Here is a 115343-nt window from a genome sequence, read left to right as displayed (position 1 = left end):
GCCAAAGAAAAAGGCATTGATTATAGATGACTTTATAGCCGGCGGAGGGACAGTAAGGGCCATCAGTGATATGGTGAATGAATTCGATGTAAGCGTTGAGGGCATAGGCTGTGTAATATCGACTATGTACCCTGAAAAGAAGAAAGTAAAAGGATTTGAGTCTCTTTTTACATTGTATGAGGTTGATGAGGAGAACCAAATTATTCGACTTTTGCCAAATATACATGAAAATAGCACTTTAGGAAAGTAATAGATGTAAATTTTTAATAATATTAAGTTTTTTAATATAAAAAAAAGGATAATTCTATTAAATGTAGAATTTTATTAAATAATATGGACTTTCTAACAGTTATCCAATCTTGGAGGTAAATCGAATGAAAATCACAGATATTCGCATTAGGAAAGTTGGCATAGCCGGAAAGATGAAAGCAATAGTTTCGGTTACCTTCGACGACATGTTTGTAGTACACGACATCAAAGTAATCGAAGGACAAAACGGCAATTTTATTGCAATGCCTAGCAGAAAGACGCCTACTGGTGAATATAAGGATATAGCGCATCCTATTAATTCAGAAGTACGTGAACAACTGCACACCGCTATACTTGAAAAGTATGAGAGCATGTCTGACGACAATGTAGAGACAAACGAGTAAAAACTAAATTAGTAGAAAATTATTTTTGAGGAAGCGGAAACGGGCTATCTATATCTATGCCCGTTTTTTGTATGTAAAAGGTTTTCTAAATATAGTTTTATGATATAATTACTATTAGACTATAAAAAGGGAGCGATTAAAAAGGTGAGCGATAGCGATATTATAACAGTCATACTAGCGGCTGGAGAAGGTACACGAATGAAATCATCAAAGCCAAAGGTCATGTTTAGTGCACTTAATAAGCCGCTTTTAGGATGGGTAAAGGATGCGGTTTTCGAAGCGGTAAACGGTGAAATCATAGCCGTTGTCGGAAAAGGGGTAGATGAAGTCAAGGCTTATTTCAAAGATGACATTAAGTATGCACATCAAAGCGAACGTCTAGGATCCGGCCATGCAGTTATGTGCGCTTCATCGCTTTTTGAAGGCAAAGGCGGTTACATACTTATTTTAGCAGGAGATTCTCCTCTTATTACACCCAAAACAATTAAAGAGCTAATAGACAAGACGAGAAACGAAAATTACGATGCGTGTCTTTTGTCTGCAGCATTTGAAGATGCAACGGGATATGGGAGAATAGTTAAGGACAAAAACGGATTAGTTGAAAAAATAGTTGAACATAAAGATGCAACAGAAGAGCAGCTTAACATAAAAGAGATAAACGCTTCTGTTTACTGTGTAAAAGAAGAACTTTTATCGCAATGTTTAAAACAGATAAGGCCGGTAAATGCTCAGGGCGAATATTATCTGACAGACATAGTAGAGTTGCTTTATAAGCAGGGCAAAAAAGTTGCGAGTATGCAAGTAAAAGATACTGCAGAATGCATGGGTGTTAATACGCGTGTACAGCTTGCCCAAGTAAGTGAAGTTTTAAGGATGCGTGTTTTAGAAAAACTCATGCTTAACGGGGTAACTATAATTGACCCTAAAAATACGTATATAGATGCAGATGTTAAAATAGGTACTGACAGTATAATATATCCAAATGTGACTTTGGAAGGCAACACAGTCATAGGTGAGGGAACGATACTTTACCCGGGTAGCCGGATAGCAGATTCTAAAATAGGTTCTAATACTAAGATACAAAATTCAGTTATACTTGAAAGCTTGGTTGGGGATAACACGATAGTCGGTCCTTTCGCATATTTAAGGCCGGAATCTAATATCGGGAATAACTGCCGCGTGGGCGATTTTGTAGAGGTTAAGAATGCATATATTGCAGACGGAGCCAAGGTTTCTCATTTAACTTATGTAGGAGACGGAGAAATCGGAGAAAAAACCAATGTGGGATGTGGCGTTGTATTTGTCAATTATGACGGGTCTAAAAAATGCAGGACACATGTAGGCAAAAACTGCTTTATAGGATGTAATGTCAATTTAATAGCGCCGGTTTCAATCGGGGACGGTTCTTATATAGCTGCTGGCAGCACCGTGACCAGTGATGTGCCGGAAAACAGCCTTTGCATAGCACGCTCCCGCCAAACGATAAAACAGGATTGGGACGGTATAGTTAAGAAGGAAAAATAAAAGGGGATATTGATGAAGAAGGCAATACTTTTTGATCTGGATGGTACACTTTTGCCTCTTGACATGGATATTTTTATTAAAAAATATTATGAGCTAATTAAAAAGAGTATGGTTTTGGAAGAGGCGGGGATAGACATAAAGACCTTTAACGATGCCGTTTGGCATATGTTTAAAGAGAGGCACCCAGATAAAACCAATGAACAGGCTTTCAATGATAAGCTAGAAGAGCTGGCCCAAGTAAAAAGAGATATCTTTGAGCCGGTTTTTGATTCCTTTTACGAACGTTATTACGACGAAGTCAAACAAGTAACGCGAAAAGAGGATATATGCAGGGAAGCTGTAGACATAGCTAAATCTAAAAACTACAAGCTTATTTTAGCGACTAACCCAGTTTTCCCAAAAAACGTAACGATAAAACGCATTAACTGGGCTGGTTTTTCACCGGAAGAATTCGATTATATTTCGTATATAGATAATACACATTTTTCAAAGCCGGATTTAGATTATTATTCTGAGATTTTGGATAAAAATAACCTTTTGCCGAAAGAATGTATCATGATAGGCAACAGTACAAAAGAGGATATGTGTGCGGCTAAACTTGGAATGGATGTGTTTATAATAACAGAGCACTTAGTAGGCAATAAAGAGGAGGTAGCAGAATGTCCTTCAGGAGGGTATTTGGATTTTCTAAATTACATAAAAGACCTGCCTCAGATTTAAAGAGCAATCTAAAAAATGCGCAATATTATATTTTCGGTCTTGGCAATATAGGATCAAAATATAGGCATACAAGACATAATGCAGGATTTGACATAATAGATATTATATTGAAAAAATATCCATCCGCCTCGCTTTTTAAGTTAAAAGGCGAACTTTTTTCGTGCGAAATAAACGGCAAGAATATAGCTTTAATAAAGCCGCAGACATTTATGAATTCAAGCGGAGAATGTGTTTTGGAAGTTGTTAAGGCATATAAAGTACCTTTAAATAAGATAATAGTAATAAGTGACGATGTAGATTTGTCGGTTGGGAAAATCAGGATAAGGCAGCGCGGAAGCGCAGGTACGCATAACGGGCTTAGGTCTATTGTAGATTATTTGGACAGTGAAGATTTTGCGCGAGTGCGCGTTGGCATTGGAAAACCTAACGGAGATATGATAGAACACGTCCTTGGAAGATTTGATGAAAAAGAAAGAAATGATGTTTTAAGCGGATACGAAAATGCGTCAGATGCAGTCATTTCTATAATAACTGAGGGGGTAGACAGAGCACAGCAGCTTTTTAATTAGATGGTGAATGGCAGGTTATAAGTTGCATAATCAAATATATGAGCAGCTTTTTAAAGACAAAAATATAAGCTGTCTAAACGATATGATACGGGGAGGGCAAACGCCTTGCTCGGTTTTTAGCGTTAGCGATGGTCTACGCCCGTTTTTATTAAAAGGGCTTTCTGAAAGCACAGGGAGGCAGATTTTATATATAACTCAAAACGATTATCTTGCGCTTACCATGAAAAACAGGATAGAAAACTCCATATTTTTTCCGGAGCGCGATTTACAGCTTCGCCCGGGGGTAATAAAAAGCCAGGAAAGTACGCAAAAGAGGATACAAGCTCTTTTAAGCGTAGATTCCGCACAAATTGTTACTGCGGGGTTATCTGCTTTTACCGAAAAACTTATACCCAAAAGCACGCTTTATGGCGCTACGATAAAGATAAGCTCAGGCGCTACCTTTAATATAGACGATATCATAAACTCGGCTATATCTTTAGGATATGAGAGGATATCGAATGTAGAGACTGCCGGGCAGATAGCACGCCGAGGCGATATACTGGATTTTAGCCCTAAACAGGACAAAGCATATAGAATAAGCTTTTTTATGGATAATGTAGAAAAGATAAACAGCTTCGATATGTCTACACAGCGCTCTAACAAAGAGGAGTTAGATTCTGTTTATCTGACAGCAATGACAGAAGCTATTTTAGATGAAATGGCGATAAATAATGCTAAAAAGTATTTTTTAGACGAGTTAAAAAGGGTAGGCAAAAACAGTGAATATTCCCTAATGTCGGCTAAAATCAAGGAGTATTTAGATTTAATCGAGAATTCTCGCAGCATAGATGACATGAGGAATTATATCTATGCAATATACCCACCGACCAGCCTTATAGATTATCTTAATAACCCGATAGTTATATTCGATTCGTTTTCATCATTGGTTAAAGTCAAAGAAATAAAAGACGAAGAGTTTGTAGATTCGCTTTTCATGCTAAAAAAAGTAAACATGGATTTTAGCGGACAGCAGGAACTATTCTTTTCACTCAATGAACTTTTGATAAAAGATGTAGATTTTATAGATTTTTGCAGTATAAAAAAGAGCAGTTTGATACAAAGTGTGGCAGAAATAAATTTAAACTCGAGAAATGTGATTAGATACGATGGCAGGCTGGACTTATTAAAAGAGGATCTAATCAACAGGGCAAACGCCGGATTTACCACATATCTTTTTTGTTCAAAAGAAAATAGAATAAAAACCTTAAAAAATGCCCTTAAAGAGCCTCTCGCAAACGGAAAGGCAATTTTGGCAGACGGTGAAATCAAGATGGGGTTCGAATTAGCTGCGCAAAAAATAAACGTGCTAAGTGAAGAAGATATTTTTGGCAGCAAAAAATCTGTAGTTAAAACTCAAAAACAGGGAAACGGCCTGGATATATTCGATTTGTCTGTCGGGGATATAGTTGTACACACTGTATATGGGAGAGCAAAGTATTTAGGTATAAAGACGCAGACAGTTGATAAAAAGACGTGTGATTACATCATACTTTCATTTTTAGGCGACGATAAGCTGTATATACCAACGGCACAAATAGACAAGATACAAAAGTACGTCGGCACTTCCGATAATCCACCAAGGCTATCAAGGCTTGGATCCCGTGAATGGGCAAACCAGAAGACGAAGGCGAAAGAATCTTTAAAAAAGCTTGCGGGCAGTTTGCTTTTGGTTTATGCCGAGAGACAGAGCAAGCAAGGGTTTAGTTATGGCGAAGATACTGTATGGCAAAGGGAATTTGAACAAGCATTTGAATATGAGGAGACCCCGGGGCAACTGCGCGCAATAGAAGAGATAAAGGCAGATATGGAAGGCCAGGGCATTATGGACAGGCTTTTATTGGGCGATGTAGGATACGGCAAGACGGAAGTAGCGGCGCGGGCGTGTTTTAAAGCGGTATCTAATAAAAAACAATGCGCAATATTAACACCGACGACTCTTTTATGCCGGCAGCACTACGAAACGTTTAAAAAGCGTTTTAAAAATTTTGGGTTCAATATAGCGATGTTATCTAGATTTGTATCTCCGGCTGAGGCCAAAAAGAACATAGCATCAGCAGCAAATGGGAACACCGATATAGTCATCGGCACACACAGGCTATTATCAAAAGACGTAAGATTTCACGACTTAGGACTTTTGATAATAGATGAGGAGCAGCGTTTTGGGGTTAACCACAAAGAAAAGATAAAGCAATTGAAAAGAACAGTAGATGTATTGACCATGACTGCAACACCGATACCCAGGACTCTTGAAATGTCCATGATCGGTATACGCGATTTATCTACAATAGATACGCCAATAGAAGAAAGGCTTCCCGTTCAAACTTATGTATCCGAATTCAGCGTAGAACTTTTAACAGAAGCTATTTTAAAGGAAAAACAGCGTGGAGGGCAGGTGTTTTTAGTTGTTCGCCATATATCTTTAATGGATGACGTAGCTAGTATGATTAAAGACAATATTCCCGACGCAACGTTTTTAATGGCACATGGAAGAATGGACAAGGATGAACTTGAGGACGTAATGGAGAAATTTATTTCCGGTGAATATGACGTGCTTATATGCACGACTATAATAGAATCCGGCATAGACATGCCTAAAGTAAATACTATCGTTGTTTACGAGGCGGATAAATTTGGCCTAGCACAGCTATATCAGTTAAGAGGCAGAGTAGGCAGGAGCTACTTAAGGGCATATGCTTATTTTACATACATAAAAGACGATTATATGACGATGGATGCAGAAAAACGCCTTATGACTATAAAAGAATTTACAGAGTTAGGTGCCGGCTTTAAGATAGCGCTTCGTGATTTAAAGATACGCGGAGCTGGGAACCTTTTAGGAGCAGAACAAAGCGGACATATGAATACGATAGGATACGAGATGTACCTAAAATATATGAAAGAAGCGGTAAGCGAGTTAAAGGGCAACCCAATAGAAATAGAGAAGGAAACTACAATAGAAGTTAATTTGGATGCGCATATAAGCGCCAGTTATATCGAAGATGAGAAGCAAAGGCTTGAGATTTATAAAAGAATAGCAAGTATTTCAGATATGAACAGCGCTAAGGAACTAAAGGAAGAATTGGCAGATAGGTTTGGGAAAGTTATAAAGCCAGTTGAAAACCTTATTATAATTTCATTGTTGCGCTTGATTGCATCTAAAAAGGGTATAGAGAGCATAATACAAAAAAGGGACGGGTTTTATATAAAATTCTTTTACGACACGCAGCTTGATACCAGTATATTTATGGGCGCATTAGAAAGATATGGGAGCAAAGTATCTATAAGGCAGCGGGAAAAGCCGTATTTTTTAAACCAGAGAAAAAATCGATGAAATTGTTAATAGATTTTTTAAATAATATTAATTGCATAATATGATAATTTAAAGTAAAATGAATAAGATATTTCACAAGTTCCGGAGGTGCAAATGAAAAGTTTTAAAAGGATGATTTCTATATTGCTTGCAATTACTATGATACTTGCAGTTGCAGGTTGTGGAAGTGAGACAACCGAGACAGATCCAACTAAAATCGTTATTGCAAAAATAAATGATGATACTTACATATATAGAAGTGATGTAGATAAACGGTCTGAATATATTGCAACACAGTATGCGTATTATTTTGGCTCAGATGTCGATACCATAATGGCCGACGAAGATATGGAAACGACGATTAAAAATACCGCATTAGAACAACTCGTTGAAGAAGCAGTGATATTTGAAAAAGCCAAGGAGCTAGGGCTTTATGAATTAACTGATGAAGAAAAAACTGCGATAAAGACCGAAGTCGATGAATCCATGGATTTAGTCCGTGAAGAAATAAGAGCTGATCTTCAGGAAAGCATAGATAACGGTGAGGTGATAGACGATATTGATGCCGAGGTTGAAGCACAGTTTAATGAAAGAATGGAAGCCAGCGGGCTTACTTATGACGAGTATCTAGAAGAATATTATAAATCAAAGATTACTGAAAAGGTATCAGCAGAAGCGCTAAAAGACGTTGACATAACTGATGAAGAACTAAAAGAAGATTATGACGAAATGCTTGCAGAGCAAAAAGAAGCTATAGATGCGGATCCATCCAGTTTCATGACATATTATGATGACGGTATATATCTTTATGTTCCGGAAGGTGTAACAAGAGTCTATCAGATACTTATGTCTGTTTCAGATACTGTGACAAGCGCGGTAGAAGAAGTTTATAGCACGGACAAGGAAACGGCTTTTGGCATGATGGCAACAGAACTTGCAGCGATAAAGCCAAAGGCTCAGGAGGCTTTGAATAAAGCAAAAGCCGGTGAAGATTTTAAAGAGCTTATGAAGGAATACGGCAACGACACATTCTTTGATACAGAAGAGGGATTAAGCCAGGGATATATTATTATAAAGGATAACGAGAATACCGACTATTATGAGGAGTTCCAAGATGCTGCTGAAGCTTTAGACGTTGGGCAAGTATCTGATCTCGTAGTAACTCCTTACGGGTACCATATACTATACTGCTTTGAAAAGATTGAAGCCGGTGAAAGATCTTTTGATAGTGTTAAAGAATCTCTTTATAATACGGAATTAGATGCAAAAATATCGACTGAATGGTCTGACCTTAAAGACCAATGGATAGACGAAGCTAACATCGAGTATCATAAAGAAGATATGTTTACTGATCTTACTTCGGACAGTGATGAGACGGAAGTTTCAACATCGCCTTCAAGCAGCGATACGACAACTGAAGAATAAAAAATATTTATTAAAATAAAAGCCTTTAATAAGGCTTTTATTTTAGTATAGTTTTAAATAACTAACATAAGATAAAAAGGCAGCCGTTGCCATTTTCTAGTAGGTTTGGTAGTATTATAAATATGGTGAAAAATAAATTTATATTATATGTTAAAAACAACAAAAAATCTGTTATTAAAATAGTTTCTATTATTATATTTCTTGCCATAATGGTATGGATTACTATTCAGCTTATGCCTATAGTATCTAAGTTAATGCAGGGAGCGGAAAGGGAAGAGTATATAGCTGCTATAAAAAGCAGAGGTTTTATAGGTTGGCTTACTGTATTTGGTATACAGATACTTCAGGTAATTGTAGCGCTGGTCCCTGGTGAACCAGTAGAGGTTTTTGCCGGCTTAGTTTATGGTGCGTGGGGCGGACTTTTAACCTGCCTTGCAGGAGTTCTTATAGGTTCCATAATAATATTTTATTTGGTCAAGCTTTTAGGGTATTCTTTCGTAGCATCGATATTTGAAGGCAAAGAACTTAAAAAACTTGCATTTTTAAAGAATGAAAAAAAGCTTGAATGGATAATATTTATATTATTTTTTATACCAGGCTCGCCAAAGGATATACTCACATATGCAGTAGGGTTTACTCCTATCAAACCGATGAGGTTTTTTGTTATTTCCACAATTGCACGGATACCTTCTATAATTACGTCTACCTACGCCGGTTCTATAATAAACGATGGAAGATGGCTTAAATTTGCAATTATATACGGGATAACGGCGGTAGTCACACTGGCTGGAGTATGCATCTATAAAAAGATAATGAAAAAATTTGGCAGTAAATCTAAAGATGAGGAAGATTTAGATGATACAGACATAAGCGATGTAGAACCGGATATAAGCAGCAGATAAACTTTTTACTGCCCACCATTTTGTTTTCTACCGTTTATGGGATGTATAATCTTTAATATTAAGCGAAATATAAAGCTTAAAAGCTTTGTATATAGATTTAAATTTTAAAGGAGAAAAACAATGGGGAAGGTAGATTTTACTAGAAAAGTATCTATAATTGGGGCTGGCAACGTTGGCGCTACGGCGGCTTATGCTTTATTATTAAGCAGGATTTGCAGTGAAATAGCTATAGTTGATATCAATAAAGACAAAGCCTATGGAGAAGCACTTGATTTAAAACACGCGACATCTTTTTCAGGACATGTAAAAGTATATAGCGGGGAATATTCAGCCTGTGCAGACTCAGATGTAATAGTTCTGTGCGCAGGAGTGGGCAGAAAGCCGGGGCAGACCAGAATTGACCTTGCAAAGACAAATATATCTATTGCAAGAGACGTTATGGGGAGTATTTTAAAGTATAATAAAGATCCGCTGCTTCTGGTTGTTTCAAACCCGGTAGATATAATTACTTATGTACTTAAAAAGGAGTATAATTTATCTGCTAACCGTGTTTTTGGAACTGGTACAAGCCTAGATACTGCCCGCTTTAAGTCTTATCTTGGAGAGAGCCTTAATATAAGCCCTGAGGATGCAGATGCATTTATAATAGGTGAGCACGGCGACAGCCAGGTGCCTATTTGGAGCTCTGCAACAGCTGCTGGGGCACCGATAGTAGATATGCTTAATAATGCTGGAATTAGCCGCGAAGATATATTTAATCAGGTACGTACAAGCGGGGCAAAGATAATAAGTGGAAAATCCGCAACGTTTTATGGCATTTCTTCTGTAATTGTAAAGATATTATCTGGTATATTGGGTGATCAAAATATAATTATGCCGTTATCAAAAGTAATGGACAGCGAGATGGGCATAAGTGACGTTGCATTATCAATGCCATATGTTGTTAATAAAAATGGCATTGACAGAATGGTAAGCATTTCTATGGACGAAAAAGAGCTTGCAGCTTTTGCCAGCTCAGCAGAAAAATTAAAAGAAGCAATCAAAGATCAAGTATAAATTTTTAATGAAGGAAATTGAAAGAGGTCTGACAAAATGGACATAAAAAAAGAAGCACTTAGACTACATGAAGAATGGAAAGGCAAAATTGAAGTTATAAGCCGGCCGGATATAAGCAACAAGAGAGAACTTGCTATCGCATATACACCGGGTGTTGCAGAACCGTGCCTTGAAATATCAAAAAATACTGATTTATCGTATAAATATACAAGACGAGGTAATTTGGTAGCAGTTATAACAGATGGGACTGCTGTACTAGGGCTAGGGGATATAGGCCCCGAAGCGGGTATGCCGGTGATGGAGGGCAAATGCTGCCTTTTTAAGACTTTTGCAAATGTAGATGCATTTCCGCTCTGTATCAAAAGCAAGGAAGTTGACGATATAGTTAAAACTGTTAAATTGCTTGAAGGAAGTTTTGGCGGGATAAATCTAGAGGATATATCTGCACCGAGATGTTTTGAAATAGAGAGAAAGCTAAAAGAAATTTGCGACATACCGGTATTTCACGACGACCAGCATGGGACTGCAATAGTATGTGCGGCTGCTATGATAAATGCACTTAAGATAGTAAAAAAAGACATAGGAAATATCAGCGTTGTCGTAAGCGGCGCCGGGGCTGCTGCAATATCTGTGACACGGCTGCTTATGACTATGGGGTTAAAAGACGTCGTTCTTTGTGACAGGAAGGGAGCCATTTACGAGGGGAGAGATTCTCTAAATCCTGAAAAAGAGGAAATGGCTAAAATATCTAATAAAAGTATGAAAAAAGGTTCTTTGGCAGATATACTTAAAGGCGCGGATGTATTTTTTGGGCTCAGTACTGCTAATATATTGTCAAAAGATATGGTTAGGACAATGGCAAAAGACCCTGTTATTTTTGCAATGGCGAATCCAGTTCCAGAGATTATGCCGGACGATGCCAAAGAGGCGGGGGCAAAGGTCATCGGTACCGGAAGGAGCGATTTTGCCAATCAGATAAACAACGTTCTCGCATTCCCAGGTATATTTAAAGGCGCACTCAATGTCCGGGCAAGAGATATAAACGATGAAATGAAGATAGCTGCCGCGTATGCCATAGCTTCTATAGTTAAAGAAGATGAATTGAATCCGGATTACATAATACCAGATCCGTTTAATAAAAAGGTTGTTAAGGTCGTTGCGGAGGCGGTTGCCAAAGCTGCCAGAGATTCGGGAGTTGCTAGAATTTAGTTTTTGATTAAAAGCGGCTCTAAGAGCCGCTTTCCTTTAAATATAGCTTATTATTTAATTTTATGTTATATTTACAAGTATTAGCTATATATATAAAATTAAAAAGGGATATGAATTTAGTTTGAACCAAACGGTTAATCCTAACAAAACAAATAGCAATAAAAACACTACGAGCAAAGTCCTCACTTTATCCTTTTGCATTTTTTTGCTTTCGGTAGTTCTTGTTTTGATTGCTATTTTTACGTTATCTGATATAAATGCAAGAAGAGCTGCAAGTATTGAAGTGGATAATTTTGCAGAAAGTGCTTCCTCTCTTCCTGCATGGGAAAATAAAACATCTTATGAGATGCTTAACGAAGACATCACTATAAACACCGAGGAAGACGATAAAGTAGTAGACTCGATTGTTTTGGATAGTGGTCTTACAATAAAAAGTTACTCTAAGGAATGGGGAAAAAGCAAGCTATATAAGCTTTATGATGAACTTTTAAAGAACGAACGCGGAGAGGAGTTCGCGTATCTAAGTGAGATAATAGTTCATTCAGGGGAAGAGCAGGAAAACGTAGTAGGGCAGCAGGAAGAGTATAACGGTAGTGTAAATATGTACTTGAGGCAAAGTGCTTTTCCGGATAATTTTAGTATAGGCTTTGCAGCCAAAATAAGCACAATACATTTATACAATGGAGATGAAAGAACAACAATAGAGAGCATGGCTAAGACTTTAAGCCACGAATACGGGCATTTATATACAAACTACTACATTTTTAAAAATCTGACTGCAAGTGAAATTATGGACAGCGAGTATGTAAAATTACGTGGATTAAATAATTCAGACAAGGTAAGGTACGAAATAACAGACAGCCAAGATTATATGGATAATCACAAGTGGTATATCTATGAGATAGCGGCAGAAGATTATGTAGCTTTGCTAGGTTCACCTACGGCGAGGAGGCAGCTTGATTTTAAAGACGTGTCTGAACGCTTGAGTAGCGAGATCGCAACAGGAGAGAAGGATAAAACCCTTTTAGAAGCAGACAATGCGTTTAATTCTTCCCCGCAGGAAAACATGTCTATCACATTAGCCGAAAAAGTACCTAATTTAGCGGAATATTATTACAGTTTTCTGGATAAAACTGTGTCTAGCAATCAAGCTATAGATGAACAGTTGATAAGCATAACAATAGATGAACAGTCAAAAGAATACTATTTAGAGTCCGGATGGACGACATATATATCTTATAAAATCAATTTTGACCGTCCTTATACACAGGATGGAGTAACATACACACTGGTTGCATACGATGAAAATGATAACTTTATCATGCCGGTAAAAACAGTTACAAAAGATGAAGATGGTGCTGTTATAGGCAATGTGGCAATTTTAAAGAATGGTTACGTTTATAGCCTTGACGATTCACTTGCATCTGGCACAAAGATATTTAGGATCATAGTTATGTTCTCCGATGGGCAGGTATACGCAACTCAGCCATACAAATACACGTTTTAAAGAGGGAAAATAGTTGAAGAGGTTGGTTTTAATACTTATACTTTTATCTTTTGCTATAATTATTGCCGGATGTGCAGATATAAATGTTACATGTGGTGTAGATGATAGCAATAATGCTTTTATTAAGTATGAAATAGAAGTTTCAACAGATCAAGTTGAGGCTAACAATGCAACTTATATAATTAAAACACTCAATACACTCGAAGCCCATTTTAACGACCTTGGTTTTACGACTACAAGGGAAGATTTTTATTTAACTGCAGAGCTAAAGGAGCCATCAGACAATTACGATGCGGCTGTAGATAACTTAAAAAATATGCTCACAGACGAGGACATATCAATATTTTACGACGTATCCGTTCAAAAGATTACTACAGAGTATGAACAGGGATATTATGTTTCCTTAAGCGCTGATTACTCTACCTGGGTTTTGGAAAAAGGCACTGCCTATCTTCCTTCTGAAATCAAGAGCCAAATTGAGGAGTATGCAAGCAGTGAAGCCGGCACCCTGACTTTGATGCTGCCGGCCAACGAGGCTAGCTCCACAAGCGGGCAAGTAAACATCAGCAGATATACGGCAAAGACGAGTGTGCCCATAGTATTAAATAAAGAAATAAGCATAGATTTATCGACAAAAGTATCGGGAGACGGAACTGTTAAAGATAAGCTTTCCGCATCAAATATCATAACTTCTAAAATTATATTTTCTATAATTTTATGCCTGGTTTCTGCCGTATTGCTGGCTATTATGATAATAACGTTAAAAAGGTATTTTAAAGCAAAGAAGAACCACTATTGAGGTATAATATAAATAATGTGCAAAAACAATAAAGCTTATACCATAAAATTGGCAGGACATATGGCGCGAAAAACACCAGTTTTAAACGAGCATGTAAAACTATCAGAGGGTTTTACGTATGAGACTATTCCTTTAAATATAAGTGTGAAAATGGCAGGGAAATCGCATAAAGAAGGCTGCGCTTTATTATACGAAGATTTAAGATATGTAAAAGTTAAGCATCTGGGCTTTGACAATAAGGTACATAATGGTGAATTAGTTGTAAATAAGAGTATTGCTAAAGATACAGTTGAGATTTTTAAAGAGTTATACGACTTAAAATATCCTATAGAAAAGATAATCTTGATAGATGAATACAATGCAGACGACGAGGCCTCTATGGAGGATAACAACTCTTCTGCGTTTAACTTTAGAGTGATAGCTGGGACAGATATGATATCCAAACACGCATACGGGTTAGCCATAGATATAAACCCGCTATATAACCCTTATTTTTCTAAAAAAGGGGTTTTGCCTTTAGGCAGCAGGCACTTTATCGACAGAACACTTGATTTGCCGCATATGATAAACCACGATGATATCTGCTATAAAATATTTTTAAAGCATGGGTTTTATTGGGGCGGAGATTTTGAAGATTTTAAAGACTATCAGCACTTTGAGAAGTAAAAATTTATTTGGTGTATTTTTTTGTAATATCTGAATACCTTAATAGAACTTGATCTATTATCTCATCCCATCCTATGGGAAGCGTTTCATATGCCTTGACGCTTAGATGTTCCTGCAAATTTTTATCCTTTAAAAACATTTCCAATGATTCAAACAAGGACAAAGTAGTATCTACGCAAGTAAGCCCGTTTTCCAGGTTGTTTATATTTTCAGATGCCCCGGTATTTGCTATTGCGATGGCCGGAGTATACATCGCGGCTGCTTCTTGGACAACAAGGCCGGCTGTATCGTAAAGTGAAGGGAATACAAGTATTTTGGCTAAATAATAAAGTGCATCGAGCAACCGTACATCGTCTATATGGCCTGTAAATACACAATGATCATCAATCCCAAGTCTCAAAGCCTTATCTTTAATTTCACTGGTGTCTCTGCCTTGTCCGGCAAATACCAATTGAAAATCAAAGCCGTTTTGTTTAAGCATATTAGCGGCTTCAAGAGTTCTTAGGATGTTTTTCTTCCAGCTCATCTGGCCGACATATAAAAGCATGGGGGCGCCATTTAAATTGTAAAGTTTAGTTACGTCTGAAATGGCTTCTTTATCAAGAGAGCGGATGTTTGTTCCGTTAGGCACAATCTCTATGTTCCCTATATAACCATAGTCTCTTAAAGTCTGTGCCGCATCTTTACTTACAGTCCAGACTTCATCGCATTTTTCATAGAAACTTATTATATATTTAATCCCAACTTTTGAAAGGGGTTTGCTTTTTGTTATTTTATAAAAGTCGTCGTAATACTTGGAGTGGAAAGTGCCTACAAGAGGGATAGATTTTTTCTTGGAAATATAAAGCGCCTCATGGCCGGAGATAAAAGGGCTATGTGCATGAACGATATTTAACTTTATTTCATTAATACGTTTTGAATAATTATAGTCAAGGCGAGGCAAACCAACTTTATATCCCGGCATAGAGCGGAGTGGTTTACCTTTAAAATCTAACATATTAAATTTTGCTGTTTCCGCGTCATCATCATCATCTGCCATTGGGGAGATAACATAACAATTATGTCCCTTTTGGCCAATTATCTGAGCGTAATTATAGACTACACGGGAGACCCCGTCGACTATAGGCAAGAAAGAATCGCTAAATTGACCGATATTCATTAAATCACCCTTCTTATATTATAAATATTTTTTTAAAACATGCAATAAATTTAAAATTTACCTAAAGTAAGATTTTAATGCAAGAAAATCTTTTTTGAAATGCAGCGTGTAAGTTTTAAAAAGTATAAATATAAAAAGATAAATGCAATGAAAAGTATTATAGCCCAAATTGTAGTTGGTTCGGTCATCCTTAAAATGAGTTTTATTATATAACAAGTTAAAAGAGAATTTAAAACAGGTACTAAAAGCCATGAACCAAACCTAAATTTAAAATCAGTGACTTTTATTAGCCTAATTATGCTTAATGTCATATTTACGGATTTCCCGATAAATAATAAGAACAGATATCCTGTTATGCCGTAAATCGGTATTAAGACAAATATAAGTATAGTATTTATTATCGACTCAATTAAGTTATAGCACATGGAATTCACCTGTTGGTTAAGGCCGGTTAAGACGCAGTCTACAACGCAGTCTAAATACATCAATATGGTAAGCGGCGCAAGGATGTTCACAAAATTGGTCACCTGAGGTTCACCGTATATCATAGTACCTATTACATCTGAAAAACAAATGAGTGAACCGACAACTCCGGCTGCAAATAATAGGGTTGTCTTAAAGACCCGATTTAATATTCTATTGATGTTTTTAACGTTATTTGTTTCATGATATTCTGTTAGTTCAGGTATCAAAAGGCCGGCAAAGGCATATAAAAGAGTTTGCGGCAGGTATATTACAGGAAAAACCATTGCATGGACCATGCCATATTGTGAAAGGGCTTCATCGGAACTAAGGCCGTATCGCCTTAAACCAGAGGGAATGAGAAATTGGTTGGCAGAGGTAAGGCCGTTCCTTAAATATGCGCTGCCGGCAATAGGAAGCGATATTTTAAGCATGCGTTTTGTAAGGTCTGTCTTATTGTTATTAGAATATAAGTAGCGTTTGCGGTCTTTTAAGTAAATAATCAGGTATATAAAAAAAGAACAAAGTTCAGCCAGCACTTCGCCTAAAACTATTGCTACACAGGCATTTTCAATACCGGAGGGCATTAAAAATTCAAGTAGATATACAATAACTATTATTTCAATCAGCTTTTCAGATATATGTGCAATAGAATTTTTGGTTACCCGGCGTACAGCTGTAAAATATCCGTAAAATACATTAGACATCGCTATCACCGGCAAGCCGATGGCAAGGACTTTTAAAGATTTTATAGTCCTTATATCACATAGCCAGTATTCACCTATATAAGGCGCACCTAAAAACAATAAAGCTGCTGCCAAAAGCCCGAATATAATACTATAGGAAAAGCACCTTTTAAGGGCTTTTTTTACACCTGATATACGGTTTAATGCAAATTCCTCTACTACAAGCCTTGTAGTTGCAGTGCTTATACCGGAAGATGCAATAGTGATTGCAAGTATGTATACAGAGGAGATGAGCTGAAATAGTCCAAGGCCGCTTGTCCCGACCTTGTTGGTCAGATATACGTTAAAATAGATACTTATTATTCTTATAAAAAGAGCGGTGAGAGTTAATATAATTGCATTCGTTAAAAATAACTTGCTTCTTTTCATGAGGGCTCCTTTTATGTGACACTACTAAAAAAGATATGAGCAAAATAAATATAATATCTCTAAAATACCTAATTCTGTAAATTCACAAGGTTTTGCCAATAAAAATCTAATAAAAGACGAATAAATTTATATGAAAAATAAAATCGTTTTTCCAAAACAATCCATATAAACAGACGAATAATAACCACATTCTAACAAATACTACTTTTAAAAGAAGCTACTAAAATAAGGCACAGGAGGAAAAAAATCTATAATGAAAGCAACGGGAATAGTAAGAAGGATAGACGAACTTGGAAGGGTTGTTATACCAAAGGAGATAAGGCGCACCCTTAGAATACGAGAAGGAGATCCTCTTGAAATATTTACGGACAGAGAGGGCGGAATTATATTAAAAAAGTATTCTCCAGTCGGTGAGCTGATGGAGTTAGCGCGTGAGTTTGCAAATTCAATTTATAAGACAAGCGGATACACTTCAATAGTATGTGATAAGGACATGATTTTAGCAGCGGCAGGGCGTGCTAAAAAAGAGTATATTGAAAATCCTATAAGTGCTGGTTTAGAATCTGTTATTGAAAATAGAAGGTTGGTTTTATTAAGGGCATCTGAGGGACATAGTATGATAGCTATTAAAAATGGAGAGGATTTATCTAATATAGAAACCGAGGTTATTGCACCGATAATAAGTGAAGGGCAGGCAATTGGTGCGGTGCTTATGGTATCTAAAAAAGAAGAAAAAAGTATAGATGAAACCGAAGCAAAATTAGCAGAAGCTGCGGCGCATGTGCTTGGCGCACAGATGGAACAGTAAGGGCAGATAAATTTTCAGTATAAAAAAAGAGCGAAAACTAGTTAAAATTTGTTTTTCGCTCTTTTTTATAAACTTATAATATATAATTTCACATATTTAAAAAGTATGTATTTATAACGAAAAAGCATAGTTTAAAATGGTGTATTGGGGCAAAAGCCAATTGACTTTTATAGCTGCTTATTCTATAATTAAGGAAATTAAAAATTTATTCAGGAGGGCAAACATATGTTAGCTTGGGAATTTCTTATGCCCGTTAAAATCATATATGGCGCTGGAAGTGTTGAAAAATTGGAGAGCGTCATTGATAGTTTAGGGCTAAAAAAAGGTATTTTAGTAAGCGATAAGTTCTTAGTAGACAGTGGTATGGCACAGAAAATCGTTGAGTATTCAAATGGTAAATTAGTTGAAGTATTCAGTGATATAGTACCTAACCCAACAGTAGACAGCGTTGATGAATGTGCAAAAATAATCCGTGAAAAGAACCTTGAATTCGCTGTTGCATTAGGTGGCGGAAGCTCACTTGACTGTGCTAAAGCAGCTTGTGCTATTGCAAAAAGTAATGATTCTATTCGTGATTATCACACTGGCGGAAAAGTTTTAAGTAAATCAACTGCTATTCCTTTAATCGCTGTTCCTACAACTGCTGGTACAGGCAGTGAAGTAACAAAAGTAGCTGTTTTATCAGATCCTTCAAAGAACATGAAGGCTCCTATGGGTAGCCCAGTACTTTACGCTAAAATCGCATTAGTAGATTCAAAACTCACATTATCAGTTCCAAAGAGCGTTACAGCTTCAACTGGCTTAGATGTTCTTTCACACGCACTAGGTGCTTTCTGGAACAAACATCATCAGCCGATCTGTGATGCATTCGCACTCGCATCAACAAGGTTGGTTTTCCAAAACGTAGAGAAAGTTTACAACGAACCAAATAATCTAGAGGCAAGAGATAATATGATGTTAGCATCATTGTTAGCAGGTCTTGCATTTGGTACACCGGGAACAACAGCTCCTCATGCTTGCTCTTTCCCATTAACAAACGATTATCATCTACCTCATGGTGAAGCTTGTGCTTTCACACTCGATTATTTCTTAAGGCTTAATGCTGACGTCGAAGGCGGAAGATTACATAAACTTGCTCAGGACTGCGGATTTAAAGATGCGTTTGCCATGGCAGACGAACTTTTACGCTTAAAGAAAGCTATGGGAATGAAGACTACTTTAAGAGAAGCTGGCGTAAAAGAAGAAGATATCGAAAACTTAGCAAATCACAGCACACATCCTAACATTAAGAACAATCCTGTTGATATGGATCATGCAGCTTTACTTAAGATGTATAAGGCTCTTTATTAATAAGAAGTGATATCAACTAAAAACAAAAAGGCACAGGAAACTGTGCCTTTTTTAGTTTGTGTTAATCATCCTTGGCTATGGTTTCGGGCAATACAGCTTTATTTGAGCTATTTAAAAGTAAAAGCCAGGAATAGAGTGAAAAAGGCATAGCGGCAAATATATATTTTCATTTAGAAAGATAGAGAAATATTTAATATGACAAACCCATAAAGCTTTTGTTTAACCTTTATACTTTGCTCTTTTATATGGCTTAACTTCATCAGTCAACCCTAAAATGTAGTCTATGCTAGTATCGTAAAATTTGGCAAGCTTAACAAGTGAAAAGCTTGGAATGTCAAGGACGCCACTTTCATAACGTGAATATGTCGTTTGACTAACATTTAAAAGCATTGCAACTTTATTTTGGTTTAAGTCGTTATCTTCTCTTAAATTCCGTATTCTTTGATACATATAGTCCCCTCAAGAAATTATTTTATGTTATGCGGTTATTGCATATTGACTTTTATGCGAAAATCGCATAAAATGAAATACAAGAAATTAATAGACAGTATTAAGAGCGAATATAGAGGATGTTATTGTGCCCTTAAAATCAGGCATATAAACATAGAATAATAAATTTTCGGAGGTGCTTATGAAAAAAATTATTAGCCTTATAGTTGCTATGTTAATGATAGTAGCTATATTTGCAGCTTGTGGGTCGGAGGAAGAACAATCATCTAGCTCACCGGCTGGATCTGATGTAGCGGCAGGTCCTTTTGATGATGTAGAACCATTGGACGAAGAAGTTACAATCAGAATTGGGTCATTGAGTGCTATGGAATATGGTGTTATTCCTTACTTAATCGATGAACTTGGTGGATTTGAAAAAGCTAATCTTAATTTTGATGGCGTTGGACAAGTTTATGGCAATGGATCAACATTGATAGAAGCCGCGACTTCTTGGGATGTTGGTACAAGTGGACTTGGCGGTATGATGACTGGTACAATCAGCAAAGGCTGTATCCAGACTGCTCTTACTTCAAAAGATACAGGTAGCACATTCTTCTGGGCACAGCAAGATAATGCTATTACCAAAGCTGGTATTTCCAACATTGGTGGAACAAAAGAGATGTACGGAACGGCTGCAGAGTGGGAAGGCCAGGAAATTTATTATCCGAAAGGCACAACTCTTCATTACGTTTTAGCAACAGCTTTAGGAAAAATGGGATTAACCCTTGAAGATGTTAAATCAACTCAGATGGACGTTACAAGTGTTAACACAGCTTTAAGAGCTGGCACTTGCGAAGTCGGCGGAACATGGGGCAGCTTAAGCCTTGCTTCTGACATGACTGAGTTATTCGTTCCTGTAATCAGCTCAATGGACGTTGGTTGTGCATTACCGAGCGCAATGTACTGGAATCCTACGTTTTATGCAGAGCATTACGATGCAGTTGTTAAGTACACAGAATTGTACTTCAAAGCAATTGAATGGATCTATGCAAGCGAAGAGAATGCTCAAGAGCTTCTCACCGTTTGGGATGATTGGAACAGTGAAAACAGCGTTAACGTAACAGCAGCTGTTAATGCTAAATACTTAATCGATCCTAATAACAGATACTGTTCCTTAAAAGAAAACTATGACTTATTCAATGAAACAGTCACAGCTTCTGACGGGACGGAAATGAGCGGTTTTGAAAACTTGACGTATGAGCCGTTGAAGTTCTTAGTATCAGTTGGAAGCTTTAAAGAAGATTCCCTTGCAACATTCTTAGATGGAAAGTGCAATGGCGATGCAGTTACAGAAGTATACGAGAATATTTTCCAGGATTCAGACGCATACTACAGTGGTATTGACTGGCTCGACAATTGGGTATACGAAGAATAATCTAAATTAAAAATAAAAAAACCTGGGTTTAACCCGGGTTTTTTTATTTTTAATTTAAAACGGCTAAAATGGCTTTTGTTTTTTAAAATTTAAAACGGAGGGCTTTTTTATTAATACTTTAGATAGATTACCTGAAAACAAAGATTTTAAATGAATTTAAGTATAATATAAATTAAGGCGAGGGTTTTATAATTGCGTTTACATAATCTGCAAAATAAATATCGAATTTTTCCGGGAAATAACAAAAGGAGTGTGAAATTGTTTTTAAATTTTATTAAGCATCTCTTTATTTTTAAAAATTAGACATAAATAAAGTTAAGTATTTAATAAACAGTATAAAAAGTTAAAAACAAAAGAGGCAAGATATTCTTGCCTCTTTTGTTTAATTTGAAACTTATTTAAGCACCGAAATCTATATTAATACATCCCTGGCATTCCACCTGGAGCTGTAGGCATTGCCGGCTCTGGAGCCGGGATGTCGGTTACCAGGCTTTCGGTCGTCAACAGTATAGATGATATACTGCAGGCGTTTTGGAGCGCTGTACGTGTAACCTTTGTTGGGTCTATTATACCTTTTTCAACCATATTTACATATTCACCTGTTGAAACGTCAAATCCAAATGCGGCATCTTTTGAATTCGTTATTTTTTCTATGATGACGCTTCCTTCAAGGCCGGCATTGGCCGTTATCTGGCGGACAGGCTCTTCAATTGCACGAAGTACTATCTGTAAACCTGTCTTTTCGTCTCCAACAGCTTTCTTTATAGCAGCCTTAAGAGAAGACATAGCTGAAAGAAGTGCTACACCACCGCCAGGTACTATACCTTCTTCAACAGCAGCACGTGTTGCGGCAAGTGCGTCTTCTATTCTCATCTTTATTTCTTTCATTTCCGTTTCAGTTGCGGCACCTACCTGGATTACGGCAACACCACCAGATAACTTAGCAAGCCTTTCCTGAAGTTTCTCTTTGTCGTATTCGGAGGTTGTATCCTCGATCTGGGAACGTATGGAAGCGATCCTTGCTTTGATAGCTTCTTTGTCGCCCATGCCTTCGACTATAGTGGTGTTTTCTTTGTCTATCTTTACCTGTCTGGCTGTACCTAACATTTCGATCTTAGTATCTTTTATATCCATTCCAAGTTCTTCGGATATAACCTGGCCACCTGTCAAAATAGCTATGTCCTGAAGCATTGCTTTCCTTCTGTCGCCGAATCCTGGAGCTTTAACAGCTACACATGTGAAAGTTCCGCGCAGTTTGTTGACTATAAGTGTTGCCAAAGCTTCGCCTTCTACGTCTTCTGCAATTAAGAGAAGTTTTTTGCCCTGCTGTACTATCTGTTCTAAGACAGGGAGGATTTCTTGTATATTGCTTATCTTCTTGTCTGTTATCATAATGAGCGGATTATCTAAAACCGCTTCCATCTTTTCAGTGTCTGTAACCATGTATGCAGAAGCATATCCACGGTCGAACTGCATACCTTCTACAACGGCTAAGTCTGTTTTCATGGTCTTGGATTCTTCAACGGTTATAACTCCGTCGTTGCCGACTTTCTCCATAGCGCTAGCTATTAAAGAACCGATCTGCTCATCTGCTGCAGATATTGAAGCCACCTGAGCGATTGCCTTTGAACCTTCTATTGGTTTGCTTATGTCTTTGAGTGAATCAACAGCTATGTCTGCTGCCTTTAAAATACCTCTTTTAAGCCCCATTGGGTTTGCACCTGCGACAACGTTTTTTAAACCTTCGCGTATAATTGCCTGGGCTAAAAGTGTAGCTGTTGTGGTTCCGTCGCCGGCTACGTCATTTGTTTTAGTTGCAACTTCTTTTATAAGCTGAGCACCCATGTTTTCAAATGGGTCTTCAAGTTCGATTTCCTTAGCTATAGTAACACCATCATTTGTGATCATCGGAGAACCAAATTTCTTGTCTAAAACGACGTTTCTGCCTTTTGGCCCAAGTGTTATTTTAACTGTATCTGCTAATTTATTTACGCCTACTTCAAGTGAACGGCGTGCATCTTCCCCAAATTTAAGCTGTTTTGCCATAAGTATCTCCTCCTATTTGATTACTCGATTACTGCCAGAATGTCGCTTTGGCGGACTATTATATACTCTTTTCCGTCCATTTTTATGTCTGTTCCGGCATATTTTGAAAATATTACTTTGTCACCTGACTTAACATTCATTTTTATTTCTTTTCCATCTACGTTCCCGCCAGGGCCAACTGCAACTACTTCAGCCATCTGCGGTTTTTCTTTTGCTGTTCCGGGAAGGACTATTCCGCTTTTAGTTGTCTCTTCCGTTTCTAAACTTTTAATAACGACTCTGTCGCCTAATGGTTTTATTGACATATGTAAACCTCCTTATATAAGTTATAAAAGATTTATTAGCACTCATAGATGATGAGTGCTAACGCTTACATATATAATAAATGTAGCCTAAAGTTAAGGCAAATGATGTAAATTTTAGTATTTGTATATATTTGGTTATTTTTTTAAAATAAATGAAAATTAATAACGCTAACTATGTATATCTTCCAAATACTTCAAAAATCGTAATTATCTAATGAAATAATAAAAGTTGTTATTTTGCTTAAGTTATTTTATAATCTACTTAATAAAACTAAGTAGAGGGAGAAGATATGGATAAGTGGGATAAACGGTTTATGGAACTTACCGAAAGCATTTCTAAGTGGTCTAGTTGTATACGGGACGGCAGGAACGTTGGGGCTATCATCGTTAAGGACAAGCGTATAATGACAACGGGATATAACGGCGCACCGGCAGGGTTTTTAAGCTGTAAAGACAAAGGCGAATGTTTAAGAGACAAGCTTAAGATAAAGTCTGGTACCATGCAGGAATTATGCTATGCCATACATGCCGAGCAAAACGCGATAATACAAGCAGCTAAACTTGGCATCTCTATAGACGGAGGAACACTTTATTGCACACATCAGCCCTGTGTTATATGCACTAAGATGATAATAAATGCAGGCATCCGCCGTATAGTCTACAAAAATCCTTATCCTGACATATTTTCAAGGGAGCTTTTAGAGGCAGCAGAAGTTGCAGTGGAAAAGTATGACGATCTTTGCGATTAAACGCGTAGTTGACTTGCGGCACTGATTTATTATATATTAAAAGGCAGTTGAATTTTGGGGTTAAATTAAGATGGATAAAAAAACAATAAAAAAACAGACTACTAAATTTTTAGTGGATAACATAGTTATATCAATAATGATTATAGCGGTGATCTTCTGCTTTTTTTATATGCGTATATATGCGCACGGCCTTTTGGTCGCAATTTTGGGCAGCTTAATAGTCATTGGGCTATTAATATACCTGTATTTTAGTATACGGACCATAGCCAGGATAATGGCGGACGTCCACCGTGGCAATTTAGAGGAACACGAGGGAGATATAGCACACTATGTGCCTGACCTCCGCTACGATATATCGTTTTTTATGCCCGGAAAAACCTATGTTGGGTTAAAATTTAGAGAAAGAAAAGAAGACAGATTTAAAATGGCTCATCCGCCTGAAGATTTTAAACTTAAAAAGTTTATGCGAGTTAGGGCAATTTATCTGCCTAAATCCAAGATAATCGTTTCACTTGAGCTTATCGAAGATTGGTCTGAAGAAATGAAAAGAGCACTTAATGAAAAAGAGTGTGAGTGATAAATTAAAAAAGCGCCTAGAATAGGCACTTTTTTTTGTGCTAAAAAATTTTTTAAGACAAGTTATACTATTTTTAAATCCCTTGACATAACTATTAAATACATAAGATAAAAAGGTTTTAGGAGGGATTTGAGTTTTGAGGCACGGACGAAACGAACCCGGAAAAAGGAAGTTTGGAAGTTGGATTTTGATTTTGGTTTTAATCGCCGGAGTTATATATGTTATTTTTGCAACATCTGCGGGTGAGTGGCTGGCAGAAAACGTAGCAAACCCTGTATTTTCAGTATTTTCAAGCAGCGCAAGCCCCTCTCCTTCCAGTAGCGTATCGAGTACATCGTCGCAGGCTGTTACAGATAAAGTCACCATAGAGGAGAATACTTATTACGCGCTTCAGTATGGCATTTTCGCGGACAAGGATAATGCTGCTACAGCTGCAAGTTACATAAAAGCACGCGGCGGGGCAGGCTACCTGCGTACCGAGGACGATAAATACAGGTGCATTATAGCTACATTTAAAACCAAAAGCGACGCGGATGCTGTTAAGGAAAACTTAGAAAGCGAAGACATTTCTACTATCGTACGTGAAGTTAAGAGCGAGGAGCTGAGTTTTAATATAACCGCATCTGAAACGCAGACGCAAAGCATTAAAAACTCTATAGAGGGAGTACTAAGCGCTGCCGATAAGCTAATAGAGCTAAGTATAAAAAACGATAAAGGCGAGGATATCAAAGACGACCTTGATACCCTGGCAGAGGATTTAGATACAATATACCAGGACATAAACTCTTTGACGGAAAATGAAGGCGGGGAGATAGCAAAGATAAAATCTATAGTTTCAACAGTTAAAAATACCGTCGATGATTTAAATGAAAATTATACGAAGCCAACGACGGGATATTTGGCATATGCTGCAACGGATACAGTTTACGCAGTATGCGATTTTATAAATTCATTTTCTTAAAGACCAAATAAATTATGAAAGGGCCGATAAGGATAAAGGCGCCGTTAGTAAAAAATACTCTTAACTTCGGTGCCTATTTATGGTTTAATGATATCATGGTAGATGTAAGAAAACTCACAAAAAAATCTTATTTTACAGTTTTGACGGGCGAAGCAGGTTTGGATAATGAAATAACCTCAGCATGTGCGGGCGACCTTTTAAGCCACATAATGTTTAAAGGTAAAAAAGGCAGCGTATGGGTAACCGTAAAAACACATTTAAATGTGGTTGCCGTGGCAGTGATGCGCGAATTTGCATGTATTATAATACCGGATGGCATAGAGGTGCCGGACGAGACCATTGAAGCTGCTGAAAGCAAGGGTATGCCGATAATTGGAAGCGAAAAAACCGAATTTGAAATATGCAGTATTTTGTATAAACTTGGCATCAGACCATAAAAAATTACATTTTTAAGCTGGATTTATATAAATCAGCCAAAAAAAAATATATTTTTATAAAAATAAAGTAAAAAATCCGACAATATTTGTAAAAAGATAGTGCAAAGTATTTTTTTTTGTGATAAAGTAAAAGAAGTGAGCTAATTTTTAAAATAGATTTTAAATTATAATTTTAAGGAGGAAAGTCTCAATGGTTAATGCAGCTTTAGACAAAGAAAAATTTGATGAGCTACAAAAGTACATTGACGAATTGCAGGGGCAAAAGGGCATGCTGATGCCAGTCATGCAAAAAGCACAAGAAATTTTCGGCTATTTACCAATAGAGGTGCAAAATTTTATAGCTGAAAATCTTGGAATATCTTTAAGTGAGGTTTTTGGCGTAGCTACGTTTTATGCGCAGTTTGCAATAGAGCCTAAGGGTAAACATTTAGTTGGTGTATGCCTTGGAACTGCTTGCTACGTTAAGAATTCTGAGGGGATTTTAAGCAGATTGTGTGACGAATTAAACGTAAAGCCGGGTACAACTACCAAAGACGGGAAGTTTACTCTTGAGCCTACACGTTGTCTCGGTTGCTGCAGTTTAGCACCTGTCATGATGATCGACGATCAGGTATTCGGCAGGCTGACAGTTGATAAAGTTCCGGAAATTTTAAAGAAATTTAATTAATAAAAACATGCGCGATGTATCCTCGCATATTTTAGACATATGTCAAAATGCCATCACGGCTAATGCTTCACTTATTAAAATAACGATTAATGTAGATGAGAAAAAAGATACTTTGGTTTTAAACATTATAGATAATGGATCGGGAATGGACGAAGATTTAGCTAAAAAGGCAGATAGTCCTTTTTTTACGACTAAAGCCAATGCGAAAATAGGACTTGGGTTATCACTTTTAAAAGAGGCGTGCCTAGAAACTGGCGGAAGCTTTAAGTTTGAGTCAAAACAGCATGTAGGAAGTTTAATTATGGCAGTGTTTAAGTTAAGTAGTATAGATATTCCTCCATTAGGGGAATTAAGCGAGACGATATTTTCACTGATAGCAGTAAATCAACATATAGATTTTGAAATTGAACTTAAGAATGGTGAAAAGGGTTTTTCGATTGATACTAAAGAGTTAAAAAAGAGGTTTGCAGGTAAGTTTTTTAGCGAGGTTAAAGTGTCGGCGTGGATTTTAGATTATTTAAGGAAAGGAATAAACGAATTGTTTGGAGGTAAGTTAAGCTATGAAAACGTTGAAAGAGCTTGAAGCGATAAAGGAAAAAGTAGCCTACGACATAGACTCAAGAATAGAAGATAAGTCTACTAAAATAGTAGTTGGTATGGGTACATGTGGTATAGCTGCTGGCGCTAGAGCAGTAGTTGCTAAATTTTTAGAAGAAATTTCTGCTCGCGGTTTAACTGAAGTTTCGCTAATGCAGTCCGGTTATGCTGAAAAATCTGGTTTGGAGCCTACGGTTGACGTAATTGTTGGAAAAGACAAAGTGACATATGTTAAGGTCACTCCGGAAAAGGCTTCAAAGATTATTGACCAGCATATAGTAAACGGAAAAGTTATTAAAGAATATACGGCGTAAAGCTAACGTATAAAACAAATTATTAGGCGGATAATAAGGAGGGTTATAATACATGAAAATCTATCGTTCGCACGTATTAATATGCGGCGATACTGGATGCACATCGTCCGGATCACGCGGTGTTATCGAGGCGTTTCAAAATGAAGTAAAAAAACAAGGATTAGAAAATGAGGTTAAAGTAGTTGTGACGGGCTGTTTTGGTTTATGCCAGGCTGGTCCTATAGTCATAATTAAACCTGAAGGTTCTTTCTACAGCCAAGTAAAACCTGAGGATGTTAAAACTCTAGTTGAGGAACACCTTATAAAGGGCAGAGTTGTTGATAAACTTCTGTATAAGGAACCAGACAATACTATTAAACATAACACAGATGAAATTAAGTTTTATGAAAAGCAAAGCAGATCAGTACTTAAGAATTGTGGTGTTATAGACCCAGAAAGTATTGATGAATATATAGCACGCGACGGCTATAAGGCTCTTGGGAAAGTATTGACAGAGATGACTCCTGATAGTGTCATCAAAGAAATGCTGGATTCCGGTCTTCGCGGCCGTGGTGGTGCAGGATTCCCGACAGGCAGAAAATGGATGTTTGCAAAGGGATACGAAGCAGACCAGAAGTATGTAGTATGTAATGCTGACGAAGGCGACCCTGGCGCATTTATGGACAGGTCAGTTTTAGAAGGCGACCCACATGTAGTACTCGAAGCTATGGCTATTGCCGGTTTTGCTATCGGGGCTTCTCAGGGTTATATATACTGCCGTGCTGAATATCCAAAAGCAATTAAGAGGCTTACTATTGCTATCGGGCAGGCAAGAGAATATGGCATGCTCGGAAAAAACATTTTCGGCACAGGATTTAATTTTGATATAGAGATAAGGTTAGGTGCCGGCGCTTTTGTATGCGGCGAAGAAACAGCACTTTTATCTTCTATCGAAGGCAACAGGGGCGAGCCAAGGCCTAAGCCGCCATTCCCGGCAGACAAAGGCCTTTTCGGAAAGCCTACTATTATAAACAACGTTGAAACTTTAGCTAATATTCCTCAGATTATATTAAAGGGAGCAAAATGGTATGCTTCAGTTGGAACTGAGGGAAGCAAAGGAACAAAGGTATTCGCATTGGGCGGCAAGATCAATAACACAGGTCTTGTTGAAGTTCCTATGGGAATAACTTTAAGAGAGATAATATATGATATCGGTGGCGGTATACCTAAGGGCAAGAAATTCAAAGCAGCGCAGACCGGCGGACCTTCTGGCGGATGTATCCCTGCTCAGCACTTAGATACACCTATCGATTACGATTCATTAAAGAGCATCGGAACCATGATGGGTTCTGGCGGCCTTATCGTCGTAGACGAAGACAACTGTATGGTAGACGTAGCAAGGTTCTTCTTAGACTTTACAGTAGACGAATCCTGCGGACAGTGTGCTCCTTGCCGTATCGGCACAAGGAGGATGCTTGAGATATTAGACAGGATCGTTTCTGGTAAAGGCGAAGAGGGCGACATAGAGAGACTGGAAGAATTAGGTAGAAGCATTTCGGATTCTTCACTTTGCGCACTTGGTAAAACTGCTCCTAACCCGGTTCTTAGCACCATACGTTACTTCAGAGATGAGTATGAAGCACATATTAAAGAAAAACGCTGCCCGGCAGGATACTGCAAGGCATTGCTTAATTACTCGATCGATCCAGAAAAGTGCGTAGGCTGCGGGCTTTGTGCAAGGAACTGCCCGGTAGATGCGATTTCCGGTGAAATCAAAAAGCCGTTCAAGATTGACATACAGAAATGTATTAAATGCGGAACGTGCATAGAGAAGTGCAAATTTGGCGCAATTTCTAAGAAATAACAGGATTGAAAGGGAGTGAATACTATGATTACTTTAAAAATAGACGGCCAGCAAGTCCAAGTGCCAGAAGGTACTACAGTTCTTAAAGCCGCGAAAAAAGCAAACATAAACATTCCTACTCTTTGCTACTTAGAGGGAATAAATGCGATTGGCGCATGCCGTATATGTCTCGTTGAAGTTGCGAGAATGCCGGGATTACAGGCCTCTTGCGTTCTTCCAGTATCTGAGGGTATGGAAGTGTTTACAAATACTAAAAAAGTTTTAGAAGCCAGAAAGACTAACTTAGAGTTGATTCTTGGCAACCATAAAAAAGACTGTCTGTCCTGCGTACGTAGCCAGAACTGTGAATTACAGGCTTTGGCTGTAGAATTAGGTGCAGAAGACCAGCGTTTTGATGGCGTACAGTATGATCGTCCAATGGATACTTCTTCTTATTCTATAGTAAGAGATCCTATGAAGTGCATACTTTGCCGCCGCTGCGTTGCAGTTTGCAGAAACATACAGAAAATAGGCGCGATAGGGCCTGCACACCGTGGGTTTAAGACTATTATAGAGCCTGCATTTGGCAAAAACATAGCAGACGTACCATGCGTAAACTGTGGACAGTGCATAGTCTCTTGCCCGGTTGGCGCTCTTAGCGAGAGAAGCGAAATAGATAAAGTTTGGGATGCGATCCATAACCCTGATTTACACGTTGTAGTACAGCCTGCTCCGGCAATCCGTGTTTCTATCGGAGAAGAATTTGGTATGCCAATCGGCACTAAAGTTACTGGAAAATTAGCAGCAGCATTAAGAAGAGTTGGATTCGACCGCGTTTTCGATACGGATTTTGCAGCTGACTTAACGATTATGGAAGAAGGCACAGAGTTTATAAACCGTGTACAAAACGGCGGGAAACTTCCTATGATTACTTCCTGCAGCCCTGGCTGGATCAAGTACTGCGAACACTTCTTTCCAGATTTCTTAGATAATTTATCAACATGTAAATCTCCACACGAGATGGAGGGTGCATTAATTAAATCATATTACGCTAAGAAGGAAGGCATTGATCCTAAGAAGATATTCGTAGTATCTATAATGCCATGTACAGCTAAAAAGTTCGAAAAAGAAAGAGAAGAACTCGCCGCAGTTGACGGCCTGCCCGATGTCGATGCAGTTTTGACTACAAGAGAAGCAGCAAAGATGATCAAGCAAGCTAACATAGATTTTGTAAACCTGCCGGATGAAGACTTTGATCCCCTTATCGGTGCATCTACTGGTGCAGCCGTTATATTCGGCGCAACAGGCGGTGTTATGGAAGCAGCTTTAAGAACAGTTGCAGACATACTTACAGGACAGGACTTAAAGGAAATAGATTATAAAGCAGTTCGTGGCCTTGATGGAATCAAGGAAGCTACAGTAAATGTAGCAGGGATGGATGTTAATGTTGCAGTTGCATCTTCAACTGGAGCAGCTAAAGAACTATTGGAAAAAGTAAGGAGTGGTGAAAAGAAATACCACTTCATAGAGATCATGGGTTGCCCGGGTGGATGTATAAACGGTGGCGGACAGCCGATAGTCAGCTCGAGAATTAAGATGTCCATCAACCCTGCGGAGCTTCGTATGAAAGCTACATATGATGCTGATAAGGCAATGCCTTTGAGAAAATCTCATAAGAACCCAGAAATTACAAAGATTTATGAAGAGTTCTTAGGTAAGCCAAACAGCCATAAAGCGCATGAGCTCCTACACACACATTATCATGCAAGAGAGAAATATAAAAACTAATTAAAACATAAAAACCGGTGGAAAACTTCCACCGGTTTTTTATTGCTAAAAGACGATATATGGGGTATAATACCCGTGAAAAGACGTATTTTATACATTATATATTATGGAGGCATAGATGTCTGAGAGTTACGGCGCAAAGGATATACAGGTACTCGAAGGGTTAGAAGCGGTTCGCCGCCGCCCTGGGATGTACATAGGCTCTACAGGGTTAAGGGGGCTTCACCATCTGCTATGGGAGATTGTGGATAACGCAATGGACGAGGCAGCAAATGGATACGCAGATAGGATAGAAGTTATATTAAACGCTGACAATAGTGTGACTGTAACAGACAACGGAAGAGGAATTCCTGTCGGGCTGCACCCGCAGCTAAAGATATCCGGTGTAGAAGTGGTATTCTCAAGGTTGCATGCCGGTGGTAAGTTCGACAATAAAAACTATGCATATTCAGGAGGGTTACACGGCGTTGGCGCATCTGTAGTCAATGCACTTTCTAGGTATTTAGACGTTGAAGTTTCAACGGATGGGAAAAAGTATAGCGCAAGGTTTGAAACTATTTCCGATAAAAGCGGCAAAGTACATCCGGGAAAGATGACGGTCCCTCTGTCTAAAGTCGGCAATACCAAGGAGACAGGGACACGTGTTACATTCCTTCCAGACGACCGTATATTTGAGACGATTAAATTTAATTTTGAATACATATCTACAAGGCTAAGGGAATTAGCCTTTTTAACCAGGGGCATAACCATAAAGTTAATTGATTTAAGGGACCAAAAAAGAGAGCTGACATTTAACTTTCAAGGTGGAATCGCAGATTTTGTCAAGTATTTAAACAAAGATAAAACAGTAATAGAGGAAAACCCGATCGTCATAAACGCTGCAAGAGGAGATATACTTGTAAGCGTTGCCATACAGTATAACGACGGGTATACAGAGGGTATATACTCCTATGTAAACAATATACCTACCCCGGAAGGCGGGACACATGAAACAGGTTTTAAGTCTGCACTGACTAAAGCATTTAATGACTATGCACGCGCATCTGCTGTAATAAAAGATAAGGACAACCTATCAGGGGAGGATTTTAGGGAAGGTTTAACCGTAGTACTCTCCCTCAAAATAAAAAATGTGCAGTTTGAGGGCCAGACAAAGACTAAACTTGGCAATACAGAGGTTAGGCCGGCAGTTGAATCCGTTGTTTTAGAGGGTTTAAACAACTACTTATCCGATTTAAATAATGCCGCTACCGCAACTAAGATGATAGAAAAGGCATATGCGGCATATAGAGTAAGGGAAGCCGCTAAAAAGGCTAAGAAGTTAGAAAGGCAGAAAAATAAATTAGAAGGTGCGCCACTGGTTGGAAAGCTGGCCTTTTGCACGGGTAAAAACTCAAAGGAAAATGAGCTTTTCATAGTTGAAGGTGACAGTGCCGGAGGCAGTGCAAAGCAGGGGAGGGACAGGCATTTCCAGGCCATTTTACCTCTCCGTGGAAAGCCTTTGAACGTAGAGAAAAAAAGGCTTGATCAAGTTATGGCCAATGAAGAATTTAGGATGATAATAACGGCCTTAGGAGCCGGATTCGATGAATCTTTCACGATTGAAAACCTAAAATACAATAAAATAATAATACTCTCGGATGCGGACCAAGACGGTGCGCATATCCGCGCAATACTCTTAACATTTTTCTTCAGATATTTTAAACCGCTTTTATCCGGCGGACATGTCTACATAGGAAAGCCACCGCTTTATAAAGTTTCAAGAGGCGGCAAATCCATATACGCGTACGATGCCAAACAGCTTTTTGAAGCCAGCAAAGAACTGGGAACGCCATATAACGTCCAGCGGTATAAAGGGCTTGGCGAAATGAACCCGGAGCAATTGTGGGACACCACGATGAACCCCAAAAACCGTTCGCTTATCCGTGTTTCACTGGAGGACGCTGCTGAGGCCGAAAGGATGGTTACCGTACTTATGGGGGATAAGACAGAATCCCGCAAAGAGTATATTTCCGAACACGTGGATTTTAATAAAAAGGATGATTTTTTAGCTCCGGAGGCAGTTAATGAGTAAGAAAAACGAAGTTTCATACGAAGACAACAATATCATAACCCTGCCTATGGAAGAAGTGATGTCCGCTTCTATGCTGCCGTATGCGCAGTACGTCATAATGGAACGCGCGCTTCCGCGCGTCGAGGACGGGCTTAAGCCTGTTCAAAGGCGTATCCTTTATAATATGTCTGAAATAGGTGTAACTCCGGACAAGCCTTATAAAAAATCTGCCAGGATAGTCGGTGATACGCTTGGCAAGTATCATCCGCACGGCGATACTAGTGTCTATGAAGCTATGGTAAGGATGGCGCAAGGTTTTAATATGAGGGCTCCGCTGGTAGACGGACATGGAAATTTCGGATCTATAGACGGGGATAATGCAGCGGCAATGAGGTATACAGAAGCCAGGATGTCTCCAATTGCCATGATGATGATACAAAACATCGAAAAGGAGACAGTTCCGTTCAGGCTTAATTTCGACGACAGTTTAAAAGAGCCGGACATGCTCCCGGCACGCTTCCCGAATCTGCTGGTAAACGGTGCATCCGGCATAGCGGTTGCCCTTGCTACGAATATACCGCCGCATAACTTAGGTGAAGTAATAGACGGCGTAATATGCCGGATAGAAAACCCTTCATGCAATGTTAAAGACGTGATGAAATATATAAAAGGGCCGGATTTCCCGACCGGCGGATACTGTTTTTCAGAGGAAGATATTTTAGAGGTTTATTCAACCGGAAAAGGGAAACTGACGCTTCGTGCAAAGACACATATAGAAAAAGGCCAAAACGGCAGGCAGCTTATTGTAATAACCGAGCTTCCTTACCAGGTAAATAAGGCCAATATGCTCCAAAAGATACTTACTTTAAGCGAGACAAAGCGTGAGATGTTTTCCGGGATTTACGACATAAAAGACGAATCGGACAGGACGGGAATGCGCGCCGTTATCGAGGTAAAGGCCGGTGCGGATGCAGAGGCAATCTTAAACTGCCTTTATAAGTATTCGGATCTGCAGATTACTTTTTCGGCCAATATGGTCGCCATTGCGGACGGCCGCCCAATGCAATTAAACTTGCTTCAGATGATTGACTATTATATTTCTTTCCAAAAGGAAATAGTGACACGCCGCATAGAATTCGATTTAAAAAAGGCAAAGATGAGGGAACACATCTTATCCGGCCTCATGGTAGCCGTGCTTAATATAGACAGGGTGATAAAGATAATTAGAGGCTCTAAAAACCCGCCGCAAGCGCGGGAACAGTTAATGGAGGAGTTCGATTTAACAAAGATACAAGCCCAGGCAATTTTGGATATGCGTTTAGCACGCTTAACTGCACTTGAAATTGAAATATTAAAAGAAGAATACGAGTCTATACTCAATTTGATAGCGAAATTAGAGGCGGTCTTGTCTTCTGAAAAACTGCTTTTTAAGCTTATAATAAACGAGCATTTAGAGGTAAAAGAAAAATTTGCAGATGATCGGCGCACCCGTATAACAAAAGAAAAAGAAGACATATGTATCGATGAAAACGCATTTTTAGTAGTAGACGAATGCGTTGTTTGCCTAACGTCTAGCGGCTTTATAAAGAGGATTTTAAGCAAGACGTTTAAAAAAGGAATGGAGACAGGCCCTATAGACGAGGACAACCGCTTAAAATTCATTTTAGAGACAAAGACGAACCAAAAGGTACGTATTTTTACAAGCTGCGGAAACATGTTTACATATACAGTGGGTGATATACCGGAGCATAAGTTTAAGGATAAGGGCGTCGCTCTAAATTCCATTTTTGCAGGTATCCTCCCCAACGAGGAGATAGTGGCGATAGTGGGCGAGGAAAACCAATGTACCGATCTCGCTTTTGTAACTAAAGGCGGAATGATAAAAAAAGTAGACTTTAACGAATTCAACGTAAAGAAGAGCAGGATAGCCGCAATTGGTTTAAAAGAAGGCGACGGCGTGGCAGCAGTATTTGACATAAAAGAAAACGACGATGTATGCATGGTCACTAAAAAGGGTATTAATTTAACTATTTCAGGAAAAGAGTTCCCATTGCTTGGTAAAAATGCAAAGGGTGTTATAGGCATGAGGCTTTCAGCAGGTGATGAAATTATCTGTGCAGGTAAGTTTGCATTGGGTGACAAGAAAAGCATAGTGCTATTAACAGATCTAGGATATGCCAAGTTGGTAGATACAAGGCTTTTGGAGGTAAAAACAAGAGGCGGCAAAGGAGCAAGCATTTTTGGGTTGCTAAAAAACGGACAAAACGGCAAACAGATAGCTTTTGCTTCATTAGTTGGCAGGGAGTTTTTGCTGGCGGTCAAAACGGGCGAAAATACCTTGCTTTTATCCGAAAAGGATATACCAAAACAAGACATAATATCAAGAGGGGCAAAGGTAGCGCTTAAAACACAATCGGCTAGCCTGGATGTGCGTTTAAGTGATAATGGGGATAAGCTAAAACAGTTAAGTGTAGATGTGTAAAATAAAAAAGCACCGTTGACGGTGCTTTTTTTATGAGTCGGTTTTTTCTAGCACTTTTTTGTCTGGAAGAGTTATAGTAGAGACGGAAACTTCATATGCCGTCCTTATTTCCTTTTTAGTATCGAGGACTTTTTCATATTCTCTGGATTGGAGCCGGCCTTCAATGCGTATCCTGTCACCTATCTGAAGGTCTGAGGTAAGCCTCGCATTTTTGCCCCACACTATTAATGGTATATAATCGGATTTATTGTATGCACGGTTTACAGCTAAAAGCAGATCTGTGATCTCCCTCCCGAAAGGCGTTATACGGTAGGTCGGTTTTCTGCACACATATCCCATTAAAGATACATCGTTTTCAAATTCGTTTTCAGAGGGAGAAAGTTTTTTGCAAAACACAGTTAAAACAAGTTTGGAAGATCCTTCTTTTATATGGTTATAGGATCTTAACTGCCCGGTTACTTTGATTAGATCGCCTTCATCTATTTTGAATAAAGAAAGAGTCTTTTCGGATACGGTAACTGGCAGAATGTCCGAAACGAAGGAAAGCCGCTTTACTTCGATGTTAAAGGTATAAAAGACTTCGTCAAAAAGCTCGTGGCTTTTAACCGGTTTGGTTAAGACATGCCCGGTAAGTTCCAGTATGTTCGTAAAAGTATCCTGCATAGTTAAAATATCCTCCAAAACGTTTGTAAAAGCCAGTATCTTTATTCCCGGCCGGCTATAAGTTCGTTTAACGGTACTATTTTATAGCCCCTTTCCCTAAGCGTTGTTATTATCTTTTCGATCGCAGCCGGGGTATCCATTACGTTTGATTGGAACATAAGTATATCTCCCGGCTGGACCGAGTCTAATATATTTGAAACTATTGAACTAAATCCGTTTCGCTCCCAATCCCTTGAATCTAGCCCCAAGACAACTGTATATCCTGCATTGGCCAGAGCATTTTTTATGCGGTCGTCTACCACATTAAACGGCGGGCGGATATACTTATTTGTTTCAATTCCTTGATTAAGTATCAGTTCATTTGTCTTATTAGCATCGGCAACGATCTCCTCATCGTTTAAGAGCGTGTAGTTTTTATGTGAGTACGAATGATTTTCTATATCCATGCCATAGGAGGCTAAACGCTTTATTAATATGGGCTTTTTCTCGGCAAGCATTCCAACTATGAAAAAAGATGCTTTTACATTTAATTTATCTAAAACGGATAAGATTTCTTCGGTATAGTCGTCATCTCCAAAGGACATATCTATAGTTATTGCCACTTGCTTGTCTTCCGATTTAATACTCTGTTCAACGGCCGAGCAGCTTGCCGTAAATAATATCAGCGTTACTAAGAACAGCAGACAAATTATTTTATTTATCTTTATAGAAAGCGACAATAAAATTCCTCCGCTTTTTTATGCTTTTCTTTAATATGTTTATTTATACATAAAAAAAATATTCCTTAAAAAGTTTATTTTTAAGGTTTTTAGGGCTTTAATTTCGCATGATAACGTGTTAAAATATAAATAGATTTTATTTTTCAAGCATGGCTTGAGGAGGCATTTATGTCGTATATATCAAAGCTTAAAAATGAAGATACTGATAAGCTGTTTAAAGCCATATTATCTTTAAAAAACGAAGAAGAATGCTATATGTTTTTTGAAGATATATGTACTATCTCAGAGTTGACCGCGCTTGTTAACAGGTTAAAAGTTGCGTTTCTACTTAAGGATAAGCATACTTGTCAAGATATAGCTAATAAGACAAAGGTATCAACTGCAACAATAAGCCGAGTTAACCGATGCATTAACTATGGTACCGGTGGTTATAGAATGGTTATAGATAGAATAGAAAAAGGCGAAGAGTAAATTTAGCCGGTACAAAAAGGGATAGTTATGGATTTTAACAAACTAAATTCGGCACAGAAAGAGGCAGTGACTGCTTCAAGCGGGGCTACACTTGTCTTAGCTGGCGCCGGATCGGGGAAAACGCGTGTTCTTACTTATCGCGCAGCATATTTGATTGAAAAAGGGGTTTTGCCTTACCATATCTTAGCGGTAACTTTTACCAATAAAGCAGCTGCGGAGATGAGGGAGAGGATAAACACATTAGTAGGTTCCAAGGGAATGTGGATAGGTACGTTCCATTCTATATGCCTTAGGATATTAAGGATAGATTCGGATAAGATAGGATATTCAAGCGGGTTTTCTATATATGATGAAGGGGATGTTTTAAGTTTAGTAGCTTCCTGCCAGAAAAATCTTGGATTCAGTGAAGACTATATAAACAAAAAAGCAGCCAGGAAAATCATAAGCGATGCTAAAAACAAAGGGAAAACTCCGGACGAGCTTCTAAGCGAATCGGCCTCGCAAATAGAAGAGGACATTGCTAAAATATATAAGGAATACGAAAAAGCGATGAAGAAAAACGCTGCCTTTGATTTTGACGATTTGCTTTTAAAAACAAGGCAGCTTTTAGATAATGAAGAAGTTTTAAAAAAATATTCTTCTAAGTTTGAACATATCCTGGTGGATGAATACCAGGATACTAACCTCGTCCAGTATGATATTTTAAAGAAACTTTCATCATTTCATAAAAATATATTCGTAGTAGGCGACGACGATCAGTCTATCTATGGATTTAGGGGCGCGGACATAAGAAACATACTTGAATTTGAAAAAGATTTTTCCAGTGCAAAGATAGTGAGGCTAGAGCAAAACTACCGTTCGCACCAACGCATATTAGACGTAGCCAACAGTGTTATAAAAAACAACCCGAGCAGAAAGGGAAAGACACTGTTTTCAGAGCTTGAACTGTTAAGCCCACCTGTTGAATTCGAATGTGAAAATGAATTTAAAGAAGCTGAGTTTATAGCAGATACTGTAAGCATGCATTTGCAGCAGGGAGTCTTGCCAAATGAGATAGCAGTGATGTACAGGACAAATATGCAGTCTCGCGTTATTGAAGCGCAGATTAAATCCCGTGGAATTAAATACCGCGTATATGGAGGGTTTGGGTTTTACCAAAGAAGTGAAATAAAGGATCTACTTGCATATTTGAATCTAATCCTTAACACCTCGTCTAACGTATCTTTTATAAGGGCATCGGGAAGCCCAAAAAGGGGAATAGGTGCCAAAAGTTTGGGTACTCTGTCTGACGAAGCGACTTTAAAAGACATTTCCATGTTCGAAGCGGGGCAAAATGCTAGCAGCATTTTGCCAAATAAATCTGCCGCTACAGTACTTTCTTTTGTTTCACTGGTTGAAGGCTTTAGGGAAAAACTTTCTTCTTTAAGTATAAGCGAATTCGTAGATACGGTTTTAAAAGAATCCGGTTTAATCGCAAGTTATGAAAAGGAAGGCACTCCTGAAGCAAAGAACAGGATAGACAACCTGCTTGAATTTTTAAATGGAGCATATACATTTGAACAGCAAAATGAGGGAGCTACTCTTTACGATTTTATGTATGAAAGCGCTCTTATATCTGAGTTAGACGATATGGGTGAAAAGGAGGAGAGCATTTCTTTATTGACGTTGCATTCCGCTAAAGGGCTTGAGTTTGACGTGGTGGTATTGGCGGGCATGCAGGAGGGGATATTACCTCATGCCGCATCTTTAAGCGAGGAAAAAGTGGATGAAGAAAGGCGCCTTTGCTATGTCGGTATAACCAGGGCAAAAAAGTATTTATATATGACTTGGGGGCATATGCGTACGACTTACGGGACTATGGGCGGATATAAAAGCTATTCACGTTCCCGTTTTTTAGATGAAGTGCCGGATAAAATGATTGATAAAAAAAGTGCACCAAAGTTTAAGCCGCATTTTATAAAAGAACCGAAAATAAAACAAAACTTTTTTCAGTATCATAGCCAAAAGCTGCCTCAAGCAGTTTTAAAAGAAGGTATTTGTGTTGGTGCACATGTAAACCATTCCAAGTTTGGTGACGGCGTAGTCGTTAAAGTTTCCGGGGAAGGGAAAGAGACCATAGCAGTTGTAGACTTTGACAGTGTCGGGCAAAAGAAAATTTTTACGGCATTTGCTCCGCTTGCCGTAATTGATTATTAAAGTTTAGTAAATAATACCTAATAAAGGTGAAAGTTTATGATAGAAGAAGAAATGAAAAGGCTGATTGAAAGTTTAAATTCTTTCAATTACCACTACTACACGCTGGATAGCCCGATAGTGAGTGATGCTGAATACGATGAACTTTACGATAAGCTGGTTCGTCTTGAAAAGCAAAGCGGCGTGGTACTTGAAAACTCTCCTACCAGGCGGGTCGGCGGCAATGTCTTAACACAGTTTGAAAAACATACTCATCTGTCGCCTCTATACAGTTTAGACAAAGTAAAAACGCAACAAGACCTAAAAGCCTTTTATATTAGGAACGAGAAGATATTAAATAAAAAATCCGATTATGTGGTAGAGTATAAGTTTGACGGCCTGACAGTTAACTTAACTTACGATGGGGGATATCTAAGGCAGGCGGCAACGAGAGGAGACGGAGTAACCGGCGAGGGGATTTTAGCACAGGTTAAAAACATAAAATCGGTTGTAAAAAAAATACCGTTTACCGGAAGGATGGAAGTTCAGGGCGAGGCTATAATACATTTATCAGATCTCGAAAAGATAAATAATGAAGAAGATATAAAATTTAAAAATGCAAGGAATGCAGCGGCCGGGGCACTAAGGAATTTAGACCCGGGAGTTGCTAAAAAACGCAAAATAGATATTTATTTTTATAGCATTGGGTATATAGAGGGAAAAAGTTTTGATACACATATTGAGATGATTAAGTTTTTACGTGAATGCGGTTTTAAGTTAAGCCCGTTTATAAAACTCGTCCCAGATGTAAACGAAGCTATAAATGCGATTAAAGAGATAGAAGAAACACGTTTTGATTTGGATTTTTTGATAGATGGTGCAGTTCTAAAGCTAAACGATATGGCGGACAGGCTGTCTCTTGGGGCAACGGAAAAGTTCCCGAGATGGGCGGTTGCCTATAAGTTCAGTGCAGAAGAAAAGACCACTAAACTTTTAGACGTGACTTGGGAAGTAGGAAGAACGGGAAAACTGACGCCGAAAGCGCACTTAGAGCCGGTAGACATCGGCGGAGCCACTGTTAAAAATGCAACGCTTAATAATTATGGCGATATATTAAAAAAAGATATAAAGATAGGTTCTAAGGTGTTTATCCGCCGCTCTAACGACGTTATTCCGGAGATTACAGGAGTGGCACAACACTATCCAGATTCTAAAAAAATAGTCCCGCCGAAATTTTGTCCTGCCTGCGGGAAGGAAATTGTTAGGGATGGGGCGAATATATTCTGTAATAACTCACTTTATTGTGTTCCGCAGTTAACAGCCAGGATGGCGCACTTCGCAGAACGCGGAGCAATGGATATAACGGATGTGAGCGAAAAAACGATAGGCGTTCTTATAGGAAAATTAGGCGCAAAAGATGTATCGGCGCTATATTTTATAGATTACGATAAACTCCTAAAGATAAGGGGCTTTAAGGAGAAAAAAGTTTCAAAATTAAAGGAAGCAATTGAGAAGAGCAAAACGCCAAGACTATCGAATTTTTTATATGCACTTGGTATACCTGGTGTCGGCAAGGCGACAGCAAAGAGTTTGGCAAAAAGGTTTTTAAGTTTCGAGGCATTTGAAAATACCACTTTGGAAGATTTGGTCGCCGTAAAAGATGTTGGGTTATTGACGGCTAGAGGCATACGTGCCTTTCTAGAAGATGAAAAAAATAAAGAGATACTAAGAAGGCTGTTTAGGGCAGGAGTTTCGCCCAGAAAGGAGACAAGCGACAAAAACGGCAAGTTATTTGGTAAAAAGTTCGTATTAACTGGCACACTTGAAACTATGACGAGAGAAGAAGCTACTAAGGTAATAGAAAGGGAGGGTGGTAGCGTATCCTCTTCTGTTACTAAAGACACTTTTGCTGTTATTTGCGGTGAAAAACCGGGAAGCAAACTTGATAAGGCAAAGAAGAATGCAGTTACAGTACTTGATGAAAAGGAGTTTTTGAGTTTACTTGATTTATAACTTATTAATAAGTTATAATATCATGATGTGAAAATTAGGGTTAAGAATTTAAAGGAGCTTTTTATGAAGATAACGAAGGAAGAAGTTAAGCGTATCGCAGTTTTGTCTCGCCTTAAATTAAATGAGGATGAAGAAACCAGGATTGCGAAAAATTTAGAAAATATTTTGGCACATGCCAAAAAAATAGATGATTTAGATACAAAAGATGTCCCTCCCACTGCACATGTATTAAACGTTAAAAACGTTTTCAGGGAAGACTTAGAAGAAAAAGGGCTTAGTATAGATAAGGTGCTGCTAAATGCACCTGAGAGCGGCTATGGTTGTTTTATAGTCCCTAAAGTGTTGGAATAGGGGGAGAACTATCTTGGAATTACATGAATTAACATTAAAACAAGCATCGGACTTGCTCAATAAAGGAGAAGTAAGCTCAAATGAATTGACAAAAGCGTGTCTTGACAGGATTAATTTTGCAGAAGAGAAAATCTCTGCACTAAATCTTATTACGAATGACATAGCTATAGAGAATGCTAAAAATGCAGACAAAAAGATAAAAGAAGGAACTAATAATCCATTAACTGGAATCCCAGGAATAATAAAAGACAATATTTTGACAAAGGGGCTTTTAACCACTTGTTCTTCCCGCATGCTTGAAAACTTTGTTGCGCCGTATGATGCAACGGTTATTGAGCTTTTAAAGGAACAGGGATATGTTCTCGTAGGCAAGGCAAATATGGATGAGTTTGCAATGGGTTCATCTACTGAATATTCTGCTTTTGCAAAGACAAAAAACCCGTGGGACTTATCACGTGTTCCAGGCGGTTCTTCAGGTGGTTCGGCTGCAAGTGTTTCGGCCAAAGAAGCGTTCTTTGCGTTAGGATCTGATACCGGCGGGTCAATAAGGCAGCCGTCATCTTACTGCGGCGTTGTAGGAATGAAACCCACTTACGGATCTGTATCCAGGTATGGGCTGGTCGCCTTTGCTTCCTCTCTAGATCAAATAGGCCCATTAACTAGAAACGTATATGATATGGGAATGGTTTTAAATACAATATGCAGGCCGGATACAAAGGATTCTACTTCTGTAAGGCTTAAAGCTCCGGATTTTACTCTAGATATTAAAAAGGGCATAAAAGGCATGAAGATAGGCATTCCAAAGGAGTATTTAGAAGACCTGCCAGCCCATACAAAAGATATGATAGATAAATCTGTAAAAGTTTTAGAAGGTTTAGGAGCAAAAGTTGAATTAACATCTCTTCCTACATTCGATTATGCACTTAGTGCGTACTACATCATATCTTCGGCTGAAGCTACGTCCAACCTGTCTCGTTTTGATGGAATAAAATATGGTTCAAGAGCCGAGGCTTCAGATATTAAAGAGGTTTATTATAATACCCGCGGGGAATTTTTCGGAGACGAAGTAAAGAGAAGAATAATGCTTGGCAATTATGTCTTGTCTTCCGGGTATTACGATGCATTTTACTTAAAGGCATTAAAAGTGAGAACCCTTATAAAGGCTGATTTTGATAAAATATTTGATAATTTTGATATTATATTTTCACCTGTTACGGCGGACTGTGCCTTTAAGCTTGGTGAAAAGCGGGATCCACTTAGCATGTATTTAACGGACGTATATACTGTTCCGGTGAACATTGCAGGGCTTCCGGCAATTTCTGTGCCGTCTGGCCTTTACGCAAACGGAATGCCAAGCGCAGTACAGTTTATTGGCCCGGCTTTTTGTGAGCCTACGCTTTTAAGAGCCGCTCATGCATTTGAGAGTGAGATTGGGTTTCAAAATGACCCTGGCTTAAAGGAGGTTCAGCTATGAGATTTAATTCTGTAATAGGACTTGAGATTCACGTTGAGCTTTTAACAAACACAAAGATATTTTGCGGATGTAAAAACGAGTTCGGAGCGGCTCCTAACACAAACTGTTGCCCTGTATGCTTAGGTATGCCGGGCGCGCTTCCGGTACTCAATAAAAAAGCTGTCGAATACGCTATTAAAGCAGGTTTGGCACTAAATTGCGAAATAGCTGAATTTTCTAAAATGGATAGGAAGGGATACTATTATCCGGACCTTCCAAAGGCATATCAGATATCACAGTTTGACTTGCCAATATGCAAAAACGGTTATGTTGAGATCCCATCCGGCGATGCTAATAAAAAAATCCGCATTTTACGCATACATATGGAAGAAGATGCAGGAAAGCTGCTTCACGATTTAGTACCAGGGGCAACTGCGGTTGATTTAAACCGATGTGGAGTCCCTTTGATAGAGATAGTTACAGAGCCTGATATGTCTTCTGCTGCCGAAGCAAAGGAGTTTTTGGAAAGGCTAAAGGCAATCATACAGTTTATCGGCGTTTCAGACTGCAAAATGCAGGAAGGAAGGCTGCGCTGTGATGTAAACGTTTCTGTAAACCGTGAAGGAGAACCTTTAGGCGTTAGGACTGAGATGAAAAATTTAAATAGCTTTTCATCTATAGAGCGCGCAATACAATACGAGTTAAAAAGGCAGATAGATACTATTGAAAGCGGTGAGGCTATTTTCCAGGAAACGCTTAAGTGGGATGACGCAAAGGGAATGAATTATTCTATGCGCGATAAGGAAGACAGTAAGGATTACAGATATTTCCCGGATCCTGATTTGGTTCCTATAGTTGTTACAAAGGAAGAGGTAGAAAATATAAGGGAAAGCTTGCCTGAACTACCGGAAACAAAGAAGCAGCGTTACATCTGCGAATTTAACCTTCCGGAATACGATGCAGCTTTAATAACAAAAGATAAAAACCTCTGTGATTTCTTTGAGGAGGTCAATGTGCTTGTCGGCGAACCTAAGAAAGTATCCAACTGGATAATGGTAGATTTGCTTAGGCTTTTAAAAGGGATGGAAACGGATCAACTGCCGGTAACTCCAGAGCAGCTTGCCGAAGCTATAAATTTAGAAATAAAGGGCGTAGTTAATTTATCCGTTGCTAAAAGTGTTTTTGAGGAAGTATTTAAAAACGGAGGCAGCGCCCACGATATAGTGAAGAAAAAGGGATTATCCCAGGTAAACGACGATTTAAGTATTAGAAGCGTTGTTCAAGAACTTATAAAAGTAAATGAAAAAAGCGTTAATGAATTTAAGTCAGGAAATGAAAAGAAAGTAGTAACATTCTTTGTCGGGCAGGTTATGAAGCTAATGGGGGGCAGGGCCAACCCTAAGATGGTAAATGAGATAGTCAGAGAGGAACTATCCAAGTAGCATGGAAATAGGAAAGCTAACAAATGAACAGCTTAAAAAATCCGTTTTAGACTTGATTGGTAAAAATAAAAGGGAAGAGACTGTTGTTGGTGCAGGGATAGGCATTGATTCTGCAGTTTTGAACTTAGGCGGAGATCTTTGTGTTTTATCGACAGACCCGATAACAGCAGAGAACCCGGATGCGGGGACCCTTGCTATATACGTGTCTGTAAACGATATAGCAGCCGCAGGGGCAACTCCCATAGCAGTTTTGATAACCCTGATGTGCCCTTCTAGCTCAAGTATAGACGATATAGAAAAAGTAGTAAGGTCTGCTAAAAAAGCTGCCGATAAAGTAAACGTGGATATAGTCGGTGGGCATACCGAAATAACAGACGCCGTTAACCGTATAGTTTTATGCGTGACAGCTGTGGGAAAAAAGAAAGGCGTTAAAATCAATAAGGCATGTGCTGGTGACGCAGTTCTTTTAACCGGGTATGCAGGCTCTGAAGGCAGTTTTATTTTAAAAGACACTGTGGATTTAAACGAAGCTGATAAAATCGATTTAAATATAATTAAAGACGCTTTAGATGTGTCATTAGCTGCTGCTTTGGCTGGTTCAAACGGAGCTAACGCTATGCACGATGTAACTGAAGGAGGCATTTTAGGCGCGGCTTATGAGTTGGCGGAGGCATCTGACGCCGGTATAGAGATATATTTGGATAATATACCAGTACTTGGTTTAACAAAAAAAATTTGCAAAAAGCTTGATTTAGATGTCTTTAGGCTCATATCAAGCGGCTGCCTGCTGATAAGCGTTGATAAAACCAATAAAGATAAAGTAATGTCCGCACTTAAAAGCAACGGTATTGTTGTAAATGAGATAGGTGTGGTAATCAAGAATGGGTATATTAAACGGAGCGGAGGGATTGAATCAAAAATAGACCCGCCCGAAAAAGACCAGCTTTTTACCACAATCAATAAAAGACCAGCTTTTTAAATAAAAATTAAAGTTTTTTTTGAATATTTTATGCTATAATTTCTAAGAACTGCTTTTTATTAGATTTGGAGGATACGGATTTGAGGAGCATGACAGGCTTTGGCAGAGGGGAAGCTATTGAGGGAGACGTAAGGATCACCGTAGAGATCAAAAGCGTTAACCACCGGTTTTTGGATTTAAACGTTAGAATACCTAAGACTTTGATGTCTTTAGAGGAGCATTTAAGAAATATAATAAAGGAAAGCATATCAAGAGGGCGGCTGGAGGTGTTTGTCAGCCACTACGGAAGTATATGCCAAAAGACTGTTTTAGTCGACGAAAAACTTGCAAAAGCATATATAGAAGCTGCTGGAAAACTTGAAAAAGATCTATGCGTACAAAACGACTTTTGTGTATCACAGCTTATGCGCATACCGGACATACTGACTGTTGAATCTAGTGACGACGATACGGAGACGCTAAAACGTATATTGACTAAGGCAACTAAAGATGCGGTTGGCGAACTTGCCGGCGCAAGAGAGCGTGAGGGCATGCGCCTTGCAAAAGACATGGATAAACGGTTTGATTTGATAAATTCTTTTGCTAAAATAGTTCACGATAAAGAAGGTGCAGTTATAGTCGAATACAAAGAAAAACTTTCTTCAAGGATACAAGAATTAACAGAGGGGCTAGATCTAGACGAAGGGCGGCTGGCTACGGAAATCGCTTATTTTGCAGATAAGCAAAACGTAACAGAGGAAACGGTACGTGTCTTTTCACATGTTAAGAGCGCAAAAAATTGTTTAAATGAGGCTAAACCTCAGGGTAGACAGCTTGATTTTCTGCTTCAGGAATTAAACCGCGAGTTTAACACGATAGGATCCAAATCTTCAGATTTGGAAATTATAAATGCAGTGCTCATGGCAAAAGGAGAGATCGAAAAAATACGTGAGCAAGTTCAAAATATAGAGTAAAATGTTTTAATAATTTTTAGTAGGAAAGGAAATTATTATGAGTAGTGTTAAGATTATGAACATCGGGTTTGGTAATGTTGTCAATGCCGACAGGATTATTGCCATCGTAAGCCCGGAGACCGCGCCTATAAAGCGCCTAATACAGGATGCAAAGGCATCCGGTACGCTTATAGACGCAACATACGGTAGAAGAACGCGCGCAGTTATAATAACTGACAGCAATCAGGTAATACTATCTGCTGTTCAGCCGGAAACTATGGCAAACAGGCTTTATTCTAAAACAAGTGAGGAAGACGTTTAAATGGGCGGACTTTTGATTGTATTATCCGGCCCTTCGGGTGCTGGAAAAGGTACGGTTGCCGGAGAACTTATAAAGACAGGAGATATAGAATTATCTATATCTTGTACTACAAGATGCCCGCGAAAAAATGAGGTCGACGGGAAAGATTATTTCTTTAAGACCAGAGAAGAATTCGCAAACATGATAAAAAATGATGAGTTTTTAGAGTACGCGGGTGTATTTGATAACTATTATGGTACCCCTAAAAATTATGTCTTTGAAAAACTAAGCAACGGGAGAGACGTGCTTTTGGAGGTAGACGTAGCGGGGGCAAAGACCATAAGGGAAAGGTACAGCGATGCGGTGCTTATCTTCTTAGTTCCTCCATCTATGGCGGAGCTCGAACGCCGTATTTGCAGCAGGGCGACCGAAACATGCAGTCAAATACAAAAGAGGTTAAGTACTGCAAAGTACGAACTTGAACTGTGTTCAGAATACGATTATATAATAGTCAACAAAGATATAGATAAAGTTGTTGATAATGTAAAGGCTATCATTACTGCGGAAAAACGCAAGGTATTTAGGAACAAAAATATTTGCAAGACGATTTTAGAAGGCGGTGAAATTGTTTGATAAATGTAGGATTAGATGAACTGTTAAAGAAAGTAGACTGCCGTTATACGCTGGTATGTGAGACGGCAAAACGTGCAAGGCAGATTGCAGACGGGTCGGAACCATTAACAAGTACCGTATCGACAAATCCCGTATCACAGGCTGTCAGTGAGATATTGGAAAACAGGATAACCTATATTAGGAGAAAAGAAGGTATTAAGTAGCAGATGTTTTTAAACAGATGTGTGGTTTTGGGTGTGACGGGGGGCATTGCAGCATATAAGGCGGCCTCTTTAGTTCGTTTGCTTTCAAAAGAGAACGCAGACGTTCACGTTATAATGACTAAAAACGCCACCAAGTTTATAACACCACTGACACTTGAGACTCTAAGTACAAACAAAGTAATTAAAGATACTTTTGAAGAAAAGGATAACTATGATATTTTGCATGTTAGCTTAGCTAAAAGCGCAGATATTCTATTAGTAGCCCCTGCAACTGCTAATTTCATAGCAAAAGTGGCTTCGGGAATAGCAGATGATATGTTGTCTACTACGTTTTTGGCGGCCAAGTGCATTAAGATAATTGCACCTGCAATGAATGAGGACATGTATTTAGATAAATGTACGCAGGAAAATATAGAGAAGTTAAAAAACTCTGGCGTTATCGTTCTTAACACTGGGAAAGGGCACCTTGCATGCGGTGAAGAAGGGCGCGGCCGCATGTTAGAGCCGGAGGACATCTTAAACGCGGCTAAACAGGCATTTTTGAGCAGGAACGAGGCTGCAGGTATAAATATTTTAGTGAATGCAGGGCCGACCAGGGAATATATAGATCCGATAAGGTTTATATCAAGCCCGTCAAGCGGAAAAATGGGATATGCACTCGCTGAGGCTGCGGCGGATTTAGGCGCCAAAGTCACTCTTGTTTCGGGCCCGGTTAGTATACCTGCCCCAAGAAGGGTAAAGATGATCAATGTTGTCTCTGCAAGCGAGATGTACAATAAGTGTTTTTTAGAATTTGAAGATGCGGATATAGTGATAGCATCTGCTGCCGTCAGCGACTATACCCCAAAAGAAGTCCACAATAAAAAGGTAAAAAAAGCAGGGGAATTGGATATTGCCTTTGTCAGGACAAAGGACATTTTGAGGGATATGGGGCAAAAAAAAGGAAACAAAATGCTCGTAGGCTTTGCAGCCGAAACACACGACGTTTTAAATTACGCTTTAAGTAAACTTGATGAAAAGAATTTAGACATGGTCTGTTTAAACGATATATCAAAAAGCGGTATAGGTTTTGGATCTGATAACAATCATGTTATAATGTGTTTAAAGGACGGTAGCAAGATAGATTTAGGGCTTTTAACTAAAAAAGAGACGGCAAAATTAATACTTGAAAAAGTCATTTCTTTATACACTCAGATGCATAAGTAGGGGGTTTGGTTTTTAAATAATGGATGGGAACCGCTTTGCTCAAGTCATAGTTGATGTAAACCATTCTAGTGTCGACAGGATTTTTGATTATAGGATACCCGAGTCTATGGCTGTAAATGTAGGACAAAAGGTATCCGTTCCTTTTTCTAAGTCTAAAAATTTAAGCGGGATAGTTATCGGCTTAACTGACAAAAGCTTAGTACCAAAAGAAAAGATAAAGGATATAATCAGTGTTTTAGATGCTCCGGTTATGACTTTAAAACAGATTAAGCTTTCAAAGGAAATAGCAAAAAGATATCACACGACTTTGGCATCGGCTATGCGGCTTTTTGTACCTACGCCACTTCGGCGCGGTAAAGTTAAAGAAAAGAGCTGTATGGTTTTTTTTGTAGAGAAAAAATTAAGTGAGAGCGAAAGAAAAGAGATATTTTACTTTAAGAGCGGTAAAGAAAAATCTCCTGTCAAACTTGCCGTTTATAATGAGATTTTAGATTCAGGTAAAGATGGAATAAAGGCTGGCGACTTAAATGAAAGCAAAAGAGCCGCTGCAGCAGCACTTTTAAAACAGGGCATAATACTTTATAAAAAAGAAGAGGTCTTTCGCCGCCCGGGTGAGATAAAAAAAGATTTTGAAGATGTAATATTAACAGCTGAGCAAATGGATGTTTCAGTCAAGATAGCTAATAAAATAGGAACTTACTATAAGTTTTTACTACATGGCGTTACCGGCTCCGGCAAGACAGAAGTATATTTACAGGCGGTTAAGGAGGCTCTTTTAAAAGATAAGGGCATAATAATTCTAGTGCCTGAAATATCGCTTACGCCGCAGATGGTAATGATGTTTAAAAAAAGGATCCTAAGCCCTGTTGCAATATTGCACTCTAAGCTTTCAGACGGGGAAAAGCACGACGAATTAAAACGCATAATGTCAGGAGAAGCCAGAGTAGTCATTGGCGCTAGGTCTGCCGTATTTGCACCGGTTTCAAACTTAGGGCTTATAATAATAGACGAGGAACACGAACAAAGCTACATATCCGATTCGCACCCGAGATACGACACACGTGAAATAGCGGATATGAGGGCTAAGTTAGAAAGCGCATGCGTAGTTTTGGCCTCGGCGACTCCATCTATTGAAAGTTATTTCGATGCCCAGAATGGGAAAAGCGAGCTTATTAAACTTAAAAACCGAGTATTCAACGTACCGCTTCCAAAAGTCTTAGTCGCCGATATGCGTGACGAGATAAGAAAAGGCAATATGACAATGTTTTCGAGCCTTATGTACAAGGAGATAAAGGAAGCGCTTCAAAATTCACGCCAGGTGATGATATTTATAAATCGCCGCGGTTATTCTACGTTTGTTATGTGCAGAGGATGCGGATATATAGAAAAGTGTGACAACTGTGACATAAGTCTTACATATCATAAGAGTGAAAACTCACTTAAGTGCCATTATTGCGGAGCAAAAAGGCCGGTCAAAAAAATATGCCCTAATTGTAATATGCCGTATCTTAAGTATTTCGGTGGAGGCACTGAAAAAATAGTTGAACAGCTATCTAAACTATTTCCTAACGCAAGGATAATGCGAATGGACTTAGACAGTATGATGAAAAAAGATGCCTACCTAAAAGCGTATTCGGATTTTGCAGATGGTAAGGCGGATATATTGGTAGGCACGCAGATAATAGCAAAGGGCCTAGACTTTGAAAATGTTTCGTTGACTGGTATAATATCAGCAGACCTTTCCCTTAACTTCCCGGATTACAAAAGTGCGGAAAGGACGTATCAGATTCTAGAGCAGGTTTCCGGCAGGGCGGGAAGAAGGCAGCAGGGCAAATGTGTAATACAAACTTATACGCCAGAGCACTATGCAGTTAAGTGTGCTCAAAGCCACGATTATAGTTGTTTTTATTTAGAGGAGCTTAAGTATAGAAAAACGGCGCTTCTGCCGCCGTTCATAAGCTTTTTAAGCGTTAAGTTTGAATCTAAGAAAGAGGGCAAAGCGTCTTATGCGGCAAAGGATTTTTATAAAGCCCTTTTGCCGATGTTAGATGACTATAAGGATAAAATAGTTTTTAAAGGCGAAGGACCGGCAGGTGTCGTAAAGATAAAAGGGGTTTTCAGACACCAAGTACTTTTAAAAGTTAAAAGAGAAAGTTTAGACGATGTTATTGAAGTTATAAAAACACTGTCTTTCAATAAAAATTACACGGATTGTGTATACGAAATAATGGTTAATCCAAAGAACATGCTTTAAACGAGGAGAAAGAACAAATGGGTTATAGAGACATTTTACAATTAGAACCTGACGAAAGACGCCTGCGAATGGTGTCAAGAGAAGTTAAGGGTATTGATAAAAGAATACTAATGCTTTTAGACGACATGAAGGAGACAATGTATACGGCCGAAGGAGCCGGCCTTGCGGCACCTCAGGTAGGGGTATTAAGAAGAGTAGTTGTCATAGATGTCGGAGATGGGCTGATTGAGCTTATAAATCCGAAAATTATAAAGATATCTGGCAGCAATATCGAACAAGAAGGCTGCCTTTCCATTCCAGAAGAAATGAGAGGGTATGTAAAGAGGCCTGAGATAGTTAAAGTCCAGGCAGTTGACCGGCATGGAGATGTCAAGGAATATACGGGCAGCGGGTATACCGCTCGCGCATTTTGCCACGAGATAGATCATTTAAACGGAGTGTTGTTTATTGATAAAGTAATAAAAGGTTATAAGCCAAAAGAGGAAAAACCAAAGAAATGAAAATAGTATTTTTAGGTACGCCGGAGTTTGCAGTTAAATCACTTAAAGCTCTTAACGATGCTTTTAAGGTATCGGCGGCCTTTACAAAAACAGATAAAAAAAAGGACCGGGGACAAAAGTTGACCTTTTCCCCGGTCAAAAAATATTGTATTGAAAACGGTATAGAAGTTTATCAGTTTTCAAGTATAAGTTCTTCCGAAGCGGTTGCAGTATTAAAGGAGCTGTCTCCGGATCTAATGGTGACCGCCGCATTCGGGCAGATTCTTTCGGGCGAAATTTTAAGCATACCAAAGTATGGCTGCATAAACGTGCATGCATCCCTTTTGCCCAAATACCGCGGTGCAGCTCCGATAGAGAGGGCTTTAATGGAGGGGGAGAAGGAGACAGGCGTAACTACCATGATGACGGACATAGGCATGGATACAGGGGACATGCTATTATCTAAAAAAGTGAATATAAAAAAAGAGGATACAGGAGAAGAGCTAAGGGAGAGGTTATCTGATGTAGGCGCTTCTTTAATAGTTGAAACAGTAAAAAAACTTGTGTCAAATGATTTAAGGGCAGTTTCACAGGATTCTTCTTTGGCAACATATGCACCTAAGATAAGCAAAGAAGATTTAATAGTTAACTTTAAAAATACCACCGAGCAGGTACTAAATAAAATAAGGGCACTAAGCCCGAACGCAAAGACAGGTATAAATGGCAAGAGCTTTAAAATTATAAAGGCTCATAAAGCTCCTGGCGCCGGCGCTCCAGGAGAAGTTTTAGCTGTGGATAAAATGAGCGGCGTGATAGTAGCAACAGGTGACGGGGCAATATCCGTTGACTTGCTGCAGTTTGAGGGCAAAGGCGTAATCAGCGCTTTAGACGCGGTTAACGCAAACAGATTTAAGGTGGGGGATATAGTTGGATAAACAGGGCAACGAAAACATAAGAAGCGTTTGTTTAAAAATATTAAACGAAGTTTTCGACGGAGGGTATCTTAACTTAGTATTAAAAAAGCATCTGCGTAGTGTATCCTTGTCTTCCCGTCCGTTTTTAACTGCGCTTGCATCAGTTGCCATTGAGAAAAAGATAAGTATAGACTATTATCTTTCTCCTTTTATATCTGGGAAGAGAGTAAAAGGCAATATAAAAAACATATTGAGGATGGCTGTTGCACAGATAATGTATTTAAATGTGCCGGAGTATACCGCAGTAGACGAGGCGGTCAAGCTGTCCAGAATATACGGCAGGAAGCAGGCCGGATTTGTCAACGCTGTATTGAGGACGTTTTTAAGAAAAGAAAGAAGGAGCCTGCCTGATGAAAATGATTTATCGGCATATTTGTCTATTAAGTATAGTTTTCCGGAATGGATGGTAAAAACGTTCATAAATGATATGGGCATTAACAGAGCTACTGAATTTTTATCATATGAAGCAGACAACAAATCAACATATGTATATGATAACCCATTAAAGACGAGTAAAGCCGATTTAAAAAGCTATCCACCTTATGCAAGGGAAGTTAAGTCTATTACGGATGTAGAGAATATAGAGGAGTTTATTTCGGGCAAAATGTCCGTTATGGGCATATCCTCTATGAAGGCCGTATATGCAGTTTATAACGCCGAAAGCAGTGCGCTGGATGTTTGTGCTGCACCAGGAGCTAAAACCGCATATCTGGCTGCATTAAGCGGCGGGAAGGCCTTTATTACCGCGTGTGACATACACCTTCACAGGATAAAACTGATAAAAGAGAATCTGAGCCGTTTGGGCGTTGATGCCAGGGTATTATATAGAGATGCTTCCGTAACGTATGAAGACCCGCTTAAAAAAGAGCATTTTGATTTAGTTTTAGTTGATGCGCCTTGTTCGGCTCTTGGCATGGTGTTTAAAAAACCGGATATCAGAATCCACAGGAAAGAAGAGGATATTATATCGTTGGCTGAGGTCTCAAGGCAAATACTGGATGCCTCGGCCCTTCGCGTAAAGAGGGGCGGAAGGCTTGCCTTTTTAACCTGTACAGTTACAAAGGCAGAGAACGAAGATACGGTAAACTGGTTTTTAAAAAGGAACCCGGATTTTAAGTTAGTAAGTATAGATATAAACGGCGAAACGGACATCATGCACACTATGATGCCTAGCCAGGACGGAGAAGGGTTTTTTGTCTGCCTGATGGAGAAAGTTTAAATGAATGTTTTAGATATAAATTTAGAAGAGTGGATTAGCATATTAAATAAAAAAGGCCAACCCAAATACAGGGCAAGCCAAATATACTCTGCTCTTTTAAAGGGCCTAAATTTTGACGAAATAAGCAACATACCAAAAGACTTAAGAACTGAGCTTAGTGAAGAATTTGGCAGCGGATTTTTAACCGTTGAAAGGGAACTTGTTTCAAAAGACGGGACAAAAAAGCTTTTATATAAGCTTTTTGATGATAACTTAATTGAAAGCGTTATAATGGGCTATGAGCATGGCTTAAGCGTATGCATATCTACACAGGTCGGCTGTGCCATGGGATGCGTGTTTTGTTCTTCTACTACCGGTGGGCTTATCAGGAACTTAACTGCGGGGGAGATTTTGTCTCAAGTTGTTATGGCAGGAAGATTAAGCGGCGAAAAGGCAAGCAATGTCGTTCTTATGGGATCTGGTGAGCCGCTTGACAATATTGATGAGACATTAAAGTTTCTTAAAATGATAAGTGATAAAGACGGGTTTAATATGAGCTTACGGCATGTATCGGTATCTACGTGCGGTATAGTGCCGGGCATTAAAAAGCTTATAGAATCTGGCTTATCTCCGGTGTTGTGTATTTCCCTTCATGCAGTAACCGATGAAAAAAGAAGAGAAATTTTGCCTATTGCCAAAGCTTATACAATTGATGATATAATGAAAGAAGCAAGAATGTATTTTGATAAAACCGGGCGGAGGATAATAATAGAATATGCGCTTATATCCGGGTTTAACGACAGTATATCTGACGCACAAAAATTAAAAAAACTGCTTTTAAACTTAAACTGCCATGTGAACTTGATACCGCTAAATGCTACTTCTACGAAAAAACCGCCTAACAAGAAGACACTTTATACGTTTCTTAACCATTTAAACGATATAGGTGTATCGGCGACAATGAGAAGGACGCTGGGGGCAGACATATCGGGTGCATGCGGGCAGCTAAGGGCACGTGCAATTGACGAAAACAAAGGATAAAATTTTAAGACGAGGTGAAAATGCAGTATTTTGCTTATACGCACGCAGGAAAAATAAGAGAGCGTAATGAAGACGCCGTATTTGTGCTAAATGAGGGCGTAACCATTGCAATAGTAGCTGACGGAATGGGCGGGCATAATGCAGGCAACGTCGCCGCTAATGCTGCAACAAAAGGTTTATACGATTATTTAAAGAAAAAGAAAAAAAGCATAAGTGAAGCGGACATGAAAAACGGTTTTCTGGCTGCCAACAAAAGCGTTTTTAGGATGTCTTATCTAAAGGACGAATATTTCCATATGGGTACGACTATGACTGCAGCAGTAGTAAACAAAAATAACGTTATAGTCGGCCATGTCGGAGATTCAAGGGCGTATGTTTTTTCAAATGAGTTAAAGCTTATTACACACGATCATTCGCTTGTCCAGGAGATGCTTGAGCGCGGAGTTATAGACGAAGAGACAGCGAGGTTCCATCCTCAGAAAAATATAATAACGCGTGCAATCGGCACAAAAAGGAATGTTGATGTCGATGTATACTCATTTCATATAAATACGGGGGACATGATGCTTCTTTGTTCGGACGGGCTAACCCGCTATTTAAGTGAGAAAGAAATAGAAAACATACTTTGCAGAAATGGAAGTATTGAAGAAAAGGTCAAGGTAATGGGCAACCTTGCCCTGCACCGCGGCGGAGCTGATAACATTTCCATCGTGGGGCTTTTAAATATAGATTAGGGTGGTTATAATTTCTGGTAGGAAATATTTTAAAAAAGAGGTATAGGATCGAGAAAAAATTCGATTCTGGAGGTATGTCCGATCTTTATACGGCTACCGATTTAAAGACTAATGAGATAGTATGCTTAAAAATCTTAAAATCGGAGCTGACAATAAAGAGAGGATACCTTTTGCGGTTTAACCGCGAAGCAAGGGCTTCTATGGCCCTAAAACACAGAAATATCATAAGGACGCTTGATTACGGCAATGAAAACGGCATCCACTTTATAGTCATGGAATACTTTAACGGAAAGACCCTGGCTGAAAAGATTAAGAAGGAAGGCCCCTTGCCAATAAAGGAAGTGCTGGGTATTGCTGCATGCATATGCTCCGGCCTTGAGTATGCGCACTCAAAGGGGCTTATACACAGGGACGTAAAGCCAAGAAATATTCTAATAAATGAAAAAGGGAATGTCAGGATAATAGACTTTGGCATTGCCAAGAATCTGTCTGCTGAAACGGTCACCTTAGGTGAGAAAGACTTAATAGGTTCTGTATACTACTTTTCGCCGGAACAGGCAAAAGGTATGCCGGTGGATCAAAGGAGTGACATATATTCTTTCGGGATAGTTTTGTATGAGATGCTGACGGGCAAAACCCCGTTTTCAGGAGACAATGCGGTTTCCGTTGCTATAAAGCATATAAACGAGGAGTTACCTAAGCCAAATACCATTAGGAACGAACTGCCTATAAGCGTCAATAACATTATTTTAAAGGCTACGCAAAAGGACAGGAAACATAGATACTCTTCGTTTGCAGATATGAGAACGGACATTTTAAAAGCTATAGCACGCCCGGATGAGAACAGCGTTAAACTAAAGAAGAGTATAATAAATAAGCGTAAATTAGGTGCTATACTTGTCGCCCCGGTAATCATTGTTGGATTTTTAATCGGAATGTTCGTATACAGGGGGCTTGGAAGCACCAAACTTCCGGCGCTGACCGGCCTTACAGAGACACAGGCAGTTGAGATATGTACTAACCTCGGTTTAAAAGTTGATAAAACCTATGAGTATAATTCATCTATTAACGATACATATATAATTTCACAAGATCCCGGTGAAGGGGCTTACGTAGATGAAGGACAAGTCGTTTATTTAAAAATATCTTTAGGACAAGAGCCATCTCAGGCACCGTCAGTTATAGGCATGAGCGAGGAAGAAGCGATAGAGACGCTTTTAGCCAGCGGATTTGTGGATGTCGAAGTCGCATATACCGAAGGGGAGCCTGTAGGCTATGTAAAGCTGCAGGAACCGATAGCCGGAGAGAGCATTCAGGAAGATTCTATTGCCAGGATTACGGTTTACGGCTCTGAAACAACGGAAAGCGTGATAATGGATAATATTATCGGCATGGCAGAAGACAAAGCGGTTGCAAAACTCCAAAGCAGCGGGTTTACCGGAGCTTATATATACATGGAAGAAAGCAAGAGCGCTGCCAATACTATAATAAACCAGCAGCCTGTAGAGGGCGTCAATCAGGCACTTGCGGAACTGCCGATACTTTGGGAGTCTAGCGATGAAGCCGAAGCTGTAAGCGCTCTTACCACTTTTAAATTTACGATAGATGATGCAAGTGCAGACGTTACTATCTGTTATAATGAAATGGTAAACGGTTTTGAGAAAAGATACATTTTGTACGAAGGGGAGTATAAAAAAGGCGATATAGTACTACCTCTTAATTTAAAGAGCTATGGAGAAGGGGAAAAGACACTTGTCATTTATGCCAATGGTAACCAAATATCGAATAAACAGGTTAAATTCAGTAAGTAAAATAGATGGGAGAGGTTTTTAATAAGGGGTTTAATAGTTAGAGCCATCGCCGGGTTTTATTACGTTTTTAGCGGCGGCAGAGTTTTTGAGGTAAGCGCTAAAGGCGTTTTCAGGCATCTTAAAATAAAACCCATGGTTGGAGATAGAGTCGACATTGACGAAGGAAAGATAGTTAATATTTTACCTAGGAAAAACAACCTTATCCGGCCGAAGGTGGCAAATGTAGATAAGCTTATAATAGTCTTGGCGCCTATACCTGAACCAGACTACTTATTGCTTGATAAGCAGCTGATATTTTGCCTAAAGGAAGGCATTTCTCCGATAATAGCAGTAAACAAGGCGGATATAGACGTTGATACTACGGAATATGTAAGAAATGCATATGGGAAATATTTTTTAGTACTGTCCGTTTCCGCTAAGACATCTTATGGAATAGCTGAATTTTATAATAAAATAATAGGTTCAATAGTATGCTTTGCAGGGCAGTCTGCCGTTGGGAAGTCTTCTCTTATAAATGCACTGTTTTCATTATCTCTTGAGACGGGCGAGATGTCCAAAAAGATTGAGAGGGGAAAAAATACAACTAGAGAGGCAAGGCTGTTTGACATAGGAGGCGCTTATATAGCCGATACGCCGGGGTTTTCTTCCTTTGAAATCTCCTTTCCTGAAGATGAGCTAAAAGATGTATATCCTGAATTTAGAGATATCACATGTGAGTTTTTAGACTGCATGCATATAGGGGAAAAGGGCTGCGGCGTAAAAACTGGAAGTGTGATAGATGATGGGCGGTATCAGAGGTATTTAAAGATATTTAATGAACTTAAAAGCCAAAAGAAATATTAAATAAAGTTTAAGGAGTTATTAAGATGATCAAAGTTTCACCGTCAATTTTATCAGCGGATTTTTCGAACATAGCGGCTGGAATCAAGGAAATCGAACTTTCAGGTGCGGATATGGTGCATATGGATGTTATGGATGGTATGTTTGTGCCAAACATTACTTTCGGGCAGCCGATGGTTGCGGCGGTAAGGAAGATGACAAAATTGCCGCTGGACGTACACCTTATGATAGAGCGCCCGGAAAGATATATAGAGGAGTTTGCCGATGCAGGTGCAGACATAATAGTTGCACATGTTGAGGCGACAAAACATATACACCGAGTATTGCAGCAAATACGCTTAACCGGTAAAAAACCCGGGCTGGCATTAAACCCGGGGACCCCGATAGAAGTTTGCTTTGGGCTTTTAAACTATGTGGAAATGGTCCTTATTATGTCCGTTAACCCGGGATTCGGCGGCCAGAAGTTTATACCAGAAAGCCTAATAAAGGCAAGGAAGCTAAGGGACTATTCCGGAAACGACTTAGATATACAGTTTGACGGCGGAGTGTCTTCAAAAAACGCAAAGGAGATAATTGCAGCAGGAGTAAACGTACTCGTTTCGGGAAGTGCATTTTTCAATGCGCCTGATAAAAAAGCAGAGGTAAGAGCCCTTCGCGGTGAGTAAAGTATACAAAAAAGCACTTAAAAAGCAGTAACAAATCTAACCCGCTTTAAATATGTTATATTAGGAAAAATATATGCTTAAGGCGGGTTTTTTATGTGGTTTAGATGCGGACGAAAAGGATGGACTTGCGGAATTATACTTTTATTAGTAGGGCTTTTTATAATACTTTGGTGTTTGCCTTTTAAAATTGTTATCTTTCTCCTAGGTGTAGTTTTAGTTATAATCGGTCTTTGCTCTTTTAATTGGCGATGTTTTTAGAAAAAAGTATTATATCTTAAATGTCTTTAATATATATCTTATGGAGGGGGTGTTTATTTTGAGGATATATTGCATAAGAGCGCCTTGGGTTTTAAGAGGGATTTTAAGGTTTATGTTTGTTAAAAAATAATTATTACATAGGGGAATAGGAAATTTTTAAAATAAAAAAACGGCCGACTAGCCGTTTTTAAATTTGCTTTAAATTTTAAGAATTTTTTGCCTGCGTCCTAATGCAACGAGTACAAACGTACATCTTTTTAGGGGAGCCATCGACTGTCATTGTGACATGACGAATGTTGGGAGCCCATTTTCTCTTAGATTTTCTATTTGAATGGCTGACTTTATTCCCAGACATTATTCCCTTTTTGCAAATCTCACAGTATTTTGCCACCAAAAACACCTGCCTTTTTCCTCGAATGAAATAAATTTTACCACTGAATAAAAAAATTTGCAAGACAAATTTTAAAAATACTGTATAAAAGCAATACTTTTTAAAGACGCTATTTAATAAAAAGATATTTTTTCAGGAGGAAAATATGGTAAGGACAGATTTGGCAAGCGAAGCGGTTCAGCAGGCCGGTTCGGATATAGAAGGGATAAAATCCAGCGAAGAAAAAAAAGGGGACATAACGATTACCAGAGTCGAAGTCTTAAACGAGCAGGGAGAAAAGGCAATAGGCAAGAAAATAGGCAATTATGTGACTATTTCCATGAAGCCGTTTTCGGAGATGAGCATAGAAGAACAAAAGAATGCACAGGAAGTAACGGCGGCTGAGATACGCGCCATGAGTAATGGAAACGTATTTAAAAATGTGCTTATAGCCGGCCTTGGGAATAGAAACGTAACGGCAGATTCGCTGGGGCCTGCTGTTTGCGACAACGTGTTTGTAACCAGGCATTTTTCACAGGACATGATACCGGAAGAATTAAAGGGCAAGTTAAATGCCGTTTCGGCTATCTCGCCGGGAGTTCTAGGAGTAACCGGCATTGAGACTGGTGAGATAATACGCGGCGTCGTTAAAAACGTTAAACCGGATTTGGTTTTAGTCGTTGATTCGTTGGCATCGAGGAGCTTAGATCGAATAATGACTACCATACAGCTTTCAGATGCCGGTATTAGCCCTGGGTCCGGAATAGGCAACAAGCGTTTTACGATAGACAAAGAGACTCTTAAAGTTCCGGTCATAGCGATTGGGGTGCCGCTTGTCGTCTATGCTTCGACTATAGCATATGATTTAATATCAGAAGCTCTTGGCAATGCAAATGATGCTAACAGGATTAAAACGTTAGTGGATAAGATTTCAAAGGTAAACGGGTCTACTATGGTCGTTACTCCAAAAGAGATAGATTTTATAGTAGATACTTGTGCCTCAGTAGTTTCTAGCGCTATTGAATACGCTATTCAGGGAAGTGAAGTCCAGCAGCAGCTTGAATTAATTTCTTAAGGACAGGCGTTCTTTTTAGCAGCTTTAGTTCATAAGTATTATCCTAGGAGATGAAATTTATGAGACGAGGCATGCAAAAGAAAAGCAGCTTTAAAGGTATTTTTAAAAATTCGTATAACGTTTTTATCTGTTTGTTGATTGGCTTGACTTTAATTTTATTTGTACGTTTTTTTATAGTAAATTCATCTTTTGAAGAAAGCACTTTAGATGTGGCAAGCCTGCCAAGCAGTACTTTAAATTCTGTATCTGTAGATACGGATGAAGATTCTGCCAGCGAAGAAAAAATAAGCTGGCTTTATTCTTTTATGCAAAGTTTGGTTAAAAACAACTTAAATCCGATAAACATCTTCTTAAGCCAGGTCCCCATTTCATACGGCAATACAGTAGATATCGAACTTACCCCGGAGGAAAGTGAAGGAGACGATGAATATATTGGCGATATAAAATTTGACATAGAAGAATCTGCCGACGAAGTAGAAAACGACTTCACACTCAAAAATGGTGTACCCACTGTTTTGATTTACCATACACACGCCGAAGAGGCATACCGTGAAACGGAAACATATACCTATAAATCCAGCGGAGAGGCTAGGACTACTGAACAGGATAAAAGCGTTGTTGCCTTAGGGACGCTGCTTATGGATGATCTAGAGTCTTACGGCCTTGGCGTAATCCACGATACTAAGGACCATGAACCGCCTAAATTATCTACAGCATACAGCCGATCGCTTGAGACAATGGAGGAGCATTTAAGCGAGACACCGTCACTTAGGCTTTTTATAGACATACACAGGGATTCGGCCGGTGAATCTCTAAAGGATGATGTTGTGGTCATTGACGGGAAGAGGTGCGCAAGGGTCATGTTTGTCGTCGGCACTGGTGAAAAATATAATGAAAAGCCAAATTACGCCAAGAACTACAAGCTGGCACAATTAATAACGGCTGAACTGGAGAATATCTGCGAGGGCTTTACAAGGGACATAAGGGTAAAGACGGGAAGATATAACCAGCATGTTAGCGACATGTGTATTTTAATAGAAGTTGGCCATAATGCCAATACTTTTGAAGAAGCCAAAAATTCAATGTACTATATAGCTAAGGCGATATCCAAAGTCGTTACTTAAAGCATTGCAAATACTTTTTCCGGTTGGTATAATCTACTTAAAGTAGATTTTTGGAAATAAGGAGAAGTCATTTGGCATTAAACGATCTGGCTATCGGTGTCTTCGATTCGGGTATTGGGGGACTAAGCGTTTTAAAAGAGGCAGCAAAGGCCCTTCCAAATGAGAATTTTATATATTTAGGAGACGACTTGAATGCTCCGTACGGCGAAAAAAGCGAAGATGAGATACTTTTTTTATCTGAAAAATGTGCGGACTTTTTAGCTAAAATGGGAGTTAAGGCGTTTTTGATCGCATGTAATACTGCGACTAGTGCAGCGGTTAAAAGTATAAGGGAAAAGTATTCAATTCCGGTAATTAGCATGGAACCGGCCGTGCTTCCCGCCTTCAAGCATTTAAAAGAAGGGTATTCCATTACGCTTGCCACACCAGCGACTGTTCTCGGAGAAAAGTATTTAAGGCTTTTAAGAAAAGTAAATACGGACAAGATAATTAGCGTACCATGTTATGGGCTAGTAGATTTAGTAGAGCAAGGGGACTTTTATTCTAAAAAGATATTCGACCTTTTATATGAACTTTTACACGACTTGCAAGGTTTAAAAATAGATTCCATCGTACTTGGATGTACACATTATAATTTTATAAAAGATGTCATTTACGAATATGCTGAAAACTACTTTGATATTAAAGATTTAGAAGTTTTTGACGGTATAGATGGTACTGTGAAACAGTTAAAGCGCGTTTTGGAGGAAAACAATCTTTTAAAAGATAAAAATGATAAGGAGCAGACCATACTTTTATATTCCTCTGCAGGAGAGGAAAAGGTGTTAGATTACCAAAAAATCTGGTCTTTTATAAACGATGACCTTATTTTATAAAAACTTTTGGGAAAGTTGAAACTATGGCGGATTTTATCCGTCAAACTTTTAAAGAAATGTAAAATAAAGGTTTATTAAAACAATAATGAAAAAAAACATGAATTTATATGAAAATAATATAGATGATAACGTTATAAAAAAAGCACTTTCGGGCTTAAAAGAGTTAGATCCGCCGGAAGGCTTGTTAAGGGAGGCTATTTCTAATGCGCGAAGAAGAAAAGGCCGCCCGGAATTTAAAGAGAAGGCATCTGTTTTTACCCCTAAGACATGGAAGTACATAAGTGCGGCAGCGGTTTTGGTTTTATGTTTGGGGATAGGGTCGGCATTTGTATTTTCGCAGGGACTGTTTAAAGGCAGCACTAATGACCTAACGGCAAACATGACGCGGGAATCAAGCAGTGAGGACGAATCGTTTAGTTTGCCAAACAGCGACAATGACAAAAATACCGATAATACTAAGGACACATATGGCGGCCAGCTAGCTGCGACGACTTCGCCTACAGACGGCGAAGATATATTGAGTGACACGTCGACTGATGAGCTTAACTGTTATGCACTGTTTGAAAATAGAAGCGATTTTATAGAAGCGCTTTCACAAATCTCTACTTGTGGAGTTAAGACAGACGAATTAAGCGATGATATAATCATATATGCCAATGAAGCCTCTGACATAATTGATATATTAAATAGCTATATTTATAATTTAATGGATGAAGAGGGGAATTCTTACGAGATAGATAGTTTAAGCGGCATTATAACCATTAAAGTGGAATTTAAATAGACTTAAAGGTAGAAAAATATGAAAAAGCCTTTTTACAGGGGCGTCTCTTTTAAAAGTTGCATGCGTACCTTTTTAAAAGAGACGCTTTTTAGTTTTAAAAAAATGTTTTCTTTTTTAGGTAAGTCTGCTAAAATAAATTTAACACCGCTTTTATTTTAAAATAACATTTTTTTAATATAAGATACACATTTAAAATATGATTAGGAGGAATGTTATGAAAGTCTACACCGCTAAAAACATCAGAAACGTTGCTTTTGTAGGGCACGGCGGCGATGGAAAAACCACAATTACCGAGGCTATGCTGTTTGCAGGCAAGGTGATAGACCGACAAGGGAAGACAGAAGATGGAAATACAGTTTCGGATTTTGATCCGGAAGAGATAAAGAGAAAGATTTCGATCTCAACCTCTATTATGTCTATGGAGGCGGGAGAAAATAAAATAAATATAATCGATACTCCCGGATATTTTGATTTTGTAGGAGAAGCTTATGCGGCTTATGCGCTTTGTGATACTGCGGCGATAGTATTATCAGCTGTCTCAGGTATTTCTGTTGGAGCGGAAAAGGCTTTTACACTGGCAACTAAATTAAAGCGCGCTAAGGCTTTTATAATAAACCAAATGGATAAGGAAAATGCCTCTTTTTTTAAGACAGTAGACTCTTTAAAGAGCTTTTACGGTAATAAAGTAACTGTTTTGCAGCTACCTATAGGCGAAGGACTTAAGTTAAAAGGATATGTAGACGTAATAACAGGAGCAGCATACGAGGGCGGTAAAAAAGTAGACTTGCCGGCAGAATTAGAAGAAAAACTTGCTGAAGCCAAAGAAGCCCTTATAGAAAATGCCGCTGAAAATGACGATGAATTGATGGAGAAGTTTTTCGGAGGAGAAGAGCTTACAGCCGAGGACATAACCCGCGGTATAAGGATGGGTATGGCATCGGAAAGTTTAATCCCGGTGTTTATAACAGCCGCTGCTAATGGCTTTGGTATAAGCGCCCTTACTTCAAATATAATAGCTTTATTTCCTTCACCGGCAGATATGGAACCAATTAAGGCGCTCAACACAAAGACTAAAGAAGAAGTTTTAGTTAAGCCGGATGAAAAAGCACCTTTTGCCGCACAGGTAATAAAGACAGTCGCAGACCCGTTTGTCGGCAAGCTGTCTGTGTTTAAGGTGTATTCCGGAAGCTTAACAACTGATAAACAGATATTGAATGTACGTGAAGGTAGAAACGAAAAGCTGGCAGCTATCTACATGATGAGAGGCAAGAAACAGCTTCCTATAGATAAGATTTGTGCCGGAGATATCGGTGCATTTGCAAAATTACAGTTTACAAATACCAGCGACAGCTTGGCAGACCCAAGTTTTCCTGTAAAGTTTAGCGAAATTGAATATCCAAAGCCATGCATATCGCTTGCAGTCAGTGCCAAGAAGCAGGGTGAAGAGGACAAGGTCTTTGGCGGGCTTCATAAACTCGCGGAAGAAGACCCGACCTTTACAATTGTTAAGGCAGATACTGGCGATACGCTTTTGTCTGGCCTAGGCGAAATGCATTTGGAAGTAATATGTAGCAAGCTTGCAAACAAGTTTAAAGTCGATGCAGAACTAACTGAACCTAAAGTCCCTTATAAAGAGACTATAAAGAAAAAAATAAGCGCACAGGGCAGGCACAAAAAGCAATCTGGCGGACATGGCCAATTTGGTGATGTTTGGATAGAGTTCGAGCCTACTTTTGGAGAACCTGAATTCGAGTTTGTTGATAAAGTAGTAGGCGGGGCTGTTCCGAGGAACTTTATACCTGCTGTTGAAAAAGGTTTAAGAGAAAGCATACCAAAGGGCGTTTTAGCAGGATACCCGATGGTAAATATACGCTGCACGCTTTATGATGGGTCTTCCCACCCGGTAGATTCATCTGAAATGGCGTTTAAAGTAGCGGCCTCTCTTGCTTATAAGAAGGGATGCAGTGAAGCAAACCCAGTTTTGTTAGAACCTATTGGTAAAGCGGAAGTGGTTGTTCCTGATAACTACATGGGTGACGTAATCGGGGACTTGAATAAGAGGCGCGGGCGCATTTTAGGCATGAACCCATCCAGTGAAGGGCAGCTTGTGGAGGCAGAAGTACCTATGTCTGAAATGGTTAAGTATGCAACAGACCTGCGTTCTATGACGCATGCAAGAGGATCTTTTAAATTAGAATTTATTAGATACGAGGAGTTGCCGGGAAATCTGGCACAAAAAGTCATTGAAAAAGCTAAGAAAGAAACAGAAGAATAAAGTAAATTATTATTTAACGCTAAAAAGCGGCCAAGAATTGGCCGCTTTTTTGATGTCGGTTTTTTCCGCTAAATGTCTTAAATATGACGTAAAAATGCATTATAATCGCGAAGCAAGGAAGCAATAAAAAACTTCTCTAGTTTCTAGAGAAGTAAAAATTTGGTAGGCCATCGGGGGCTCGAACCCCGGACACCCTGATTAAGAGTCAGGTGCTCTACCAACTGAGCTAATGACCCAAGATAAATGGAGCGGGTGATGGGAAGTAAACCCACGCAACCAGCTTGGAAGGCTGGCTCAATCCATTGCGCAAGATAAATGGAGCGGGTGATGGGAATCGAACCCACGCAACCAGCTTGGAAGGCTGGGGCTCTACCGTTGAGCTACACCCGCGGAATTAAACGTAAAAGTTTTTTAAACTGGTGCGGGCGAAAGGACTTGAACCTTCACGCCTATGGCACTAGATCCTAAGTCTAGCGCGTCTGCCAATTCCGCCACGCCCGCGTGAACCACTTTTGATATTTGACACAATAATGATTATAAGTTTCAAGCAAAAAAAAGTCAAGCGGTTTTTTCGGCATGAAACGTGGCGAAAATTGTAGAAAAATGGGGTTTTTGACATGAGTTCCCCATACAAATTTTTTAAAATAAAATACATTCATAAAACTAATGCTGCATATAAATAGGAGGGGGTTTATGGATTTCTGGAAGAGCTTGGCACCCAAGGGGAAAGTATTCATATGTGAAAACTGCGGCAGTGAATGCGAATATCTTTACCACCAAAATGGCCGAATAATCGGCTGCGACAATTGCATATACGTAACATTTGCATGGGATACATGGGATGAGTGAGGGGAATTTATTGGCCATATAAACTTATACTGAATTCATTTAAGAATTTTTGTAGGCAGTTATCTTGCCCCCTAACGCACAGCTGCTTTATTACACCCCTTTACATATTAATAACAAATGCTGCTGGAAAAAGTGGTTTTCCCATACGAACTTGAGTTTATTGAGTAAACAGGGCATAAGGAAACGTAACTTAAACGCAAGGCAAAGGTTATGCAATTACGGGCTTATTGAATGCAGGCCCTCAAAGAAACGGGGGAGTTGTACCCGTTACCATATAGTAATTATCGATAATAAAGGATAATAAAAGTACAGACCTTCATTATATATAGATTAAGAAATAAAAAAAGAAGAATAAAATGAAGAAGCGAAAGCTAGATCGTTTATTAATTAATATAGACAGGAGGTGAATTTAAAAGAGCATATTAAAGATATTGAGAACAAAGTTTTAGTGTGTTATGCAGTCTCACTTGCTTGTGAGAGGTTTAGAGATCTTGACGAACTTAAAAAGGTATGGTCAGGGCCTATGGTGAACAGGAGGTGATTGGCGCACTCAATTTAGCCTTTGAAAGAAGACAGTATAGAGAAAGGCCGCTACTTTACATAAGATGTATTTTGACGGCGAAGAAAAGAGAAGAGCTGGGGATTTTAAAAGGGGAAATTCCATTTGAAAAATCTTAGATGATGGTTAAGTTACTTAAATAAGCAGGGGAATTACTGCAAGTAAATTGCAAAGTAACTATGAGAAGGCATAAAAATAAATCTTTTGGGGAGAAGAATTCATTTTTAGAGCCTCGGACATACCGAAGATAAGTGATAAAAATGGAGGCAATTATGAGACAGTGGACACATAAAGAAGACGAATACTTAAAAAAGTATTACCGTCTTTTAGATACAAAGGAAATTGGAAGGCAATTGGGGCGAAGCGTCAATAGTGTGCGTATACATGCTAAAAAGCTAGGTTTAGCTGAAAGCTACCCTTCCACACTATGCTGGGAATGCGACCGTGCGGCAGGGCAAAATATGTGTGTATGGGCAAGGAAATTCAAAGAAGTTGAGGGATGGAATGCCATAGCTACAAATATACTTCATAAAGAAGAGGATGGATCCAGTACCTTAATTAAATCCTACTTTGTAGTCGGATGCCCTCAGTTTGTACAAGGCAGAAGAGGACCGGAGTCTTAAAACTATGGTTTTAAGTAGGGAGAATTACCATAAAATTGAATATTATTTTTTAAATTTTAAAAAGCTTGAAATTCTGCTTAAAGAGGAGCGTGAAGATATAATTTTTTCTGTTCCAGAAAAAGACTTATCGGGGATTTCAAACAAAGCTCCAGGAGATCCTACGGCTACAAAGGCATGCCGGCTAGACAGCCTTTATATTGATAAATGGCTAAAAGTTATAAAGGCAACTTTTGATAAGTACAAAGGCACGCCTATAGGAACGTTGCTTTGTATGAGGTATTTGGAGGATTTAAGCTGGCAGAATACATGCATGGAGCTTTTTATAGAAAAGCGCACTTACCATACGTGGGTAAACGAAATAATCATGTACGCCGCGCTTAAAGCATGCGAGGTAGGCATACTTAAAATAGATTAAAAAGTGCAGCACTTTTTTTGAAAAAGCCATTATATAATGATACTATGAAAAGTTTTCAAAAAAGTTTTTGTACGCGCCGAAGGGGAAAAGCTTCTTTTTAAAAAGAGGCTTTTTTCTTTTGCTTAAATTAAAAAGAGGAGTTTTTAAGTTGACAGCAAGTACATTAAAAAAAAAGATAGAAAAATATTTTGATGAAATAAAGGGCCCAAGCCTAAGCAGCAATAAAAAAAAGATTTCAACAGTTGCAGGGCTGTGTGTATATCTAAACTTAACGCTTGAAGAGCTAAAAAGCATAGAAGCTTTAGGCGGTCCTAAAGGAAGAGTTATTAAGATGGCAAAGCTAAGAATTGCCGAACACTATGAAAACGGGGATTTGCCAAGCAGTTTATGCGTTTATTTAAACCGTATAAACAATGGAGTTTCAGAAGAAAAAAGAGAAGAAGAGATAGATTTTTCAGGACTGGATGGACTTTATTAATATTTTTTTAACAATACTAAAAAGGCTGATTTTGCTGTTGACATAGACCAAAATTTTACTTAAACTTAAGATAAAGTTGAGAAAGCCTGAGGGACAAAAAGTGAAAAAGTGTAGATTTTTTAACATCTTGTCGGTTTTATGCGCAGTTTTAATTACACTTGGCGTATTCGCCGGTTGCACAGACGGTAAGCAAAGCGAAGACGTTGAACCCACTTCGACCGAAGACAATGCAAGCGATGTTTTAAGCGATGTAAATGACATGGAAGCGGTACTGAACGGGATTGTATATGCGATGAGGTCCCTAGATTCCGAATACGCCCCTTTAAACAGTGAGTTTATATGGAACAGCATTTACATAATGGTTGCAAATTACGGTTATGCCGATGCAAATATAGAGGAATCTGAGGATGGCAGCGGATATATAGTAGGCGAAGATACTGTTAAGTACTATGCGACTGCACTTTCTAGCGAACAAAAGGACTTGGGAGAACCCCCGAGCGACATAGGTATCATTGAAAATACAAACGGAAGTTACTTTGTTTCCGGAAGTGATGCAGGGGACGTTTATATAGGCATAGAGGGAGCAGAAATAAACGACGACGATACGGTTACAGCTTATGTTGCACTTATTGAAAATGAATCGCTTGTATCAGAATATGAGTTTGTTTTAGTTTCAAATTCTGCTACGCATGTAGATAACGGGCCTATATTTAAATACTCGGTAAAAAGCGTAAATTTGGCTGATGAGCAATATGCGGTCATTACAGATATAGAAACTGATGATGACCAGACATATGTAACTCTTGACTATGTAGAACCGGTCTTTCACCAGGCTAACGATCCGGATGACCTTGATATAAACGGTAATATGTATAAAGAAGACACTGTTTATGTAAATAACGATAATGAAGAGACTACCAAGCTATTATTAGATGAAGACAGTTTCCTGGTTATGGGGGATATTTTCGGCGATACTACGGATTTTGAAAACGTATTTGCATCGATTGATTATTTCAAGCAAAATTGCACTAAAGAGTATAAAAGTGAGCCGCTTTATTTTATAGTCAATTCCATGGGAGACAAACTTTTATCTGCTACGCTTTGGTATGAGTATTATTTAAGCTAATAATTTTTTCAATATACACCAAAAAAGAAGGTTTTTCAGTTTGAAGGCCTTCTTTTTTTGCTAAAAAAAGCGGGGGAATATGTTAGGATTAAAAAAACTTATGGATACTTCATTCGGCATTCCGACAATGAAGCAAATAAAATTTTTTAAAGCCGGGAATAGGTATGTCGCATATGGCGGTGCAAGGGGCGGAGGAAAGTCTTGGGCAGTTAGGTATAAAGCAACGCTGCTTGCACTGGCAAACCCCGGAATTAAGATACTTTTAGTCCGCCGGACGCTTAATGAACTCAGGGAAAACCATATAAACAACATGCTTAGCTGTTACTCGGTTTTCCCAAAGTATATAAGGCCAAAATACATAGACAGCAAACGGATTTTCATATTTTCAAACAGGGCTACTATTAAATTAGGTTATTTAAGTTCTGAAGCGGATCTAAATCAGTATCAGGGACAGGAGTATGATGTCATATTTATAGACGAGGCGACGCAGATAACGGAAAAACAGTTTAACTGCCTGTGCGTATGCTTGCGTGGAGCAAACGACTTAATAAAAAGGATGTACCTTACGTGTAATCCGGGAGGTGTGGGACATTCGTGGGTAAAGCGGCTTTTTATAGACAGGAAGTTTAAGATTTGCGAAAAACCAAACGACTATACGTTTTTAAGAGCAAGGGTTTTTGACAATAAACCACTTTTGGAAAAAGACCCGGAATTTTTAGGCAGTTTAGAAAAACTGCCTTCAGCTTTAAAAGATGCATGGTTATATGGCAGATGGGATGTTTTTGCCGGGCAATATTTTAGTGAGTGGGATGACAAGGTACACGTTGTTAAGCCATTTGAAATACCCAAAGAATGGAGGAGAAGTGTTGCAATAGACTATGGCCTGGATATGTTTGCGGCACTTTTTATAGCAGAAGATTTTTCAGGTAACGCATACGTTTATAAGGAATTTTTATGCCCGTCTTTGATAGTTTCTGCAGCGGCGGGAAGTATCCTAAAAGAGAGCGGAGAGGAAACAATAAGCGAGGTCTTAGCAGCAAGGGACTTATGGAACAGGAGGCAGGAATCTGGGATGAGCGCGGCGGAGATTTTTTTAAAATCTGGAGTGCCGCTTATTAAAGCGCCGAGTGAGCGGGTACAGGGGTGGCTTGCAGTAAAAGAAAAGTTAAATGCCAAGGAAGGGTTTTTACGCATTTTTTCTTCTTGTGAACAGCTTATACACTGCATGGAGTCTTTAACATACGATAAAAATAATCCAAGCGACGTTTCGGTTACGCCGCACGACATAACGCATGCACCGGACGCACTTAGGTATTGGTGTGCTAGAAAAAGGCTGCCTCCAGCAGGGAAAGAAAAAAAGCATCTTAAAGATGCTTTTTTTCTTTCCGAAGAGGAAGTAAATTTAAACAACTATATTCTAGGCGGATTTTAAAAAAGAAAAGGAGTTTTAACGTATATGGACATTGTTGATTGCTTTGTATGCTTATTCTTATTAAGCGGCGCGGTGTTTTTTAATTTTTTCACTGTCGCCATGTTTAAAGTTATGCTTGGTAAAAGTAAAGGCACTTATTTACCGGGCGAAGAAAAAGATGCTGATGTAGATGAAAAAATACACCACATAGAAAACCTGATGAACTACGACCCATATAAAGCAGGAAGGGATTTTTAAATGAGTACGCAGATCTATAAGGAATATTTAAGCGGAGTAAATTACAAAAATGAGATGGGGCTATATAACACCGTTGATGTAAACGAGAGGTTTTATGCAGGCACCCAATGGTACGGCATACCCAGCGAAGGGCTGCCTACACCCGTATTTAACTTTATTAAGCGCGGGGTAGACTGGAAAGTTGCCCAGGTAAAAGAAAGGGCATTAGCTATATCCTACTTTGCTTCGGGCGTTGGCAGGGCTGTTAGCGCATCGGAAAAGAAACAGGAAGTTTTTGCAAAGCTGTTAACAGAGTGGGCGGCTGCCGAGTGGGAATATTTAAAAATGGATTTTTTAAACCTCGAAGGATTAAAAGACGCGGCCATTTCGGGAGACTATCTCCTTTATTTTTATTGGGACGTAAAAAAGAGCACAGCCAATGGATTTAAGGGAGACATAAGTGCGCAGATAATAGACAGCGTTAACTACTATCCGGGGGATGTAAACGAGCCGAGTATTGAAAAGCAGCCGTATATCATACTTGTATTTCGTTCTTTGGTAAGCGAAGTAAAAAAGATGGCGGAGGAAGAAGGGCTTTCAAAAGAGGAGATAGATATGATCCGACCGGATAACGAGTATGAATACCAGGCAGGGGACATGGCAAAGACGGAAAATGGGGAGAAGTGCCTGGTATTTTTAAAGATGTACAAGCAAAAAGATGCTTCCGGTAGCGAATACGTCTGGTTTTTAAAGAGCACTAAGGATGTAACCTTTAAAAAACCAATAAAGACAAAGAACCACTTATATCCGATAGCCAAGATGAGCTGGTACTTTAGAAAAAATTCTGCTTTTGGGAGCGCAGAAGTTTCTTCTTTGATCCCAAATCAGGTTTATGCCAACAAGGCTATGGCACTTAATATGCTACACTTGATACAGTCTGCTTCGCCAAGGGTAATATTTGATGCAACCAGGATAAAGAAATGGAGCAATGCACTTTCATGCGCTATACCGGTTATGGGAGACATCGGCGGTGTAGCTTCTTATATGCAGCCGCCTACGCTTTCTTACGATACGTATAAGATGTTTGATATAGCAAAGGCTACATCACTTGAGATGATGGGTGCAAACGAAGCGGTTTTAGGTAATGTAAACGCGACTAATACCTCTGCTTTTATCGCAGTCCGCGAAAGTGCATTAACGCCGATAGCCAGTATACAAGAGCGGTTTTATAACATGGTTGAAGACGTAGCGCGAATTTGGCTAGATTTCTTTTTCGGTTACTATACGGCTAAAAGGCCTGTCCGAATAAAAGGCGGCGATGGCTATAACTATGTATATCTACCGAAAATAGGATACGAAGCGGAGAGCTTTGAGCTTAAGATAGACGTTGGCCCAGCTGCGATGTGGAGTGAAATAAATACCGTTAACAACTTAAGTTCACTTTTAAGCGAGGGCGTTATAAATGAGCAGGAGTACTTAGAGAGGCTGCCGGATGGGCATATACCTGACAAGGAAGGGATAATTGAGCGTATTAAGAAGGAAAAAGATATAAGCGGTATTGATAAGTAAGACAAAACCTTAAATAAAACGATATAAAAAACTTCTTTTGAAAGCCGGTTTCTCCGCCCCAGACATTTAACGGCGGTTAAGGTTTTAAAGGAGTTTTTTAATTTAAAAGAAAGGAATGGTGAAAATGAAAGTCTTAGATAAAGATAAGGCTACTTTAGGTAAAGCGCTTTATGAGCTTACAGACGAAGAAGACAAAGAGGGCATTGCTGATAATGAGATGCTTGAAACGGTTAAGGAAGCCGCCGAAAGTGAAGATACTACGGACAGCATTGTAAAAAGCGATGATCTCTTTGAGGCTGAGGATAATGCAGATGCAGTTTTAGGTGACTTGCCGGTTAGCGATATCGTTAAAGGCGTTAACGAGATATTTACACTGTACGATGATGTGGAGCTTTCCGATATACCGGATGAAGTGCTGGTATTAGCTAAAGACGGGAATTTAGCGGCGGCTTTTGGGGCGTATAAGGTAAGAGAGCTTAAGGGAGAAGTTAAAAGGCTTTTAGGAGCACTACAAAACTCAAAAACAGACGAAAATGCGAAGCTTTCCATGGGCGAAGTAAAAGGCGCACCTAAAAATTCAAGCATTACTCAAAAGTGGCTCAATTATGCCAACACAAAGGATATTGAGGAAAATTGGGATAGGATTTATCCATTGATAAAATCCGGGAAGTTAAAAGCCTTTTAAGGCTTAACTTAAAAGAAAATAAACTTTAAAGAGGAGAGGAATTTATGAGTTATTCAAACTTCAGGCCAGAAGTATGGTCTAAAATACTTTTGACAGAGCGTGACAGGGAATGCATCTTAAGGAACTTATGTTATACAGGGCCGTATCTTGGCGAAATTAAGAAGATGGGCGATACCCTTCATATAGCAGGCATCGGCCGCCCTACAATCCGTAGCTACGAAGAAGGCACTCCGCCGACAAGGGAGACTTTAAGCGATTGGGTTAAAACTTTGGACATAGATCAGGCTAAATACTTTGATTTCAAAGTCGGCGATATCGACCAGACACAGGCAGCAGGCGATATTTTAGGTGCACAGTTGATAGAAGCGCGCCGCGCTATGGCTGCAACGATAGACGATTATTTAGCAGGGCTTTACAATGCACAGGTAGGCATAGATGAAGAAGAAGATCCCATTTATGTGCAGACTGTAAGCGAAAGTGCTTTTAATTCTGCAAACGCATACTCAACTATAACACTGGCGGAAGAAAAACTACGTGAGGGCAATGTCGCTTCTAATATGGAGCTTTCTTTAGTTGTTCATCCCAAAGTCTATTCTAAGCTGCAGTTAGCAAAAATAATCTACGGGCGGCCTAATGAAAGCGTTGTTGACAACGGGAACGTCGGCAGTGTGCTTCCTTTTAAGGTCTATGTTTCAAACGCCATAAAGGTGACACAGGAGACTGTTGGCGAGGATACTGTGGACCATTACCACTGCCTTGCCATGACTAAGCAAGCGATAGCTTTTGCAGAGCAGATACCGCCTAAATCAATAGAGCAGTTCCGTGACCCGGACGACTTCGGCACGGTAATAAGGGGATTTAGCTTATATGGGGCTACCATCCTTCGTCCTAGCGATATAGTGCATCTTGATTTGACTCTTGCAGATGAACCAGAATAATAAAAAAAGCAAAGCGGGAGAAGAAAAAACTTCTCCCTTCTTTTGCTTTTTTTAATGAGAGAGGAGAAAAGGGATGATAGCCAACCAAATCTATATAGCGGCTCTTGCTTTACTGGACGAAGTCGACGAGAACGGCGACATTATTAACAGCCCGTCTTATTCTAAAAAAGCGGTTTCAATAATCAATTTGCTGTTACTTGAAATAACCAGCGCACTTTTAATAGACTCAATTAAAATAGATTCTTTAGTAGACGAAATAGAAATAGACAATTCAAGCGCAACCAGAGCGCTTACATATGGGCTGGCTGCTCAGTTTTCGCTATCAGACAAAGACGGAGCACTGTATAACGAGTTTTATTCAGAATTCAGGCGTGCTTTAAACGAACTTGCCATGGCCCCAGAGCCCATTGAAATAAGCGTATTTGGATTAAATGGAAATGCGGGGAGAAGGTTATGAGTGATACTGAACTTTTAAGGCTTTCCAGACGTATCAAGGAGATTAAAAAGGAAAGTATATTTTCATTAAGTGATATATTTACTGTAACTTATCCGAGTAATCAGGCCGTTTTAAAGCTGGGAGACGAACTTGGCATAATATTTGGCAGGATACCAAGTACAGACGTTCCTTATGGCGGATATGTCGCCACTACTATATCGCATATGTCACTCTTTGAAAATGCTCCTATAGCCATCCTGACGGCGCCTGTTTGCAATACTTACGTTCATATCATGATAGAAGCGTTCGTTAAATTAAGTGACGCGACGTCGACCACGATAATGATGCGCCATACTTATGCCGATTCACTGTATATGGGAGCTCACTATGCTATAGTAGGGGCCCTTAAATGATTTAAAGGAGAGCATGTATGATAACGAATACAAGTTACTATGAATTCAGCCTCCCGCAGCTAAACGGCGGAATAAATTTAAGGGAACAGCCGTTTAAAATAGAGGATAACCAATCCCCGGATATGCTAAACGTTTGGTTTAAAGATAGAATTTTGTCTTCCAGATGGGGCCAAGCTTTAATAAGAAATTTCGGAGCAGAGATTTTGGCAGTGTCTCCTATGTTTAAAGACTCTTTTGTATTCAACCTTCCGGGAAGTTTATATAAGTGGGATGAAGAAAATGATACCATATCCGAAATAGCGCAAGTTTCATCAAATGCCGGCACTTTTCTTTTATACGGTGGGTTTTTATACTTTATAAACGATGAAAACATCTATAAGATAGATTCTTCATTCAGCGTTTCAGCTATTATTCCTTATATACCGACCGTTTATATCAACGTTGCGCCGGATTTTTCAACTTCCGATGCTCTTGACGCCTATAATCTTATAGGAGGAGGCTTTAAAGTTACTTATAACGGCGATGCGGCCTCTACAGTATATAAGCTACCGATGGGAGAACTGGACGCTACTACTCCTGAAATCTTAGTAGATGGTGAGATAGTAACTGCATTTACATTCAGTGCACAAAACGGTACAGTAACTTTTACGTCCGCGCCATCTATCGGAACAAACAACGTAGAGATAGTAGCATATAAGACGGTAAGCAGTGATAAGGAGAAGATTTTAAACTGCAAGACATTTATAGCATTCGGTGGAGAATCACAAAGCCTAGGCGGTGGGACTCGTATATTTGCCATGAAAAATGAGGAATACCCGTATACCATTTGGCGGAGCGGACTTGGCGCAAACCAGGGGCCGGGGATAACCTACTTTCCGGATACTTCTGTTGAAACACTAGACCAAAATTCTGAAGCGATTACAGGCGCGGCAAAACAGGGCGGGGCGCTTATTATCTTCAAGGAAAGGTCTATTTTTTCCATAGGATATGAGTTCGACGGAGAAGATGTTTACTACCCTATAAACGAGATAAATTCAAGTATAGGCTGCGACATGCCTTTAAGCGTTCAGCTTATCGACAACAGGCTTATTTTTTTTAATAGTGAAAGCGGCGGGTATGCACTTATTTCAACGGACGGGCTTAGCGAAAATGCCATAAAGCCGATTTCGGGAAACATAAACGGCGGCGCATCTTTCGGACTGCTCAATATGGATAAGGACGATTTAAGAGCAGCTACGTCTATAGATTTTGAAAGGAAATATTGGCTGAATGTAGGGGGGCAGGTGTTTTTATGGGACTACGATATATCCCCATATTATAATTATAGTGACTATGAAAAAGCGCAGCGGCGCCTTACATGGTATAGGTTTGACAATATTGTTGCAAAGCCTTTTTTTATGTCACAGAGCCTTTACTGTGTGAATGACAGCACTGTAACCGGCTTTATCGAAAGAAAAAGTGATTTTGGTGAGCCTATTGCCAAACGGTGGAAAAGCAAGGCGTTTGACTTTGGCAAGAGCAATTATTTAAAGACTATATATAGGATTTATCCTTCTATCAGGACGGACACTAACTCAAATATAGAGCTGTCTATTATAGACGAAACGAAAAACACTGTATTTAATACCGAAATAGAATCAAAGGCATTTTCGTGGGGCGAAAATAACTGGGCAGACTTTACGTTTAACGTGTTTCGTTTTGCAAAGCCCATAGAAATCAAGAGCAACCTTAAAAAAGTTATATATTTACAGCTTGACATAACAAACGATAAGCTCTACCGCGATATCGGCGTTTCAGACATCATAATCAAATATTACGTAAATAAAACCATACGGAGGTAAAAAAGTATGGACAGATTAAATTATACTCCTGCAAACGGCCTTTTGGATAAAACTGCATTTCCTACTTATCCGGAGGACGAAACAGCGGCAAGAAACCAATTTCAGACGCTGTTTAACCAGGTAAAGGATTTTGTAAACAATACCTTAACGGTACTCGAGGGCAATGTAAGTGGCAGAAACGGAGCAGGGGAGATAGGCTCTATCCCCATATCCGGTGTTGATGGGGACACGGTCTATGAACAATTGTGCGATTTAAAAAGCCAGCTTGACGGAGTTGCTTTAGGGTCTGTTCCGGACCTGTCTATAACGACAGATAAAATAGCTACCGGTGCTGTCACTGCCGAGAAATTAGACCCAGACGCCATTACAGCAACACTTCAGGATGGGTCTGTGACTACGGAAAAGCTAGACTCACAAGCAGTTACATCGGATAAACTGGCAGACGCTGCCGTAAATGCGTATAAGATAGAAGATAACTCTATAACTGCGGCAAAACTTCAGCCAAGCGCGGTGACAGCATATGCTGTTGCGAGTACAAACGGCGTGGCTTCAAATATATCTATAACTTCGGGCACGGCAACAAACATACAGCTGAACGACGGTGCACTTAAGTTTGCGCCTAGTGCCACTTATAAAGGAACTTTAACGGTAAATTCAAACGGAACGCTTATATTTTCAAGAAGCGGAGATTCAAATATCTACTGCGTAACACTTTCGCTTTTTGGCACTTCGTCTACACCGCCAAGCGCAAGTTCGGTCATACCTTATACCGAATATAAGCAGTACGTTTAATTAAGGAGGGAACCAATATGGCTATAGATTATAGCGACTATATGTCCAGCATGACTGCTAGTACACTTCCATCTGAAGAGGAGATAAAGAAGCGCTATTTAACTGCTGTTGAGACTAATAAGGCTAAAAACACGGCGGAGGCGGAGGCTGAAAAACAAAGCATCCAAGATGAGATAAATGCTCTTTCTAAAAAGTATCAGCCTCTATCAAACGAAGCATATTTAACCGCTGCTAAAACTAATAGGCAAAATGCCGAGAATTTGGCCAATATGGGTCTGTCTGCCGCCGGTGGAACATCTCAGACACTTAAAAACAGGCTGGATACTGAGCTAATTAATTCTATTCAAAGTATCAATCTTAAGAAATCAGAAGAGCAGGCTGAAAAAGAGAAAGAAATAAAGGAAATAGATGCGGCCACTGCGGCTAAGAATGCCGAATATGAGCAGGAGGCAAGCGAGGACATGGCAGATGAGCTTAAAAAAGCAAAGGAACGGATATATAGCATTGCACTTACGCTTCTTAATAAAAAATACATAACTAAAAAGCAGTTCGAAGAGATGACTGGGTTAAAAATTACTTCGGCATCCGCGGGCAGTTCTTCATCGTCATCAAAAAAAACTTCTTCGGGTAATACAAGCGTTTCCAACGTTAATTTAAATGACATGGCACGGCAGGGTGTTTTAGACGCTGTCAATGCTATCGTTTCTTCCCGTTAAAGAGGGGGTTAGGTATGGCAACTTATTCAAAAACAGCATCTTATGGCAGCCGTGTTACACAAGCTATAAGCGGCTCTTCAAATGGCAGGGCGACTTATTTTAACGTTGGTAAATCAAGCGGAGGGCTTGAGGGAAGATATTTCGTCTACTTCGATCTAAGTGAAATAAACAGCAACGCAATAATATCGTCTGCTACTTTAACTATTAACCAGTATGATGATTCAAATGACTGGTCGGCCTCTGTTAATGTAGACGTCAGGCGTGCTGCATCGTCTTGGAATGCTAACAGTATTACGTGGAACAACCAGCCAAGCGTATTTAGCGCTCAGGATTCAGCTATTACTATATCCGGTATAGCGACACGCTCTATAAGCTTTGACGTTACAAATGCAGTTAAAAGTGCGGTTTCGCTCAGTAATTACGGTTTTAGGATAGCGGCAGTTAGCAGCTCAAATTCTACTGCAAAGTACTTCCGTTCTGATACTTATTCTTCAAGCAGCCTGCAGCCGAAACTTACTGTTTCATATACGCCTATTTTAGAGCGCGTTGCTATAAGCGGGAGCTACCGGGACGTGGTTTTAACTCAGGTACTGATAAACGGAACATGGAGGAGCGTATCTTCAAAGAAAGTTTTGATAGACGGAGTTTGGAGAGGTATCTACTAGTAAACTTAAGGAAAGGGGCAATTTAAATGGCCTATAAAGAAATTTCTAAGGAAGAAGCGCTTGCTTATCTTGATTTTAGCAGCGCAAACAGTAAATGGAAGACGCTTTATCAATGTTCATCCGAGGAAGCTAAGCAAAAAAATATAGATTGTTTAGATGAGCGTATAATTAAACGTCTTGGTGCACTGGCAAAGGATTACGGCAAAAAAATAGCTATAAGCATGGGGTTCAGGCCTTCTTCTTACCAGGAGATGTTAATTGAAAGAAACTTAGGAGTATGGAGCCCTTCAAAGTGCAAAATAGGGAATGATTTGGTCAGTAACCTAAAAGGCTGGGTAAGCGGCAACTTTTCCGTCTGTGCAGCGCCGGGGACTTCCAACCACAACAGCGGTGCAGCTGTAGATTTAGGCAGTTCATGGGCCATAAGCCTTGGCAATTCAAAGCTGGAACCATATGGGCTTATAAAAAACGTGGACAATGAAGACTGGCACGTTGTTTTAATGGAGCTTAAGGATCTAAAAAAATACGACAGAGTCAAATACGCTATAGAAAATGGATTCGAGCCGGTCTTAGCGCCGTGCAGGGATACTTATGTAAGCGGTAGATATGTCCGCCGTGGTGCAAACGTGGCTTTAGTTCAAAAACGACTTTATGAACTTTCGTTTTTTAATGGCACTGTAGATGGGGTATTTGGCGATATTACCAAAAGTGCGGTTAAAGCATTTCAAAGTTCCGCCGGGCTTACAGTAGACGGCATAGTAGGCGCCAAGACTATTGCCTCATTAATTAACAGTTCAGTAGTTAAAGAAGAGTTTATTATCTCACGGCTGTTAAAGCTATCAAGCCCGATGCTTAAAGGTGAAGACGTTAAATGGCTGCAGAACAAGTTGAACAAAAATGGAGCTGGTTTAACGCTAGACGGGATATTCGGTAAAAAGACAAAGGTAGCAGTAAAAACATTTCAAAAGTCTGCCGGGCTTACGGCAGACGGCATAGCGGGAAAAAATACGGTAACGGCTTTAGGGGGCCGTTTTTTAAGTTAAACACAAAAATGCATTAAATAAAATATTATTAATTGTAGGAGGATATGGATATGCAAAACAGATTTAAATCCTGGGCACTATGGGTATCAGTCGCCGCACTAGTTGTATTCTGCGTTAAGCAGTTTGCCGGCGTAGACATCGGAGACTTTATGAACGGCCTTTTAGACGTGCTTTGTCCGGTGCTGGTGGGCTTTGGTATCATTAACAATCCGACGAGTAGCGAAAGCCTCTAGGGGGGCTTGATGTATGAATAATACGGAGGAAATAATCATGCAGCACTCAACCGAAATAGCTAAACACGAAGAGAAAATAAAGACTCTTACCGAGCAGCAAAAAGAGATACGCGAACTTGCAAAAAGCACGAATAATTTAGCTATAGCTGTTGAGAAGTTAGCCGAGCAGTTTAAAAATGTAGACGCAAGGTTAGGAGTCATTGAAAACGACAGGCGGTACCGCATCAATATTGTCTGGTCATGTATAGTAACCGGTATGATAGGTGCCGCTATAACGTTTTTTATGACATCGCTTTTAGGGTAGGTTTTATTACCTGCCCTTTTTTTATTGGGAAAAATCACACCTTGTCCACAGGAATTGTGGATAAAATAGGGGAAAATTACTTTTCACCCCTTATCTATACATTCATCTGCGGTTTTATCCAGCCTTAAGCCCTTATATACCGGGTGGCGGATAGAGCTGCGCGTTTTAACCATATAAGAAACAGTGCAGACTAATGTTGGTTTAATCCATACAGCTTCGCTGTTTTTTCCGCCTTTAGGGTAGGTTTTAAAATACGGTTTTGCTATTTTTTCATGTTTTGCTATAATTGAAAAATCTTCTTTTGATATGCCAAGGGTCACATGGCCTTTATATAAAAGCTCTTTTTTGGTATTAAACTGTCCGATCACAAGGCTTACAACATAGTCTGCTTTTAATATATACCCGCATATTATAAAATCATCGTCTAAAAGGTTTTTTATCTTGATCCACTCTTTTGTACGGGTACCCGGGTAGTATATGCTGTCGGCTTTTTTGGCAACTATACCTTCCAGGCCGTTTTGATTTGCTAAATCGAAAAACTCTATGCCTTTTTCAGGTAAAAACCTGCTCAATGCAATTTTTTCGTTTTCAATCAGGTTCTTATTTAAAATATCTTTGCGCTCAAGAAGCGAACGGCCAGTTATGTCTTTATCTCCTATGTATAAAATATCGTACACAACATATGAAGCGGGATATTTACCTGATAGCAGCTCTATCCTTAGTTTATTTGAAGTTATAAGCCTTCTTACTATCTCATAAAAATTTGGTTTCCCGTCAATAGTCACGATAAGTTCCCCGTCTAGGATACAGCGTTTTTTTATCTGCCTGTTAATATTTCCAAGCTCCGGGACTTTTATAAGCAGTTTGTTGCCGCGTTTATTGTATAGTTCGATGTCATTTCGATTAAGGTATGCTACACAGCGTTCACCGTCTAATTTCAATTCGTAAATGTAATCCGGGTCGTTAAACGGGTCTGCGCTTATGCTGATAAGCATAGGCTTAACCGGCCTTCCCAGGTTAAAATCTATCATCTGTTAGCCGTTTTTCTCGGTTTGGCCGCTTTTTTAGGGCTTTTGTTTTGTTCTATGCTGGCCTTTAGGGCATCCATTAAGTTTATGACGTTGTCTTGTTTTTTAGGCTTAGGCACAGAGATTTCCTTGCCGGCTATTTTAGCCTGAATGAGTTCCCTTAAACGGGATTGGTACTCGTCTTTATAAACTTCCGGTTCAAACGGCTTATCTATCGTCTTAATTAACTCCTTAGCCATTTTCACTTCCTCATCGCTTATATTGGTATCAGGCATGGATTTTGGTATTTCCTTTATCTCATCCGCAAAGAACATAGTTTCAACAAGTATTCCTTCTTCAGTTGGGATTATACAAAGCAGAGTCTCTTTGTTTCCCATAACTGTTTTGCCGATTCCCACTTTGTTTTCCTCAAGCATGGCTCGACGCAAAAGCTCAAATGCCTTTTCTCCTCCGGCCTCGCCTATTGCATGATAGGTCTTGTCGTAGTATATGGGGCGGATGGAACTTACATCTGTGAAATGCAGTATCTTGATAGACTTGTCTTTTTCCGTTTTTATTTTTTCAAAATCCTCGTCTGTCACTATAACGTATTTGTCTTTATCGTATTCAAAGCCCTTGACGATATCTTTAGACGTTATTTCCTTGCCGCAGGAAGCACAGACTTTTTTATAACGAACGCGGCTTAAGTCTTCTTTGCATAACTGGTTAAAGTGTATTTCGTTGTCCTGCGTTGCTGTATATAAGCTTATTGGAATATGTACCAGCCCGAAAGTTATCGCGCCTTTATATGTAGCCGCCAAAATCATCACCTCTTAATTTTTTTATTATTATTGGCTAAAAAGCTAAATAATATAGGTGTTTAAAGGCAGTAAATTAAATTTAAAATTAAAAATTTATTCATAATTAGGCTACTTTTTTTCAGCTTTGTTTAAGGTTAAATGATTATTATCAAATAAACCATTATACAAATAATGTAAAAAATAGGAGAAAAAACTATTATGGGAAAAAAGAAAACGAAAAATAACATATTTATAAAAATATTTCTCGATATAATATTATTATCAACGTTTATTTTACTTATGGAATCAAAGGCAATCAGCATGGCATTTCATGAGATTGCGGGTATAGTTATCGGTATATTATTTTTAGTCCACAAACTGCTTAACTTAAAATGGATTAAATCCGTAACAAAGAACCTGTTTGGCAAGAAGATAGGGTTTAAGACCCGTTTTCAGTATATCTTAGACGTATTACTGCTTTTAGGCGTTTACACAATAATAATAACCGGTATACTTATGTCTCAGGTGCTTTTTCCAAATACGGGAGGAACTTCTTCTTTTAAAGGGATACATACTGCGGTTTCATATATCTGCATAATACTGATAGGATTACATGTAGGGCTTAACTGGAAATGCGTTATGAATGCATTTGCCCGCATGTTTAGGGTAAAGAGAGAAAGCAAAGCAAGGAAATGGTTGCTTCGCGGTGCAACTTTTGCTTTGGCCTTATGGGGAATTGCAAGTATTGTGCTTTCTGGTTTCTTTTCAAATATCGGGCTTGCTTTTGCATTGAACAGTAACAGTACGCCAAATTTTCAGAATAGGAACCAAAACCAAGGCGGAGGATTTGGCAAAGGCAAAAACTCAGACAACGAAAATGGCAACTCAGACAGCGATTCTGATAATAGTCTAGATAATGATTTAGATGATACGTCTGATAATAACAGCTCAGACAGCACTATAAATAATAGTGTGGATAATACGGCAGATACGGCAGACCTAAACAAATACCTTTCCGGGCTTAATTGTACCGGATGCTCAAAGCACTGTTCGCTGCTGTATCCGCAGTGTGCTACGGGGGTTATCCAGCAGCAGGAGGCTATTAAAGAATTTGAGGCTTCAAACACTTCGTCAACTGAAGGTACTTTATATAGCGAGAATGGCAGCAGCTATCTTGAGATAGGCTCTAGCGTCTATACCCTCTCAAGTACAGATGAAGACTCAAGCGGTAGCTCATCATCTGCACCAAGCATTACAGATGACGGACAGCCTGGGGATACGTTTGATCCGGACAATGCTGAAATACCAGACGGGCAATCTATCCCTGAAGGAAACAACTTATCTAACGGGCTCAGAAACGGGCAAAGCCAGGGAGTTCTGAATGTTATTTTAACATTTGCTCCAATAACATGGCTTTTTGGAACGATAGGGTATCTTTTAAGCCTGCTACTGAAACGGAAAAAAGTAAGTGCTGAACCTAAAAAAGAATCATGCGAATAAAAAAGCTGGAAAAAATCCAGCTTTTTTATTCAAACAAAACACAAAGGGAAGAAGGTGCATATTTTAATATATAAAAATTTAAGGAGGTTTTTTATGAATCAATATAATTATAAGGCCATGGCGATGGTAAAGGGCAGCGCCGATGCGCCGGACCTTAACGGTACCGTATGGTTTATGGAAACGCCCATAGGCGTACACGTAGACGCAAAAATATTCAATTTGCCGCCTAATAAAACAGGCTTTTATGGTTTTCACCTGCACGAAGTAGGAAGCTGTATTGAGCCGGATTTTGAAAGCGCAAAAGGGCATTACAATCCGGAAGGGTACACTCATCCTATGCATGCGGGAGATTTCCCTATGCTTCTAGCGACAGACACCATGGATGCGTACCTCTCATTCGTCACTACGCGCTTTGCATTGAAAGACGTTATTGGAAGGTCTGTTATAATACATATGGATAGGGACGACTATACATCCCAGCCGTCAGGAGATGCCGGAAAACGTATCGGTTGCGGAGTCATCAAAGCGATGTAGATACATTTGGTTTATGTTGGGATATAAGTACGAAAGTAAAGCGCTTAGGCGGTTAGCTTAAGGGCTTTTTTAATTTATTAATATTGACAAATGAGTAATCATATAATATCATTAGACCATGTGGTTTAGACCATTCGGTCTAATTATTTAAGGAGGGTGATTATATGCAGTGGTGGGTATGGCTTTTAATAGCGGTGGCAGTTATCGTGATTGGCTATTTAAAGATAGCATTTTTTAAAAGCTTAAAGAAAAAGAGAGAACGCAAAAAATTTACAGATGAGGATTAGAAAGGGAAGTTGAGTTGGAAAAAAATTTTAACTATACTTCTTTACTTGGAGAGGGTAATCCGCTTTTAAAGTATAAAGAGCTTTTGGAAGAAAGCTTAAATGAGTTTTCAAAAACAAAATTTGAAGATGCTTCGCTTAATGACATATTAAAAAGGGCTCACATGAGCAAAGGCAGTTTCTATCATAATTTTGGAGATAAATTCGGGCTTTATTTGGCTTTGATGGCCATAGTAGTAAAAAAGAAGATGGATTTCTTCTCATCGGAGATGGAACTAAAGCAATATAGTGGGGATTTTTTTGGTACGATACGGGAACTGGCAAAAGCGACTATGGACTTTATGTTCGTCGATAAAAGGCTGCATGATTTATCTAACAGGTACATGGAGGTAAGCGACGAACTAAAAAGCAGGATTATGGAATTTTTTCCATATGATTTTAACAAAGTTTTTGGCGGGCTTATTAAGTCTGCAATTGAGTCCGGCCAGATAGAGAGCCGTTTTTCACCGGACTTCATTTTAAAAATGTTAGAAATTTTACTTACAAATTCCTATAAGCTGATTTCTATTAATAACGGAGAGGCTGAGCTTATAAAAACGCTGAATGAGCTTATGGAATGTATGCAATACGGCATTTCAGCCAAGAAGGAGGAAAAATAATGTCAAGTGCATTTACTATTGAAGACCTGCGGTTCAGATACCCGACATCAAAGGAGGATACGATCAAAGGCGTCTCTTTCGATGTAAAAGAAGGAGAGATTTTCGGGCTCTTAGGGCCGTCTGGTGCAGGCAAGTCTACAACGCAGAAAATTTTAATCAAACTTCTTGAAAACTATAGGGGCAATATTGAGTATTTTGGCAAAGATTTAAAGGCCAAGGGCAAATCCTTTTATGAGGAGATAGGCGTTGGGTTTGAAATGCCGGTGCATTTTTCAAAAATGACTGCAGCCGAAAACTTAAATTTCTTTTCAGAGTTTTACAAAAACAAGGCAAACGTAAAGGAGTTAATGGAAAGGGTAGGCCTATGGGAGTATAAAGACATTAAAGTCGGTGAGTACTCAAAGGGCATGAAAGTTAGGTTAAACTTTATACGGGCAATGCTAAATAACCCAAGAGTGCTGTTTTTAGATGAGGTTACAAACGGCCTAGACCCTAAAAATGCTTACGTAATAAAGGAAATGATAGCAGAGTTTAGGGAAAAAGGCGGTACGGTATTTTTATCCACACACTTGATGAACGACGTCGAACAGCTCTGCGACAGGATAGCGTTTTGCGTAGACGGTAAACTACACGAGATATCTACACCAAGGGACCTAAAGTTAAAATACGGCAAACGCGAAGTTAAAGTAGAGTATAGGGAAAACGGAGACGTGTTAAGCGAGACTTTCCCGTTAAACGGTATAGGTTCAAACGAAAGGTTTAATTCCGTTTTAAAGGATAAGGAGATAGAGACTATACATAGCGGAGAGACCTCTATGGAGGAGATATTTATTATCGTGACGGGAGTTGATGTAAAATGAAAAATGTGATTAGGCTTACACTGGGCGAGTTAAAACGCCTCGTTGCGTATAAAATATTACCTATAAGCCTGGTCACAGGGCTTATTTGGATAATTATCTTCCTGTTTATTTCAAAAGAAGATGCATCTCATATCGCGCCTTTGCTTATTTTTGTTGATATCTGTATGATGTCTATCCTTCTAATAGGCGCATCGCACCATTTAGAAAAACAGGAAGGAACGATAAACTCTATGATGATCATGCCGGTATCCTTAGGTGATATACTGTTTGCAAAAGTTGTATCGTCACTGTTTTTAGGTTTAGAATCTGCAGTTGTCATATCCGCTGCGCTGTTTTTCATACACGGCGTTACATTTAATTACGGCTGGCTGCTGCTGTTTGTTATAATTGCGGGTGCAGCACATACTGCTATTGGGTTTTTTCTCTCGCTTATAAGCAAAGATTTTACTTCCATGTTGGGGCTTATGATGGCCTATATGCTACCGTTTACAATACCGACAATTTTGTTTGCCTTTGGCATAATTAACGCCAAATACGAATGGCTACTTATGATATCGCCGTCGCAAAGCGCAGCTGAGCTTTTTTCCTTTGCAGTCTCAGGAGAGATGGAAACAGCAAAGATGATTTTTGCATGCATATACCTTGTAATATTATCTGTTATATTATATAGGTTCGTGGTGTTACCCAGGTTCAAAAACAATGCGGTGAGGGGGTACTAGAAATGAACAAGTATATATATTTATTAAAATACGAGTTTAAGACAATAGTGAGAGATTCTATGAACCTCTTTATGTGCATATTCCCTTTGGTCATTCTGTTTTTGTCTACGGTTATATTCCCAATGGTATTTAACACTACTTCACCAACAGACGATGCGACAACTAAAGTTGCTATGCTGCTGTTTTTGATAGTTATTCTTGCTTTTGGCGGGTTTCTAGTGGCCGCAATGGCAACTTTCCTGCTACTAGACCATAAAGATGAAAATACACTTAGTACGATAGCAGTGACGCCGCTCGGTGCTTCTGGTTATGTCAAGTTTAAGATGACTTATATCTACATAATGTCCGTTATAAGCACCATTATGATTTTTCTCGGTACAAAGCTTTTAGCAGGAGATGAATACGCCATCGGGGGCGTATCTATATTTGATACTATAAGTATTTGGCATATAATATCTTTTGCAGTTGTATCTGCTTTGTTTGTTCCGGCTCTGGCGCTACTTCAGGGCGCATTTGCCAAGAACAAAGTCGAAGGTTTTGCATACATAAAAGGCACCGGTATGATTGCCTTAGTACCTGCATTGCTTATCTTAGATGCTTTTTCAGGCGGCCTTCAGTATCTGCTTGGGATATTCCCAAATTTTTGGGCGCTTAAAGGTATAATGTTAGAACTGTTTCCAGAAAACAATGCAGCTAACTTAAGTTACCCGGTGTATTTAATTATTGGTGCGGCATACAACATCTTATTAATTGTAATGGCCTACCGGGTCTTCCTGAAAAAAGCCAAATATTAAAAACAGGCTAAAGCCTCTGCGTGGTTTAACCCCAGGGGCTTTTTTATTATAAATTTTTAAAGGAATGTATTTTTAAAAATTGAGAAATAATAGTAAAAGAATAAAACCTTAGAATTTATGATTAGGAGAACAAATGGATAAAAAAAATGAGGGGCTTTCAGCCTGGCAGTTAACAACTTTAGCAGTAGGGACAGTTATAGGAGGCTCATTTTTCTTAGGGTCGGCTGTGGCTATAAATGCCGCAGGGCCTTCTATAGTGCTTTCATATATAATCGGCGGGGCGCTTGTTTATTTCATTCTCTTTGCACTTTCTGAGATGACTGTCGCCAACCCGGCTGTAGGTTCATTCAGGAGCTTTGCCTCTGAGGCTTTCGGCAAAGGCACGGGGTTCGTAGTCGGCTGGGTGTATTGGACGGGGATGGTCCTTGCAATGTCAAGCGAGGCAACGGCAGTATCCATTTTGATAAGGGCGTGGATACCAAATGCCTCTATACCTTTGCTTGGAGGCATTATAATAATCGCGATTACTCTTATTAATTTAATAGGGGCAGACAGGCTGTGCAAACTTGAAAGCGGCCTTGCCGCTATAAAAGTTTTGGCGATAGCTTCTTTTATAATATTAGCTGTTTTAATAATAATCGGCATAATAGGCGGCACACCAATAGGCCTTGGAGAAATAAATAACGAGCCGCTTTTACCGGGCGGTATCGGCAGCCTTGCCGGAAGCATGTTAATAGTTATATTTGCCTATGCGGGCTTTGAAATAATAGGGCTTGCAGCTTCTGAATCCGCAAACCCAAAGGTGACAGTGCCAAAGGCAATAAATTATACGGTTTTATGCCTGGTGGGATTTTATGTTTTGTCTGCCGCGGTGCTTTTGCCATTGATACCTACATCACAGCTAAACGAAAGCGTAAGCCCTATGGTCGCCGCACTTAACAGGTGGGGCATAGGCTGGGCCGGTACTGCAATAAACATAGTCTTGATAACAGCTATACTTTCAACCATGCTGGCAGCCATGTTCGGTTTAGGGCGGATGATGCGGTCTTTGGTAGACGAAGGCCTTGCACCCAATTTTTTGAAAGACAAAAAGGACGTGCCATATAAAGGTATACTTTTTTCCGGCCTTGCTATGCTAGTTGGACTTGGTATAGGAATATTAATGCCAAGGGTCTATTTGTTTTTGATAAGCTCGGGCGGGTTCGCGGCACTCTTTACATATATGATTATAATGGCCACTCATATGAAATTCCGTAAAAAGAATGGGTGCCCACCAGATGGAAAGTGCCAGTTAATAGGTTATCCTTATACCTCCATTATAGTTTTGATATGCCTTATTTTAATAATCATTTCCATGCCGTTTATTGAAGGGCAGGGCATAGGGCTTATTGCCGGCTTGATAATAGTTGCTTTATATACAGCTATTTATTTAAGTATGAAATTTAGGAATGTATCTAAAGGCAGAAGGGCCGTTTACGAGACATTTGATAGGAAAAAATACAAGGTCAAACTTTCAACAGAGTTTTCAAGGGAAATAGGAGTTTACACAAATAAAAAAAGAAGAAATACCCGTAAAAAGTTTCATAGATTTTAGTTTTTGATTTAATATATCCATAGCCGAAAAACTTCGGAACAACGTTGAAAATCATAACAAAAAAGCAAGAATAATCTCGAAAAAGCAAGAAAAATCACGAATCAACAAAAAGGCAAAATTTTATTTTGGCTAAATATATTTTATTTTGGCATTTAATTTTCTATAGGCATTTAAGGCTATTGACTTAAATCCAGGGCGTATGCTAATATTGATATGCGCGCCGAAGTGATGGAACTGGCAGACGTGACGGACTCAAAATCCGTTGATAGTGATATCGTGTGGGTTCGAGTCCCACCTTCGGCACCACAAAAACCGCTTAAATAGGCGGTTTTTTAGTTTCTTGGCATTTTTAGTTGCAAATGAAATTTTCAAGGCGCAAAATGGTTTATCACAAGATGTTTTTATCTATATAAATTTCATCTTGTTTTATTTTCTGAACACGTATCGGTGCACCTCCAATCAGGAAGCAAAATTAGTCCTATATATATTGAGAGGAGTAGATGGCAGGTTATTTTAATATAAGGATAAAGCAATAAGCGTGGTATAATTAAAGGGTTATTGATACTTTAATTCACATAACTAATTAAGAATCCAGGGGTAAATAAATGATAAAACATAAAGCTGTAATATTTGACATGGACGGTACGATCTTAAACACGATTGAAGATTTAGCAGATGCACTTAATTTTGCGCTTAAAACAAATAAATTTCCTAAGCGCTCGCTTTTAGAGGTTAAAAGCTTTGTCGGCAATAGCATCCGCACTTTAATAAAGCGCAGTGTTCCGGATGAAATTAACGATGATGAGGTAAAAGCAATTAAACGCCGATTTTACTGAATATTATTCGGTGCACTGTGCAGATAAAACCAAGCCTTATGAGGGGATTTTAGAGCTAATCTCAAAACTCAAAAAAGAAGGATTAAAGACTGCAGTAATTTCAAATAAAGCTGATTATGCCGTGCAGATTCTTTTAGAACAGTATTTTAACGGCTTGTTCGATGTTTCTGTTGGGGAAAGAAGCGGCGTACGCAAAAAGCCTGCTCCGGACACGGTCAACGAGGTGCTTAAAACTTTAAACTGCAGCCCGGATGAGGCCATATATGTGGGCGACTCAGAAGTGGATATTGAAACGGCGAAAAACGCCGGGATTGAATGTATAATTGTTGGATGGGGATTCCGTGACAAGGATTTTTTAATTGCACACGGCGCAAAAACTGTCGTATCAGATCCGGCGGAACTGCATCGTATGCTATCAAAATGAAATTTAAAGATATAGCTTTTAATTAAAATATTTACTATATAGCATGAATAAAAAAGCCGCATCATGATGCGGCTTTTAACTTTTTTTGCGTTAGTTGCTAGGCGTAAGCTGTATTGTAGCATCGTCTGCAAACATCATATAAAATTCAGCTCCATTTTCAAAATAGACGTTTTTAAACTCCGGAGCATAAGTATACTCTCCGCTAGCACCAAGGGCTTCCTTTCATATCTGTATTTTAAGGTGGGTTATATTAAGGTACAGATTTAAACCTGTACTAAAATTTTAATTTAAACGCTGCCGCCAGGCAGATTATTGTTTTCATTCGGGCCTTGTGGTGTATTTTCTTCAATTGGGTCGTTTCTTACAGTAATGAGCCATGAAATAACTGCGCCCAATCCGGCAAATGCGAATGCGAGAAGATAAATATAAAGTTCCGCCATACCAGCAGACGTACCGATTATAGCTCCTAAAAATTCCAACCCGAACCATAGAATAATTGTGTATGCAATTGCCATGCCGCCACTTTTTCCACGAAGCTTGGCTTTTTTAGAATTGCTACGGCAAAGTAGCCATACTAAAATAATCTCTAACATGCTTTTCCTCCCGCTATTTTTAAATTAAGGGCTGTATTTAAGTTTATATAAATATTATACTACATATCACTATATTATTGAATAATTGTTAAGATTAACGATATTGGCTGATGCAATCTATAAGTATATAGTTTTACAGGCAAATATCTGTATAATTCTTTAATTTTTAATATATTATATTTTATTAGGGCAAAGAATTTACGATAAATAAAAAAGCCCGATGTATCGGGCTTTTTTATTTATTAATTGTCTTTCTTATTGTCACTTTTGGGTTCGTCTAGTTTGGCTGTTTTATCTTTTTTACGTTTTTTCATAGGTATTATTATGGCAAGTGCTATACCTGCCAATATTATTAACACTGGGGATGCAGATAGTAAGAATATCAAGACATTTTTAATAAAGAACCAAAGCCCGCTAACGACGCTGTTAAACCCAGCGGCTACTTTTTGCCAAAAGCTCAAATCAGATTCATCTAAAGCAGTTGTACTCGTATTTATCTCTTCAAGTGAGATATTAATGGTGGCATATTCTATCAAGTTATCGTATTGTTCTTTTACGGAGGTGTAGCTCTCAAGCTCTATCGTTGCATCGTTTAATTCTTTATCTATAGTTATTATATCTTCGATGGAGGTGGCCTTTTTAAGAAGCGCCTGCAAGCTGTCTATACGGGCAGAGATATTTTCAATACGGGTCTCTACATCCATGTAGCTTTGAGTCACGTCGCTTCCTGCGGTACTGTTTGCAGTAACTTCAGCTAATTCAGATACATTATCTACAAACTCCTGTGACTTATCAACAGGTACCCTGATAGTCATATATATATAACGCCCAGGGTCGGACAAGTCCTCGGGTTTAGATCCGGTTTCAGAGGCATTTTCTATGTATCCGCCATACTGATTGATCATGGATTTTATAGAAGACATATTGCTGTCGTATTCTTTTGTACGCATTGTAAGCGAATAGGAATAGATGATTTTTCTATTAGTTTCACTGTTAACAACGTTTTCAAGGATAGTGGATTTTGACTCATCCTCATTACTGGCAGATGAATCTTGAGTTATGGTATTGCTGCCATATTCAGTTATTCCATCCGTGTCATAATTCGGAGTTTCTTCTGAGTAATTTCCGCATGCAGCAAAGGAAAGCACTAATATAATTGACAATAAGAAAAGTAAAATCTTTGATTTTTTCATAAACACAACCCCTTTAATGAAATAGGACTAATTTATATATTAAGACGTTTATAGTATGTATAAAGTTTCCATAAATCATAAAAACTGGTTTATAAAAACCTAGTTGAAGTTAAGGTGAAAATTTGCTATAATACTAAAAACATTTATATTTAAGCGGGGACCTTTTAATGCCACATGAGAACGCCAAACTAATAAAACAGGCTGTTTCTGGCGACAGTGAGGCGCTAGAGGAGGTCTTATCCTGTTATGAGAAGAGAGTTTATAACATAGCCTATAGGGTTATGGGAAACGAAACAGATGCACAGGACGCTGCGCAGGAAGCGCTGACTAAGGTTTATTTGAATATAGGCAGTTTCGGGTTTAGATGTGCATTTTCGTCCTGGGTATATAAATTGACGGTAAATACCTGTATAGACTTGATAAGAAAAAACAAGTATAATACGTACAATAAATCTATAGAACTGGATAGCTCCTTTGGCAACGAAATAGTCGACAAATCGGCCGGCTCCAATCCGGAAGATTTTTTACATAATTTAGAACTTTTAGACAACATACTGTCGGAGCTTTATAAACTTAAGGTTAATGACAGGATAGCCATAGTACTAAAAGATATCCAGGGGTTTACCTATCAGGAGATATCTGAAATTACGGGCGTATCTGTTGGTGCGGTTAAATCGCGTTTGTTTCGTGGAAGAGAAAGGCTTAAAAAGCAATTAAAAAACAGCCTCTAAAAAATTTTTAATATATAAAAAAGGCAAGGACTTATTTTAAATAAAGGTCCTTGTCTTTTTTATAGCATAATTTGTCATTGGGATGAAAAAAGGTTATTTGCCTTATACATTTTATAATTTGTATGGTAAAATAATATAGATATAAAAAATTTTAAGGAATACTTATCTTATGAAAAAACTTTTGGTAGTAGACGGGTTCAGCTTAATGTTCAGAGCATTTTATGCGATACCTATGTTAAGTAAAAATGGGGAATTTACAAATGCAGTTTTTGGGTTTTTCTCCATGCTATATCCTGCTATAAAGGACATAGAGCCTGACTATTTGGCTGTTGCAATGGATAGCCCAGGAAAGACATTTAGGCACGAAGACTACGCAGAGTATAAAGCCAAAAGAAAAGAAACGCCAAAAGAACTTTTAAGCCAATTCCCGCTTTTAACTAAAACACTTTCAAAACTAAATATACCTATTTTAGCAAAAGAAGGTTTCGAAGCAGACGATTTTATAGGCGCGGCCAGCGTATCTGCAAAAGACACAGGTGTTTTTACATATATAATAACCGGAGACAAGGATCTGCTCCAGCTTATAAATAAAGACGTGAACGTTCTGCTAACGAGAAAAGGCATAAGCGATATAGTCAAGATGGACGAAGGAACTTTATTTGACACGTATAGCTTGACTCCGCCGCAAGTTATAGATTTTAAAGCCTTAAGCGGAGATCCTTCTGATAATATACCGGGTGTTTTAGGCATAGGGGAAAAGACGGCGACAAAGTTGATTTTAGATTACGGAAATATAGACAATATCTATGCTCATATAGATGAGATAAAAGGCAAACTCAAAGAAAAGCTGCTAAACGGAAAAGAATCTGCCTATTTAAGCCAAAAACTGGCGACAATAGATACCTGTTGTGAAAAAGTAGATTTAAAGTCGCTTAAATTTAATGGGTTAAACGAGGAAGTATGGCGGCCGGTATTTGAGCTGCTTGGGTTTAAATCCTTGCTAAAGCGCATGTTCAGCGAGAAACTGATAGAAGCAAAGAAGACTTTAATAGAAGATGAAGCGGTTTTAAATCGCCTTATAGATAGCATAGATGCCTCAGAGGATCTGGCATTTTTATATAACAGCGATGAGATCTCATTTGCAGTTTCAAAAGAGGAAGATTTCGTATTTCCAATAAAAGGCATTCTAAAAAGTCTTGATTTAAATACGATATTGAAAAAAGTATTTGGTGCTTCCAAAGGCAAGTATAAAGTGACCCACGATTTTAAAACGGCTCAGCATATGATTGAACCTCACATAGGCAGTCGGATTACTATAGATTTCGACACGATGATAGCAAAATACGTTTTGGACCCGAATAGTAAGGATTATTCAGCAAAAAAACTTTGCGAATCTTTTAACGCTTCCATGTGCGCTGCATCGCTTCTTGGTATAGCAAAAAAACAGCTTGAGGAATTAAACAGCGAGGAATTGAATAAAGTCTACTTTGATATTGAAATGCCGCTTATAAACGTACTTTACGATATGGAAACCATTGGTTTTAGTGTAAATAAAGACCTGCTTTTAAGCATGGCTGACGATTATGAGAAACGTATATCCAGTTTAGAACAGGGGATATACGAGGATGCCGGAGAAGAGTTTAACATAAATTCACCCAAACAATTAGGCGAAGTGCTCTTCGTTAAAATGGGGATGCCTGCTTATAAGAAAGTAAAAAGCGGATTTTCGACAGACGCGTCTGTATTAGAAGGGCTTTTTGGAATGCATCCGATAATTGAGAAACTGCTTGAATTCAGGCAGCTAAGCAAGATCAAAAGCACATATATAGATGGGCTTTTAAGCCAGATAAGCGAGGGAAAGATACATACTACATTTAAGCAGGAGGCAACAGTTACAGGTAGGATATCTAGTACAGAGCCAAATTTGCAAAACATTCCCATTAAAACGATGGAAGGCAAAGAGATACGCAAAGTTTTTATTCCGTCTCAAGGATGTGTCTTGGTATCGGCGGATTATTCTCAGATAGAACTCAGGCTTTTAGCTCACGTTTCAAACGACGCAAATATGAAGCAGGCATTTTTAGATAATTTAGACATACATGCGGCTACGGCCGCACACGTATTCAATGTACCATTAGACGAAGTAACAGAGGCAATGAGGAGGACTGCAAAAGCAGTCAATTTCGGGATAGTATATGGCATTAGCGATTTTGGCCTTTCAAGAAACTTAAAAATTTCACAAAAGCAGGCAAGCGAATATATAAAGGAATATTTTTCAGATTTCAGCGGTGTAAAAGAGTATATGGATGAAATTGTAAAGCAGGCGCAGAAAGACGGATTTGTAAGGACTTTGTTTGGCCGCAAAAGAAAGATAGATGAGCTTTATTCACCAAACTACAACATACGCGAGTTTGGCAAAAGGTCTGCGCTCAATACGCCGATACAGGGAGGAGCCGCAGATATAATAAAGATAGCTATGATACGTGTTTACAATGCACTTTTAAGCAAGAGCCTAAAATCCAAGCTTATTCTACAGGTCCACGACGAACTTATAGTAGATACATTGGAAGAAGTGGACGAGGTAAAAGCCATATTAAAGTCTCAAATGGAGGGAGCGGCAAAGTTAAGTGTTCCGCTAAAAGGATATGTAAGCGTAGGTAGCGATTGGTACAGTGCAAAATAACTGTAAACTATGGATGTAGAATTTTAAATTGCTTTTTAATTAAATGACAAATAAGAAAAGTTTTTGTATAATAAGGTAATCAAAGGAAAGATTATTATGGTGAAAATTGGCATAACCGGAGGGGTCGCAGCAGGAAAATCTACCGTGAGTGCTTATCTTAGAAAAAAAGGTTTTTTAGTCATATGTGCTGATGAGGTATCAAGAGAGCTGACTAAAAAAGGCGGAGACGCTATAGCAAAAATACAAAAAGAGTTTGGCAAAAGTTATTTTGACGAAGAAGGGAATCTTATAAGAAAAAAGCTCTCAGACCTGATTTTTTCTTCTGAAGAGGCGAGAATTCGCTTAAATTCTATAATGCATCCTTTAATACTTAGAGATATTGAAAAACAGCTTAGTAAAACAAGTGAAAATGTAGTCTTTATCGACATGCCGCTTTTATATGAAATAGGCCTTGATAAAGCTGTAGATAAAGTTTGGCTTGTATCAGGGGATATGGATATAAGAAAGGAACGCTTAATAAAGCGAGATAAGATAACTAAAGAGAAGGCTCTTAATATAATAAAGTCCCAGCTTAGCGAAGAAGCAAAAAAAAGCCGGGCTGATGTCATAATAGATAATTCCGGAGATATAAAAAACACATATCTTAGACTAGATGGACTTATAAGGGATCTTAATATTTAAAAAGCAGGTGAGAGGTCATGTACTATAACAAGAAAAACAAAAATAAAACCAAAAGAAATTTAAAAATAGCGATAATAGTCCTTTTGGTTTTGGCTGTTCTTGCTGCTGCGGCTTATTTTGGATATCCGCAGCTACAAAAGTATTTATATCCATTGAAATATGAAGAAGAGATATTAAATGAAACAGCTAACTTCGATTTATCGAGCGCACTAATTGCCGCTATGATATATACCGAAAGTGGCTTTGATGAAGATTCGGAGTCTGCCGCAGGTGCAGTTGGCCTTATGCAGATAATGCCGGACAGCGGAGAGTGGATAGCCGGTAAATTAGGTATAGAATTTAAAGACAGTATGTTAAAGGACCCGGACACAAATATAAAACTCGGCTGCTGGTATGTAAGCTATTTACTAGACCGTTTTTCAGACACGGAGACCATGCTTGCGGCATATAATGCAGGGCCTAATAAAGTTGCAGACTGGCTTAGTGATGTAAGTTATTCATCAGATGGGAAGACGCTAAATAGCATACCTTACGGTGAGACTGAAAAATACGTTGAGAAGGTACAGGGAGCTTACGATGTTTACAAGAAGATATACGACCTTAGCTAGAATACTTATAATTGCTTTGGCATTGGCGGTATTTTTGTCTGCATGCGGCATAACCGAGACAGACACAGAATCAGACGGTAGCGGGATAACAAGTACAGACATATCGGGCTCTGTTTATGTTGCAATACCAGAAAACGTAAGCGACAATCCTCTTAAAACCAAAAATGTGGACATGCTTAACTTTGAATCTTTGATATTTGAAGGGCTTATATACATAGATAATGACGGGTCTTTTAAGTCCCAACTGGCAGAAACTTGGAGCGTAGATGCAGACGGCAAGACATGGACTTTTTCTTTAAGGCAGGGTATAAAATGGCATGGGGACAATGGTGAGTTTAAGGCAAGTGATGTTATATTTACTTTGGATACTCTTGCTAATTTAAGCACTGATGATTCTGTCTATGCAGGTATAAACGACATTATAGAATCGTATGAGGCGGAAGGAGATTATAAGGTTAAGATAGTTACAAAATCCGTTAATAACAGCATCTTATACCATTTAAACTTCCCAATAATACCAAAGAGTTATTATCAAAGCGGCTTTGACAGCAAAAAATATATCGGTACAGGAGCTTACCAGGTGAGTAAATCAGACGATACCGGTATAACCCTTGAAGTTAATGAGTCCTGGTGGAAGACAAAACCAGTGAGTATTAAGGACATAGTTGGTTACATAGTAGGTGGCGAAGAAGAGGAACTTAACCTCTATGAGGCGGGCGTACTAGATATAGCTACGATATCTAAGCTTGCATCCAGCCAGTATAAGAACGAAGGCGTCACAAATGTAACTTCGTATATGACACAGTACTATACGTGTTTAGTACCAAATTTTCAAAATGAGTATTTATCTGATGTATCTATCAGAAAAGCAATAGCATACTCGATAGACAGGAGCAACATAATCTCAAATGTGCTGCTTGGCAACGGCGTAGCAACGGACTTGCCTATCCCGCCTGATAGTTGGCTTTATGACCAAAAGAATACGATATACGAATATAACCTTCAACAAGCTGAGACCCTTTTAAATGGGCTTGGATATACTGAACGCGATGAAGAGACGGGAATCTTAAAAAATAAGGTTAGAAATTCCGGTATTACTCTTAACCTGTTGGTGCTTGAGTCAGACAGTGAAAAGTACTTAATAGATTTGGCTGAAATCATAAAAGAAGACCTGCTAGCTGCAGGTATAGAAGTCAACATTGAGGCTAAATCTTTTAGCTCATATAAATCTGCTTTAGATAACAAGGAGTTTGATTTAGCGATCTGCACTTTTTATTTAGACAAGAACCCAGACCTGTCGGCATTTATGAATTCCGACGGTAGCTTAAACTATTCCGGGTATTCAAACAGTGCAGTAACCTCTCTTATAGAAAACTGCAGGAAGGCAGTTTTAGATGCAGACTTTGAAAATGCATACGAGGCGCTTGGGGCGCAGTTTACCAGCGATCTGCCTCATATACCGCTTTACTTTAGGACGTATTCCCTTTTGTCTCGTGCGTCTATAGAAAACATAACCGGGCTTAGGGAGTTAAATATTTTTTCCTCGATAGTTGACTGGAATGTGATTTCTTAAATATACCCTTTTAAAATAAATAGGAGAACTTATGCCACTTGAATTTATACCGCTTTTCAGCGGTTCGTCCGGCAATTCGATTTATATCGGTAACGGGCGGACTTCGATTTTAATAGATGCAGGTGTGTCTGCACAAAATATAAAAAAAGCGCTTGCAGCCGTCGGTAAAGATATTAGGAGCTTAAACGCGATACTTGTTACTCATGAACATACAGACCACATACGTTCAGTAGGCACGCTTTCGCGCAATTATGATTTGCCGGTTTACGCTAACGAAGGCACTTATATAGCTATGCAAAATAAGATAGGGGATATAAGGACGAAAAACACCTGTATAATAGAGGAAAGCAATCTATATATAAACGATTTAGAAGTAGAGTGCTTCAGTGTCCCTCACGACGCAAAGGACCCGGTAGGGTATAAAGTAACATATAAAGGTGTATCTGTCGCCTGCGTAACGGATTTAGGAAAGCTGAGCGATGATATAACAAAAAGGGTCTCGCGCTGCCAGATGGTATTGCTTGAGGCAAATCACGATATAGAAATGCTCATGTCCGGCAGGTATCCGGAGCGTTTAAAAAAACGTATATTGGGAAGAAAAGGCCACCTCTCAAATGAGGATGCAGGAAGAGCTGCCGTTGAATTTGCCAAAAGGGATGTAAGGGGCATAATCCTGGGGCACTTGAGCATCCATAACAATAAAAGTGAAATAGCATACGAAGAGGTTTTTTCTGCACTCAATGGTGCAGGGGTAAAAGAAAAAGATATGATACTCGAAGTCGCAGCGAGAAGCGGCTCTAAAAGAGTTTTTGTAATTGAACCATGAATATATTGATTGCTGCCGTCGGAAAAGTAAAAAAAGAACATAAAATGCTCCTAGACGAATATTTAAAGCGCTTAAAAGCATTTGCCGCGCTTAATATTACTGAAGTAGCCGAGGAAAAGCTGAACGATTCGGATGCCGCTTCAATAAAAAAGGCAGTGGAAGCGGAAAGCAAAAGGTTAAGTGAGGCATGTAGCGGATATTATAAAATAGTATTGACTCCTGAGGGAAGAGAAGTTTCGTCTGAAGAGTTTTCTCAGGTTTTATCGAAAGTAAAGATGGGATCTTCAAAAGTAGCATTTATTGTCGGCGGTTCTTATGGATTGTCTGATAGTTTAAAAAAACAGGCAGATAAATGCATCTCATTTTCACGCATGACATACCCGCACGCACTTTTCAGAATAATGCTTTTAGAACAGATATATAGAGCTTTTAAAATAGAGGCGGGGCATACTTATCATAAATAAAAGCACTTTCAAAAGTGCTTTTTTAATTAGAAGAAGTTTTTAAACCATAAATTATGCCACCTACAATAATAAGCAGTGAAATAGCAAAACAAAGCGATATACTAAAAATGTCTGTTAACCCTAGGGCAATAGAGATTACTAAAAATGCCATTAAAAATGCCCCAATTAAAATATAAAGAAAACTTTTGGTGTATTTTCTAAGTAAAATACTAACGATTACTCCGGCAGCGATGTAAAGGGGGCCGGTAAACGTAAGGATAAGATCCAGCGTATCCCTATCAGATAAAGGAATGCTGTTTACCATGATCCATGTCATAGAGGACAAAAGGCCAATAGCTACAGCCAGTATCCCTCCTAAAATCAATAAAAAGAACGCTGTTTTTCTCATAAATATCTCCTGCTAATAAAAAATTTAAGCTTTTGAAAAGGCACATCCGCAGTAATTCTGGCGGTATATGCCGTATTCCCGGCAAAGCTTAATAGACCTTATGAATCCGCCTTTTTTCTTAAAGTCTGCCGGCAAGAAATTAACTTTAAATTTTTCGCTGAGCATTGTACCAATGTCGTTTATTGCTTTGACATCTTTATGGGGGCTAATGGTCAGCGTTGTCGTAAAATAATCATATCCGCTTTGCTTTGCGGTTTTTGCAGTTTTATCAAGCCTTAAATTAAAGCAGTTTTTACATCTTACTCCGCCTTCTTCTTCTTTTTCAAGCCCGGATGCTGCTTTTAAAAATTCCTCTTTATCATATTCCCCTATAACGAGCCGGACATTTGGATGAACCTTGTCTATTAAGCGTTTCAGTTCGTTTAAACGGAGGTCGTACTCTTCCTTTGGGTGTATATTCGGGTTATAAAAAAACGCAGTAATATCAAAATAGGGGGATAGATATTCAAGTACATAACTTGCGCATGGAGCACAACAGCAATGCAGCAGTAGTGATGGGCGGCTTCCCTTTTTGATCTCGTTTAATATATTTTCAAGTTGTAGCTGATGATTTATTTCATTCATATACTTATCCTAAACATGTAACCCTAACAGTGCAGTTGCTATCGTAAAATATAAAAATACGGAGCAAGCATCTACTATCGTCGTTATAAGCGGAGATGCCATAATAGCTGGGTCTAGCTTCAATCTCTTAGCTATCATAGGCAATGAGCAGCCAAGCATCTTTGCAAGGATTATAGTGAATATAAGGGTTATTGCGGTTATAAGCGCAATTGCCAAGTCGTGATACATTAAGTAGATACGAATTGCATTTATAATAGATAATACAACTCCAACGACTAATGCTATCCTGATTTCTTTAAACAGTGCAACAAAATAATCTTTTAGCTTTATTTCCTCAAGAGCCAGGCCACGGATTATAAGAGTAGAAGTTTGTGAGCCGCAGTTGCCTCCGGTGTCCATAAGCATAGGTATAAATGCTACGAGTAGCGGAAAAGTTGCAAAGGTATCTGTATAATTGGTAATTATAATTCCGGTTATCGTTGAAGATAACATCAAGACCAAAAGCCAGAGTATCCTGTTTTTTGCATGTGTTAAGACAGACATCTTAAAATAGGATTCTTCACTTGGGCTGATAGCAGCCATCTTTTCAAAGTCTTCCGTGTTCTCATCCTGCAATACGTCGATAGCATCATCGACCGTGATTATACCGACCAGGCGCTGTTCTTTGTCTACTACGGGGATAGCCAAAAAACCGTATTTGTCAAAGAGCCTTGCCACAACTTCTTTATCTTCCAAAGTTTCGACGTAGATAATATTTTGCTCCATTATATCGCCGATTTTACAGCTTGGCTCTGAAAGCAGCAAAGTTTTAACTGATACGATGCCGGCAAGCTTTCTGTTTTCATCGGTTACGTAACAGGTGTATATAGTCTCTTTATCTATACCGGTGCGGCGTATCCTGTTAAAGGCGTCCTCAACTGTCATGCTCCTTTTAAGGCTTACATATTCGATAGTCATGATAGAGCCGGCACTGTCGTCCGGATATTTTAAGACTTCGTTTATAATACGCCTCATTTGGGAGGAGGTACTTTCAAGTATTCTGTTTACAACATTGGCGGGCATTTCTTCGATGATGTCAACTGTATCATCTAAATAAAGGTCGTCAAAGACTTCTTTTAGTTCTCCGTCACTGAACGCCTGGATCAAAAGCTCCTGCATGTCGCCGTCTATGTTAGTAAAAGTATCGGCCGCAAGCTCCTTTGGAAGGATACGGAAAAGAAGGGGAATCTTGTCCTCTGGAATTTCTTCAAACAGTGTTGCAATATCGACAGGATTCATATTTTTTAAGATAGCTCTTAAATCGCTTATCTTTTTATTTTCGAAAAGTTCGAGAATTTTTTCAATATCCATTTTGTGTTTTCCTCCTTTTTTAGTATTGGTAGTTTTTTAATAAAAACCTAAAAGAAAGTAAAACACAACTCATATGGGTTTAAAGCTTATGATAGAAAATGAACGCATATATGCCCCATTATTTTCATAAAGCTTTTTCCGATATTCATTGTGCTATTACTACTGTGGTACGCGTCCACTTTCTGTTCACCTCACTTATCTTTAAACTTAATTGTAATAAAAAATCCTCTGCCAGAGCTTAAACAATAGCATGAGGAAAATAATTCATCTTGAAGACAAAACAAAAAATTTTACTACCGTTCAAGCTTTAGCTTCAAAGGGCAATGAAATTGCATTAGGATATGCCTTGTGTTCGACACATCCTGCTGACCTTCTCATAGTGTCTCCACTATTCCGCGGCAGCAATCCGTATCCCTTTGGTAGCCTTACCTACCGAAGTTTTTTACCTGACACTATAATAACAAAGTATGGCTTTGATTGTCAATCGTTTTTACCTTTATATCAATAAAAAATCTGCATTTTAACGTAAAAAAAATATGTTATAATTAAAAGGTCAAAGGGGGCAGCTTTAATAATATGATAAGAGAAAAATCCTGCTGTTTTACCGGGCATCGCCCTAAAAATTTTTTATTTGGGTACGATGAAGAAAGTTTTAGCTGCGTAGCTTTAAAACGGCTGCTGTTGGCCGAAATAAAAAATAAGATAGTCAACGACGGGGTAGATACATTTTATGTCGGCATGGCTCTTGGGGCAGACCTTTGGAGCGCTGAAACAGTCTTAAGCCTTAAGAAGAAATACGATATTAAGTTGATATCAGTTATACCTCATAAGGGTCAGGAGGCCAGGTGGAGCGCGGCAGACCAGAAAAGGTATAACGATATACTTAAAGCAGCAGATGAGAGTGTTATATTAAACGACAGATATCTAAGATGGTGCATGCAGCAGAGGAACAATTATATGGTAGACCACTCAGCCCATATAATAGGTATATTCAGTGGCATGCCGGGAGGGACAAAAAACACACTTGAGAGGGCCCGAAAGAAGGGGCTTAGCATAGTCATAATAAACCCGGATAGCCTGGCCGTTGAGCGGTTTTCTCCCATAAAAAAGTTTTAAGATTAAAAATTTTAAACACTTTTGAAATTAGAATTAAAGCGATTGACAGCCAATTTGTTTTTAGTATATAATACTATTTGTCACGAGCGAGGATGGCGGAATTGGCAGACGCGCACGTTTGAGGGGCGTGTGGGCAACCGTACGGGTTCAAGTCCCGTTCTTCGCACCATTGAATGTTCCTAAGGACAAAAATAGGCTGACATGTCGTCGGCCTGTTTTTGTTTTATGCAGATACTATAAAATAACGCAAAATAAAATATCAATTTATTATCGCATGATTTATAACCGGTCACTTCATATAATCTGCTGACATTCAGGGCACCAGTATACCGCACCGCCCATGTATGCAGCTTTTTGTATTATTGCTCCACAGACTGGACAGGGGCTTCCAACTGTATTTTTGCTTAGGATGGTTTTGTACCCACCAGCATTGCCAAATAAATTCTTCTCTGTATCCCTTCCGCCAAGCCTGGTCATTTCCGTAAGTATCTCCTTTACAGCATGAAACAGCCTGGTATAATCCCGTTCCGCCAGCGTTCCCATTTTTTGCTTCGGATGGATACCGGCCGCAAAAAGAATGTCTTGTAAAACACCGTTGCCGAGCCCCGGGATTCTCTGCTCAGTGGCAAGATATGCCTTGGCTGAGAGCTTATCTGTTCCTTCGATACGCAGAGTATCAAAATACTCCCTGTCAAAAGCATCATTTATTGGCTGGGGTTTTTCTTTTGCGATTGAATAATATTTGTTACCATATTGACCATCTTTAAAAGCAAGCACTGTACCGTACATCTGAACTGTACAAACCGCTGCACTATTATCGTCAAGCTCAATCAAAAGCTGGTGTTTAGACGGTGCTTCGTTTACATCACTGTAATACTTCAAGCTTGCTCCATCACCGAGAACGATACGGCAGTTGCCAGCAGTTATCTCCACCATCGCTCCAATACCGGAACTGCTTCCGATAACCTGCCCGCTAAGCAGTGTATTATATTCTAGCGGATCGCCATGATAAAACGCAAATTTATGCGGGGAGGCATTAGCAATGACCTTTTTGATTGTTTTGCCGCGTAAGGTTTCATTCAGTTGCCTGGCAATAGTTGTACTCTCGGGTATTTCAAGCATAACGGTACCTCATTTTAATTCTTATTTCGTCAATAACTTTCACAATACTTATTAACAACTAAATTTTATTATACTATATGTAAAAATAAAACCATAACGTAAGATAAAAGCGGGTACTCACAATATTCGTTTGCCTGATGCCAAAAAATCTTTAATTTATGCGGGTTTCCAAGTTTGTCCTTAGAACTGCACCATAAAAACCACGTTTTTACGTGGCTTTTTATTTTCTTGGTTGCATATTTAACTATTCGTTTTTAAAATGTTCCATTGTGCTTATAACGATTTTACGCTGCTCTTTAGTAAGAGTTCCCCATAGGACGAGAAGCTTTTTCTGCTCTGTAGTAAGGGGTACACTCTCACCTTCTTCAGCGAAAAACTGTGCAAGGGTTATACTAAACGCCTGGCATATTGCTTCCATCGTTGGGTAAGTTGGGGCATTATTTCTTTTAAAAAGATGCGAAATAGTGGACTGCGACAAACCAGCTTCCTTGGCTAGCCTGTATTTAGACCATTTTTTTTCGTCCATTAGTTGTTTGATATGTTTTTGTATATCCATAAAGTCTTAATTCCTCTCACGCTACTATTATAGTTGCACAAGAGGCAATAAAATAGTTGTAAAACGTATAATATATATGGTATCATAGCACTATAAAAATGAACACATGCTATATACAAGCAAATTTAACGTGGAAAAGGGTAGATAAATGGGTGAAGAAAAAGATTTAACGCATATCTTTGAAATTATTGCAGAAGAGAATAATACAACGGTGGAAGAAGTCAGAAAAGAAATTGAAATTGCAATACAGTCAGGATTTAACAGTAACGACCATAAGGCACGCTCGCAATGGGCTAAGATACCAAAGAAAGGTGAGGTACCAACCCCAGACGAATTAATAGATTATATCATTTTACAATCAAAGCTAAGTAATTTTGAGGGGCTGTCTTAATTACTATTTTTTGTTTAACGATAATATAGTTTGCATAATTATATCTAAACGGTATATTCGTCCGTGAAAAAGCCGCTTAATTAAGCGGCTTTTTTCTATATTATGGAATAGTTTTATATTATATTTAAAATTTAATAATATATTAAAAATGAATCTCTTGACTAGTATTACATACTTCTGCTAAACTTGCATATGACTGTAAAATTAATTTTATATCATAAGAAACAGGAGAATAATAATGGACTATAAGATTATATCAGACAGCGGCTGTGACTTAACTAGTGACCTTAAAAAAGAATTGGATGTAGAAGTGGTTCCTTTGTCTATGACGCTGGGAGATGATACATATATAGATGACGAAGCACTGGATGTTAATAGCTTTATTGAAAAGATGCAGATATATAAGGGCCAGGCAAAATCCGCCTGCCCGTCGCCGAATGACTTTATTAATAAGTGCAAAAGAGATGCTACAACTTTTATAGTAACGCTTTCATCTAAGCTGTCCGGCTCTTTTAACAGCGCGAAAATAGCAAAAGACATGCTTAAGGATCAGGGAGTAGACGCCCATGTCTTTGATTCTAAAAGTGCTGCAGCAGGGCAACTGCTGATCGTAAGAAAAATACGCGAACTTATAAACAGCGGTATCGGAAAAATAGAAATCATCCAAAGGATAGAAGATTTTATAAAAAAGACCAAGACCTTTTTCGTTCTTGAAAATTTGGACAACATGGTAAAGAACGGAAGAATGAGTAAAATAACAGGTATAATCGCCGGAGTGTTGAACATCCGCCTGGTTTTAAGAGGGGATTCAAACGGCGAGATAGCGCTTCATTCAAAAGCAAGAGGCGCACAGCAATCTATATTAAGGCTGGCAGAAACGATAGGTGAGACATGCACAGACACAAAGGACCGCATACTCGCAATTACGCACTGCAACAACTTAAAGCAAGTAAATAGGCTGATAGATATAGTGAAAGATAAATATTCTTTTAAAGAAATAATAGTAGCGCAGACAAAAGGCTTAACTAGCATGTATGCTAACGAAGGCGGTATAGTAATAGCGTTTTAAATTAAAAAGAGCTCAGGACCTGAGCTCTTTTTTTGTTTTAAAGTGGCAGCCTTTTTTTTCTAAATATGAGCACGCCGGCCACGAAAAGGATAACTATCATACCTATATAAATAAGGTCAGAGCCAAGGACAGAAGTTCCACGGACCAGCTCTACCGGGTCATATAATCCGTATATAGAAATATCTTTTAATATTTCAGCGCCACTCGCTGCACCGCCAAGCATATTCATGAGCAAAAACGCAATAGGTATCCCGGCACCAAAGCCTAAAGACATCTTAGTATCGTTAAACAGGCAGGAGAAGAAAAAGCTTATCATCATAACTGCCATATTTATTAGCATAGTCGTTACATTAAGCTTAAAAAATGCACCTATGTCAAGCGTACCAGGGAAAGCAGCTTCACAGACGAAAACGCCGACTCCGAAAAGTGCTGCAAAAAGCACCGCTATTGATATAAGAGCATAAACTCCCTGAGTTAAAATTATCTTTACTCTGGAATTCGGAGTAGATAAAAGATATGCAAAAGAGCCGTTGTCTACCATCTTTGCAACCAGCCTGTTGCCTAAAATTATGCAGTAGACCATAGGGAAACCAAACATCAGCATCCCATAAAGCCAGCTGGCTAAATATCCGCTTAAGTCTGTAACTAGATTTGAAAAGCCCATTGCCTTCATAAGCTCTTCTGGGAACATTTTTATCATATCAGTTATAGCAGACATGTCTTCCGGGTTGTACATGCTTATCATGACAGTTAGATACATCGTGAGAACGCCAAAGAATATTGCAAGTAGCAGCCAGTTCTTTTTAAATGTCGTTTTAAATAACGTATAGCTCATTATTTTTACTCCTTACCGTAAAATTGCATAAAAACGTCTTCTAAAGACTGTGTCTTAACGTCGAAGTTAAGAACGGTAAACTGAGAAACTGTTTTAATGAAAAGATCTGTGTTATCCCCTGTAACAAAAGTCTCGATAGAACCATAAGGTGCTGTGCTGACCTCAAAACCAGCTGATTTTAATTTAGAAGTTGCCTCGGATATATTTTCGGGCTTTATCAAAAAGCCTTTCCGCTGGGTGCTTTTAAGGCTTAAAACGTCTGATCGTTTTACTATCCTGCCGTCTTTTATAATTAAAACGTTGTCGCAGGTGCGTTCAACCTCTTCGAACATATGGCTACTCATGAGGATGGTTTTGCCCCTCTTTTTCTCTTCATTTATAAGCTCTACAAAACGGTTCTGCATCAAAGGGTCTAGGCCGCTTGTCGGTTCGTCTAATATAAGCACTTTAGGGTCATGAGATAAGGCGGCGACAATGCCTAGTTTTTGCTTCATTCCTTTTGAAAATTTCTTTATCTTACCTTTTGGGTTAAGCTCGAACATATCGATTAATCGGTTTTGATAATCTAAGTTTTTGGTTCCTCTTAAGTCGTTTATGAACTTTAAAAACTCATCGCCGCTCATTCCGTCTATAAAAGATATTTCGCCCGGTATATATCCCAGGTTTTTTTGGATTTTGGTTGCGTCTTTGATACAATCAAGCCCGTCTATTGAGCACTCCCCGTTGTTTGGCTGCATAAAACCAAGAAGCGCGCGGATAGTCGTGGTTTTACCTGCGCCGTTAGGGCCTAGATAGCCCATGACTTCGCCTTGATTCACCGTAAAGTTTACATCGAACACGCCTTTTCCGCTTGAGTATTTCAAAGTCATATTATTTACGTTTATCAAACTTATCCCTCCCTTGAGTTGGAGTAAAATTACTAAAAATTAAAGAGTTAAAATTGTTTTAATTTTATCTCTTTAAATCTATATGGTCAATATATTTATATAAATTATAAAAAATAGCAATAAAAAAGGCTGGTGCTTTACCCAGCCTTAGTTATAAAATGTGTATTATGTTGTTTCGGCACTCTGTGAAGATTTTTCTGGAACCAGTGCCAGTATGCCACCTACTACGAATAGTACGGAAGCGATGATGCCAAGGCCGGTGAATAGGCTTGGTATCGCAGCGACTATCATTAGAATACCTGCTACAATGTTTTTCTTTTTAGCTAAAGCCCCGCCGACTATGCCGAGGATTCCTCCTGCAATGCTCAAAATACCAATAAGCCAGAGCGAACCGGAGACTGCATCGACAACGGGTTCCTGGATGTCTTGCGTAACTTCCCATCCGTTTGATTCAAGTTCATCTGCAAGATTGTCTAGAACGTTCCCGGCATTATTCACTAAAGCGCCTGTAAAAATAAAGACAATTGCAAAAATTATTGCGAGAACGCCTCCAACGATACCGAGTACTAAGCTAGCTGTTTTCATAATATACCCTCCTTTTTTAATGTACATATCATATTATTTTATGACATTTGAAATGTCGGATAGAATAAATAAAAAACTGGCTTAATTATTCAAAAGAAGTGATAAATGAAATTTTATGTAAATATCATATCATAATTACAAAATTTGTCAATATTCAGGCCTTATTAGGTTAAAGGGCTATATTTTTCATTATTCTAACAATTATATGGACATAATAATGAAATGGTGAGAACATGTTATAATAGACGAAAAATTAAGGCATCTTAGCCAGCATATTTTTTCGCACCATAATTTTAGGAGGGAAGCGTTTGTATCCGGATAAGATTTATTATGAAAGTGCCGTTTTGTCATATGATTTGGGAAAATACTTAAAAGATAAATTCAAAGATGTCCCTTGGATTTATATAGATAATCACAATAATATTGAGCAGCTTAGGAAAAACGAAAACCAGGAATTTGCAAGGATGAAGCAGCATCTTATAATTGGCGTGAGAAAGTCATTAAAATTTACGCCTAACCATAAAGTATCTGATTTTTTAGTTCCGTATACGTCGTCTGGCTGCAGTGCTATGTGCCTTTATTGCTATTTGGTATGTAATTATAACAAGTGCTCGTATTTAAGGCTGTTTGTGAATCGTGAGGAAATGCTTGATAAGCTTAAGAAAACTGCTTTAAACTCTGAAAAAGATTTAGTTTTTGAAATAGGGAGTAACAGCGACCTGGTTTTAGAAAATACCATTACTGAAAACCTTGAATGGACGATTAAAGAATTTGGCAATAGTGAAAAGGGGTTTATTACTTTTCCGACGAAGTTTGATATGGTAGATCCGCTTCTTTCTTTAGAGCATAAAGGCCGCACTATAATGCGGATGAGCGTAAACCCAAGCGAGATAATAAGAAAAGTAGAGTTCGGCACTTCGCCTCTTTTAGAAAGGATAAGGGCGATAAATTTGATGTGCGAAGCAGGATATAAGGTAGGCATATTGATTGCGCCGGTTATTTTAATAGATAACTGGAAGAAGCTTTATAAGGAGCTTATTATAAGGCTCGCCGAGGAGCTTTCCGAAAAAGTAAAAAAACAGCTCTTTATAGAAGTCATATTCATGACGTATAGTTACATACACCGTGCGATAAATAAAGATGCGTTTCCAAATGCAATAGATTTGTTTGACAAAAACCTGATGACAGGCCGGGGCAGGGGAAAGTATTGGTACAAGGAAGATGTAAGGGCAGATGGTGAACGGTTTTTAAGGGAACAGCTGTCTACTAACCTAAAAGGTGTCCCTATAATTTATGTGGTATAGGTTTTTCATGATAAAAAATAAGAGCCCATTAGCTTTATTGCTAAAAACAGGGCTCTTTTTAATATTAGAAAATTAAAAACATAAAATTATCTTTTAATCACGTATTCTACTGATATATCGACGTTCCCTCTAAGCAGGGCCCAGAGGGGGCATATACTTTCCTTAGCAGATTTAATGGCTGAAAGCATGTCTAAATCTTCAATATCCTTTGACGTTATCGTATATTTAACTTCTATTTTGGACAGTGCTTTTGGATGGGTTCCCCTGACATCACCGCTTGCGGAGATTTTTAAATCGGATACTTCCTTTTGCATTTTATATCGGAGAAGGGAAACTAATGTGGTACCAAGACACGATGCAAAGCTTATCAAAAGGAGCTCTTGAGAGGTATAGCCTTCGCCGTTTCCTATAGGTGGAAAATAATCTAACACTAGGTCGTTATTATTACGTGCACTGGCTCTTAATTTTGACTTGCCGTCGATTAATTTAAGGTTTACGCTAAGATCGCTCATTTTTTGCTCCTTTTAACTTAAAAATAAATCTTATTAAGATAATAACCCTAAAAATTTATTTTATCAACTTGAAATTTTAAGGTATATGGGAGCATTTAATCGCGTATAAATATAAGTGCAGTAAAATATACTAAAATAAAAAAGGAGTGGATGGTATATGATAGATTTAGTACCATTTGGCAAAGATAGGGATAATTATCTAGATTACTTTTTTAGTGATTGGCCTTTTAAAAGAGAAGAATTCAGAAAAAACCTTTCAGTATTTAGGGTAGATATAGTAGACCAGGGGGAGAGCTATAAGTTAACGGCAGACCTTCCCGGAGTAAAGAGAGAAAATGTAGATGTGAGCATAAACGGCAATCTGCTTTCGATATCCGTAAACAGCAGCAGTGAGGAAAACGATAACAACCAGAACTATGTTCGCCGGGAGCGGTTTTATGGAAAATATGTGCGCAGCTTTGACATATCTGATGTAGACATAAAAAGTATACGAGGGGAGTTAAAAGACGGTATATTGACTGTCAGTCTTCCCAAAAAGGAAAGAGAAAAAAGACAAAGCAGGAAAATAGAGATAACTTAAAAAAGCTGGAATTAACCAGCTTTTTATGTTAAGCTTAAGTTATCGAGATATAGCTATCTAAATCGTCTGGGGGAGTTATGGTAACTTCCTTTCCGGGGTTGTTTATATTAAAAGCACATTTGACATTCGCATTTAAAGGAGTATTGTCTGCTGTACAGCTAATGTCATATTTGATAACTTCGCTGGTTAAATACCCCTCGGTATTGTAACTGAGCGTTGCCGATAAATTTCCAAATTTAAATGAACTAATACCACCAAAGTTTTCAAGCAGCGTGTCCATATTAAAAAACATGCTCGTTAATTTGTCTTCTATTTTTTCACCGCTTAAAGATAAAGTAATAGTAGACCCATGTTCCGTTTTTGTGAGCCGTGCCTTTTCTAATAATTCTTTGTCGAATAGGTCTACGTTTACTACAGCATAGTTGTTTTTCATATCGTCAAGCGACATTTCTTGTTTATATTTATTTTTAGAGGCTGATAAGTACACGTATCCACCTTTGTAATAAACCTGGCTAGTGGTTTCGGTGTCGAGTATCGTCATAGACGTATTTACGAGGTATTCCGGATCTGAATTTAGGCTTTTAGATTTTAAAATCATATTCATAGGTATTTTAAGTGTTTCACCATTAAGCTCCATATCCATATTTACGTCGACAATCATATCCAGGCTGTCAAGTTGGTTGAACTTTTCAATACCGGTACTGTATACCTCATAGATTTTTTCGCTGGAGTTACATGCAGTAAGCATGATTAGGGCGCAAATTGCAATTATAGGCGCCAGAATCTTTTTCATATGATACCTCTTAACTAGGTTTAATTATGCAAATAGTATATCCAAATAAGCTTAAGATGTAAATAAAAACTCTGTATATTTAAAACTTTGTTAACTTGTATATTTAAAACAGGCAAAAATTACGCATAATATACTAAATAAAGTACTTTAAAGGAGGGAGTCTTAAATGAAAAAATGTGGTTTTACGGCTTTGATATTTATATTGATGTTGGTTTCTGCATGCGGAAATTTAAGCGGCAACTATACTGGCGATATCTACGACAGCAGGATATACATGCAAACATTTTACAGTGCAGAAAGTGAAAAATACGATTTTTCATCTATGTCAAACCTTTCTTCAGGGGAAATTAAAACATATTACCAAGGGACTGGGAATATAGAGTTTGAAGATCAATTGGTGTATACTTCTGGAACGGATGAAAATAAAACGGAGATTGCCCTTTTTAAAGTTAAAGAAGCAGTTGATTTAGAGGATCTGGTCTATATAATATATTTAAGAAAAGATGAAGTGGAAACTACATGGCAAAGCAACAAAGGTAATTGTGATATTGCTATTAACAATAATTACGTATTATTTGTCGTAAACCAGCATGCAAGTGATATATCCGATGATTTTGACGAATTATTTGACGTTCAATGTTGGTAAAAAAGCAAATAAAAAAGCCATAAGCCGTTCGGCTTATGGCTTTTTCTTAATCTTCTACCCTAATTGTGTTTTTAATGGCTATTACATCGCTTAGTTCTTTTATTTCTGAAATAGCCTGTTTAAACGAAATTTCTTTTGCCTTGTGTGTTATAAATATAAGTGGCACTTCAGAAGAGTTCCTGTTTTTTTGTATAACAGAAGCAACACTTACATTATATTTGGCAAATATCCCGGCAACTTTGGCTAATACGCCCGGCCTGTCCATAGAGATCATATTGACGTAAAAAGCGCTTTGCCAGTTGTTGTTAAACGTTATATCGTTTGATACGCTTTCCGTATTTTTAAATGTTGTATACCTATGCTCGCTACACCTGCTTGCCATTATAATGTCTGAGACGACTGCGCTTCCAGTAGGCAGGTCTCCTGCACCTTTTCCATACAGCATCATCTCGCCAACTGCACTGCCGTACATAAATACTGCATTAAATGCATCACGTACGCTAGCAAGCGGATGGGAGGCCTTTATCATAGTAGGGTGGACGCGCACTTCAATGGTGTTTTCACTTTTTTTGCCGATGGCCAAAAGCTTTATGACGTACCCAAGCTCTCTTGCACTGTCTATGTCTTCCCTTGTTATGTTAGTTATGCCCTCACTGTATATGAATTCAAGCGGAACACGTGCGTGGAAAGCAAGTGAAGAAAGTATGGACAGTTTATATACTGCGTCGTAACCTTCTACGTCGTTTTTAGGGTCTGGCTCGGCATAGCCCTTAGCCTGCGCCTCTTTTAAGACATCTAGATAATCCCGGCCTTGCTCCATCATAGTTGAGAGTATATAGTTTGTCGTCCCGTTTATTATCCCCATTATATAAGAGAAATTATTAGCCTGTAGAGAATCCCAGATAGTTCTTATAATCGGGATCCCACCGCACACGCTTGCCTCAAAGTATAAACCAACGCCGTTATCCTGGGCAGTTTTATTAAGAACCGGCCAGTGTTTTGCTATTAGCTCCTTATTAGCAGTGACGACTGACTTGCCGCTTTTCATAGCACGCATTATATAGTCTTTTGCAGGTTCTACGCCGCCTATGGACTCTGCGATTATAGAAACGGTATTGTCGTTTATGATATCGTTGAAATCTTCAGTGAGTAAAGACTCAGGTACATCTACCAAGCGCTTTTTAGTTTTGTCGCGGACCAATATCTTTTTTATGTTAATATCGAGCCCTTCTCTATGCATAATGTCTTTTTTATTTCCGGATAAAATCTTATACACGCCAGAACCGACGTTGCCAAGACCAAGTAAATCTATATTTACACTCTTCAAAATAATTTCTCCTCTCGTTCAAGATTATATATCAATTCTGAGTAAAATTCTTTTTATATAAGATGTTTAGCCCGGTTAAAGTAAGAGTAGGGTTTATTATGTCTATCTTTTTAGTCAGCGGCGCAACTATATTAAATAGCCCGCCCGTAGCGACGACTTTAGCCTTCGGGACATTTTCTTTCATTTTAGTAATCAAGTATTCCACCGTACCTACATATCCAAATATAATACCGGATTGCATGGAAGTTATTGTACCGGTGCCAATTACACTTTCCGGTACGGTCAATTCCACATGGGGCAGCTTGGCTGCATTTTTTGTAAGTGCTTCCGTAGCT

120 protein-coding genes, 5 tRNA genes and 1 riboswitch (2 of these 126 only partly in view) are annotated in these 115343 nt (G+C 38.8%); of the genes, 98 read left to right on the top strand and 27 right to left on the bottom strand.

Annotated features, from left to right (window positions below; genetic code table 11):
- The 13 genes from purR to R2876_02320 all read left to right on the top strand — a co-directional run.
- On the top strand, positions 1-250 hold the 3' end of the coding sequence (purR, locus tag R2876_02380) for a pur operon repressor (GenBank protein ID MEZ4357465.1). Its footprint begins 584 nt before the window's first position; the window shows 250 of its 834 coding nt (coding positions 585-834); its start codon lies off the left edge, out of view; it ends in the stop codon at positions 248-250.
- A gap of 124 nt (positions 251-374) precedes the next feature.
- Positions 375-653, top strand: a complete 279-nt coding sequence (gene spoVG / locus R2876_02375) for a septation regulator SpoVG (protein ID MEZ4357464.1) — start codon at positions 375-377, stop codon at positions 651-653.
- Positions 654-797: 144 nt separating this feature from the next.
- Positions 798-2177, top strand: a complete 1380-nt coding sequence (glmU, locus tag R2876_02370) for a bifunctional UDP-N-acetylglucosamine diphosphorylase/glucosamine-1-phosphate N-acetyltransferase GlmU (protein ID MEZ4357463.1) — start codon at positions 798-800, stop codon at positions 2175-2177.
- 12 nt (positions 2178-2189) lie between these two features.
- On the top strand, positions 2190-2897 hold the full coding sequence (locus R2876_02365) for an HAD family hydrolase (protein ID MEZ4357462.1): 708 nt from the start codon (positions 2190-2192) through the stop codon (positions 2895-2897).
- Positions 2837-3466: an aminoacyl-tRNA hydrolase gene (pth, locus tag R2876_02360; protein ID MEZ4357461.1), complete on the top strand. Its 630-nt coding sequence runs from the start codon at positions 2837-2839 to the stop codon at positions 3464-3466. Before R2876_02365 ends, pth begins: the two co-directional genes overlap by 61 nt.
- A 22-nt stretch (positions 3467-3488) precedes the next feature.
- The gene (mfd, locus tag R2876_02355; GenBank protein MEZ4357460.1) at positions 3489-6839 is read left to right on the top strand and encodes a transcription-repair coupling factor; all 3351 of its coding nucleotides are present in this window, start codon (positions 3489-3491) and stop codon (positions 6837-6839) included.
- Positions 6840-6932: 93 nt separating this feature from the next.
- Positions 6933-8243 (top strand): peptidyl-prolyl cis-trans isomerase, encoded by a 1311-nt coding sequence (locus R2876_02350; protein MEZ4357459.1) that lies wholly within the window; start codon positions 6933-6935, stop codon positions 8241-8243.
- Positions 8244-8365: 122 nt separating this feature from the next.
- Positions 8366-9145, top strand: coding sequence for a TVP38/TMEM64 family protein (locus tag R2876_02345; protein MEZ4357458.1), 780 nt, complete (start codon positions 8366-8368; stop codon positions 9143-9145).
- 120 nt (positions 9146-9265) lie between these two features.
- A complete protein-coding gene (locus R2876_02340; protein ID MEZ4357457.1) occupies positions 9266-10201 on the top strand; it encodes an L-lactate dehydrogenase in 936 nt (311 codons plus the stop codon).
- Positions 10202-10237: 36 nt separating this feature from the next.
- Complete coding sequence (locus R2876_02335; protein ID MEZ4357456.1) at positions 10238-11410, top strand: malic enzyme-like NAD(P)-binding protein; 1173 nt, start codon at positions 10238-10240, stop codon at positions 11408-11410.
- Positions 11411-11615: 205 nt separating this feature from the next.
- Positions 11616-12917, top strand: a complete 1302-nt coding sequence (locus tag R2876_02330; protein ID MEZ4357455.1) for a hypothetical protein — start codon at positions 11616-11618, stop codon at positions 12915-12917.
- 13 nt (positions 12918-12930) lie between these two features.
- The gene (locus tag R2876_02325; GenBank protein MEZ4357454.1) at positions 12931-13716 is read left to right on the top strand and encodes a hypothetical protein; all 786 of its coding nucleotides are present in this window, start codon (positions 12931-12933) and stop codon (positions 13714-13716) included.
- A gap of 60 nt (positions 13717-13776) precedes the next feature.
- Positions 13777-14382 carry a M15 family metallopeptidase gene (locus tag R2876_02320; GenBank protein ID MEZ4357453.1) on the top strand — a complete coding sequence of 202 codons (606 nt, stop codon included), beginning with the start codon at positions 13777-13779 and terminating at the stop codon, positions 14380-14382.
- 4 nt (positions 14383-14386) lie between these two features.
- Here R2876_02320 and R2876_02315 read toward each other — a convergent pair whose 3' ends face one another.
- Positions 14387-15541: a glycosyltransferase gene (locus tag R2876_02315; GenBank protein MEZ4357452.1), complete on the bottom strand. Its 1155-nt coding sequence runs from the start codon at positions 15539-15541 to the stop codon at positions 14387-14389.
- 74 nt (positions 15542-15615) lie between these two features.
- Positions 15616-17118, bottom strand: a complete 1503-nt coding sequence (locus tag R2876_02310) for an oligosaccharide flippase family protein (GenBank protein ID MEZ4357451.1) — start codon at positions 17116-17118, stop codon at positions 15616-15618.
- A 253-nt stretch (positions 17119-17371) separates the two neighbouring features.
- Between R2876_02310 and spoVT the strand changes: the two genes are divergently transcribed.
- Together spoVT and R2876_02300 are read left to right on the top strand one after the other, a co-directional pair.
- Positions 17372-17926, top strand: a complete 555-nt coding sequence (gene spoVT, locus R2876_02305; protein MEZ4357450.1) for a stage V sporulation protein T — start codon at positions 17372-17374, stop codon at positions 17924-17926.
- A 246-nt stretch (positions 17927-18172) separates the two neighbouring features.
- Complete coding sequence (locus R2876_02300) at positions 18173-19276, top strand: iron-containing alcohol dehydrogenase family protein (protein MEZ4357449.1); 1104 nt, start codon at positions 18173-18175, stop codon at positions 19274-19276.
- 219 nt (positions 19277-19495) lie between these two features.
- Here R2876_02300 and R2876_02295 read toward each other — a convergent pair whose 3' ends face one another.
- A complete protein-coding gene (locus R2876_02295; protein ID MEZ4357448.1) occupies positions 19496-19726 on the bottom strand; it encodes a helix-turn-helix transcriptional regulator in 231 nt (76 codons plus the stop codon).
- Between the two features lie 469 nt (positions 19727-20195).
- Between R2876_02295 and R2876_02290 the strand changes: the two genes are divergently transcribed.
- A complete protein-coding gene (locus R2876_02290; GenBank protein MEZ4357447.1) occupies positions 20196-21140 on the top strand; it encodes a hypothetical protein in 945 nt (314 codons plus the stop codon).
- 417 nt (positions 21141-21557) lie between these two features.
- Here R2876_02290 and groL read toward each other — a convergent pair whose 3' ends face one another.
- Both groL and groES read right to left on the bottom strand, forming a co-directional pair.
- Positions 21558-23186 (bottom strand): chaperonin GroEL, encoded by a 1629-nt coding sequence (gene groL / locus R2876_02285; protein MEZ4357446.1) that lies wholly within the window; start codon positions 23184-23186, stop codon positions 21558-21560.
- Positions 23187-23206: 20 nt separating this feature from the next.
- A complete protein-coding gene (gene groES, locus R2876_02280; GenBank protein MEZ4357445.1) occupies positions 23207-23491 on the bottom strand; it encodes a co-chaperone GroES in 285 nt (94 codons plus the stop codon).
- Positions 23492-23781: 290 nt separating this feature from the next.
- Here groES and R2876_02275 point away from each other — a divergent pair, with 290 nt between their 5' ends.
- The 11 genes from R2876_02275 (at position 23782) to R2876_02225 (ending at position 35935) form a co-directional block, all read left to right on the top strand.
- Positions 23782-24240 (top strand): cytidine/deoxycytidylate deaminase family protein, encoded by a 459-nt coding sequence (locus R2876_02275; GenBank protein MEZ4357444.1) that lies wholly within the window; start codon positions 23782-23784, stop codon positions 24238-24240.
- A gap of 70 nt (positions 24241-24310) precedes the next feature.
- On the top strand, positions 24311-24817 hold the full coding sequence (locus R2876_02270) for a hypothetical protein (protein MEZ4357443.1): 507 nt from the start codon (positions 24311-24313) through the stop codon (positions 24815-24817).
- Positions 24818-24953: 136 nt separating this feature from the next.
- Positions 24954-25778, top strand: coding sequence for an SPOR domain-containing protein (locus R2876_02265; GenBank protein MEZ4357442.1), 825 nt, complete (start codon positions 24954-24956; stop codon positions 25776-25778).
- Between the two features lie 14 nt (positions 25779-25792).
- Positions 25793-26215 (top strand): AraC family transcriptional regulator, encoded by a 423-nt coding sequence (locus tag R2876_02260; protein MEZ4357441.1) that lies wholly within the window; start codon positions 25793-25795, stop codon positions 26213-26215.
- A gap of 190 nt (positions 26216-26405) precedes the next feature.
- Positions 26406-26882: an NADH-quinone oxidoreductase subunit NuoE gene (gene nuoE / locus R2876_02255; GenBank protein ID MEZ4357440.1), complete on the top strand. Its 477-nt coding sequence runs from the start codon at positions 26406-26408 to the stop codon at positions 26880-26882.
- Positions 26883-26889: 7 nt separating this feature from the next.
- Positions 26890-27465 carry an ATP-binding protein gene (locus tag R2876_02250; GenBank protein ID MEZ4357439.1) on the top strand — a complete coding sequence of 192 codons (576 nt, stop codon included), beginning with the start codon at positions 26890-26892 and terminating at the stop codon, positions 27463-27465.
- Positions 27443-27793 (top strand): (2Fe-2S) ferredoxin domain-containing protein, encoded by a 351-nt coding sequence (locus R2876_02245; GenBank protein ID MEZ4357438.1) that lies wholly within the window; start codon positions 27443-27445, stop codon positions 27791-27793. Before R2876_02250 ends, R2876_02245 begins: the two co-directional genes overlap by 23 nt.
- Positions 27794-27845: 52 nt before the next feature.
- Positions 27846-29636, top strand: a complete 1791-nt coding sequence (nuoF, locus tag R2876_02240; GenBank protein MEZ4357437.1) for an NADH-quinone oxidoreductase subunit NuoF — start codon at positions 27846-27848, stop codon at positions 29634-29636.
- 24 nt (positions 29637-29660) lie between these two features.
- Positions 29661-31403: an NADH-dependent [FeFe] hydrogenase, group A6 gene (locus R2876_02235; protein MEZ4357436.1), complete on the top strand. Its 1743-nt coding sequence runs from the start codon at positions 29661-29663 to the stop codon at positions 31401-31403.
- 118 nt (positions 31404-31521) lie between these two features.
- Entirely contained in the window at positions 31522-33474 is a 1953-nt protein-coding gene (locus R2876_02230) for a DNA topoisomerase subunit B (GenBank protein MEZ4357435.1), read from the top strand.
- The gene (locus R2876_02225; GenBank protein MEZ4357434.1) at positions 33467-35935 is read left to right on the top strand and encodes a DNA topoisomerase (ATP-hydrolyzing); all 2469 of its coding nucleotides are present in this window, start codon (positions 33467-33469) and stop codon (positions 35933-35935) included. Before R2876_02230 ends, R2876_02225 begins: the two co-directional genes overlap by 8 nt.
- 30 nt (positions 35936-35965) lie before the next feature.
- Here R2876_02225 and R2876_02220 read toward each other — a convergent pair whose 3' ends face one another.
- Both R2876_02220 and R2876_02215 read right to left on the bottom strand, forming a co-directional pair.
- Positions 35966-36598, bottom strand: coding sequence for a single-stranded DNA-binding protein (locus R2876_02220; GenBank protein MEZ4357433.1), 633 nt, complete (start codon positions 36596-36598; stop codon positions 35966-35968).
- Positions 36599-36639: 41 nt separating this feature from the next.
- Positions 36640-37317 carry a polysaccharide deacetylase family protein gene (locus tag R2876_02215; protein MEZ4357432.1) on the bottom strand — a complete coding sequence of 226 codons (678 nt, stop codon included), beginning with the start codon at positions 37315-37317 and terminating at the stop codon, positions 36640-36642.
- Positions 37318-37485: 168 nt separating this feature from the next.
- Between R2876_02215 and R2876_02210 the strand changes: the two genes are divergently transcribed.
- From R2876_02210 to rpe, 21 genes are all read left to right on the top strand, one after another.
- Positions 37486-37788 (top strand): YerC/YecD family TrpR-related protein, encoded by a 303-nt coding sequence (locus R2876_02210; protein MEZ4357431.1) that lies wholly within the window; start codon positions 37486-37488, stop codon positions 37786-37788.
- Between the two features lie 27 nt (positions 37789-37815).
- A complete protein-coding gene (locus tag R2876_02205) occupies positions 37816-39984 on the top strand; it encodes a UvrD-helicase domain-containing protein (protein ID MEZ4357430.1) in 2169 nt (722 codons plus the stop codon).
- 36 nt (positions 39985-40020) lie between these two features.
- Positions 40021-41973, top strand: a complete 1953-nt coding sequence (gene ligA / locus R2876_02200) for an NAD-dependent DNA ligase LigA (GenBank protein ID MEZ4357429.1) — start codon at positions 40021-40023, stop codon at positions 41971-41973.
- A gap of 63 nt (positions 41974-42036) precedes the next feature.
- Positions 42037-42324 (top strand): Asp-tRNA(Asn)/Glu-tRNA(Gln) amidotransferase subunit GatC, encoded by a 288-nt coding sequence (gene gatC, locus R2876_02195; protein ID MEZ4357428.1) that lies wholly within the window; start codon positions 42037-42039, stop codon positions 42322-42324.
- 13 nt (positions 42325-42337) lie between these two features.
- Positions 42338-43798 carry an Asp-tRNA(Asn)/Glu-tRNA(Gln) amidotransferase subunit GatA gene (gene gatA, locus R2876_02190; protein ID MEZ4357427.1) on the top strand — a complete coding sequence of 487 codons (1461 nt, stop codon included), beginning with the start codon at positions 42338-42340 and terminating at the stop codon, positions 43796-43798.
- Positions 43795-45219: an Asp-tRNA(Asn)/Glu-tRNA(Gln) amidotransferase subunit GatB gene (gene gatB, locus R2876_02185; protein ID MEZ4357426.1), complete on the top strand. Its 1425-nt coding sequence runs from the start codon at positions 43795-43797 to the stop codon at positions 45217-45219. Before gatA ends, gatB begins: the two co-directional genes overlap by 4 nt.
- A gap of 1 nt (position 45220) precedes the next feature.
- Entirely contained in the window at positions 45221-46198 is a 978-nt protein-coding gene (locus R2876_02180; protein MEZ4357425.1) for an AIR synthase-related protein, read from the top strand.
- Between the two features lie 89 nt (positions 46199-46287).
- The gene (locus tag R2876_02175) at positions 46288-47151 is read left to right on the top strand and encodes a YicC/YloC family endoribonuclease (protein MEZ4357424.1); all 864 of its coding nucleotides are present in this window, start codon (positions 46288-46290) and stop codon (positions 47149-47151) included.
- Between the two features lie 37 nt (positions 47152-47188).
- Positions 47189-47452 (top strand): DUF370 domain-containing protein, encoded by a 264-nt coding sequence (locus tag R2876_02170; GenBank protein MEZ4357423.1) that lies wholly within the window; start codon positions 47189-47191, stop codon positions 47450-47452.
- Entirely contained in the window at positions 47453-48064 is a 612-nt protein-coding gene (gene gmk / locus R2876_02165; GenBank protein ID MEZ4357422.1) for a guanylate kinase, read from the top strand.
- Positions 48061-48267: a DNA-directed RNA polymerase subunit omega gene (gene rpoZ, locus R2876_02160; GenBank protein ID MEZ4357421.1), complete on the top strand. Its 207-nt coding sequence runs from the start codon at positions 48061-48063 to the stop codon at positions 48265-48267. Before gmk ends, rpoZ begins: the two co-directional genes overlap by 4 nt.
- 3 nt (positions 48268-48270) lie before the next feature.
- Positions 48271-49473 (top strand): bifunctional phosphopantothenoylcysteine decarboxylase/phosphopantothenate--cysteine ligase CoaBC, encoded by a 1203-nt coding sequence (gene coaBC / locus R2876_02155; protein ID MEZ4357420.1) that lies wholly within the window; start codon positions 48271-48273, stop codon positions 49471-49473.
- Positions 49474-49492: 19 nt separating this feature from the next.
- Positions 49493-51727 (top strand): primosomal protein N', encoded by a 2235-nt coding sequence (priA, locus tag R2876_02150; GenBank protein MEZ4357419.1) that lies wholly within the window; start codon positions 49493-49495, stop codon positions 51725-51727.
- Positions 51728-51744: 17 nt separating this feature from the next.
- On the top strand, positions 51745-52227 hold the full coding sequence (gene def / locus R2876_02145; GenBank protein ID MEZ4357418.1) for a peptide deformylase: 483 nt from the start codon (positions 51745-51747) through the stop codon (positions 52225-52227).
- Positions 52224-53141: a methionyl-tRNA formyltransferase gene (gene fmt / locus R2876_02140; GenBank protein ID MEZ4357417.1), complete on the top strand. Its 918-nt coding sequence runs from the start codon at positions 52224-52226 to the stop codon at positions 53139-53141. Before def ends, fmt begins: the two co-directional genes overlap by 4 nt.
- Complete coding sequence (gene rsmB, locus R2876_02135) at positions 53134-54399, top strand: 16S rRNA (cytosine(967)-C(5))-methyltransferase RsmB (GenBank protein ID MEZ4357416.1); 1266 nt, start codon at positions 53134-53136, stop codon at positions 54397-54399. Before fmt ends, rsmB begins: the two co-directional genes overlap by 8 nt.
- A complete protein-coding gene (gene rlmN, locus R2876_02130) occupies positions 54400-55419 on the top strand; it encodes a 23S rRNA (adenine(2503)-C(2))-methyltransferase RlmN (protein MEZ4357415.1) in 1020 nt (339 codons plus the stop codon).
- Positions 55420-55439: 20 nt separating this feature from the next.
- Positions 55440-56153 carry a Stp1/IreP family PP2C-type Ser/Thr phosphatase gene (locus tag R2876_02125; GenBank protein MEZ4357414.1) on the top strand — a complete coding sequence of 238 codons (714 nt, stop codon included), beginning with the start codon at positions 55440-55442 and terminating at the stop codon, positions 56151-56153.
- A gap of 14 nt (positions 56154-56167) precedes the next feature.
- On the top strand, positions 56168-57964 hold the full coding sequence (locus R2876_02120) for a protein kinase (protein ID MEZ4357413.1): 1797 nt from the start codon (positions 56168-56170) through the stop codon (positions 57962-57964).
- 21 nt (positions 57965-57985) lie between these two features.
- Positions 57986-58807, top strand: coding sequence for a ribosome small subunit-dependent GTPase A (rsgA, locus tag R2876_02115; GenBank protein MEZ4357412.1), 822 nt, complete (start codon positions 57986-57988; stop codon positions 58805-58807).
- 23 nt (positions 58808-58830) lie between these two features.
- Positions 58831-59469, top strand: coding sequence for a ribulose-phosphate 3-epimerase (gene rpe / locus R2876_02110; protein MEZ4357411.1), 639 nt, complete (start codon positions 58831-58833; stop codon positions 59467-59469).
- Positions 59470-59932: 463 nt separating this feature from the next.
- Here the strand turns inward: rpe and rpmB are convergent, their stop codons facing one another.
- Positions 59933-60118, bottom strand: coding sequence for a 50S ribosomal protein L28 (gene rpmB, locus R2876_02105; GenBank protein ID MEZ4357410.1), 186 nt, complete (start codon positions 60116-60118; stop codon positions 59933-59935).
- Positions 60119-60263: 145 nt separating this feature from the next.
- Here rpmB and gpr point away from each other — a divergent pair, with 145 nt between their 5' ends.
- The 5 genes from gpr (at position 60264) to fusA (ending at position 66227) form a co-directional block, all read left to right on the top strand.
- Positions 60264-61172 carry a GPR endopeptidase gene (gene gpr / locus R2876_02100; GenBank protein MEZ4357409.1) on the top strand — a complete coding sequence of 303 codons (909 nt, stop codon included), beginning with the start codon at positions 60264-60266 and terminating at the stop codon, positions 61170-61172.
- A 59-nt stretch (positions 61173-61231) separates the two neighbouring features.
- Entirely contained in the window at positions 61232-62296 is a 1065-nt protein-coding gene (locus R2876_02095; protein ID MEZ4357408.1) for a stage II sporulation protein P, read from the top strand.
- 71 nt (positions 62297-62367) lie between these two features.
- Positions 62368-63171, top strand: a complete 804-nt coding sequence (gene murI, locus R2876_02090) for a glutamate racemase (GenBank protein MEZ4357407.1) — start codon at positions 62368-62370, stop codon at positions 63169-63171.
- An 85-nt stretch (positions 63172-63256) separates the two neighbouring features.
- Positions 63257-63952 carry a hypothetical protein gene (locus R2876_02085; GenBank protein MEZ4357406.1) on the top strand — a complete coding sequence of 232 codons (696 nt, stop codon included), beginning with the start codon at positions 63257-63259 and terminating at the stop codon, positions 63950-63952.
- 214 nt (positions 63953-64166) lie between these two features.
- On the top strand, positions 64167-66227 hold the full coding sequence (gene fusA / locus R2876_02080; protein ID MEZ4357405.1) for an elongation factor G: 2061 nt from the start codon (positions 64167-64169) through the stop codon (positions 66225-66227).
- Positions 66228-66387: 160 nt separating this feature from the next.
- Here fusA and R2876_02075 read toward each other — a convergent pair.
- The 3 genes from R2876_02075 to R2876_02065 all read right to left on the bottom strand — a co-directional run bounded on the left by R2876_02075 (position 66388) and on the right by R2876_02065 (position 66728).
- A tRNA-Lys gene (locus R2876_02075) sits at positions 66388-66463 on the bottom strand.
- Between the two features lie 80 nt (positions 66464-66543).
- Positions 66544-66617: transfer RNA gene (locus tag R2876_02070), tRNA-Gly, on the bottom strand.
- Positions 66618-66644: 27 nt separating this feature from the next.
- Positions 66645-66728 (bottom strand) — tRNA-Leu (locus R2876_02065).
- Positions 66729-66920: 192 nt separating this feature from the next.
- Between R2876_02065 and R2876_02060 the strand changes: the two genes are divergently transcribed.
- The 20 genes from R2876_02060 (at position 66921) to R2876_01965 (ending at position 81560) form a co-directional block, all read left to right on the top strand.
- On the top strand, positions 66921-67076 hold the full coding sequence (locus tag R2876_02060) for a hypothetical protein (protein MEZ4357404.1): 156 nt from the start codon (positions 66921-66923) through the stop codon (positions 67074-67076).
- A gap of 510 nt (positions 67077-67586) precedes the next feature.
- Positions 67587-67754, top strand: a complete 168-nt coding sequence (locus R2876_02055) for a hypothetical protein (GenBank protein MEZ4357403.1) — start codon at positions 67587-67589, stop codon at positions 67752-67754.
- A 153-nt stretch (positions 67755-67907) separates the two neighbouring features.
- Complete coding sequence (locus R2876_02050; GenBank protein MEZ4357402.1) at positions 67908-68258, top strand: hypothetical protein; 351 nt, start codon at positions 67908-67910, stop codon at positions 68256-68258.
- 4 nt (positions 68259-68262) lie between these two features.
- The gene (locus R2876_02045) at positions 68263-68673 is read left to right on the top strand and encodes a transcriptional regulator (GenBank protein MEZ4357401.1); all 411 of its coding nucleotides are present in this window, start codon (positions 68263-68265) and stop codon (positions 68671-68673) included.
- A gap of 148 nt (positions 68674-68821) precedes the next feature.
- Positions 68822-69151 carry a hypothetical protein gene (locus tag R2876_02040; protein ID MEZ4357400.1) on the top strand — a complete coding sequence of 110 codons (330 nt, stop codon included), beginning with the start codon at positions 68822-68824 and terminating at the stop codon, positions 69149-69151.
- Positions 69152-69251: 100 nt separating this feature from the next.
- The gene (locus tag R2876_02035; protein MEZ4357399.1) at positions 69252-70277 is read left to right on the top strand and encodes a hypothetical protein; all 1026 of its coding nucleotides are present in this window, start codon (positions 69252-69254) and stop codon (positions 70275-70277) included.
- Between the two features lie 79 nt (positions 70278-70356).
- Positions 70357-71709, top strand: a complete 1353-nt coding sequence (locus R2876_02030; protein MEZ4357398.1) for a phage terminase large subunit — start codon at positions 70357-70359, stop codon at positions 71707-71709.
- A gap of 24 nt (positions 71710-71733) precedes the next feature.
- Positions 71734-71946: a hypothetical protein gene (locus tag R2876_02025; GenBank protein ID MEZ4357397.1), complete on the top strand. Its 213-nt coding sequence runs from the start codon at positions 71734-71736 to the stop codon at positions 71944-71946.
- The gene (locus R2876_02020) at positions 71947-73494 is read left to right on the top strand and encodes a hypothetical protein (GenBank protein MEZ4357396.1); all 1548 of its coding nucleotides are present in this window, start codon (positions 71947-71949) and stop codon (positions 73492-73494) included.
- 124 nt (positions 73495-73618) lie between these two features.
- A complete protein-coding gene (locus tag R2876_02015; GenBank protein ID MEZ4357395.1) occupies positions 73619-74179 on the top strand; it encodes a hypothetical protein in 561 nt (186 codons plus the stop codon).
- A 44-nt stretch (positions 74180-74223) separates the two neighbouring features.
- Positions 74224-75117 carry a hypothetical protein gene (locus R2876_02010; protein MEZ4357394.1) on the top strand — a complete coding sequence of 298 codons (894 nt, stop codon included), beginning with the start codon at positions 74224-74226 and terminating at the stop codon, positions 75115-75117.
- Between the two features lie 73 nt (positions 75118-75190).
- A complete protein-coding gene (locus R2876_02005) occupies positions 75191-75574 on the top strand; it encodes a hypothetical protein (GenBank protein MEZ4357393.1) in 384 nt (127 codons plus the stop codon).
- Positions 75571-75966: a hypothetical protein gene (locus R2876_02000; protein ID MEZ4357392.1), complete on the top strand. Its 396-nt coding sequence runs from the start codon at positions 75571-75573 to the stop codon at positions 75964-75966. The genes R2876_02005 and R2876_02000 overlap by 4 nt, the downstream gene beginning before the upstream one ends.
- Before the next feature lie 17 nt (positions 75967-75983).
- Entirely contained in the window at positions 75984-77807 is a 1824-nt protein-coding gene (locus R2876_01995; GenBank protein MEZ4357391.1) for a hypothetical protein, read from the top strand.
- Between the two features lie 6 nt (positions 77808-77813).
- A complete protein-coding gene (locus tag R2876_01990; GenBank protein ID MEZ4357390.1) occupies positions 77814-78599 on the top strand; it encodes a hypothetical protein in 786 nt (261 codons plus the stop codon).
- 17 nt (positions 78600-78616) lie between these two features.
- The gene (locus R2876_01985) at positions 78617-79315 is read left to right on the top strand and encodes a hypothetical protein (protein ID MEZ4357389.1); all 699 of its coding nucleotides are present in this window, start codon (positions 78617-78619) and stop codon (positions 79313-79315) included.
- A 14-nt stretch (positions 79316-79329) separates the two neighbouring features.
- Entirely contained in the window at positions 79330-79980 is a 651-nt protein-coding gene (locus R2876_01980) for a DNRLRE domain-containing protein (protein ID MEZ4357388.1), read from the top strand.
- A 26-nt stretch (positions 79981-80006) separates the two neighbouring features.
- Positions 80007-81023: a peptidoglycan-binding protein gene (locus R2876_01975; protein ID MEZ4357387.1), complete on the top strand. Its 1017-nt coding sequence runs from the start codon at positions 80007-80009 to the stop codon at positions 81021-81023.
- Positions 81024-81073: 50 nt separating this feature from the next.
- Positions 81074-81256 (top strand): hypothetical protein, encoded by a 183-nt coding sequence (locus tag R2876_01970; GenBank protein ID MEZ4357386.1) that lies wholly within the window; start codon positions 81074-81076, stop codon positions 81254-81256.
- A 13-nt stretch (positions 81257-81269) separates the two neighbouring features.
- Entirely contained in the window at positions 81270-81560 is a 291-nt protein-coding gene (locus tag R2876_01965) for a hypothetical protein (GenBank protein ID MEZ4357385.1), read from the top strand.
- A gap of 83 nt (positions 81561-81643) precedes the next feature.
- On the opposite strand, the gene R2876_01960 is transcribed toward R2876_01965, so the two are convergent.
- Together R2876_01960 and R2876_01955 are read right to left on the bottom strand one after the other, a co-directional pair.
- Positions 81644-82591: an RNA ligase family protein gene (locus R2876_01960; GenBank protein MEZ4357384.1), complete on the bottom strand. Its 948-nt coding sequence runs from the start codon at positions 82589-82591 to the stop codon at positions 81644-81646.
- Positions 82588-83388, bottom strand: coding sequence for a Ku protein (locus tag R2876_01955; GenBank protein MEZ4357383.1), 801 nt, complete (start codon positions 83386-83388; stop codon positions 82588-82590). Before R2876_01955 ends, R2876_01960 begins: the two co-directional genes overlap by 4 nt.
- Before the next feature lie 198 nt (positions 83389-83586).
- Between R2876_01955 and R2876_01950 the strand changes: the two genes are divergently transcribed.
- The 11 genes from R2876_01950 (at position 83587) to R2876_01900 (ending at position 91571) form a co-directional block, all read left to right on the top strand.
- Positions 83587-84867 carry a DUF4405 domain-containing protein gene (locus R2876_01950; protein MEZ4357382.1) on the top strand — a complete coding sequence of 427 codons (1281 nt, stop codon included), beginning with the start codon at positions 83587-83589 and terminating at the stop codon, positions 84865-84867.
- 93 nt (positions 84868-84960) lie between these two features.
- Positions 84961-85401, top strand: a complete 441-nt coding sequence (locus R2876_01945; protein MEZ4357381.1) for a superoxide dismutase family protein — start codon at positions 84961-84963, stop codon at positions 85399-85401.
- A gap of 164 nt (positions 85402-85565) precedes the next feature.
- Entirely contained in the window at positions 85566-85688 is a 123-nt protein-coding gene (locus tag R2876_01940) for a hypothetical protein (GenBank protein ID MEZ4357380.1), read from the top strand.
- 14 nt (positions 85689-85702) lie between these two features.
- Positions 85703-86344 (top strand): TetR/AcrR family transcriptional regulator, encoded by a 642-nt coding sequence (locus tag R2876_01935; GenBank protein MEZ4357379.1) that lies wholly within the window; start codon positions 85703-85705, stop codon positions 86342-86344.
- Positions 86344-87204 (top strand): ABC transporter ATP-binding protein, encoded by an 861-nt coding sequence (locus tag R2876_01930; GenBank protein MEZ4357378.1) that lies wholly within the window; start codon positions 86344-86346, stop codon positions 87202-87204. Before R2876_01935 ends, R2876_01930 begins: the two co-directional genes overlap by 1 nt.
- Entirely contained in the window at positions 87201-87923 is a 723-nt protein-coding gene (locus R2876_01925) for an ABC transporter permease (protein ID MEZ4357377.1), read from the top strand. The genes R2876_01930 and R2876_01925 overlap by 4 nt, the downstream gene beginning before the upstream one ends.
- A gap of 2 nt (positions 87924-87925) precedes the next feature.
- On the top strand, positions 87926-88717 hold the full coding sequence (locus R2876_01920) for a hypothetical protein (protein MEZ4357376.1): 792 nt from the start codon (positions 87926-87928) through the stop codon (positions 88715-88717).
- A 133-nt stretch (positions 88718-88850) separates the two neighbouring features.
- A complete protein-coding gene (locus R2876_01915) occupies positions 88851-90311 on the top strand; it encodes an amino acid permease (GenBank protein MEZ4357375.1) in 1461 nt (486 codons plus the stop codon).
- 219 nt (positions 90312-90530) lie between these two features.
- Positions 90531-90617 (top strand) — tRNA-Leu (locus tag R2876_01910).
- Between the two features lie 299 nt (positions 90618-90916).
- On the top strand, positions 90917-91147 hold the full coding sequence (locus R2876_01905) for an HAD hydrolase-like protein (protein MEZ4357374.1): 231 nt from the start codon (positions 90917-90919) through the stop codon (positions 91145-91147).
- Positions 91148-91157: 10 nt separating this feature from the next.
- On the top strand, positions 91158-91571 hold the full coding sequence (locus R2876_01900; protein ID MEZ4357373.1) for an HAD family hydrolase: 414 nt from the start codon (positions 91158-91160) through the stop codon (positions 91569-91571).
- Between the two features lie 287 nt (positions 91572-91858).
- On the opposite strand, the gene R2876_01895 is transcribed toward R2876_01900, so the two are convergent.
- Complete coding sequence (locus R2876_01895) at positions 91859-92164, bottom strand: hypothetical protein (protein MEZ4357372.1); 306 nt, start codon at positions 92162-92164, stop codon at positions 91859-91861.
- Between the two features lie 242 nt (positions 92165-92406).
- The gene (locus R2876_01890; GenBank protein ID MEZ4357371.1) at positions 92407-93357 is read right to left on the bottom strand and encodes a DUF4349 domain-containing protein; all 951 of its coding nucleotides are present in this window, start codon (positions 93355-93357) and stop codon (positions 92407-92409) included.
- 167 nt (positions 93358-93524) lie between these two features.
- On the opposite strand from R2876_01890, the gene R2876_01885 reads away from it, so the two are divergent.
- The 7 genes from R2876_01885 (at position 93525) to R2876_01855 (ending at position 100923) form a co-directional block, all read left to right on the top strand.
- Entirely contained in the window at positions 93525-94088 is a 564-nt protein-coding gene (locus R2876_01885; protein MEZ4357370.1) for a sigma-70 family RNA polymerase sigma factor, read from the top strand.
- A 169-nt stretch (positions 94089-94257) separates the two neighbouring features.
- Positions 94258-96771 (top strand): DNA polymerase I, encoded by a 2514-nt coding sequence (gene polA, locus R2876_01880; protein ID MEZ4357369.1) that lies wholly within the window; start codon positions 94258-94260, stop codon positions 96769-96771.
- A 96-nt stretch (positions 96772-96867) separates the two neighbouring features.
- Entirely contained in the window at positions 96868-97452 is a 585-nt protein-coding gene (gene coaE / locus R2876_01875) for a dephospho-CoA kinase (protein ID MEZ4357368.1), read from the top strand.
- A 17-nt stretch (positions 97453-97469) separates the two neighbouring features.
- Positions 97470-98060: a lytic transglycosylase domain-containing protein gene (locus tag R2876_01870; GenBank protein ID MEZ4357367.1), complete on the top strand. Its 591-nt coding sequence runs from the start codon at positions 97470-97472 to the stop codon at positions 98058-98060.
- Positions 97987-99633, top strand: a complete 1647-nt coding sequence (locus R2876_01865) for a peptide ABC transporter substrate-binding protein (protein ID MEZ4357366.1) — start codon at positions 97987-97989, stop codon at positions 99631-99633. Before R2876_01870 ends, R2876_01865 begins: the two co-directional genes overlap by 74 nt.
- 31 nt (positions 99634-99664) lie before the next feature.
- A complete protein-coding gene (locus tag R2876_01860; protein MEZ4357365.1) occupies positions 99665-100459 on the top strand; it encodes an MBL fold metallo-hydrolase in 795 nt (264 codons plus the stop codon).
- Positions 100456-100923, top strand: a complete 468-nt coding sequence (locus R2876_01855) for a 23S rRNA (pseudouridine(1915)-N(3))-methyltransferase RlmH (GenBank protein MEZ4357364.1) — start codon at positions 100456-100458, stop codon at positions 100921-100923. Before R2876_01860 ends, R2876_01855 begins: the two co-directional genes overlap by 4 nt.
- Before the next feature lie 22 nt (positions 100924-100945).
- Here R2876_01855 and R2876_01850 read toward each other — a convergent pair whose 3' ends face one another.
- The 3 genes from R2876_01850 to mgtE are packed head-to-tail and all read right to left on the bottom strand — an operon-like array spanning position 100946 to position 103285.
- Positions 100946-101311, bottom strand: coding sequence for a hypothetical protein (locus tag R2876_01850; GenBank protein ID MEZ4357363.1), 366 nt, complete (start codon positions 101309-101311; stop codon positions 100946-100948).
- Positions 101312-101335: 24 nt separating this feature from the next.
- Positions 101336-101935, bottom strand: a complete 600-nt coding sequence (locus R2876_01845) for an epoxyqueuosine reductase QueH (protein ID MEZ4357362.1) — start codon at positions 101933-101935, stop codon at positions 101336-101338.
- Positions 101936-101944: 9 nt separating this feature from the next.
- Positions 101945-103285 carry a magnesium transporter gene (mgtE, locus tag R2876_01840; protein MEZ4357361.1) on the bottom strand — a complete coding sequence of 447 codons (1341 nt, stop codon included), beginning with the start codon at positions 103283-103285 and terminating at the stop codon, positions 101945-101947.
- A gap of 287 nt (positions 103286-103572) precedes the next feature.
- Positions 103573-103729, bottom strand: a riboswitch (M-box (ykoK) riboswitch).
- 132 nt (positions 103730-103861) lie between these two features.
- Between mgtE and R2876_01835 the strand changes: the two genes are divergently transcribed.
- Both R2876_01835 and R2876_01830 read left to right on the top strand, forming a co-directional pair.
- Positions 103862-104401: an SLOG family protein gene (locus R2876_01835; GenBank protein MEZ4357360.1), complete on the top strand. Its 540-nt coding sequence runs from the start codon at positions 103862-103864 to the stop codon at positions 104399-104401.
- A gap of 86 nt (positions 104402-104487) precedes the next feature.
- A tRNA-Leu gene (locus R2876_01830) sits at positions 104488-104570 on the top strand.
- A gap of 125 nt (positions 104571-104695) precedes the next feature.
- On the opposite strand, the gene R2876_01825 is transcribed toward R2876_01830, so the two are convergent.
- Together R2876_01825 and R2876_01820 are read right to left on the bottom strand one after the other, a co-directional pair.
- Entirely contained in the window at positions 104696-105523 is an 828-nt protein-coding gene (locus tag R2876_01825) for an endonuclease VIII (protein MEZ4357359.1), read from the bottom strand.
- 244 nt (positions 105524-105767) lie between these two features.
- Positions 105768-106079 (bottom strand): helix-turn-helix transcriptional regulator, encoded by a 312-nt coding sequence (locus tag R2876_01820; GenBank protein MEZ4357358.1) that lies wholly within the window; start codon positions 106077-106079, stop codon positions 105768-105770.
- Positions 106080-106227: 148 nt separating this feature from the next.
- On the opposite strand from R2876_01820, the gene R2876_01815 reads away from it, so the two are divergent.
- Positions 106228-106470 carry a sporulation initiation factor Spo0A C-terminal domain-containing protein gene (locus R2876_01815; protein MEZ4357357.1) on the top strand — a complete coding sequence of 81 codons (243 nt, stop codon included), beginning with the start codon at positions 106228-106230 and terminating at the stop codon, positions 106468-106470.
- A 238-nt stretch (positions 106471-106708) separates the two neighbouring features.
- Positions 106709-107539 carry a DegV family protein gene (locus tag R2876_01810; GenBank protein ID MEZ4357356.1) on the top strand — a complete coding sequence of 277 codons (831 nt, stop codon included), beginning with the start codon at positions 106709-106711 and terminating at the stop codon, positions 107537-107539.
- 37 nt (positions 107540-107576) lie between these two features.
- Here the strand turns inward: R2876_01810 and R2876_01805 are convergent, their stop codons facing one another.
- The 3 genes from R2876_01805 to R2876_01795 form a co-directional block, all read right to left on the bottom strand.
- On the bottom strand, positions 107577-108374 hold the full coding sequence (locus R2876_01805) for an ABC transporter permease subunit (GenBank protein MEZ4357355.1): 798 nt from the start codon (positions 108372-108374) through the stop codon (positions 107577-107579).
- 5 nt (positions 108375-108379) lie between these two features.
- Entirely contained in the window at positions 108380-109261 is an 882-nt protein-coding gene (locus tag R2876_01800; protein ID MEZ4357354.1) for an ABC transporter ATP-binding protein, read from the bottom strand.
- Between the two features lie 165 nt (positions 109262-109426).
- Positions 109427-109846, bottom strand: coding sequence for a DUF4064 domain-containing protein (locus R2876_01795; protein MEZ4357353.1), 420 nt, complete (start codon positions 109844-109846; stop codon positions 109427-109429).
- A 308-nt stretch (positions 109847-110154) separates the two neighbouring features.
- Between R2876_01795 and R2876_01790 the strand changes: the two genes are divergently transcribed.
- Positions 110155-111150 (top strand): radical SAM protein, encoded by a 996-nt coding sequence (locus tag R2876_01790; protein MEZ4357352.1) that lies wholly within the window; start codon positions 110155-110157, stop codon positions 111148-111150.
- 86 nt (positions 111151-111236) lie between these two features.
- Here the strand turns inward: R2876_01790 and R2876_01785 are convergent, their stop codons facing one another.
- Positions 111237-111662 carry an OsmC family protein gene (locus R2876_01785; protein ID MEZ4357351.1) on the bottom strand — a complete coding sequence of 142 codons (426 nt, stop codon included), beginning with the start codon at positions 111660-111662 and terminating at the stop codon, positions 111237-111239.
- Between the two features lie 157 nt (positions 111663-111819).
- On the opposite strand from R2876_01785, the gene R2876_01780 reads away from it, so the two are divergent.
- On the top strand, positions 111820-112242 hold the full coding sequence (locus tag R2876_01780) for an Hsp20 family protein (GenBank protein ID MEZ4357350.1): 423 nt from the start codon (positions 111820-111822) through the stop codon (positions 112240-112242).
- A gap of 34 nt (positions 112243-112276) precedes the next feature.
- On the opposite strand, the gene R2876_01775 is transcribed toward R2876_01780, so the two are convergent.
- Positions 112277-113035: a DUF6612 family protein gene (locus R2876_01775; GenBank protein MEZ4357349.1), complete on the bottom strand. Its 759-nt coding sequence runs from the start codon at positions 113033-113035 to the stop codon at positions 112277-112279.
- Positions 113036-113201: 166 nt separating this feature from the next.
- Here R2876_01775 and R2876_01770 point away from each other — a divergent pair, with 166 nt between their 5' ends.
- Positions 113202-113681: a hypothetical protein gene (locus tag R2876_01770; protein ID MEZ4357348.1), complete on the top strand. Its 480-nt coding sequence runs from the start codon at positions 113202-113204 to the stop codon at positions 113679-113681.
- Positions 113682-113727: 46 nt separating this feature from the next.
- Here R2876_01770 and R2876_01765 read toward each other — a convergent pair whose 3' ends face one another.
- Together R2876_01765 and R2876_01760 are read right to left on the bottom strand one after the other, a co-directional pair.
- Positions 113728-115008 (bottom strand): homoserine dehydrogenase, encoded by a 1281-nt coding sequence (locus R2876_01765; GenBank protein MEZ4357347.1) that lies wholly within the window; start codon positions 115006-115008, stop codon positions 113728-113730.
- Positions 115009-115039: 31 nt separating this feature from the next.
- Positions 115040-115343 carry the 3' portion of a type III pantothenate kinase gene (locus tag R2876_01760; protein MEZ4357346.1) on the bottom strand. Its footprint extends 467 nt past the window's final position, so 304 of the gene's 771 nt are visible here — the last part of the coding sequence; its start codon lies off the right edge, out of view; its stop codon occupies positions 115040-115042.

Source organism: Eubacteriales bacterium (assembly GCA_041390245.1).
Taxonomy (GTDB): Bacteria; Bacillota; Clostridia; order Christensenellales; family JAWKQI01; genus JAWKQI01.
This window is presented reverse-complemented; position numbering and strand designations above follow the sequence as displayed.

Coding starts and splice junctions, on each gene's coding strand:
- spoVG (MEZ4357464.1), top strand. CDS start 375: ATGAAAATCACAGATATTCGCATTAGGAAAGTTGGCATAGCCGGAAAG.
- R2876_02365 (MEZ4357462.1), top strand. CDS start 2,190: ATGAAGAAGGCAATACTTTTTGATCTGGATGGTACACTTTTGCCTCTT.
- pth (MEZ4357461.1), top strand. CDS start 2,837: ATGTCCTTCAGGAGGGTATTTGGATTTTCTAAATTACATAAAAGACCT.
- R2876_02350 (MEZ4357459.1), top strand. CDS start 6,933: ATGAAAAGTTTTAAAAGGATGATTTCTATATTGCTTGCAATTACTATG.
- R2876_02345 (MEZ4357458.1), top strand. CDS start 8,366: ATGGTGAAAAATAAATTTATATTATATGTTAAAAACAACAAAAAATCT.
- R2876_02340 (MEZ4357457.1), top strand. CDS start 9,266: ATGGGGAAGGTAGATTTTACTAGAAAAGTATCTATAATTGGGGCTGGC.
- R2876_02335 (MEZ4357456.1), top strand. CDS start 10,238: ATGGACATAAAAAAAGAAGCACTTAGACTACATGAAGAATGGAAAGGC.
- R2876_02320 (MEZ4357453.1), top strand. CDS start 13,777: ATGGCGCGAAAAACACCAGTTTTAAACGAGCATGTAAAACTATCAGAG.
- R2876_02315 (MEZ4357452.1), bottom strand. CDS start 15,541: ATGAATATCGGTCAATTTAGCGATTCTTTCTTGCCTATAGTCGACGGG.
- R2876_02310 (MEZ4357451.1), bottom strand. CDS start 17,118: ATGAAAAGAAGCAAGTTATTTTTAACGAATGCAATTATATTAACTCTC.
- spoVT (MEZ4357450.1), top strand. CDS start 17,372: ATGAAAGCAACGGGAATAGTAAGAAGGATAGACGAACTTGGAAGGGTT.
- R2876_02300 (MEZ4357449.1), top strand. CDS start 18,173: ATGCCCGTTAAAATCATATATGGCGCTGGAAGTGTTGAAAAATTGGAG.
- R2876_02295 (MEZ4357448.1), bottom strand. CDS start 19,726: ATGTATCAAAGAATACGGAATTTAAGAGAAGATAACGACTTAAACCAA.
- groL (MEZ4357446.1), bottom strand. CDS start 23,186: ATGGCAAAACAGCTTAAATTTGGGGAAGATGCACGCCGTTCACTTGAA.
- groES (MEZ4357445.1), bottom strand. CDS start 23,491: ATGTCAATAAAACCATTAGGCGACAGAGTCGTTATTAAAAGTTTAGAA.
- R2876_02275 (MEZ4357444.1), top strand. CDS start 23,782: ATGGATAAGTGGGATAAACGGTTTATGGAACTTACCGAAAGCATTTCT.
- R2876_02270 (MEZ4357443.1), top strand. CDS start 24,311: ATGGATAAAAAAACAATAAAAAAACAGACTACTAAATTTTTAGTGGAT.
- R2876_02260 (MEZ4357441.1), top strand. CDS start 25,793: ATGAAAGGGCCGATAAGGATAAAGGCGCCGTTAGTAAAAAATACTCTT.
- nuoE (MEZ4357440.1), top strand. CDS start 26,406: ATGGTTAATGCAGCTTTAGACAAAGAAAAATTTGATGAGCTACAAAAG.
- R2876_02250 (MEZ4357439.1), top strand. CDS start 26,890: ATGCGCGATGTATCCTCGCATATTTTAGACATATGTCAAAATGCCATC.
- R2876_02245 (MEZ4357438.1), top strand. CDS start 27,443: ATGAAAACGTTGAAAGAGCTTGAAGCGATAAAGGAAAAAGTAGCCTAC.
- nuoF (MEZ4357437.1), top strand. CDS start 27,846: ATGAAAATCTATCGTTCGCACGTATTAATATGCGGCGATACTGGATGC.
- R2876_02235 (MEZ4357436.1), top strand. CDS start 29,661: ATGATTACTTTAAAAATAGACGGCCAGCAAGTCCAAGTGCCAGAAGGT.
- R2876_02230 (MEZ4357435.1), top strand. CDS start 31,522: ATGTCTGAGAGTTACGGCGCAAAGGATATACAGGTACTCGAAGGGTTA.
- R2876_02225 (MEZ4357434.1), top strand. CDS start 33,467: ATGAGTAAGAAAAACGAAGTTTCATACGAAGACAACAATATCATAACC.
- R2876_02220 (MEZ4357433.1), bottom strand. CDS start 36,598: ATGCAGGATACTTTTACGAACATACTGGAACTTACCGGGCATGTCTTA.
- R2876_02210 (MEZ4357431.1), top strand. CDS start 37,486: ATGTCGTATATATCAAAGCTTAAAAATGAAGATACTGATAAGCTGTTT.
- R2876_02205 (MEZ4357430.1), top strand. CDS start 37,816: ATGGATTTTAACAAACTAAATTCGGCACAGAAAGAGGCAGTGACTGCT.
- ligA (MEZ4357429.1), top strand. CDS start 40,021: ATGATAGAAGAAGAAATGAAAAGGCTGATTGAAAGTTTAAATTCTTTC.
- gatC (MEZ4357428.1), top strand. CDS start 42,037: ATGAAGATAACGAAGGAAGAAGTTAAGCGTATCGCAGTTTTGTCTCGC.
- gatB (MEZ4357426.1), top strand. CDS start 43,795: ATGAGATTTAATTCTGTAATAGGACTTGAGATTCACGTTGAGCTTTTA.
- R2876_02180 (MEZ4357425.1), top strand. CDS start 45,221: ATGGAAATAGGAAAGCTAACAAATGAACAGCTTAAAAAATCCGTTTTA.
- R2876_02175 (MEZ4357424.1), top strand. CDS start 46,288: ATGACAGGCTTTGGCAGAGGGGAAGCTATTGAGGGAGACGTAAGGATC.
- R2876_02170 (MEZ4357423.1), top strand. CDS start 47,189: ATGAGTAGTGTTAAGATTATGAACATCGGGTTTGGTAATGTTGTCAAT.
- gmk (MEZ4357422.1), top strand. CDS start 47,453: ATGGGCGGACTTTTGATTGTATTATCCGGCCCTTCGGGTGCTGGAAAA.
- coaBC (MEZ4357420.1), top strand. CDS start 48,271: ATGTTTTTAAACAGATGTGTGGTTTTGGGTGTGACGGGGGGCATTGCA.
- priA (MEZ4357419.1), top strand. CDS start 49,493: ATGGATGGGAACCGCTTTGCTCAAGTCATAGTTGATGTAAACCATTCT.
- def (MEZ4357418.1), top strand. CDS start 51,745: ATGGGTTATAGAGACATTTTACAATTAGAACCTGACGAAAGACGCCTG.
- fmt (MEZ4357417.1), top strand. CDS start 52,224: ATGAAAATAGTATTTTTAGGTACGCCGGAGTTTGCAGTTAAATCACTT.
- rlmN (MEZ4357415.1), top strand. CDS start 54,400: ATGAATGTTTTAGATATAAATTTAGAAGAGTGGATTAGCATATTAAAT.
- R2876_02125 (MEZ4357414.1), top strand. CDS start 55,440: ATGCAGTATTTTGCTTATACGCACGCAGGAAAAATAAGAGAGCGTAAT.
- rpe (MEZ4357411.1), top strand. CDS start 58,831: ATGATCAAAGTTTCACCGTCAATTTTATCAGCGGATTTTTCGAACATA.
- gpr (MEZ4357409.1), top strand. CDS start 60,264: ATGGTAAGGACAGATTTGGCAAGCGAAGCGGTTCAGCAGGCCGGTTCG.
- R2876_02095 (MEZ4357408.1), top strand. CDS start 61,232: ATGAGACGAGGCATGCAAAAGAAAAGCAGCTTTAAAGGTATTTTTAAA.
- R2876_02085 (MEZ4357406.1), top strand. CDS start 63,257: ATGAAAAAAAACATGAATTTATATGAAAATAATATAGATGATAACGTT.
- fusA (MEZ4357405.1), top strand. CDS start 64,167: ATGAAAGTCTACACCGCTAAAAACATCAGAAACGTTGCTTTTGTAGGG.
- R2876_02060 (MEZ4357404.1), top strand. CDS start 66,921: ATGGATTTCTGGAAGAGCTTGGCACCCAAGGGGAAAGTATTCATATGT.
- R2876_02055 (MEZ4357403.1), top strand. CDS start 67,587: ATGGTCAGGGCCTATGGTGAACAGGAGGTGATTGGCGCACTCAATTTA.
- R2876_02050 (MEZ4357402.1), top strand. CDS start 67,908: ATGAGACAGTGGACACATAAAGAAGACGAATACTTAAAAAAGTATTAC.
- R2876_02045 (MEZ4357401.1), top strand. CDS start 68,263: ATGGTTTTAAGTAGGGAGAATTACCATAAAATTGAATATTATTTTTTA.
- R2876_02030 (MEZ4357398.1), top strand. CDS start 70,357: ATGTTAGGATTAAAAAAACTTATGGATACTTCATTCGGCATTCCGACA.
- R2876_02025 (MEZ4357397.1), top strand. CDS start 71,734: ATGGACATTGTTGATTGCTTTGTATGCTTATTCTTATTAAGCGGCGCG.
- R2876_02020 (MEZ4357396.1), top strand. CDS start 71,947: ATGAGTACGCAGATCTATAAGGAATATTTAAGCGGAGTAAATTACAAA.
- R2876_02015 (MEZ4357395.1), top strand. CDS start 73,619: ATGAAAGTCTTAGATAAAGATAAGGCTACTTTAGGTAAAGCGCTTTAT.
- R2876_02010 (MEZ4357394.1), top strand. CDS start 74,224: ATGAGTTATTCAAACTTCAGGCCAGAAGTATGGTCTAAAATACTTTTG.
- R2876_02005 (MEZ4357393.1), top strand. CDS start 75,191: ATGATAGCCAACCAAATCTATATAGCGGCTCTTGCTTTACTGGACGAA.
- R2876_02000 (MEZ4357392.1), top strand. CDS start 75,571: ATGAGTGATACTGAACTTTTAAGGCTTTCCAGACGTATCAAGGAGATT.
- R2876_01995 (MEZ4357391.1), top strand. CDS start 75,984: ATGATAACGAATACAAGTTACTATGAATTCAGCCTCCCGCAGCTAAAC.
- R2876_01990 (MEZ4357390.1), top strand. CDS start 77,814: ATGGACAGATTAAATTATACTCCTGCAAACGGCCTTTTGGATAAAACT.
- R2876_01985 (MEZ4357389.1), top strand. CDS start 78,617: ATGGCTATAGATTATAGCGACTATATGTCCAGCATGACTGCTAGTACA.
- R2876_01980 (MEZ4357388.1), top strand. CDS start 79,330: ATGGCAACTTATTCAAAAACAGCATCTTATGGCAGCCGTGTTACACAA.
- R2876_01975 (MEZ4357387.1), top strand. CDS start 80,007: ATGGCCTATAAAGAAATTTCTAAGGAAGAAGCGCTTGCTTATCTTGAT.
- R2876_01970 (MEZ4357386.1), top strand. CDS start 81,074: ATGCAAAACAGATTTAAATCCTGGGCACTATGGGTATCAGTCGCCGCA.
- R2876_01965 (MEZ4357385.1), top strand. CDS start 81,270: ATGAATAATACGGAGGAAATAATCATGCAGCACTCAACCGAAATAGCT.
- R2876_01960 (MEZ4357384.1), bottom strand. CDS start 82,591: ATGATAGATTTTAACCTGGGAAGGCCGGTTAAGCCTATGCTTATCAGC.
- R2876_01950 (MEZ4357382.1), top strand. CDS start 83,587: ATGGGAAAAAAGAAAACGAAAAATAACATATTTATAAAAATATTTCTC.
- R2876_01945 (MEZ4357381.1), top strand. CDS start 84,961: ATGAATCAATATAATTATAAGGCCATGGCGATGGTAAAGGGCAGCGCC.
- R2876_01940 (MEZ4357380.1), top strand. CDS start 85,566: ATGCAGTGGTGGGTATGGCTTTTAATAGCGGTGGCAGTTATCGTGATT.
- R2876_01930 (MEZ4357378.1), top strand. CDS start 86,344: ATGTCAAGTGCATTTACTATTGAAGACCTGCGGTTCAGATACCCGACA.
- R2876_01925 (MEZ4357377.1), top strand. CDS start 87,201: ATGAAAAATGTGATTAGGCTTACACTGGGCGAGTTAAAACGCCTCGTT.
- R2876_01920 (MEZ4357376.1), top strand. CDS start 87,926: ATGAACAAGTATATATATTTATTAAAATACGAGTTTAAGACAATAGTG.
- R2876_01915 (MEZ4357375.1), top strand. CDS start 88,851: ATGGATAAAAAAAATGAGGGGCTTTCAGCCTGGCAGTTAACAACTTTA.
- R2876_01905 (MEZ4357374.1), top strand. CDS start 90,917: ATGATAAAACATAAAGCTGTAATATTTGACATGGACGGTACGATCTTA.
- R2876_01895 (MEZ4357372.1), bottom strand. CDS start 92,164: ATGTTAGAGATTATTTTAGTATGGCTACTTTGCCGTAGCAATTCTAAA.
- R2876_01890 (MEZ4357371.1), bottom strand. CDS start 93,357: ATGAAAAAATCAAAGATTTTACTTTTCTTATTGTCAATTATATTAGTG.
- R2876_01885 (MEZ4357370.1), top strand. CDS start 93,525: ATGCCACATGAGAACGCCAAACTAATAAAACAGGCTGTTTCTGGCGAC.
- polA (MEZ4357369.1), top strand. CDS start 94,258: ATGAAAAAACTTTTGGTAGTAGACGGGTTCAGCTTAATGTTCAGAGCA.
- coaE (MEZ4357368.1), top strand. CDS start 96,868: ATGGTGAAAATTGGCATAACCGGAGGGGTCGCAGCAGGAAAATCTACC.
- R2876_01870 (MEZ4357367.1), top strand. CDS start 97,470: ATGTACTATAACAAGAAAAACAAAAATAAAACCAAAAGAAATTTAAAA.
- R2876_01860 (MEZ4357365.1), top strand. CDS start 99,665: ATGCCACTTGAATTTATACCGCTTTTCAGCGGTTCGTCCGGCAATTCG.
- R2876_01855 (MEZ4357364.1), top strand. CDS start 100,456: ATGAATATATTGATTGCTGCCGTCGGAAAAGTAAAAAAAGAACATAAA.
- R2876_01850 (MEZ4357363.1), bottom strand. CDS start 101,311: ATGAGAAAAACAGCGTTCTTTTTATTGATTTTAGGAGGGATACTGGCT.
- R2876_01845 (MEZ4357362.1), bottom strand. CDS start 101,935: ATGAATGAAATAAATCATCAGCTACAACTTGAAAATATATTAAACGAG.
- mgtE (MEZ4357361.1), bottom strand. CDS start 103,285: ATGGATATTGAAAAAATTCTCGAACTTTTCGAAAATAAAAAGATAAGC.
- R2876_01835 (MEZ4357360.1), top strand. CDS start 103,862: ATGATAAGAGAAAAATCCTGCTGTTTTACCGGGCATCGCCCTAAAAAT.
- R2876_01825 (MEZ4357359.1), bottom strand. CDS start 105,523: ATGCTTGAAATACCCGAGAGTACAACTATTGCCAGGCAACTGAATGAA.
- R2876_01820 (MEZ4357358.1), bottom strand. CDS start 106,079: ATGGATATACAAAAACATATCAAACAACTAATGGACGAAAAAAAATGG.
- R2876_01815 (MEZ4357357.1), top strand. CDS start 106,228: ATGGGTGAAGAAAAAGATTTAACGCATATCTTTGAAATTATTGCAGAA.
- R2876_01810 (MEZ4357356.1), top strand. CDS start 106,709: ATGGACTATAAGATTATATCAGACAGCGGCTGTGACTTAACTAGTGAC.
- R2876_01805 (MEZ4357355.1), bottom strand. CDS start 108,374: ATGAGCTATACGTTATTTAAAACGACATTTAAAAAGAACTGGCTGCTA.
- R2876_01795 (MEZ4357353.1), bottom strand. CDS start 109,846: ATGAAAACAGCTAGCTTAGTACTCGGTATCGTTGGAGGCGTTCTCGCA.
- R2876_01785 (MEZ4357351.1), bottom strand. CDS start 111,662: ATGAGCGATCTTAGCGTAAACCTTAAATTAATCGACGGCAAGTCAAAA.
- R2876_01780 (MEZ4357350.1), top strand. CDS start 111,820: ATGATAGATTTAGTACCATTTGGCAAAGATAGGGATAATTATCTAGAT.
- R2876_01775 (MEZ4357349.1), bottom strand. CDS start 113,035: ATGAAAAAGATTCTGGCGCCTATAATTGCAATTTGCGCCCTAATCATG.
- R2876_01770 (MEZ4357348.1), top strand. CDS start 113,202: ATGAAAAAATGTGGTTTTACGGCTTTGATATTTATATTGATGTTGGTT.